This window comes from Photobacterium gaetbulicola (assembly GCF_003025515.1).
GTDB classification, from domain to species: Bacteria; Pseudomonadota; Gammaproteobacteria; order Enterobacterales; family Vibrionaceae; genus Photobacterium; species Photobacterium gaetbulicola.
In genome coordinates this window covers 1-114,310 of the sequence record NZ_PYME01000020.1, presented here as the reverse complement: position 1 = coordinate 114,310, position 114,310 = coordinate 1, and the positions used below count along the sequence as shown (strand labels likewise).

Genomic DNA, 114,310 nt, shown 5'->3' with positions numbered 1-114,310 from the left:
CGGCAAAGCGAGGTTATGGCCAATCCGGAACAGTTCTTACCCTGGAATTACCAGTCCGATATCTAATCAAAACAGGTTCTGGCTGTGGCCGGGACCTCCCCTGCACGCTACCTTCTCGTAAGCTCACCCAATAAGTAACAGTGACTTTTCAGTAAGCTGTTTAATAGCGTTAAATTGCCTTGATAACGTTATATTTTCCTTTTTTGCTCTCATTTGATTCAACATTAAATAATGTCGTCACTGTTTTGGGGCGTCTGTGGTTTTGTTTGCACCAATATGCACCTTGGATATTAGGTTACTTGCTGAGTTTATAATGTTGAGTGATTTGTAAATCCATAATTATCAATATCTTATTGTTATGTTGGTTGGTTTCATGTTTTTGGCATCGATTTTGATTGGGCTTTGGATGCATATTTATTACGAACGGAGATGTTAAGTATGACCACGAAGTCCAAACTGAATCTAGCCACGCTAGGCCTGAGCTTATCGTTACTGTCGGCGGCGGCTGCGGCCGAAGAGACGATTAAAGTTGGGATCCTCCACTCATTGTCAGGCACGATGGCGATCAGCGAAACCACGTTGAAAGATACAGTATTGATGCTGGTTGATGAGCAGAATAAAAAAGGAGGCTTGTTAGGGAAGAAACTGGAAGCGGTGGTTGTCGACCCAGCCTCAAACTGGCCATTGTTTGCCGAGAAAGCCCGTGAGCTCATCGAAAAAGAAAAGGTCGATGTGGTATTTGGTGGCTGGACATCAGTCTCCCGTAAATCCATGCTGCCAGTATTTGAAGAGCTTAATAGTATTTTGTTCTATCCGGTTCAGTATGAGGGGGAAGAGTCATCAAAAAACGTCTTCTATACCGGTGCTGCGCCTAATCAGCAGGCTATCCCTGCCGTTGAATACCTAATGGATGAGCTGGATGTCGAGCGCTGGGTGCTGGCCGGCACCGATTATGTCTACCCGCGTACCACCAATAAAATTCTTGAGTCCTACCTAAAAGCCAAAGGCGTTGCTGAAGAAGACATCATGATCAGCTACACCCCGTTCGGCCATTCCGATTGGCAGTCTATTGTCTCTGACATCAAGAAATTTGGCTCTGCGGGTAAGAAAACGGCAGTTGTCTCAACCATTAATGGTGACGCGAACGTTCCCTTTTATAAAGAGTTAGGTGCCCAGGGCGTCTCCTCTGAAGATATCCCTGTTGTTGCGTTCTCTGTGGGTGAAGAGGAGTTATCTGGTATGGATACCTCACCGCTGGTTGGCCACCTTGCGGCATGGAATTACTTCATGAGCGTTGATACCGACCAAAATGGTGACTTTATCGATTCTTGGCACGGTTTCATCAAAGATAAAAAGCGGGTGACCAATGATCCGATGGAAGCCCACTACATCGGGTTCAATATGTGGGTGCAGGCGGTGAAAAATGCCGGCACTACTGATTCTGAATCTGTGCAAGATGCCTTGATCGGTATTGCGGTCCCGAATTTGTCAGGCGGATATTCGACGATGCTGCCGAATCATCACATCACCAAGCCGGTATTGATCGGTGAAATCCAAGATGATGGTCAGTTTGATGTGGTTTGGGAAACAACCGGACTTGTTGCCGGTGATGCGTGGTCTAAATACTTGCCTGAATCTGCCAAGTTATATTCCAGCTGGTCCAAGCCTTTCTCCTGCGGAGCCTTCAATACCGAAACTAAAAAGTGTTCAGGCGCGAATTAACACATTGTAATAACGGGCCCGATGCCCTTTTTTTGGCGCTTCAGGTTTGGCTGAAGCGCTATTTTCAGTGGGGATCCTCCCACTTTAGAAGTTGTTAATTGCTAGTAAGGACACCAGAAATGACATCACTAATGAAGCTCGTTAACGCGCTCATTATTCTCTTGTTGTCTATTCCCATGGCGTTTGCTTCGGTCAGTTCAACGGATGAATTTGACCGGGTATTGATTGGGAAAAACAACAATGAAAAGGAAATCGCTATTGAGTGGCTAGTTGCCAACCTGTCTGGCGGGAAGGCCAAGCCGATCCTTCGGGCCTGGCTGGAAGGCAACTTGTTTTATTACCGCAACAAGCAAAGCGAGAGCTACCAGCAGCTGTATATCATCCCAACCAGAAACGCCAAGCAGGCAGAAAATATTTGGGATGGAGAGTTATTGCCAGTTTCACGAACGCGGGATTTTGCCAAAGTTCGGGTCAATAACAAGCTGCGTAGTATTATCCGGATGCAGTTGGCATCACTGGGACTGAACTCGCCGGATGCGAATGTTCGCTTGCAGGCTGCAGAGGGGCTACTCGGGCAAACCGATCATGAAATCATAGCAAGGATCAGTGCCCAGCTCAGTGTTGAGCAAGATGCCAAGGTACAGGATAGACTGCAACTGGCACTGGCGATCAGTACTGCTTTGGATAATACCGCGTTAACCCAGCAGCGTATTGCGGCAGTCGATGTGATATCGGAATACAAGCAAGCTGTCGTACTACAGACCTTCAACCAGTTATCGCCAACCTCGCTTGAGCCTGAATTGGCGGCTGCGGTTGAAAAAGGCTTGGGCCAATATCATCAGAGCCAGCGGTTTTACTCCGGGGTGGAAACGGTGTTTTTTGGCCTCAGTTTAGGATCGGTGCTAGTACTGGCCGGGATAGGCTTGGCAATTACGTTCGGGGTCATGGGGGTCATTAATATGGCCCACGGCGAGCTTATCATGATTGGTGCCTACACCACCTACGTCATGCAGCAATTACTTCCTCAACAAGCCGGTGTCGCGTTGTTGCTGTCGATACCCATGGCCTTTGTGATTTCAGGTTTGGTGGGGATCGCCATTGAGCGCAGCGTGATAAAGCATCTCTATGGCCGGCCGCTGGAGACCTTGTTGGCGACTTTCGGGATTAGTTTGATCCTTCAGCAAGCCGTGCGGTCTATATTCTCTCCGCTTAACCGCTCGGTTAGCACACCCGACTGGATGGCCGGGGCTTGGGAGCTGAACCCAATGCTGTCGCTGACCTATAACCGCCTTTATATCATTCTCTTTTGTGCTTTGGTGTTCATCACCATGGTGATGATCTTGAAGAAAACACCGCTAGGCCTGCAGGTGAGGGCCGTGTCGCAGAATAGGGCAATGGCAAGGGCGATGGGGATCCGCTCTGAGCGCGTCGATGCTCTGACATTTGGGCTGGGATCCGGTGTGGCTGGTGTGGCTGGCGTGGCATTGTCTCAGCTGACTAATGTCGGGCCCAATATGGGGCAAGCCTACATCATTGACTCATTTATGGTCGTGGTGTTTGGCGGGGTCGGCAACCTGTGGGGCACCCTGGTGGCCGGACTTAGTCTCGGGCTTTTCAATAAGCTGCTGGAGCCTTGGGCTGGCGCGGTATTAGCCAAGATCCTGATACTGGTCTTTATCATCCTATTTATCCAAAAACGTCCCCGTGGGTTGTTCCCGCAACGCGGTCGTGCGGCTGAAAGCTAAGGAGCGCTTGATGCAGTCTAAATCAATTATTCTTTCGGCCTTGGCGCAAGATCGGGGTGGTAAGCTCGTTCTCGCCCTGTTGATGGCAGCCGTCATTTTAGTGCCGATAGCTAACCTCCTGCTACCGGTTGGTCACCCGCTACATATCGAGACATTTACCGTCTCATTGATGGGCAAATACCTCAGCTATGCCATGCTCGCGCTTGCGGTTGACTTGGTGTGGGGCTATCTGGGGATCCTCAGTTTGGGGCACGGGGCTTTTTTCGCCCTCGGAGGTTACGCCATGGGGATGTACCTGATGCGCCAGATCGGTGATCGGGGCGTATATGCTCACCCGGTCCTGCCAGATTTCATGGTTTTTTTGAATTGGCAGGAGTTGCCATGGTTCTGGCACGGGTTTGATCAGTTCTGGTTGGCCTGTTTGATGGTTGTCTTAGTTCCCGGAGTGTTGGCTTATGTATTTGGCTATTTGGCTTTTCGCTCCCGGGTATCTGGCGTTTATCTGTCGATCATGACCCAGGCCCTGACTTACGCCCTGATGCTGGCTTTCTTTCGTAATGAAATGGGCTTTGGCGGTAACAACGGCTTGACGGACTTCAAGGACATCCTCGGTTACAGCTTGCAGCAGGATACAACCAAAATCGCATTGTTTGTGTGTACCGGCCTGGCACTTGCGGTTAGCTATATCGTGTGCCGCACGGTGGTTAGCAGCCTGTTGGGCCGTGTCGCGATGGCTATCCGTGATACCGAGTCGCGTACCCGGTTTATGGGTTATGACGTCGATGGCATCAAGCTCTGGATCTTTGTGCTGTCAGCGGTGATTGCGGGGATTGCCGGTGCTCTGTATGTACCGCAAGTCGGTATCATTAATCCGGGGGAATTTGCCCCGCTCAATTCCATCGAGGTGGTGGTATGGGTCGCGCTCGGCGGCAGGGCGACACTGTTTGGTGCCATTGTCGGTGCCTTGATTATCAACTATGCCAAAAGTTGGTTCACGGTTGAATTCCCTGAAGTCTGGCTCTTTGCCCTCGGCGGGATGTTCGTGCTTTCCACTATGTATTTTCCCAAGGGAGTGATCGGGTTTTTGTCTGGCGTGGCCGACCGAGTTGGACAACGTAAAAGTCCAAGTGAGTCAAGCGTATATCAATCAGAGCGCGGAGCGGGTGAGGTAGTGCAATGACAGTATTAGAGACGGCAAAAAAACTCAGGACTTTTGCCCGCGAGATGACCAACCGTGAAGAGACGTTTTCATTTCTCGTTGCTGATGAACACCCTCTGATCGATACCCGGCATAACATTCTGCTTTATGTCGAGGGTGTGAACAAGAGCTTTGATGGATTCAAAGCTATCGACGATCTCAACCTGTATGTCCGTGAGGGCGAGCTGCGCTGCATTATCGGGCCAAACGGGGCCGGGAAAACCACCATGATGGATATCATCACCGGCAAGACTAAACCCGACTCCGGGCAAGTCTGGCTGGGGGCGAATATCAACCTGCTGACAATGAATGAATCGCAGATAGCCAATGCCGGCGTGGGAAGGAAATTCCAAAAGCCTACCGTGATCGAGTGCCTGAGCGTGTGGCAGAACCTGGAGTTGGCGATGTCGGGAGTTCGAACCGTTTGGGCGACCTATAGGGCTAGGCTGACGACCGAGCAGAAAGACAAGCTCGAGTCGGTATTGGCGCTTATCAACCTGGCGGATAACGCAGCGCTCTTGGCAGGTAACTTGTCCCATGGCCAAAAGCAGTGGCTGGAGATTGGCATGTTGCTGATGCAAAACCCCAAGTTGCTGCTGGTCGATGAGCCGGTTGCGGGGATGACCCACCAAGAGATGGATAAAACCGCAGAATTGCTCAATTCGCTGGCCGGCAAGCACTCGGTCGTTGTTGTAGAGCACGATATGGACTTTGTCCGCTCGATTGCCAGTGAGGTGACGGTGCTTCACCAGGGCCATGTATTGGCGGAAGGCACTATGGATCAAGTACAGAACCATCCTGAAGTGAAACGGGTTTATCTGGGGGAATAGCATGTTAGAAATCAAATCACTCAATCAATTCTACGGTGAAAGCCATACATTGTGGGATTTGGATATGCAGATCCCCGAAGGCAAGTGCACGGTGCTGATGGGACGCAACGGCGTAGGCAAGACCACTTTGTTGCAGTGCATTATGGGGTTGGTTGGCGCCAAAAGTGGCGACATTATATTTAACGGCCAGTCGATTCTCTCCGAGCCGGCTGAGTCTCGGCCACGGTGGGGGATCGGTTATGTTCCCCAGGGGCGCCAGATCTTTCCAATGTTGACGGTACAGGAAAATTTGGAAATTGGCCTGCCTATCCGTGCCCGGGGGGATCGCAAGGTGCCCGATTTTATTTTCGACCTGTTTCCGGTGCTGAAAGAGATGCGTCACCGCCGTGGCGGCGATCTGTCCGGCGGCCAGCAACAGCAGCTGGCAATCGGCCGGGCTCTGGTGGTCAATCCCAAACTGTTGATTTTGGACGAGCCTACCGAGGGTATCCAGCCCAACATCGTGCAAGAGATTGGCGACATCATCAGGATGCTGAACGAAAAAATGGGCCTGACGGTATTGCTGGTTGAGCAGAAATTGCCGTTTGCCCGTCGGGTGGGCGATCAGTTCTGCATTCTCGATCGGGGACGCCATGTGGCAAGCGGGAAAATGGCGGCGTTGGATGACGCCTTGGTGAAGGAGTACCTCACGGTATGACAGCGTATTTTTCAGCGGTGGCGGCCCACCCGACCGCAAGCCAAATCGACCTGCATACCCGCAAGGGGTGGCAGGCTGAGTTGAGTCTGAGCTATCGCGACAGAGGCGACAAAACGGTTCTCAAGCACCGAGAGCAAAAAGGGCCTTTGACGGTGCAGCAGGCACTCTATCCAGAAGGGGAGGTATGCCACAGTTACTTGCTCCATCCTCCTGGAGGGGTTGCCGGTGGTGATACGTTGGATATCCGGGTGGATGTGGCTACCGGAGCCAAAGTCTTGGTAACCACGCCTGGCGCCACCAAGTTTTACCGCTCGGAAGGGCGCTTTGCCCGGCAACTCCAACACTTGTCGGTGGCACAAGGAGGCCGGCTCGAATGGTTGCCCCAGGAGAATATCTTTTTCCCTGATGCCCATGCCCAGCTCAATACCGTTGTCCACCTGGCGAAAGGTGCACAGTTTGTGGGCTGGGAGTTGCACTGTTTTGGCCGCCCTGCACTAAATGAGTGCTTTGGTAGCGGAAAATTGATTGGCAAAACAGAGGTTTATATCGACGGTCGCCGCGTGATCTGTGAAGGGTTGAACTTCTCGGGTGGAGATAAGCTGCTGATTAACATAGGAATGCAGGGATTCCCCATGATGGGGACCCTTTACTTGTCCGAAATAGGGCAAGGTTTCTATCAGTTGGTACAGGGCTTGCTATCAGATATTCAGAGCGAGTTAGGTGGTGACAAGCTACTCGTGGCGGCAACGCAGGTTGAGGGGCTTATTATTGTCAGGGCGCTTGGGCACTGGAGCGAAGATATCTTGCATTGCTTTACCCGGGTCTGGCAGCAAGCGCGAAGCCAGACGACGGGGAGAGCGCCTTCCCCACCTCGTATCTGGGCCACTTAGTCGCTTAGCAACTTAGTTTTTTAGCCACTTAGCAACAGCGGGAGAATGACATGGAGTTGACACCAAGAGAGAAGGATAAACTGCTGATTTTTTGCGCGGGAATGCTGGCTCAGCAGCGCAAGGAGAGGGGGCTAAAGCTGAACTATCCAGAATCCATTGCCTTTATCAGCAGTGCCATCTTGGAAGGGGCGCGAGAAGGTAAAAGTGTCGCCGAGCTGATGGACTATGGCCGCACCCTGCTCTCTGTAAACGATGTGATGGAAGGGGTCGCTGCGATGATCCCCGACGTTCAGGTCGAGGCTACTTTTCCCGACGGTACCAAGCTGGTAACGGTGCATGAGCCGATCGTGTAGCGGTTCGGGTTTGGGGTGATAACGCAGATAAATAAGGAACAGCAATGGCAGGAAGTAGTGCGTTTAACACCTCCGCTTTTGTACCGGGTCAAATCGAGACGGCAAGCGGAGAGATTGAGCTGAATGCTGGTAGGGAAACCATTACGGTTGTGGTCGAGAATTTGGGTGATAGGCCGGTGCAGATTGGTTCGCATTACCACTTCTACGAGGTCAACGATGCCCTCAAGTTTGATCGGCAAGCCTGTAAAGGGTTTCGCCTCAATATACCGGCCGGAACCGCAACCCGTTTCGAGCCGGGCCAGTCGAGGACCGTGGAGCTGGTTGATTTCTCGGGTAACCGGGAAGTGTATGGCTTTCAGGGCAAAGTGATGGGCAAGCTCTAGCTCGTCTGCTTATCTAAAAATTATACAAGGAATAGTCATGGCAAACATTTCACGTCAGGCCTATGCCGAAATGTTTGGCCCAACTGTGGGTGATCGTGTGCGTCTTGCCGATACCGAGTTGTGGCTGGAGGTTGAAAAAGATTTCACCGTCTACGGCGATGAGGTGAAATTTGGCGGGGGCAAGGTGATCCGTGATGGGATGGGCCAGAGTCAGCGGCCAAGCGCCGAGACTCCTGATTTGGTGATCACCAACGCCATCGTGCTCGATTACTGGGGCATAGTAAAGGCGGATGTAGCTGTCAAAAACGGGCGGATCAGCGGGCTCGGCAAAGCGGGTAACCCCGATATCCAGCCAGGGGTCGATATCATTATTGGCCCCGGTACTGAAATATTGGCAGGAGAGGGGGCCATCCTGACAGCGGGCGGCATTGATTCCCATATTCATTTTATTTGTCCGCAGCAAATCGAAGAGGCGTTGGCTTCTGGGGTTACTACCATGATCGGAGGGGGGACGGGCCCAGCAACGGGCACCAATGCCACAACCTGTACCCCCGGCCCCTGGAATATGGCACAAATGCTCCAAGCACTCGATGGCTTTCCGATGAACTTCGGTTTGCTAGGCAAAGGCAATGCCAGTCAGCCAGAGGCGCTGCGCGAACAGGTTGCCGCCGGGGCGGTGGGGCTAAAACTCCATGAAGATTGGGGCACGACCCCGGCATCGATTGATACCTGCCTATCGGTTGCTGATGAGATGGACGTTCAAGTCGCTATTCATACCGATACCCTCAATGAGTCAGGTTTTGTCGAATCGACCCTGGCGGCGATTGGCGACCGAGTGATCCATACCTACCATACCGAAGGAGCCGGTGGCGGCCATGCGCCCGATATTATCCGCGCTGCCGGTGAGTCCAACGTGTTGCCGTCATCGACCAATCCGACCCGTCCCTACACGGTTAATACGGTGGATGAACATTTGGACATGCTGATGGTCTGCCATCACTTGTCCCCGGCGATTGCCGAAGACGTGGCCTTTGCTGAGTCCCGGATCCGCCGGGAAACCATCGCCGCCGAGGATATCCTGCACGATCTGGGGGCATTTTCGATGATAGCCTCCGATTCCCAGGCCATGGGGCGGGTCGGTGAGGTGATCACCCGTACTTGGCAGACTGCCCATAAGATGAAGGTCCAGCGAGGCAGCTTGGCACAAGACTCCGGCTACAGCGATAACTTTCGCCTCAAGCGCTATGTGGCCAAGTACACCATCAACCCGGCAATCACCCATGGTATGGCACATGAAGTTGGCTCTGTCGAGGTGGGCAAGTTGGCCGACTTGGTGTTGTGGAAACCGGCCTTTTTTGGCGTGAAGCCGAGCGTGGTGGTCAAGGGCGGCATGATCGCCATGGCACCGATGGGCGATCCCAATGCCTCTATTCCCACCCCGCAGCCGGTTCATTACCGCTCGATGTTCGGCAGCTACGGCAAAGCGGCCATGAATACCTCCATGCTGTTTGTGTCGTCGGCTGCGGCAGAGGCCGGAGTCGCTGAGCAGCTCCAGCTCGGTAGCCAAATTGGTATCGCGCGACATTGCCGCACGATTAGCAAGTCAGATATGAAGCTCAACGATTGGCAGCCTCGCATAGAGGTTGATTCTCAGACCTATCAGGTGCGGGCTGATGGCGAACTGTTAGTGTGTGAGCCGGCGGAGGTCTTGCCCATGGCCCAGCGCTATTTTCTGTTTTGATTTATCTGGTTCGAATAATAACAAAGGAATAATCAATGATTGAGTTGGTAGAAGTGAGTGCAGAGGCAACATCGCAGCCCGATGCGTTTTTGAGCTTGCCGATTGATAGCCGGATCAAGAGCCGGTTGAAGGTGGTGCTGGACGATGGCCGTGATGCCGGTCTGTTTCTGCCTCGGGGCCATATTCTGCGCGGGGGCGAACAGCTAAAGAGTCGCTGTGGTGGCCTTGTGGTGGAGATCAGGGCGGCCAGCGAGCAGGTGTCGACCGTGTATTGCGACGATCGCCATTTGCTGATGCGGGTGGCATATCACTTGGGCAACCGGCATGTGCCGCTCCAGGTCGAAGCGGGCTGGGTGCGTTACCAACATGACCATGTTCTGGACGAAATGGTCGAGGGGCTAGGGGCCCGGGTTACCGTTGAAACAGCGCCGATCGAGCCGGAAGGCGGTGCCTATGGTGGTCGTTCCGGTGGGCACCACCATCATCACTAGAAAGAATGCTCACGTTTTTTGTACAAGGATATGACAATGAAAACATCTAAAATTTTCTCTCCAAAAATCTCTCTGCCGGCTATGGCCGCTTTGGTGCTTCCCGTTTCAGCTTATGCCCACCCAGGACATGATCATGCCTCGTTTTTCAGTGGGCTTGTGCACCCGGTCACCGGTGTTGACCACCTTATAATGCTGCTCGCTTTTGGCGCGCTTGCGTTTTTCGTGGCCAAGAAAACGGTAACCCAATTGAGCTTATTGGTTGCAGCGCTTATTGCCATGGTCACAGGAACGATAGCGGGGCTAAGTATCGGAGCTATCAGCGGTATTGAAGGTGCGATCGCCGCTTCGCTACTTGTGGTCAGCGCTGCGCTCTGGCAGGTGTTGACGGCCAGTAAGCCGGTAAAAAGTATGGCGGTGGCGCTTTGTGTTGCCCTTATCTTCTGCCATGGTTACGCCCATGGTGTCGAGGCGTCAGGAAATGTTTCCATGTTTGCGGCTGCGATGGCGATAACGGCGTCAGCGTTGATGCTGCTGGGCAACCGACTTGCCGCTTTTGCTTCCAGTCGTTGGGTTTCTGTTGGGGTGGCTTCTGCCAGCTTAGTCTATTTGCTGGTGGCTTGATATGGCGGCAGAGGCTATGGGGATAAACGAAGCTGGACTCGGTGACAGCCAGTTTGCCACTTACCGTTTGTTTCAGCTAATTAGCCCCTCATTGCCTATCGGAGGGTTTACCTATTCGCAGGGGCTAGAATGGGCCGTCGAGGCCGGTTGGGTAAAAGACAGGGCGACTATGGTGCTTTGGCTGGAAAACCAGCTGCGTTGTAGCGTGGCCACACTTGAGCTGCCTCTCATCGACCGGTTTTACCAGGCTATTGAAGCCAAGGATCTGCAGGGCATCGCGGCATTGAGCAATCTGCTCTGTTCCAGCCGGGAAACCAAGGAGCTGCGTGCCGAGGAGGTTCAGCGGGGCAAAGCACTGAATGTGTTGCTCAAACAGTTGGAAGTACCGGTGGATGAGTATCTTGGCAGCAATGACGATCCCAACCAGTTGCTAGGGCTTTGTGTCGCAGGATATTTGTGGGGGATCAGCCCTGATGCCATGAAGCAGGGCTATCTGTGGAGCTGGGCCGAAAATTTGGTCATGGCCGGGGTGAAGTTGGTGCCGCTGGGCCAGACGGATGGTCAGCGGGCCCTGATTGAGCTGACCCGGCTGTTCCCAGAGATGATTTCAATATCCGGGCAGATTGATGAGGTGATGATTGGCAGCTTTACGCCAATCGTCTCGCTGGCCAGCAGCCTGCATGAAACACAATATACCCGTTTGTTCCGTTCTTAAGCCGAAGGGCAAGAGATCATTAGAAAATAAGGATTGTTATGGACACATATAAGCAGCCGCTGCGAGTCGGAATTGGTGGCCCGGTCGGGTCTGGAAAAACTGCACTTCTTGAAGTGTTGTGTAAAGCGATTCGCGACCAGCTGAATATCGCAGTGGTAACCAACGATATCTATACCCAGGAAGATGCCAAGATCCTGACTCGGGCCGAGGCGCTTGCGCCTGATCGGATCATCGGTGTGGAAACCGGAGGATGTCCACATACGGCTATTCGAGAAGATGCCTCGATGAACCTAGCGGCAGTCGAAGAGCTGGCCAAGCGACACCAGAATTTGGATGTGGTGTTTGTCGAAAGTGGCGGCGACAATCTGAGTGCGACCTTTAGCCCGGAGCTTGCGGATCTCACCATCTATGTGATTGACGTGGCCGAGGGCGAGAAGATCCCGCGCAAGGGAGGGCCGGGGATCACCCGCTCGGATCTGCTGGTGATCAACAAGATTGACCTTGCGCCTTATGTTGGTGCTTCTCTAGAGGTCATGGAACAAGATACCAAGCGGATGCGGCCAACACGCCCATATGTCTTTACCAACCTCAAAGAAAGCAAAGGGTTAGATACCATTATTGATTTCATTATTACCGAAGGGATGCTGACGCCAAAAGCAGGGTAAGTTGAATGCCTGCTGAGCAACAACCTCGAAATGAAGCGATTCTTAATGAAACGTCGCTCTTTCACCTTAGAGCCTTGGCGAATTAGTGCTTGTCCAAAAAAAGCGCCCTACGGGGCGCTTTTGATCGGTTGCTTTTTTTGGGGGGGGATTAAGGGTTTTCGTTGCGGCTTACGACAATGCCGTCATCGTTGAAGCCGACTAAATCAGGAAGGCCATTACCCGTAATATCACCGAGTAGGCGGTAGTGGGTATTGCTTGACCAGCCTGCTTCAGTGCTAGTTTACAAATATTTACACCTGATCACGTTAATATACATTGAAAGGCATATATTTAAGCTGATAGTACAGCAATAAAGGGGGCTGTTATGAAAGCGCAAAGTATGCTGCTTACTGCCTTGCTGGCAGTATCAATGGTATCTGTATCGGCGTGGGCGGCCGGCCCGCAATCAGGTAATCCACCACCAAGGCCTGCATTTAGCGATTTCGATACTGACAATGATGGTTATATCACTTCGCAAGAATTGTCCGCCTTCCAGTCAAAGCGTATGCAAGAGCGTGCCGAGAATGGAGGACGTATGCAGTATGCCGGGATGCGTCCAGAGTTGTCTGATATCGATACCGATGGCGATAATCTGATATCAGAAGAAGAATTTCTGAGTCATCAAATGATGGGTCCACGAGGCCCGGGTAGAGGAAATAAAAGTAATTGGTAGGGCAAAGTAAAGTCGTAAAAAGGGGGTCTGAACACATCAGATCCCTGATGACTTTTTTCTGATTGGTATTAATTACCTTTTACGTAATAAGCTAGCCAAGAAACACTGCCATTTCACGGACTGTCATCCAAACTATTATCCGTGGCTTTGAGTCGGCTGTTGAAACGGGGGGTATGGGGCGCAATGCCACTATCATGATTGACTAGGCGGCATAACATAGCGTGCCCGCCTGTTATCTATTTACTTTTAGATAAAAACAGTTTCTCTATTCGTGCTGGCTTTGCATAAAGGTAACCTTGATGAAGAGTGACGCCTTGAGTAAGCAGGTATTGCGCTTGACGATCCGTTTCTACACCTTCAGCGATAATGCCGACGTTAAGCTCTTTTGCTAAGTTAATGATTGCGTTTAGTACGGGGGCATTAACACTTTGATGGCCAATAGAGTCAACGAAACATTTATCAATTTTAAGGTAGTCAATATTCGTTCTCTCTAAAACAGAAAGTGATGTTTGGCCAGTGCCGAAATCATCGATAAGAATATCGATGCCAAAAGTACGTAGGCGGCTAATGCTCTCACAAGCAACACTATCGAGAAATTGCCTCTCAGTGATTTCTAATCCAAGGCTGATACCGATACCGTCAAACTTATTTTTGTACAGCTTGAGTAAACGGATGTTTTTTGGGTTTGAGAAATAGCCCGGCGGTACATTAATACCTAGGTGTATACCCTCTCTAAAGACCTTTTCTGCTAAGTCATGATAGGCTGCATTTAGTACATAATCTGTTAGTTCATCCATCAACCCATATTCTTCCATTAGTGGAATAAAAACATCTGGGTATACAATACCTCGGGAAGGATGTTGCCAACGAACCAAGGCTTCGACACCAAAGACACAACCAGAAGAAGCATCAACGTGGGGTTGATAGTGAAGAAAGAATTCACGCATTTTGAGAGCAAGCTTTACCTCGGTGTACATACTACGTTTGCGACTAAACAAGTACCGCGCGAAGTACAAAGTGAGATAAACGACCAGTGTAATAGGGATAAATAACAGGAAGTAGAATGTCTTGCGTTCAGACGTAAATTTATCACTAGCCTCAAGTAATATTTCGTATTCGTATAAATCTGATTTGGCAATATATTGAGGATTAATTCCCCTCTTTGATTGCCCGACCGGTGCACTAGATTCACCAATAAAAAGAACCGCTCGTTTGAAGCGATTGTCTAACATGTAGCCTATTTTCGATCTGATATAAGTCTTATCAATAGATGAAACGGCGTAATATCCAGTATTTATTGTATCTTTATTAATGACAGACAGACCTGCGCCTGTAATACTATAAGGGTCCGGGATTATTACTAGCGTTGAAAATAATTCATCGCTAGGTATATGTATTGGCTGTACATCGACCCTATCCCCCCTTGATGAGCAAATTACATCTTGGTTGAGAAGAATTTGCATTTCTTCTATATCATGTTCATAACGTAAGTTTCGCTCAAGAAGTACACAATTTTGGGGATCTAGTAGAGCTGTTTTATTTTCAGATTCAACATCGGAAAATATTTCATCGGCCTCTTGAATGTATCTATTTACAGTTGTGACTAAAACTTCGTTGATACTGCTATGGACTAAATATGAGCCTGTGGCAAAAATGACTACAAGAGGTGAGACATAAACAAAAAATCTTAGATACTTCCGCATTTGCTTATCCATCCAGTAAACAATCTATTGCCATTTGCCCCATATTTAAGGGTGTATTACCCATGTCTGTTAACAGAACAAAGAGTTGTCAGTATATAATATATAAATTGAAATAATAAGATTAAAACGTCTTTGTAGCACGTGATTGTAAAGAGGTGTGTTATTGCGTTGGAGTTTATATAGAAACGCCATAGTCACTTACAGTAGCAAAAAGGGATCTGAATACTTCAGATCCCAGATGGTTTGTTGACTGGTTAGATAAAGTCATTTTTTATTGAGTGCATTAGCTTAACAACACTATCACTTCACTGACGGTCAAACCGACAAATGACCCTATCATCGAGCCAATCAGTGCCATGATAACCGCAACCGGCACCAGGTTTTTGTCGTAAGCGGCTGCGACCACCGCTGCAGAGGGCGCACTGCCGATATTGGCAATAGAGGCCAGACCTATCAAGTGCAAGTTCATCTTCATCATTCGGCCGATCATCAGCATCAGAACGGCGTGAATGGCAAGGATCATGAAGCCCGACATAATGTACATCGGTGCTTGGCCAATGGCACTCAGATTGACTTCAGCACCTATCAAGGCAACGACGACATAAAGCATTACTCCGGAGACTTCATTGGCTCCGGCCATTTTGCCAAGTGCAGTCGGTGCGGCAAGGATACCAAGAACTGAGGAGATAATTATTGCCCAAATCATTGGATTCAAAAGGCCCATCGAGGCTATTGTTCTACCTAAGTGGTGGCTGATTGACGAGACGACTAAAGAGAGGCCTAGCATTAAGAGGATGGCCTGTAGATCAGGCTTTCCTTTTTTCTCGAGTGAACCGAGCTTCGACAGGATTTCATCCAAACCGTTGTCATTGGCTTTTAACACCCCGTTGAAGCGTTCCTTCATCGGCTTTAAAGCGACGATCATGATCAGCCAGACGGTGTAGCAAAGCGCCCCCATCAACAGGGTATAGGCCATGGCTGAATCGGTAACTGACAGGGCTTCTTTGACCGCGACAAAGTTTTGCGTGCCGCCGGTCCAGCCTGCCGACATGACACCGAAAGTGAGCGGGGTTTCATCATTGAGGAAACCGCCCATGATGCCATGCACAACAATAAAACCGGCCATAATACTGGCGGTTGAGGCGAGGAATAGAATAATTAATCGAGCACCCAGTTTGCGAATGACGCTTAGGTTAAAGCTGAGCGACATGAGAAACAGCATAGCGGGAATGGCATTGTCTCGCACGGTGGCCCGTGCCGCTTTTACTTCTGGGGTCATCTCCCACATGCCAAAGGTGTAGAGGGCCATGGAGCCAAACATGACAAGTACAATACTGGGGAACCATTTGAATAACTGGCTGGGGTAGCGCTGTTCTAGCCAGACCAGTAAACCACATAAGCCGAACATCACGGCGATGAAATCAAATCCTTCGGTGATCATAATCTTCCTTTGATATAGATGATTGAATTAATTGGACATACTTGATATTTGTAAGACAAAATTTAATTTATTTATATCACTGTTAATTAAATAGGGAAATATCCAAATGAAGATTGAAACACGCTGGGTTCACGGAAAATGTTTTGTCAGTACGGTAGAGCAGGGCCATGCGGTTATTACGGATGCGCCAACCCAGTTCGGTGGTACCGATAGCGCGCAGACACCGATGGAGCTGATGCTAAGTGCAGCGGCAAGCTGTGCTTCAATTGATGTCACCAGTATTATGGCCAAACAGCGTCAGCCTCTGGATAGCTGCCGCGTTATTGTCAGCGCCGAGCAGGCACCGACACCACCAAAGGTTTTTACCAAATTGCATTTTGACTTTGAGTTGTCAGGGAGTGATCTAACGGAAAAAGCGATTGAGAAAGCGATAGAAATGACGTTTGAAACCCATTGTTCGGTATCAATTATGATCGCTCGTTCCGGTGCTGAGTTAAGCTGGGAATACACGATTGTAAAGTAGCGCCTTCGTGCCTGCTGAAATAAATGAACCCGAGTCTATCTTTTTTACCGCAAGGCTGTTAGTGTCGCATCCCTTGCGGTAACGGGGTGAGACAGAAAGTACTTTTCGCCGGTGTTGCCAGTGTTTTTTTAGCCTGCAAAGCGATGTTGAATTTGCAGGTCATGACAGGACTTTGCCCGTGAGCAGCAACGCGTTTTCTACCTTGAACCTTAAGCCTGAATTAGAAGCCAACTTGGCAACCCTTGGCTATGCATCCATGACACCGATCCAAAGCCAGAGCCTGCCGCATATCTTAGCGGGTAAGGACGTTATCGCCCAGGGCAAAACAGGTTCGGGTAAAACCGCAGCGTTCGGTCTGGGCTTGCTCGACCACCTTAACGTAAAACGTTTCCGTATTCAGTCGTTGGTACTTTGCCCGACCCGCGAGTTGGCCGATCAGGTCGCCAAAGAGATCCGTAAGCTGGCACGCTCTATCCACAACATCAAGGTACTGACCCTGTGTGGTGGTATGCCGTTTGGCCCGCAGATCGGTTCGCTGGAGCACGGTGCCCATATCATTGTGGGGACGCCGGGACGTGTAGAAGAACATGTGCGCAAAGGCTTTCTTTCGCTTGATGATCTGAACCTACTGGTACTTGATGAAGCAGATCGGATGCTGGAAATGGGTTTCCAAGATGCCTTGGATGCAATTGTCGATGCCGCGCCAGTCGATCGTCAAACCTTACTGTTCAGTGCCACCTATCCAAAACAGATTGAAGCTATCGCCAGTGAGATCATGCATAAGCCGGTGATGGTGAAGGTTGAGTCGACCCATGACGAGAGCAGTATCGATCAGCATTTCTACCATGTAGAGAGCAACGAAGATCGTATGACGGCGCTTCGCCTGCTGTTGTCTCTGCATAAGCCAGAGTCTTCCGTGGTGTTCTGCAACACCAAGCGCGAAGCTCAGGAAGTAGCCGATGAGCTAGATATGTACGGTTTCAGTGCCATGGCACTGCATGGCGATTTGGAGCAGCGCGAGCGTGACCAGACATTGGTTCGTTTTGCCAACAAGAGTACCTCGGTATTGGTTGCCACCGATGTGGCGGCACGTGGTTTGGATATCGAAGCACTCGATTGTGTGATCAACTATCACCTTGCCCGCGATACCGAAGTGCACGTCCACCGCATTGGCCGTACCGGCCGTGCCGGCAGCAAGGGGGTGGCTTGCTCACTCTTTAGCGATAAAGAGCACTACAAGGTTGCTCTGCTGGAAGACTACCTGGAGAAAGATATTGTCGGCGCCGAGCTGCCTTCGGCCTCCCTGCTTAGCCAACCGACGTTCCGCCCAGCAATGACCACATTGCAAATTCTGGGCGGTAAAAAGCAGAAGGTCCGTCCAGGCGATATCTTGGGGGCGCTGACCGGTGAAAACGGCATTCGAGGTGATCAGGTCGGCAAAATCAATGTCTTCGATATGGTGGCCTATGTAGCTGTGCGCAGTGATGTTGCCCGCGTGGCCTTGAAAAAATTGGAAAAAGGTAAAATGAAGGGGCGCTCGTTCCGTGCCCGCATTATTAAAGGCTAAATAGCGCTTCGGGTCGCTTGCTAGATCGCATTTTCATCATCCGGCCAAGGGTAATTATTCATCTTGAGTCGGATTTCGCAGAACTGGGTTGTTTAAAACGGTACAAAAACAAACAGATAACCAAGGAGCTTGTTATATGTTTAAGAAAAATGCCGTGATTTCTGCTGAAAGTGGCTTGCACACCAGGCCTGCAGCCCAGTTTGTGAAAGCCGCCAAGAAGTATGCGGAAGAGATTGAAATTGTGTCTAATGGCAAGACGGCCACGGCCAAGAATCTGTTCAAGTTGCAGACCTTGGCGCTGGTTCAGGGAACGACAGTAACAGTGCAGTCGACGAACCAACAAGCCGTTAATGAGCTGGCGACGTTTATTGAAAATGTCACTGGCTAACGCCTGCCTTATTGCCACTTTCTGGCTCAGTGCCAGAGAGTGAGCGTCAAATCGAAAAAGCCCGCTAACACAGCGGGCTTTTCTATTTTAATCAATTAGCTAGCGGCTTTCTTGTGCCAGCTGAGGTTCAGGGATAAGTGGTGTGTTGTCAGCCTCTGGCTCCTCATCGCCGTACTTCTGCATCAGTTTATGCTGAACATCGTTGAGTAGTGTGCCGTTCAGTTTGTAGTAGCGGAAGTAAATGAACAGTGCGATGGCAAAGAAGATGCTCGGCAAGCCAATCATGATGCATTGCATGCCAAAGACAGTATCGGCGTTTTGTTCGACGTTCGGTACATAGTCGACCAAGGTCAGGGCAATACCGATGAAGAAGGCTGCAAAGGCCGAACCTGCTTTGACCACTAAGGTTTGGACCGAGTAGGCGATACTTTCGCAGCGTACGCCCAGTTTGTATTCGCCGTAGTCTACGGTATCTGCGACCATGATGACATTAAGCACCCAGAACAGTGCTGTGCCGATTTGCAATAATACACCGGCAGTTGAGATCAAGATGATGCTTTGCGGGTTGTACATGCCGACGTAAATCAGTACCAAGCTGCCAAGGATAGGGAAGCCCGAAGCGCAGGCCCAAAGTACACGGCGAGAGAACATACTGGCAAGCTTCGGGAACAGAACCAGGGTGATCAGGTTAGCGATACCCGCATAGGCCATGTAGTAAGGGAACAGCGCCTCGTTACCGACCACATAGGTGAAGTAGTAGACCGCAAAGGCGGTGATGATATTGGTCGCGAGGTTATAGGCCAGTGCCATGCATAATACACTGCTCAGCTGACTGTTTTTGTAGATAAGGCCAACCATCTCTTTAAGAGAGACTTTCTCTTGTACCGGCTGATCATCGAGTTGTGCGGTCGAGTAGCGCTCTTTGACGTTGCGCAGTGTGATGTAAGTGGAGACCGCAAAGCATGCAATAAGGAGGATGGTGAAGACTTGGAAACCGTAGCCCTTGTCGTCACCACCGACGTAGTTGATAAACGGCATTGCGATGGCAGCTGTGACAACCCAAGCCAGGCTGGCAAAGAAGCGCGGATAGGGAACCAATTCTTCACGTTCGCGCTTGTCCAACGTCAGGGTAGGGACTAACGACCAGAAAGGAATATCCATCAAGGTGTAAGTCATGCCCCATAGAATGTAAGTGACCGCCGCGTAGGCAATAAGCCACGGGCCTTCAAAGTAGTGGGCGTTGAACAGCAGATAGAGCACAACAGAGTTGGCGATGGTACCGATTAGGATCCAAGGTTTGAATTTGCCCCAGCGGGTGCGGGTGTTGTTTACCACCCAGCCCATGATAGGGTCATTGACCGCATCCCAAATACGGGCGACAAGGAATATGGTACCGACAACCCCGGCAGAGATCCCGGCGACATCGGTGTAGTAAAACATCAGGTACATGTAGACGATGGTAATGGCAAAGTCCTTGCCGAATGCACCAAAGCCGTAGCTTAACTTGGTGTTCATTGAGACGCTCATAAAAGCTCCTTGTTCCCTTTTCCCCTTTTTTACTGCTTTATTGGAAAAGGTCGTTATTGTTTGTTTTCACGATAGGGATAGACCCAAACCACTTCAAGGAGCCGGGCTTATAATTGGGCTCGGTCTCTTTGAGTGGTTTGATAAAATTGCTTCTTGCTCTTTACCATCACGCCGCAAAGCATGGCGTGATGGCGTAATTGATATTGTTTTCAGTGTGTGGTTAGAGCCTGATGGTTAGATCCACGCTGGCAACCAGTCTTGCTGTGCTTCAATCAGTTCATCCACCAAGGCGTAGATTTCCTCGATGCCAAGTACGGCGGCAGTATGAGGGTCCAGCATCGCGGCGTGGTAAATGCGCTCGCGGTTTTCGGTCAGGATCGCTTCTGTCAGCAGGGTCTGGACATTGATGTTGGTTTGCATCAAGGCCGCAAGGTGGCTTGGCAGTTTGCCCACCGCCGTTGGCTGGATACCGTTGGCATCAACCAAGCAGGCGACCTCGACACAACAGCCTTGCGGCAGGTTGTCAATCAGCCCTTGGTTCTTCACGTTGCCGTAAATCACGCTTGGTGTGTTGGTCCAGATGGCATTCATGATGGTACTGGCGTATTCGTGGGATTCCTTCTGCTCGATACGCTCGGCCTGTTTAAAGGCTTCGAGATCTTTTTTCCAGTTGGCAATCTGTTCGACACAACGCTTTGGATATTCGTCCAATGGCACTTTGTAGCGTTCAATCAGATCCGGACGGTTCGGCTTGATGAAGTAAGGCGTGTATTCGGCAAAGTGCTCGGACGACTCGGTGACGAAGTAGCCCAGCTTCTTGAACATTTCATAACGGACAATGTTTTCGCAGCGAGGGTTGCCGTGAATATTCGGCTTCGGTGCCTGTCCCATTTCGTAAGCTTTTAACAGATCCGGGTAGATGCTGACATACTCGCCGTCTTCGGTTTTCTTCTCTAGCGTTAGGTAGTAGGCCATGTGGTTGATACCGGCGCAGGTATAGCGCAAGTCGCTATAGTCAATGTCCAGATCACGCGCCAGTTCTTCGGCTGTGCCCTGTACCGAGTGACAAAGACCGACTTGTTTGATATGCGGGTATTTCTCGTACATCGCCCAAGTGTTCATCGCCATCGGGTTGACATAGTTCAGCATGGTGGCCTGCGGGCAGACTTCAGTCATGTCCTCGCAGATCTGCCACAGGTGAGGGATGGTGCGCAAGGAGCGCATAATGCCGCCAGGGCCCAACGTATCGGCAATCGTCTGCTCCAGTCCGTGTTTTTTGCACACGTCAAAATCAATGACAGTACAAGGCTCGTAGCCACCGATTTGGAAGGCCACCACGACAAAGTCAGCCCCTTTTAATGCTTCTTTTTGGTCGGTGTAGCAGTGGATGTTACCGGTTGCACCGGCCGATTCCATCAGCTTGCTGACAACGATTTGCGACTCTTCGAGACGGACAGGATCGATGTCCATCAGGGCAACTTCAGCCCCTTTCAGTGCAGGTTTGTGAAAAACGTCGCCAAGGATGTTTTTGACGAAAATGGTCGAACCGGCCCCGATGAAGGTAATTTTAGGGTGATGCATGGCTGTTCCTTTGTATGCTTGGTTTTGATGGATACATCTTCATCGAATTGCGGGCGGCTATCTTCCCTATAGTGGGCAATTATGTCCCGTTTTCTAAGATTTTTGTGCTGGTATCACAAATTTGCTTGTCGGCACTGGGCTCTCCATCGCGTTATCGCTTGAGTACGGCTGTGACTTCGCAGCGCTTGCCACTTGAGGAGCTGCTTGCGTCAAACAAAATATCAAGCTCAATCAACCTGTCGCTCATTTCACTGCTGAAGGCTACATTTTCAATCACAAAGCAGCCATTTTCTTCACAGCGCCTATCAAAGTCGATGTGCTCCTCGCCGTGTGCGCCAATGCCGTAGCTATCGATAACGATGAAAGCGGGTTGCTTGGCCAGAATCGCATCCAGTACCTCGTTCTTAAGCGCGGTATCGGCTTTGCCGTATTCTGGGGTGCCGTAACCATTGCTCTCAAGGTTTGCGGTAAACAACACCAAAGATTTACCACTAAGTTCAAGTGGTTCGATGCCATCAAGGCTGGGCATGGCCTGGGTACAGTCAAGTAAAACGGTATCAGTATTGTAGTGGCTGTCTGCCGGTACTCTGGTATAGCAATCGATATGGGTGCCAATATGGCCAAAGGCATTGACTGAGTCAGACTGTTTCTTGGCCCATTGGTAAGCCGGGTGATCTTCGTTGATCAACAAGCTGATGGACTGGCGTGTGCGATTTGATAGGGCTGATGTCGTTGGTTTTGATGTCGCTGGGTAAGACATACAAAGGCTCCAGTTGGTTGTTGTTAATGTTGGGAGCCATTGTAGGTAAGCCTCGAAATGCCCATTACAAACATTAAGACTAAAAATATCAAAATAAGGACAGGTTGACTGTCAGGGTGTTTCTTTAGTACCTGCTGTTTTGACCGTGGCGGTTCGAAAAGTCATCGGTGTTAGTACCGCCTTTCCAAAGCGACGGTCTGGCCATGTCGATGATCTGGAGGGCGTTAAAGGCCGTGCCGGCGAATAGGCCATCTGCAAGCTCTTGGTGCAAATCCGGATATTGGTCACCAAAAAGTGCGTAGGCATAGTGTTCATAGCGTCGGCTAAGGCCGGACTGCGCCAAAACAGCGGCTATTTGGCCGTTGGTATAGGCTTCCCTTGGGCCATAGGATGTCACCAGCATCGGACTGAGTGTCTTGATGTATTTGCGGATAGTTCTTCGTTTGAATAACTGGGTGAACACGAACATCACTGCTCTCCTCTGCTCAAAAGTCTATTAATACAGTGTTCAATAGATTTTGGCAACCTAAGTGTGGTGGTGATCGTCGTCCAATGCCTCTGCAATAAAGTCGATAAAAGCCCTGATACGCAAAGGCAATGAGTGGCTGGCTTTATAGACGGCATACAAAGGGATAGTTTGCTTGTTGTAGTTCGTCAGTACCTGAACCAATTCGCCGCTTGCTTCATAGGGGGCAACCATCCAGTGGGGCAAGGTGCTGATCCCCTGTCCGAGGACTGTCATCTTCAGCAGCATTTCTGGGCTGTCTGTCCGGAAAGATTCATTCAGGGGGACTTTTTCTGACTGGCCTGCGCGGCTGGTCAATGTCCATACATTGGACGGGTATACCAACGAATATGTCAGGCAGTGATGGCCGGTTAGCTCGCTAGCGGTTTGGGGTGCACCGTGGCGCTGAAGGTAATCGGGGGAGGCGCAATAGACCATGGTATTGACCATCAGCTGTTTGGCTTTCAGTCCTGAATCCTTGAGGTCAGATGCGCGGAAGGCGATATCGATATTATCGCGATATAGATCGATGTGCTGATCATCGAGGGATAAGTCGATGTCGACTTCTGGATGCAATGCCATGAAGTCAGCAATCGGCTCTGCCAGTAGGTGCAAGCCAAGAGATGTTGGCATGGATAAGCCCAGCCTCCCCTTAGCTTTGAGTTGCTCACCCTTGAGTGTTGCTTCGAAGCTGTCGTGCTCTTCCAGCAGGTGTAGGGCGTGGCGGTAATAGGCCTCTCCCGCGTCGGTTAGAGACAACTGGCGGCTTGTTCGGTGCAGCAGCAAAACCGATAGTTGCTGTTCAAGCCAGGCGACTTTCTTACTCACGCTGCCTTGGGTGATGTTGTGTGCATGGGCGACAGCGGTAAAGCTGCCAAGTTGAACGACGCGGATAAACGTCCGGATACAGTCTAGTTTGTCCATTACTATTCCTGTTTGGAATGTTTGGTAATCAATTTTAGCTATATATCAAGTGTAATTGGAATGTTTATGATTGTCCCCGGGTTAAATAACGGGACAGATATCATGACGACCACTCAAACTATTATCACAACTCTTCTCGGCGCGTTCTTCGTGTTTGCAAGCTCAGTCAAACTGCTAGGCTGGCACAAGTTGATTTTTACTACCCAGTTGGCCTTCTTTGTGAAGTATGGCCTTAACCGGCAATGGATGTTCATGGTGGGAGCCATTGAGTTGACTGCTGCGGTGCTGATTATCTCTCCGCTGTTAATAACAGTACCGATTGCTGCGTCCTTATCTTTAGTCGGGGCGGCAGGCCTAGCCGCCGTGTCATTTGGCGCGATTGCCTGCCACCTATGGTTCGACTCCTGGCGGGATGGCATACCAGCAATGGTTACTTTGGTGTTGTCAGGCTATTTACTGCTGGTAATGTAACTTGGAAGGTATTGCCGTTGCCCGAAGAGGCGGGCAGTAAGCAGATCTCCCCGCAGTGGAGGCTGGCGATGTCCCGCACGATGGACATCCCCAAGCCGGCCCCATCACCCCGTTCGGTATGGGCGCGAAAGAATTTTTCAAAAATCTTGTCACGGATATCAAGTGGGATAGGCAAGCCGCTATCGTTGACGGTGACAATGATGTTCGGGTTGGTGAACTCCTCTAGAAACAAAGGCTCGGTACTGGCGACACGGGTGCCGCACGCTGATTTAAGCTGGTGCTGTTTATTGAAAACAGCAAGCAGCAAAGGCATGAAGTCGGTGACATTGGCATTGAATGCTAGTCTGTAGCGCTCGGCAATATACCCCTCGACATCTCTGCGCAATGGATGTTGGCTACCGATGAGCTGAAGCTGGAAGGTTGACAGCATTGGCGTTTACCCTAAACGTTATCTGTTGTGTTCAAATTAGAGGGGAAAACTTAAGAAAGGCTTAAGAAAGGCTTAAGAAATAAAAAGCGCCATAAATTTTGTTAAGAAATAGACTTTTTATGTTATACCGTATTTGATTTAACTTGTTGAAAAAGTTAGGTTAATTCTTCTCTGGTTCAAAGCGAAAAATATAAGGAAAACAACCGCCGGGTAAGTCCCTAGCGGGCCCGTTGGGGACAAAGCCGAGCTTTTGATAGAAGTTCACGGCATACCTCGAAGCATTGAGGAGGATTGCTTGCTTGGGGGAGCGCCCTCGGCATTCTTCAAGGGCAGCGTTGATGAGCTGCCGAGCGATCCCTTGGTGATGATAGTGAGGATCAACAAATAAATTAGATAGGTTCCAGTACTCTTTAACCAATATCGCGCCAACCACGCTGCCATCGATACGATAGACATAGTGTAAAGAACTGTCTGGGTGCGTGCGCCACCATAAAATACTGTCAGCACAACTGGCGATAAGTTCATCCTGGATATGTTCCGGCTCATCAACACATGATCTGATTGCCCGGCCTGTAAGGGTAATAATGTCGGAGATATCCCTGAATTTTGCTTGCTGAATCATGCGCACTCTTCCTTGTCACAGTGTCATTGGTCTTATCATTCTAAATAATTTACCCGCAAAGGAATATCATTGTTTTTTTTATTCTCTTGATGGATTGAAAAATTTCGTACTTGTGTGATTACCTAAAATATATTCCAATTCAGAATGCCAGTGTTGTTAATTGTGGTGGTTAAGTTAAGCAGGCAGAAAAAATTACTAACAATTTAAGTAAAAGATTATTTGTTAATTTTCTAGTGAGAGCTCAATGTCCATGGGTATTTATTGATAGAATGGTTATGTGTGGGAATTTTAAAGTGTAAATACCATGGAGAAGGTATATGCTACATGCTGTATCCCCTGATGATAAGACAAACCTAACTTTAAAAGAGCTTAAGACAGACTTGCACAGTATAGAAACATCGAATGCTGAATTTACTGTTAATGGTGAACTAAAGGATAACGAAGCAAAATTTAATTCGCATCGTTTGCGAATTAAAAATGTAGAAAGGCCACAATCCAGCTACTATTTTTTGGCGGATAATGAAAATGAAAAAAATGTCAACTGGGTTGTAGGATTAAGTCAGGCTCACATACTCTATGGCTTTAAGTCATCGAGCGAAATTGATGCGCTATTGAAAGAGCGGGAGTCTTTAAGGCCTTTATCTGATGTACTGTATATGTTGGGTATTAAGGGGCTGTATAACCACCTCAACAAGGCATCGATTGATGACATTTATAATTGGCTATGCCCGATATTGTCTGAAACCCAATCAGATTATCGAAACGGTGTCATAGAGAAAAATAATCCAGATTATTGGCTGCATAGGTTGGTGGATAGTTATGATCTCTATGGTTATCCCTTAGATGCTAACTTGTTTAATGTTTACTTACTAAAAATGGCTAGCTTATCTTTTGGGCAGGCACTCACAATAAAAAATAACCATATATTTATGCCAATACAGGGTTCTTACTTGGAAGTGATAGGCTTCCAGCAATCATTATGTGAATTTGATGTGGTCGACTGGTTGTACGACAGAGAGTATGAAGTAGATAAATTACATTTTTAAAATTTGGAAATACTACGTTAACGGATAATGGTAACAGCCTGTAACCGCAAGGCATCGTGCTTATTCAATCGTTCGAGAAGAATCGAAAGGTATTACTTTCCTGATAGCACTGGCTATAAGCAATAAGGGGGAGATTAATATCCTTAAATGCCTGATAGCCAGCAATAGGTTAAACAAAGCTGTGCATGGTGGCTCAGTGCTAAGAGCAACGGTTTTGCGTCAACTTAGTTTAATTTTAGCAATACGTCGTTTGCCTACTTGGACGATTTGTTCACCGACAGGTAGGGCTACCGATGGATCCTCGACTTTATCGCCTGCTATTTTCACGGCCCCCTGCCGAATGAGACGCAGGGCTTCTGAGGTTGATGACGTTAATTTCGCTTGCTTCAGCACCTGGCTAAGCGTCAGTCCATGCTGGAATTCAATCGTCTCTAAGTTGTCTGGCATTATCTTTGCAGCGAAACGTTGGTTGAACATGTTCTCAGCATGATCAGCTTCTGGCTCTGAGTGGAAGCGGGTGACGATTTCTTTGGCCAAGAGTACCTTGATTTCTTTTGGGTTGCGGCCGGATTCGATATCCCGTTTGAACTGTTCAATTTCATCTATGCGGCGAAAAGACAGCAACTCGAAGTAGTTCCACATCAAGTTGTCTGAAATTGACATCAACTTGCCGAACATTTCTTCTGGCGATTCGGTAATGCCAATGTAATTGGCGGCTGATTTGGACATCTTCTTCACGCCATCTAGGCCGACCAGCAGCGGCATGGTGATCACCACCTGCGGCTCCATGTTGTGATGCTTTTGCAGTTCACGCCCCATCAGCAAGTTAAAGGTCTGATCCGTGCCGCCCAGCTCAATGTCGGCTTTCAATTCTACCGAGTCGTAGCCCTGGAGCAGTGGGTAGATAAATTCATGGATACCTATAGATTGCTGCTCGGCAAATCGTTTTTTGAAGTCCTCCCGCTCCAGCATTCGAGCGACTGTTTGGCTAGCAGTGAGTTTCAGCATGCCTTCAGCCCCAAGTTTGGACAGCCAATGTGAATTAAATACGATGTCGGTTTTTTGCGGATCGAGTATTTTGAACACTTGCTGCTGGTAGGTCTCGGCGTTGGCAAGCACCTGTTCTGTTGTCAGTGGTGGGCGGGTTGTATTCTTGCCGCTCGGATCGCCGATTTTGCCGGTAAAATCGCCAATAAGAAAGACAACCTTATGGCCCAGGTCTTGGAACTGTCGAAGCTTGTTCAGAATGACAGTGTGGCCGAGGTGGATATCCGGCGCGGTAGGATCGGCACCAAGCTTGACCACCAGAGGTCGGTCTTTCTTTAGTTTCTCGATTAATGCTTTTTCAGGGGTAATTTGCTCTGCCCCTCGGTGGATAAGAGCAAGGGCTTGGTCAATGTTCATCGTAGCTCCGCCAATAGTTGGGTGTTACCTATCAGTTATTCTGATACTGTGATTGCAAGGAAAGTGTCTGTTAGTATTCTTATGTACTAATATCCATCACCACGCAGGTAGAGCAGCGTAGCAAAAATATTGCAGGACGAAAGTTAGCAGCTATCACACGTCGTGATGGCTGGGATAAACAACGAAAGGGTGTGAATCAGCAGTTATGTATAGCTTTGAGCAATTGAAAATGTTTGTCGCCGTTTGCGAGTGTGGGTCTTTTTCGGCGGCAGCAAGAAAGCACCAGCGGGCACAGTCGGGGGTAAGCCAGTCGGTGTCGAACCTTGAAATCGCGTTGAATCAAACCTTGTTTGACCGCTCAAGCAATATGCCCACGCTGACAGCCCAGGGAGAAGCGCTGTTGCCAATCGCCCGTGCAATACTGCTGCAGCAACAGCGTCTGGATCAAAAGGTGATGGCCCTGGATGCCGATGAAGAGCATGAGCTGGTGGTCGCGATAGAAGAAAGTGTGGTTGAACCGGATTTGCTGGGGCAGATCACTGCGGTCGGCGAGCAGTATCCGATGACCAGCATCGAGTTAATCTCGGCTTCGACTTTCGACATCAAGGCGATGGTCAGCGAGGGAAGGGCGCATATCGGTGTGGTCTATTCTGACGGCAAAATACTGGAAGATACCGAGTTTGCTACGGTGGGCTACAACCGGTTTTTGACCCTGGCTGCCCCACAACACCCTCTGGCCCATAAAACGGCACTTAAAGATGACGATCTGCGTAACTACCGCCAGATCGTACAACGCTCATCCAGCGGCAAGGAGCTGTGGTTCAGTTATGCGATCAGTTCGCAGGTATGGTATGCCAATAACCATCAGTTGCTCTTGGAGTTGGCGGCTCAAGGTCTCGGTTGGGCTATCGTCCCTGAAAGCTTAGCGGCATCCTATGTAGAACAAGGCAAGCTGGCGGTGTTGGATCTTGCCTACGAACCCGATGGTTGGCTGACAACGGTAGATGTGATCCAAACGCGCCGCCATTCGGAGGGGCCGGTACGCCAAGCATTGTTGCAGATCCTGGAGAAGACGCTTGCTGCTAAGCCGAGGTTGTAGGACCTCCTCCTATTTCTTGAGTTTTGATAAAGGTGCCCGGCTGGAAATCATGCACAATGATGCGATTCCCGCGACTGCGAATGATCCAATGGCCCAGTTTACCGGGCTGATACACATGGCGATGTCGGTTGGCTCCGAGCAAGGCGTCGATGCATTAACCGCCCGTTTAGCCAATGATGGTTATAACGTCGTAGACGGTCCGCGGCGAACCGGCGATGGTTATTATGAGAGCGTTGTACTTGACCCTGAAGGAAACCGGTTGGAAATCACGCTGTGAATGACATCATTTAGCGTGGCAACACTCTGCACACACCAACTTTGAGGAAGGATATGAAGGAAGTAAAAGCGGTACTGTTTGACATGGATGGCCTGATCTTTGATACCGAAGGGCTTTATAAGGCCTGCTGGCAGTCAGCGGCTAACGAGCAAGGACTTGTGCTAACCGATGAAGACTATCAATCATTTATTGGTGTGCAAGATGAAGAATGTGAGCGACGGGTTGCGATAAAGTTTGGTGAAGCATTGGATCTCGAGCGCTTCTGCCAAGTGAGAGACGCCATGTTTAGTGCCGAGCAGGACAAGGGTATTCCATACCAGCCAGGCTTTGCCGAGCTGTTTGCACATATTAAGCAAAACGGGCTGAAGTGTGCACTTGTGACTTCTTCGCCGATCAAGAAGGTCACCCACCATTTTGCCGGTACGGATTATATCTCGCAGTTTGACGCCATTGTTACGGCCGAAAATGTAGCAAACGGTAAACCGGCTCCGGATTGCTACCTGATGGCTTGCGGCCAGTTGGATATCACCCCGTCGAGCTGTTTGGTGCTGGAAGATTCAAACAATGGCATGCGCTCGGGGCTTGATGCCGGCTGCCAGGCGATAATGATCCCGGATTTGCTAGCGCCAGCTGAAGATATCGTGTCAAGAGCCACGTCAATTGTTGACTCCTTACTGGAAGTTAAGCCATACCTCTAAATGTTGACCATGGGGAAATTGATGAATCTGTGATCTGAAAAGCATGCCTTTGCACCAGCCTCTGGCACTATAGTTAAATGTTGAATAGAAACAACTAACTAGCGGGGAAGGTATGCGACAGATAGGTGATGGTATTTGGGTTCACGAAGACTCAATGAAGATGTTGGGTACCAAGCTCGGATTGAGGATGACGGTTATCCGGCTGAGCGACGGTCGCCTCTGGGTACATTCACCCACTGCGATTTCTCCTGCGCTCAAGCAGCAAATTGATGAGCTTGGCTCTGTCTGTTTCTTGGTTGCGGCCAATAACCACCACAGTAAATGGTTACAGGATTGGATTGAAGCCTATCCGGATGCCGAGGTGTACGTCAGCGCCGGGATCCCCCGTAAAGTACCGCTATCTAATTACCATATCCTACAGCGTGGGATGGAGAATGAATGGCAAGATGATTTGGAGTGGCAAACCATGCCGTCGGTGCCGCTGTTCAATGAAACAGTTTTCTTTCATCATCGCTCAAAATCTTTGATCGTGACGGACTTGGTGCAAAACTACCCTGAAAATACTACTCATAACGGCTTGGCTGGCGCGATGACTAAATATGTCTTTGAGCCGATTGGCTTCAAAGGGCGCTGCGTCGCCCCTCCTCTGAAAATGGGGTTTACCATCAAGGATAAACCGGCTTTCTATCGTTTTATCCAAAGTGTGCAGGAGTGGGACTTTGACAAGATTATCGTCACCCATGGCGACATAATAGAAGATGATGCCCAGACAGTTTTTGCCAATTTGTCTTCAAGATTTGCCTCATAACTGAGAGATATAGTGTCGAATTTCAGCGTACTGTTGCGATAGTGAGCACTTAATTGTTTGGGGTAAAGTTTCTACTTTACAGCGTGCAAAGAACGCCGTATTATCCACCGCACTTACGGAGAGATGGCTGAGTGGTTGAAAGCACCGGTCTTGAAAACCGGCATACGTTAATAGCGTATCTAGGGTTCAAATCCCTATCTCTCCGCCACATTAGAAAAAGCCGCTGAGAAATCAGCGGCTTTTTTGTATCTGGAATCTAGGGTTCAGCTGAGCGAAGCGAGACAACGTTGCTAGCTAAAGGCGCTGTAAAGCAACGGCCGCAGGGCGAAGTAAACCCTATCTCTCGGCCACACTCTGCGGGCTTGCAGAAATGCATAGCTTGCACAAGGGCACCTCTGGTTAATAACTAAATCACATTTTATCAATGAGATAGGTGTTATAAAGGCTGACTTTAGAGTGGTGGCTCCAATGTTCGCGGTTTTGTGCGTACATTCCTGTTGTATCGTTGCTATTTTGTGGCTTTTCACTTGAGAGGTCAGTTTATGGGCAGTTTATCGAGAAGAGCGGTACTCAAAGGGCTTGGGTTGGCTGGCGTCGTCGGCGGGGTAGGGGCTTGGGCCCTTGCCGAGAATAAAGCGCCTGAACAGGTGCTCGAAGAAATGTTCCAGGATGCCTTAACGGCTTTGCCGGCGGCGACCATCAGTGCGGCGGTCATAAAAAGCGGCGAGCTTGCCTGGGCGAAAAGTTTCGGTTACCAAGATCTGGAAAGCAAAACCCCCGCATCACTCGACAGTATCTGGCCGACTCTGGGCTCGGTATCGAAGTTGGTTACCTGGACGGCATTGATGCAACTGGTGGAAACAGGGGCGATACAACTCGATGGTGACATCAGTGACTATCTGGGGTTCACGCTGCGAAATCCCAGCTTTCCGGACACGCCAATCACGCCATACCATTTACTGACCCACTCTTCCTCGCTATCTTCCCGTCGGATGACCTCGGCACCGGACATTATGGCCGATCTGTTCTGTAAAGATTATCAAGAGAGCCTGAACGCCTGGGTACTGGCATACCTTGCTCCCGAGGGGGCATACTATAACTCCGAGCTTGTTTTCGATAATTACCGTCCCGGTGATTTTGCCAATGTAACACCTGATCCACTGGGCGTTGTGGCGGGGTATTCCAACTTAAATGCCATGCTTGCTGCTTACATGGTTGAACAGGTTACATCACAGTCGTTCGAGGAATACACCAGCAAGCGTATTTTTTTACCGTTGGGTATTGAGGATGCCGGGTGGCAAAAAGATGTGTTGAACCAGGCAAAAATTATCACGCCGTATGAAGCAAAAAACAGTCCTCGGCCACCTGTCATGGCGGTCTATACCAAGAGTATGCAAGACCGGGGATATATGGGAACTAGCGAGATAGCGGCAGTAGGCAATAAGAGTTATTTCTCGATGGCCGATTGCCAGTTCTTCTCGCCGTTCAGCTCTGCGGCTTTACTCGGCGCTTCGACTCATGCATTGACGGCATTTATTCAGTCCTTTTTGCCACATGCAAAAACCAGATTGCTGCAAAGAGAAACGTTAGATCGCATGTGGAAAGTCCACCGGCAGGATGCCATCACCGGCAGCAAGCTGGGGCTGGGATGGTTCCAGTTTGCACCCCCCCGACATGGTGTGTTCTGGGGGCATGACGGAGGAGGGCCGGGTATCCTTTCTCGGGTGATGATTGATCCGCACAGCGGAAATGGCGTGGTATTGCTAATCAATAACTTTTTCGTGGATTTCAGGCGTCGTTCGCAGCTAATTGAGGAGCTTTGCTCTTCCCTTAAAGTGGTTTAGCAAGCACGCAGTAATTTTGTTGCCCCCCATTCTGGATATGGCCAAAGGAAACCGCTGATATCAGCGGTTTCCGTTTGTGTGGGTTACAGGCTCTCAACAGCATTTTGGATGGCTGGGCCAATCTGGCGCTTACGAGACGTTACCCCTTCAAGCGTCAGCGTATCTTTTTCGAGATCTGTCGCGTCAAAAGCGATTTTGAGCACCTTTAAGTCGCTACTATCAGCCCATAGCAGGTTGGCTTTTTTGTCTTTGGTGTCGGTGATTGAGAAGAACAGATGGTCCAGTTGATTGGCCTTTTTGTATGCCCGCATGGCTGCCAGCAGCTCTTCTTTGCGGTCGAGTAGTTGCTGGGCGGTGAGGGTTTCTGCCACGCCGATACCAACTTTCTTGCCGCCGTATTCAAAATTTTTGTAGTCCATGGTCAAAATGGTGCTGGCGGAAAGGTGGCTGAGATCTGATTTGGCGATCAGCATCTGCTGGCCGAAATCCTCGATATCATTGATACCCGCCAGGTCAGCAAGTTGCTTTGCGTAGTATTTGTCGTATTCGGTGGTGGTGGCAGACTGGAAAATCACGGTATCTGACAAGATAGCCCCTAAAGCGGCACAGGCGAGCTGCTTGGGCAGAGTGATATCAAGTTTGGCGGCATTGTCTGCCAAGATCGTTGCTGCCGAGCCCCAGCCTCGGATATCCATGGCGACAATCTGTGGGGTATTGATTGGCGAGCCACCAATGGCATGGTGGTCGATAACGGCAACGATAGCGTTCTGATTAATGGTAGGCGCGAGTTGGGTGACCTGGTTGAAGTCGACAAGGCCTATTTGAACGTTACCGTATTCTGACTCGATGCGAGGCGGTTCGGCGTTACAGTAGCTGAGAACAAACTCAGACTCCGGATTGATCCTCTCTGGTACCGTCGCCTCACCGCCATAGATGTGAGCAGCCAGCATGGCTGAAACGACGGTGTCAGTATCTGGGCTTAGGTGACCGGTCCAAACCAAGTTGTCCGTATTATTGTTCGCGGGATGCTGTAGATCGAAGGCATGGCTGGTCGAACCGGTCGATATGAGTACAGCAGCAACGAGAGGTGAAAGCTTCACGGTAATTTCCCTATTAAATTCAATGAAAGTGAAGCAAAACTACCTTTGTTTTTTTACATAAATATTTCAACGCGTTAGCTTTATATATGGCAATGATTAAAATCGAACTTCGACCTCCATGCCTTCAATCCAGTACTTGGGGTCTAGGTCGTCTTCGAAGCGAAGGGTGATCTTTAGGTATGCCGGTTGTCCTTCGAAGGGGGTAAGCAACTCTTGGGGTAACTTATTGACGACCTCCACTGGCTTGTTGACTGAAGCGGTAAAGCTGGTGCCATCTGGAAAGGTGATCTTAGCAAGCGTACCTAGTTGGCCATATTCCAGGTATTTCGGGTTGAGGTAGGCAATGACATCTGGCGTTATATTCTTTGAGACCGTAATTAACGGGGTGTTAACGTTGATCCGCTCGCCTTCTAATACGTGAATGTCAATGACTCGGCCATCAAATGGGCTGCGTATTGTTAAATTGTTTTGTTGGGCGCGTTTGGCGACAAGTTGCTGCATCAAGGCTCGATGCGCTTGGCTCACCGGGCCGGCTAATGCGATTTCTCTTAAGTGACGTTGTGCTTCGATATACGCCAGTTTTTGGTTGTTGAGCTGGTTGTACAGTGAGTTGCTTATGTTGAGTATTGACGCGTAATCTACCTCAGAGACCTGTCCTTGTTCCCTGAAAGTATCGTAGTTGCGTTGTATTTGTTTGAATTTGTCTAGGTTTTGTTCTGACTGCGCGATTGAATCTTGGTACAAGTGGTTGATTTGCGGGGCGGGAGGAGAAAGCTTGAGCAACTCTTCCTCAATAAAGCGTGTTTCGGCATCCAGCGTGCTGTCGCTGAGTAAGAACACAGCCTGTCCTTTGGTTATAGCATCGCCAATAGCGGTTGGTATGGGCGATACAATAGCCTTTTCCGTCGATAGGATAGTTACAGGATAGGAGGTAATGATTGCGGGTGCAATGACGAGTACCTGAGTGCGGTACAGGTAGTAAGCCATGGCAAGCAAGGGGCTAATAACCAGCGCAAGGATCAGGTACCAACGCAATTTATACCCGCTGCGTTTAGTTTGGCCATAGACAACTTTCATTCCACCTTCAGATTGTGGTTTGAGTTGTTTGTCGAGGTGGAATTTGACTTTCATACCTAGAACTTCTTACCTCTTTTTAATACCCACCATGGTGCCATGCTCGATTCCTCATGGCTGCGGCGGATCGCTTCATTGAGCATCGCAAAAGCGGTCACCAGCCGCATGAAGTACTGGTAGATAGGATAAAGAGGAAGCCAAACAAATGCTTTCCAGTCATCTCGTCGCTCAGAAATAAGAAAATAGTAGATGACAGACAGCAGCAAAGAGAAAAGCAGGTAGATCAGATAGAGCATCAACGCTAGCGCGATGACAAGTTTTATTGGGAAAGAAGCAAAAATATAGAAGGTGTACCCGGCTACAATAATTGGTAGTAGGATATTTTGAATAACGCTATAGGCTAGGGTAAAAACAAAGTTCCCCCAACCGAGTAAGGACGGCGTTAAACTATGGCGATGTTTGCGCAAGAAGAGAAAAAGTAAGTCACCATCCCAACGCAATCTCTGTTTGACCAAGCCGCGGAGGGTATCGGGGACATCGGTATGGCCAATAGCATGGGGAGCAAAAGATAAGTGGTAGTGAGGGTAGCGCCTCTTGTATTGCATTAACCTTATTGTGATATCGAGATCTTCGGCACTATGTGTGTCCCACCCTCCGATTTGCCTGGCTATAGCGGTATTAAACGCACCAAAAGCCCCCGAGATATTATTGAGTACCCCCCAGCTTGCCATGCCAGTTTTACCGGCTTGTATCGACAGCATATATTCGATAGCTTGCAACCGAGTGAGAAGATTGGTTTGGTGGTTTCTGACCCGCAGAGCCCCGCCGCAAGCCATCGTGTTGGGATCGTTGAAGTGTTTGACCATGTTGAATGCCATGTCGTTGTCGAAGGAGGAATCGCCATCAAGACTGAAAATGACCTCTCCCTTGGCCATTGCAAGACCAGCATTGCAGCTAGATACCCGCCCACCACGTTGCCACTTAGGAACAACGATGATTTTTCTTTGCCTTGCTAATTGATGTTTGTGCTTGCAGCGTTTTGCCGCCAGATAGGTCTCTCGGTTCTGGCTTGCTCCATCGACGATGACCAGTATTTCGATTTGTCCGGGATAGATTTGCTCGACGAGGGTGTCGATGGTGATTTCAATGTCGTCACCTTCGCCATAGCAGGTAATAACGAAACTGAGGAATGGGTAGTGAGTTATTGGCTGTTCAGCTGTTGGAAACGACCAGCGAAAGATCCCTGTCAGAACCAAGAGGTATAATGGTAGCTCGAAAATCAGAAGCATAGGGAACAGCATGAGCCACAACACGTGGTTATGGATCAGCACCAGGTAAAGTTGGCTAAAGATGGCAAGGCTATCTTGCAGCATAAATGTCACCTATCACATTCGCCAGCCAGATCTTGGTGCCCTCATTAATGGCAGGATCCGGTATTTGTACCGCAGATACATGCATTTCGAACTGCTCTTCTTCAATTAGGCGGCTGAGCTGTTCGATTTTGTCCTGCAATACTGAGATGCTGGCCATGGCGGTTTTGGGCATTAGAACCAGCAGAATGTCTTGTTTATATTGGCAGCAGATATCGGTATCGCGAAACAGGCCATTGAGACGCAAAGTGATCTGGTCGAGCAAGGCAAACATTTTGTTGTCGCCATAGAGGTTGCTGTACTCCTCTAGGCGGGGTAGGTACATACTGAGAAGGAGGTGTCTTTCATTGTGCCTCAGTGCGATTTTGTTAAGCCAGATCAGAATATTTTCAAAATACCCGGCATCTACCTTTCCTTTGATCGATAGCTCCGGTGCCTGCAATAGCTTACCGTGCTGATAAACATATTCCCCTAATTGGCCCAGTTTAAGTTGGTAAATGGTTTGCACAATCAACTCAGCCGTTTCCGTTTGTGTTTCACAATTTAAACAATGGCTGAGGGTGTCAGGTTCAACAAATAGGTGGGAGCAAGCATTACAGCGGTGGGTTTCCAAGGGGCGGTCGTAGTCAACACCAATGTGTCGCAGTTGGGTTAGACAGTTGGGGCATTCCAACTTCCCTCGGCGCAAGAATAGTTGTTGGTCGCCAACATGGCCACAGGTAAAGCAATGTAGCGAAGACTGTATATTGATATCGATGTTTTTGCAGCTTGGGCAGACCTCGACATAGTTAAGATGTCCACTATTACACTGCTTGCAAACTCGGATGCGGTCGATAAGTTTGTCTGGCTCGAGTACTTCCCGCTTAGTTTCTCCGAGTACAAAGCGATGGGAGGAATAGAGGTCGGGATAGAAAGCATCGACAATGGGGTATTGGTAGATCCCGAGAGAGCAAAGTTGCTTGAGTGGTTTGATCCGCCGTGCCCGCTGGACACCCAGCCAGCCGATGAGAGGCTCAACTTGCGCGATATCGGGAATTCGGCTTAGTTTCTGGTTGATATCTAACCAGTTCTTATAGGCTGATTGCTCATCGAAAATACCGTCGCAAAGGCATTCACTGTAGCGGTTCTGGTTTACGACATACACAGCCCAGGTCCAGAGTTTGGGTTGGCGCAACATCAAGAAGAGGTTGTGATCCTGCTCGTCAGGTTTGTCAAAATTTAGGCATATTACCCCTCCCCAGATATCAGGAAGATCATCAATGGAACCGAGTAATTCGACCGTTTCGAATAACTCGGTCTCTGGTGCATTTATTCCCAACCAATACAGGTTGTTGCTCTGGGGATACATAAGATGACGTTCCTAGCAAATGGTTGATGAATCACATAAACATAGCAAAACTTGGCAAACGGCATGCTCTAACATCTGCAACACTTCTGGCAAAGCACAAACCTAAGGGGCGGCTTGGCTACTCTTGCTCTTCAAGGTTTCTAGCACCTTGCTTTTTTCTCCGTCGGCGATGACATGCCCCTGATCCATCACAATCAGCCGGTCAACACAGTCCAGCATGCTGGTTTTATGGGTGAACAAAACCAGGGTATGCCGTTTATCAAGCGCCTTGAGGGTGTGCTTAAGATGCTGCTCCGAGCGGTTGTCCATCTGGCTGGTGGGCTCATCGAAGATCAGTAACTTGGGCTGATTGAGCAGGGCCCGTGCAATGGTGATGGCTTGTTTCTGCCCGCCGGACAAATATTGCCCGCTCTCGCCAACTTGCCGGTTGAGGCCGGATGGCTCGTGCTGGGTGAAGAGGTGAACCCCGGCTCGCTGGCAGGCAAGGTCGATGTTATCGTCACTGGCCAGCGGTGAGCCGAGGGTAATGTTGTCGCGAATTGAGCCGAAAAATAATGCATTGTCCTGTGGAACGCAGCCAATCTGTTGGCGCAGGGTGTGGGGGTGGTATTGATGGATATCGATATTATCGAAGCGCACAGCGCCAGAACTTGGCGGGTAGAGCCCCATCAATAGCCGTTGTAAGGTGGTTTTGCCCGAGCCAATCTTGCCGATGATTGCCACTTTCTCACCCGCTTTTATGGTCAGTGAGACCGACTGTAACGCGGCGGTTTCGGCATTGGGATAACTGAACGTCAGGTTGTCACAGCAGAGGTGCCCGCTCAGCGGCTGGGTGCGGTCGGAGGTTGCGTCGTGACGGGTTTCATCGGGCATGGCCATGATATCGCTGAGGATGACGATAGCCGATTTGGCTTGGTGGTAGCGGGTGGAGAGCTGCGATAACTGAACCATCGGCCCAATCGCCCTGCTGGTCAGCATCGAAACGGCAATCAGGCCGCCCACACTCAATTGTCCGGCGGCAATGAGGTACACCCCGTAGATAATCACTCCTACTGATACGCATTGCTGGCTCAGGCCTGCCAAGTTGTGGACCGAGTCGGTCAGGCGGCGGGATTTGATCCCCCAGTGGGCTATATGAGCCACAGCCTGCTCCCAGCGGTGCTGGTATTGGGGTTGGCTGTTGAACAGTTTTACCGTTTCAAGTCCTGCCACACTCTCGACCAAGTTGGCATGCTTTTGCGCGGCAAGCTGAGATCCTTCTTCGATGGTTTCTTGCAGCGGCCTTTGTATCAATAGGCTATACAGCGCCAGCAAAGCGATGGCAATAACCGGGATAATCACGATCGGCCCGGCAATGATATAGATCACCAGTAAAAAGAGCAGGGCAAAAGGCAGGTCAATCAGGGCGGCGATGGTGGCGGAGGTTAGGAATTCCCGGACAGACTCAAACTCCTGCAAGTGGCGGGCGAATGCGCCGACAGAAGGTGGCCGGGCAGCGAGCTGCAGCCCCATGACCTTACGGTAGATCTCAGCGGATAATAGAATGTCCGTTTTCTTGCCGGCGATGTCGATGAAATAGCTGCGCAGATATTTCAGCAGCCAATCAAAGCCAAAAATGATGGCCATACCACTGGTCAGTACCCACAGGGTGTCAAAAGCTTGATTGGGCACGACCTTGTCGTAAATCAGTCGGGTAAACAGCGGTATGGCCAAGGCAAAGAGATTGAGCAAGGCCGAGGCTATCAGCACATCGCGGTACAGGAATTTGGATTGCCACAATGTCTGCCAGAACCAGGCCTGGTTGGCCTTAGGCGCTTTGCCGGCACCGGTATCGGTTGATGTGCGGGCGTCATGTTGGAAGGGCTGCCTCAACAAGAATACCCGATCGAGAAACTGGCACTCCAGCTCCTCGAAGCTTACCCAGCTTTTTTCTGCGGTCTGGCTGCCGCTTGCATCCGCGTTGCTTGGGTCCAATCCCCCGGGCAGGGCAATTTCCGCCCGTTGCTTATCTTGGTCGATATCAAGCAGTACACAGGCTCGGTTGCTGTCAAGCAGGGCGATGACGGGCAGCAGCAACGGAGATAGCTGGGATAGGCTAAGAGCCGCCTCTTCGGCCTGGAAACCGGCATTGTTCGCCGCCCTTGGCAGCAAATGCGGAGTGAGCAAGCCGTCTTGCAACGGCAGTCCTGCCAGTAGGCTTTTCATCGAATGGGGCTGGCCGTAGTGGTGGCAGAGGAAGTGCAGGGCATTAAGAAGAGGATCTGCCATGGTTTGCCTCCTTGTGAACGGTGATGTAGTGGCCCTGGAAGCCGACAATCCCCAAGGTTTTCAGTGCCTGATATTGAGGTTGGTGTTCAACCCGGGTTGCGATGGTCTTGATATTGAGGTGATGCGCTGTCTGGATCAGTGCCCTGAGGGCATCGTGCTGAATACCGTCGGCTGGCTGGCGGGTAAAATCGGCATCGATCTTGACATATTTGGGGTGATATTGGCGCAAGTAGCCCACTGAGTCGAAATGGTGGCCGAAATGATCAATGCCATAGGTAAACTGGTGCCTGTCGAGAACCAGGCACAGCAATCGAGTTTGAGCACTCTCTTCGAGAAAAGCGATCTCGGGCAACTCGAAAATAAGCTGCTGGCTGATGACAGGATGTTCGGCGAGGAAGCTGTCGAGCCATTGGATAAATTCGGTATCTGCAATCGACGTCGGCGCGATGTTGATTGCCAGAAAGGTTTGGTGAAGTGATAGGTAATGGACTGCCTTTTGGATGATGTGGCGATCCAACGGTGAGGTTTGTCTGAGGGCATTGAGGGCCGGAATAAACAGATGAGCGGAATAGCAATGCTCATGGTGCTTGAGTACTGCAAAGACTTCTTGGTGAAGGGGGTGGTGTTGGCTGTCTCTGACCGTCTGGAAAGACAGGGTAATGCGGTCATTGTCGATTGCGGTTTGGCAAAGTTCGAGCCATTGCTGCTTGCCCCATAGCAGGTGTTCGGGTTGATGCATTTGTTGCAAAGCGTGCTGTGGTGTTTGATTGCCCTGGCTTTCACTTTTCGGGAGCGGCCCCTTTTGATGGCGAATCGCTGCTATGCGGGTAGGGCTGTGCTGGGCTTTGGATAGCACATTATCGCACTGGGCCAGTAGCGCGGACACCGCCAGTGAGCTTCGAGCTTGTTTGGTGATAACTCCGCCACAAACGGGCTGGAGGCTCTCTGGCGAGTACCGGGCCTGAATATGGCTGAGCTGATCAAGCAAGCTCTGCAATGCTTGGGTGGTTTGCTCTTCGTCGGTGGCATCGGCCTGCTCGGGCCGGATAATGATAAATTCACTGTGGCTCAGTCGCCCTAGTTTCGCCTGGGCAGAGGCCGTACTTTTTAAGTGATGGCCCACTTTTTCTGCGAGCTGGGCCGCCTGCGGAAAGTGTTTCTGGCTCCGTAGCCGGCTTATGGCCTCTAGTCTCACTATCACAATAGTCCCGGTGGTGTCTTGCTCTAGCCAGTCTTCCAGATGGAGGAGGAGCCGCTTGCGGTTATTGAGCCCGGATTCCGGGTCTTGGTACGCCCGTTTTCGGAGCAGATCGGCCTCTTGGGCTTGCTGGTTGAAGTGCTGTTCAATTTTGGCCGCCATTTGGTTGAAGGCATGGGTCAGCGGGATGAACTCCTTGGTTGGTGGTACGGGCAGTGGCTGACCAAAGTGCTGGTCGGCAATGGCATGGGCTTTTTGCTGGAATTGGCGCAGTGGCTTTTTGACGAATTGATCCAGTAACAGCTTCAAGGCCAGTACGCCGATAGCAAAGCCGATGATGAATGTGCTCAGTAATTGCCAGCTGCTTTGCCACAGTTTCCGGTATGCCAGCGTTGGATAACTGGTGACGGTAATTTTTCCGTACTGGAGCCAGCCGCTGGTTAGGGTGTTTTGCCGTGTTACGGCAGGGATGTTGACCCATTGCCGAAACCAGTGCGGGACATCACTTGGCTGGGCGGGGTAGGACCGTTCAATAATGGTATTTCCCTTCAGCAGCTGCAGCGTGACTTTTTGGTACAGGCTGCCATCGAACATGGCATTGATTACCGACTCTATGGCGACCGTGTCATCCTGTTCGAGGTAGGGGGAGATGGCCAGCCCGACGGCATGGATGGCATTGTCTATTTCGAGGGTTTGCTGTTCAACCAAATAGCTGCGTGTGGTGGTAAATTGGCTAAAAGCGATCCCGGCTAGCAGTAGCAGGAATAATAGGCTTAACCCTAAAAATAACTGGCGATAGAGTGACATAGTTTCGTATTGCCTCCTATTCGCGATCTAGCCACAGTACAGGTACGGTGAGCTGATGGTGTCGTACCCGTTGTTGCAGCGATTGCCAATGCTTGATGCGGCTGGGATCGCCGACTAACTGGCCTTGCCCTCGCTGTTTTATAAGCCACAGCTTGCTGGCGTTAAAGCTGTAAATAGGCTGCAGATCTGAGCGTTGGCTGGCCTGCAAGATGTCTGGGGTCAGGTTATCGAGCAGCAAGGGGACGGCACTGGGGGTCGGGTAGTAGGCCAATACCATATGGAACTGGTTAAGGGTAAGGGCTTTGACATAAACTAGCCGCAGCTTTTCATCGTCTACCCCTAGTTCGCGCAGAGAAAGGTATTTTGCAATACTGAACTCCTCGCAGTCACCTGCTCCGGCTCCCAAGAACTCAAGGGGAGCGGCCCAATAGTCTTCTTGGCCCCAGATCTCGATATCGTTCAGAAACCGCAGTTGGTTAAAGAAATCATTGACCAGCTTAAGTTGAGCTAGCTCATCTTGCTGTCTGGAGGCTGTCAGTAACTGCCGCCAAGCCGTTGTTCTCATTGCTGCCTGTTTGCCGTATGTATGATTGATAAGCCTGACGATCTCCTCTTCTTCGGTGCTCAGCGGGGACGAACTGATGGCCGGTTGGGCGGCGGGGAGATGTGGGGAGTGAAGCCCAGTTCCGCTGAGCAGCAGCGAGATCAATAGCATGCTAACCTCCTTCATCTTCATTGCGGGCTAGTCGGCTCGTAGTGAGAAAATGGTCCACTCTTCCAACACATTCCCCCGCTCCCCCCGCACTCTTGCCGTGACACGTCGGCTCAGCGTATTGGATTGCTCCCGGGTGTTGGCGGCAACAGGGACTGTATCGCCAAAGCCGAGGGTTTTTATCCGGTTTGGGCTGACTCCGAATTCAATCAGCTGCTGGCGGACGACCTTGGCTCGGCGCTGTGATAACCCGAGGTTGTAATCAGAAGCGCCGACAGGACTGGCGTAGCCTTTCAGTTCGATCCTGGCTTCTGGGTAGTTGGCCAAAAAGTCGGCCATGCGTTTGATTTGCCCAAGGAAGTTGGTGGGAATCACGGTGGAGTCATTGGCAAACAGGATATGAAGGTCACTGGACTCGGAACGTTCGACCAACCTAGGGCAGCCATCGTTGTCGACAATAGCGGAATGTGGCGTGCCCGGGCATTTGTCGCGGGCGTTGATCACCCCGTCAGCATCGTCATCCATCAAGTCTCTTGATTGCTCGGTAACCGGTGGGGCTGCGGCTTGGGTCGAACACCCGGCCAAGAGGCCAGTGACGGTTATCAGTACCAAGATACTGGCGAGTAACCTCAATAACGCGTTGGTGCAGGTTCTCATCATGGTTCTCCCTAGCGTACCGATTCCGACCACTGGCTGGGCACATCAACCCGCATTTCTTCCAACAATTGCCCCGTTGCGTTCAGCACCCGGTATTTGGCCAGAATGCCGGCATAGTGGGCGCCGAGATAGGCTTTCCTTGCTTCGAACAGTTCGTTTTCGGTGTTGAGTACATCGAGCAAGGTGCGCTTGCCGATCTTAAATTGCTTTTCGTAGGCGATAACGGTGCGAGCCGAAGCATCGACATGCTGTTGCAGGTATTGGGTTTGGCTGAGTGCGAGTTCCATGCCGCTCCAGGCCAGACGGGTACTCTCTTCCAGCAGTCGGTATGCGCGGTCACGGACATCTTTGGACTGGCTGAGCTGGTAGGCGGCGCGGCGGCTGTCGGCCAGATCGGAACCGCCGTTGTATAGGTTGTACTCCATTTTCAGCATCGCCTTGAACTCATCGGTATGGCCGGGGGTACCGTCTAAGTCCTCGCCCCATTCTTGGGAGGCTTCGATAGAGAAGGTTGGGTAGAAGTTCCCTTTTGCTTGCTTGTATTGGTAATTAGCGGCATCGATATCGTTTTTGGCGACAAACAATACCGGGTTGTTGTCTTTGGCCTGATTGAGAGCGTTGTCGAGTGAAGTGGGAATGTAGTTCTGGTCGACCTCTGGTTTCTCGAGGTTGACGGGATTGCTGCCCACTTCACGGTAGAATTCGGTGATTTTATCCTGAAGGTTGTTCTCGGCGGCAATGAGGTTGGAGCGCGAGCGGGCGAGTCGCCCCTCAATCTGGGCCAAATCAGCGGTTGAGCCAATACCGGAATCCGTGCGTTTCTTGATGTCAGTGAATATCCTCTGGTGCACGGCATAATTGGATTGCGACAGGGTCAACACTTCCTGGGCTTCAAGAGTATTTAGGTATATTTCTGTCACCCGCAGGGCCTTGTCTTGCGCATCCGCTAGCAACTGGTAGCGCTGCGCTTCGGCTTCGGCCTTGTTGCGCTGGATATCATGATAGGTAATAGAACCATCCCAGATCAGTTGGCGCAAACTGATGCTGGCATCGAGCGGCTCATAGTCCCCGGTGCTGTTGGTGCTATTGTCGTAATCCTCGTAGCCGACACTGGTCTCGAGATCGACAGAGGGTAAGTAGTCACCAACCGCTGAGCGGGTGGCTTGGTTCAGGCTCATGAACGCATTGTAAGCCCGTTTGATTTCAGGGTTGGTCGTGAGTGTATCGGCCACGGCTTGCTCCAGCGATTGACCTATTGCATTGGGCGCCAGCAGCAGGCTGACTATCAGAGTTAGCTTGAGACAGCACGGCGGGAGCAAAACTGGTTTGGGTATCGTCGTCATCGGAGGCAGTCCTTAAAATGATCACTCTCGGAGCGCTGTTTGTTGTGCTTTCAGCACTGGATTGAGTAAATACTGCAAGACGGTCTTCTCGCCGGTAATGATATCCGCTACCGCGTTCATCCCAGGGATAATGGGCAGAGGCTGCCCTGCCTGATCGGTAAAGTCCGTGTCTTCGGTCCGGATCCGTATCTGGTAATAACTGTGGCCTTCATCATCAATCTGGGTATCAGCGCTGATATGCTCGAGTGTGCCGGTCAGGCCGCCATACTGGGTGAAATCATAGGCGGTGAATTTGACTACGGCGGTTAATCCTGGCCTTAGAAAGCCGATATCCCGCGGGGAAATTTTCGCTTCTACCAACAAGCTGTCTTCGGTTGGGATCACCTCGATAAGATCCATGCCTGGCTGGATAACACCGCCGAGCGTGTTGATATGGATTTTTTGTACCGTGCCATTGACGGGGGAGGTGACGAGGGTTCGTGTCACCTTGTCCTGCAAGCCCAGATGCGATTGGTTCAGTACAGCGAGTTTATCGGCGCTCTGGTTGAGCTCCGATTGAATCTCCGAGCGAAAGTTGAGGGCAATATCAAGTCGTTTGAAAACAGCCTCGTTCAGTGCTGCTTTCATGGCCGGGAGCTGCAGCTTGGTTGAGGTCACCTCACGAAGTGACTCATTCAGCTGCCGCTGTAGCTTTAGCAGCTCGACCTTGGGCACCACGCCTTCATCGGCTAACGGCTTGGTAATGCGATATTCCTCGCTGGCGAGGTAATAGCTCTGCTGTTGGTTTTTTAATCTGGCTTGTGCTTCCTCCAACTCGCGGCTTTTTTGCTGAATTTGCTGGGCTATCAGGGTGAGCTGGTTATCTAGACTGGCGAGCTGGTCACGGTATTCGTTTTGTTGCCTTTTTACTAAGTCGGCATTTTGCTGGTGGAAAGGCTCGGGAAACGTCAGGTCTGTCGGTGAGATGATGACAGATTGACGCCAGAGTTTGCTGGGCGATTTGTCCGGAGATGATATCTTGATGCTGTTAAGGAGGGCGGTGAGTCGGATGCCGTCGGCTTCAATACCAAGTCGATCTTGGTTCTTTTCTTCGAAATCAGCTCTAAAACGGGTGTCATCTAGTTGGAGAAGGGGTTGGCCGATGGTGACCTGTTCCCCTTCGCGCACCAAGATCGCCTTGACGATACCACCTTCAAGGTTTTGGATTATCTGACGCTGCGAAGAGGGGATCACCTTCCCCTCTCCCCGGGTGACCTGCTCGATCGGGGCATAAGCTGCCCAGATAATGGCAGCAATAAAAAACAGCCCGACGCACCAAAGCAACAGACGTGAACGGCCGGATGCCTCTAGCAATAAGGCATAGTGGGAATCTCTGACGTAATCGAGATGCTGTGGCTTGATAGCAGAACTTTTATTCGTCATGCCTTCGTACTTAACCTCGTACAGAAAGACACGTTAGCCAACCCACATCCATATAGTGGTAACGAAAACTATTATTTACCTGCGCTTTGTTTGTTATTTATGACTTTGGTAAGAGCAGACACTTGCTCAAGATAATAGAGCACGGCGAGGTGTCTTGGCGTAGCGAGTTTGGGAATTCTAAAAGCTGAGAACCGTTTAGGGTTTGTGAAAGCTGGCTCGAATCCGAGACTAGACTTGTAGGGAAAAAATTCTTCTCCCACCAGTCAAGAGTAGTGTGTATGGCGGAATCATCGTCGATAGGTTCATCTTCTAAACAGATCCAACCCAGTGGTGAAAATGCTGAAGCTGGCCCTGAAGGTGTAAAAGACCCAGCAGGCATAGAACTGACGGTGAGCCAAGGGGAAGTCTACATCGTCCAAGCCGATGGAACTACCCAGTCGGTTGGCACAGGTGAAGGTGTCCGTATTGCTTCCGGTCAACTGCTATTGGCAGACAACAGCGCACAATACGTGGTCATGCAAAATGGTGAACCGGTATTGGTTGATTGGCCCTGCCCGACATGCGTGCTGGTGGCTCCGTCTGGCGGTGTCGATCCCGGTCTGGAAATTTTCCCCTCGACGTGGACTATTCAGCCGTTGGCCCAATTTCCTGATGAAGCCTCTTTGGCTCAGCGGGCACTGAGCGAACAAGAGCTGGTTGCAATTCAGCAGCAGCTCCTGGCCGGAGCCGATCCCAGCGATATCTTAGCGCCGCCAGCCGCGGGAACGGAAAGCAGTGTTGAGGGGGCCAATGCTGGTTTTGTCATCATCAACTATGATGGTGACGCTATCTTGGCTGAAGCCGGGTTTGATACCCGCTTCGAGCGCGGGGAGGAGACTGCTGAAGATGAATCACCTCCTTTGTTTGCCGCATCTGGTGGTGAAACGGGTGCGATGCAGCTTACCGAAGCAGACTTTGTGCCGAACACCTATCCCTCAGAGTCTTCGGCGCAAGTAATCGTGAATGCAGGCTCACTGCCACTAGAACCCGGCTCATTCACCTTTGACTCCTCACAACTGGCTGACTTGCTTGAAGAGCTCAATGCAGAGGTAACCTCCAGCGGACAGCCAGTTGTTTTCAGTTTCGATGCTGGTAGTAATGCAATTATTGGCACCAGTAACGGCAATACTGTCGTTACATTTCAGATATCAGCAGAAACGGGCGGCAGGGATGTCACAGTTACTATCACAACACAGCTTGAGCGGCCGGTTGATCATATTGCTGATAGTAGTGGTGGTAGGGTTACCAATGCCGATGATGTGTTAACAATATTACTGCCATTGCAAGGCACTGATTTGGCTGGAAATCCGCTAGATGTCCCCTTGCAGGTGAGCTCTGCCATTGTTGACGGTGAGAACCCTTTATTTGGCTCTGACGAAGGTACTGTTATCGACGAGGCTGATTCACTGGGCGTTGATATCGAAGGGGTAGTCCCTTTGGATGTGGGCAGTGATGAGATCAGCAGCTTGGTGTTTGACGCTGAACAGCCTGACTTGGAAAACCTAACCAGTAACGGCTTTGAGACAAGGGTATCGGTTAACGGCAACCAGCTTGAATTGGTCGATAGTCGAGGGGAGTTAGTCCTCACGATTGCTATCAATACTGATGGTAGCTATGTCGTCAATCAAATGCAGCCGTTTGATGAACTTGAGCGGGCAGAGCTGGTATTGCAATTAGCCGTAACCGCCACCGACTTTGACGGCGACAGCACTGACGGCACTGTCGTGTTGATCAGTATTGACGGCAATAGCCCGCCAGGGGGAGAAACTGGCGAGATCACTTTTATCGAGCCTGATCTGCAGCCCAATGATTACCCGGGCAGTGGACAAGATACCTTCGAACTCACGCCGGGTGCCGACCGCTTAGATCCTGATACCGTTACTATCGATGAACTAGAGCTAGATAATCTTATCAGCGAATTAGAGCAAGAGCTGAGTTCAGGCGGAGAACCTCTTACTTTCACCTATGACGATGCGACAGATGTGCTATCGGGCGCAAAACCGAATGGCGAGGTGGCTGTCACCCTGACCCTGACATCTGTTCAAAGCGCCGATGGGCTGGGGATCACCATTACTGCCGATTTGGTTCAATTACTGCCGCTTGATCACCTCTCTAGCGGAAACAGTCGTGGCTTCGTCTCTGTCAATGGCGAACAAATTGTCGTGACAGTCCCTATCCAAGTCAACGATACCGATGGTGATTTTCTTGACACGCCAGCGATACTAACCACCACCATCGTTGATGGTGCTATCCCCGCCTTCGGTGCCGATTCAGGTGCTGAGATCACCGACCCTGACAACACCCCTCCGGATCAGGTAAGCACTGTCGCCGGTGCCATTGAGCTGGATATCGGCAGCGATGCGATTGCCAGCGTGGTGTTTGTTGATAGCACCGATTTAGCGGATTTGATTGCAGGCTTTACCAGCAATGGCGAGCCAGTTAGCTACCAAATTGATCAGAACCAACTGCAGATATTCAATAGCCAAAATGAAGCCATTCTGACTGTTACCATTGCTAACGATGGTACTTATACCCTTGAGCAGAGCGATGCGCTAGACCAGCCGATTGATACTAATCAGTTGGTCCTGACTGTCGATGTAAAAGCAACAGATGACGACGGCGATACCGACGACAGCCAGATTGTCATGACGTTCAATGATGGCTCCGATCCTGCCGGTGGTGAAAGCGTCGCTGTGGCAATGATTGAGCCAGATCTTGAACCCAGCAGTTACCCTGGGTCTGTTGAGGCAACGTTGAATATCATTGCGGGTGCAGACAGATTGGATCCGAGTTCGATATCCCTAGACCCGACCCAACGCGATGATGTGATAGCTGATCTGCAAGCGGTGCTGAGCTCAGCAGGCGAAGCGTTGGCGGTGACCTATGATGAGGCCAGCGGACTGCTCGAAGCCCGTCTGCCTGATGGCAGCTTGGTGCTAACGGTTGCGATTAGCAGCGTACAGGCAGCCAATGGCGATGATCTAACAGTATCGGTTATCACGACCCAACTTCAGCCTCTTGATCACCTTGATACGACTCTCGATTCTCCCTATATCACCAGCAGCGGTGAAGAAATCGTCCTTACTTTGCCATTAATGGCAACGGATACTGACGGTGACAATCTCTCTCAGCCCGCCAGTGTTTCGGTGACGATTACCGATGGTGAGTTTCCGGCTTTGGGAGATGGTGCCGGAGTGACCCTCGATGAAACCAGTGACGCTAACCGGGTGGTTGAAGGGACGATCAGTATTGATATAGGCAGTGATGATATTGCCTCTTTGCTATTTGCTGACACACAGGCCGCACTGAATTTCACCAGCGATGGCAATCCGGTCAGTTTAGTGGTTGGCGGCACGCCTGTAGGCAGTGAAATTACCTTGGTTGATTCTCTGGGTAATACCGTCTTGCTGGTGACTATTAATAGTGATGGCGAGTTTGAGGCAACGCTTAGCGGCACACTTGATCATACCGACAGCGATAGTTTGGTGGTGCCGCTGGATGTGGTGATCACCGATAACGATGGCGATCAGGTGCCGGGGCAAATTGCTATTACTATTGATGACGGTGATGACCCTGCGGGTGGCGGCACCATTGAGGTTGAGTTTACTGAGCCTGACCTTTCACCACCCAATCAAGCCCCGAGCGAATACCCGCTCACCGAGCAGCAGCTTGAAATGATTGTTGCTGGCTCTGATCGCTTGGTGCCAGAATCTGTCCAGATTGCCCCAGATCAACTGGCAGCGATTATCGCAGAACTAAATAGCGAGCTGACCTCTGGCGGTGGTGGGGCACTGACGTTCAGCTATGATGCGGCAACGAATACCTTAGCTGGCGTTTTGGGGGATGGCACACCGGTGCTCACTATTGTGTTTACCCCGGTACAGTCCGCCAATGGCCAGGATGTCGATCTGACTATGACGGTGACCCAATCGGCTCCGTTGGATCACAATACAAATGGCAACAGCGAGGGGTTTGTATCGGTCAGCGGAGAGCTGATAGCGGTTAATCTTCCCTTGCAAGCCACAGATGTTGACGGTGATAACCTAACGACATTGGTCAGCGCGGTGGCTTCCATTACCGATGGTCCAATACCGGAATTGGCTGAAGGCAGTAGTATTACGGTCAACGAAACCGCTGATATTAACACATCGAGACCGGGGCAAATTGGCGTTGATGTGGGCAGTGATGCGGTGGCATCGATTAACTTTACTGATGATCAACCTGCTTTTGAGGGGTTATTGAGCGACGGTCTACCGGTGCAGTTCGAAGTGGTCGGTGGCAATACCCTCAATGCCTTCATTGATGTTAACGGCACCCCGCAGGTTGTGTTTACGGTAGTCATGACACCGACTGGTGACTACACCCTTACCCTCAACAACAACCTCGATCACCTTGTTGATGACACCCTATCAATCCTGCTAAATGTGCTTGTTGCCGATGATGACGGTGATACCAACACTGGTATTGTCACTATCAATATTGAAGATGGTGATGATCCTGCCTTTGGCAATGACTTTGGTCTAGCTCTCAATGAAGGTGACGACGGCCTCTCATCGGGAACGGGTAATATTGAGGTTATTCAAGGCAGCGATGATGTTATTTCTGTCCTTTTCTCTGCCGCTCAACCTTCGTTAGAAACATTGACGAGCAACGGGTTCGCGCTGGTATTTACCGTAATAGGCAATCAAATTACGGTTGTAAGGGCTGATGACCCGAATATTGTGGTGCTGGAAATCTCGATCGATACCAATGGGGGTTACAGTGTCACTCAGTTGCAACCCTTGGATCAAATTGATGCTTCAGATCTCGTTACACTGGATTTAGCGGTAGAGGTAACAGATCGAGACAACGACACAACACTGGGTTCTATTACGGTAACGATCGAAGACGGAACAGATCCTGCCGGCGGAAATACGGCACAAATTGCTTTTCCCGAAGGCGATCTGACGACCGATGACAGCGATCCTGGTGGTGAACAAGGTTACCCCGTTTCTGGCGATGCGGCGATCACGATCGCCGCCGGAGTCGATAGGTTAGATCCTGATACGCTTGATATTGATCCCGCTCAGCTAGCCACGCTATTGGCAGAGCTAGAGGCGGAAATTACTGCAGGAGGACTCCCGGTTACTGCGACTTGGGATTCAGGCACGGGAACCCTTACGTTGTCGGTTGGTGGAGGGACTGCCGGGGGAGAGACGGTACTGACTGCGGTGATCATCGCGGTGCAAAACGCCGATGGCGAACAGGTTGATATCACGGTGACAGTCACGCAGCTGAAACCGCTGGATCACAATGGTACGGACAATACCGGCTTGGTTCGCCAGCAAAACGATACCATAGTGTTCGACTTGCCAATTCAGGTGCAAGATACCGATGGTGATTTCCTTATAACCCCTGCACTTATCACGACCACCATTACTGACGGAACCGATCCGGAAATTGACACCGTTACTTCGGCGACTGTACTGGAAAGTGATATTGATGAAGGAGGCGATTTCCACCCGGGCTCAAACCCAGATGGTGATGGGCAGGTAGCGACAGGCACCATCACGATTGATTCTGGCTCGGATGAAATCGTGAATTACCAAGTCGATGTCGATGCATTCAATACTGCCAATGCCGGTACGCTAACGGCAGGCGGGCAGCAGGTTACTTTGGTGTTCAACGCCACCAACAATACCTATGAAGGCCAAGTTAACGGTGTGGTTATCTTCATATTGGCATTTAGCGCAACGGGCACGGCCGCTGATGATAGCTATAGCTTTACCTTGTTGGGTGCACTGGATCATGCTCAGCCAGATAACGATACCGAGCTGACGATTGCGTTCTCGGTGACTGCGATCGACCAAGATGACGACGCTAGCGCTGCTGTCACCGTTGCGGTAACGATTGAAGATGACATCCCGCAAACTCAAGATGCGGCCTTCCAATCTATTGAAGAGGGGGAATCGACAGAAACCCTGGATGTACTCACGGTGCCAGAAGAAGGGGCCGATGATGCCGAAGTCACTGCGGTCATTATTGAAGGCGTGCGGCAAGAGCTGACAGGCACGCCGGATGCACAGGGCTTCTTCAGTTTTGATGTCAACCAAGACGGTCAATTGCTCGGCCAGTTATTGATCACTGCCGAAGGGCAAGTGCTGTTTAATTCGCTATCCGATCTCGACCATGGTGCGGAGCCGATTGTTGCCAATGTGGATTTTGAAGTCACTGATGGTGATAACGATATCAGTCAAAGCACATTGACGATCACCATTACCGATGAAGAGCCGACCTTGGTGGTGCAGCCTTCAGAAGGTGTCGAAGATCAGGGGCGTAATCCTGATGAATTTTTGGGGGATCCCACCACAGGGATCCCGATCAATATGTCGATTGACATCGGGGATGCGGATCGCGGTGAGCAGATCGGCGATGTGTTTATCATTCTCCCCGCCGATCCCCATGGTCAATTCTTTCTTAACGGTGTCGAGATTGTGCCAGCCGGAGGACAAGTTCTGATCGACCCTGCTGCATTTGTCGATCCTGATGGCGATGGCGTGTTTGAGCTGCAAGGCGTCACTTTTGTGCCGGAGCCTGATTATTCCACCCTGTTTGAGCCAAACAATTTGCTGGACTTCACTGTGACTGCCGAAGTGGTGACCAGCGATGGGGTTAACCAGCCGCTGCAAGATGGCACCTTGTCTATCAGTGTGCTGGGCATTGCCGATCAACCGGTTTTTGCAGATACCGCGGTTTTTTATTACGGTGACGGCGAGGAGGATGGCGATAACATCAGCCTCAGCGAGTCATTTCAGGCGCTGCTGCAAGATACCGATGGCTCTGAAGAGTTGACGTATTTCATCACAATTACCGAAGGCCAAGCCCAGATCATTGGTGAGGGCATCACTGAAGTAGAACCGGGGGTGTTTGAAGTATCAGTCACCGCAGTCGATACCATAGAGATAGATCCTATCGATAACTTCAGCGGTGATATCCGTTTGAACCTCACCGCACAAAGCACCGAGCTTGGGCATTTTGTACCGGGCTCGGAAACCGCAGAAATTACCGAAGAAATCCTGATCAATGTTCTGCCTGTTGCCGATGATGCCCAACTGAAAGTGAGTCGGGTTGAATCCCTTGAAGATGAGCCCATTGCCCTGGCTCCGCTTATCGAACTGACTGAACTGGATGATCTCGATGATGATTTCGGGGTTGAAACCCTGTTTGTGCGCATTTCAGAGCTACCTGATGGCGCGCAGTTGTCACAAAATGGCGCTGTGCTGACGCCAGATGCCAGTGGCGTGTATGAAATTCTCTATGAGGAGTTAGATCAGGTCGTGCTGATCCCGGTGCCGGAAAGTAATGTCGACTTTCAAATCAAAGTGGAAGGGGTTGTTAAGGATGTGGTCGATATTACTCTTGAAGATGGCACGGTCGACACTGTCGAAGACGTATTGGTCACGCCTGAGCAATTTATTGAAGTCGCATTGACCGGCGTGGTTGATGAACCTGAATTTGAGCTCGGTGGCAGTAACTGGACCGAGATTGTTGATGGTGAAGTTCCCGGTATCGAAACCACGATTGATGAAGATACCGATGCCGTTCTCGATTTCAGTTTGGTTTCTGGGGAAATTGCCAATGCGCCCTTGGATGAATCCGAAACCCTGACCTTTGTGGTGTCCAATATCCCTGAAGGTACCCGGATTTTTGATGCCGAGGGTAACGAGCAAACTTTGGTTTTTGTGGGGTTTGATGATGACGGTCTCCCTCGCTACGAAGTGAAACTAACCGGGGAAGAGATTGGCGACCCTGACCAACCTGTCGCTATCAGTATTCGCCCGCCGGAAAACAGCACAGAAGATATAGTGCTCGATGCCAATATTGTGGTGACAGAAAATGATGGTGACCAAGGGGAGTTTGAGTTCCAGTTGGTGATCCATATCGAACCTGTTGTCGATGCCGAGGACTACACAAGACAAAGTAACGGGTTGGAAGATGAGCCGATTAACCTCAACTGGCAGCCGGTACTGACCGATAACAAAGAGCAAATTACCGGCTTGGTGGTGAATAATATCCAAGCTGATTATGGTTTACAGATCAATGATGGCGGCACGATTACCACGTTGACTGTTGACGCTGCTGGATCTGTCACCTTAAGCGACGCGCAGTTGGCTCAGTTATCGGATGGAGCGCAGTTGCAATTACTCGCTCCAGAGGACTCTGACTTAAACTTGACAGGCGCCTCGGCGATTACCACTGAGGTGACAGTGACAGAAGTCGATGTCGACTCGCCGGCAACTGATGTTCAAGTGGTCAATGGCACTTTGGATGTCATTATCCAGGCCGTTGTCGAGCCGGATGCCGAGATAGGCGTGATCCCGACAGGTACTACGGACTTTGTTGATACGATTGTGTCTATTGACGGCAGCTTGGATCTTGGTGGTGGTCCTGACTCTGACGGCCAGATCGTATTTGAAGATCTCGATCCGAGCAGTGATGAGATCATTCTATCGATAGTGATCACATTCCCCGATCCCGAAGCCGATTTTGTCGTCATCGGTGGTATCAACAACGGTGATGGCAGCTGGACAGTGCCGCAGGGCAGCTTGGAGGATATCCAGATCCTCGCTCCATCCGACTTTACGGGTGAGGTCGTGGTAGCCATTGCTGCCGAGGTGCAAGATCAGAGTGACGATGTGAACCCCAGCGCGATTGAAATCGTCAACAGCACGCTGACAATTGATTTCCAAGGCAATGCGCTCAACGACCAACTGGCGGCCGACATCGTTGTTGATGACAGTGTTGTCGTGACAGGCGAAGAAGATACCGTAGTCACCCTCGGGACTTTCCTTAACCAAATTGTCAGTCTCAGTACAGTTGGCGAGAACCAGGGAGATGATGAGTTTTCCTTGGTCATCAGCGCGGCGAGCTTGCCTGATGGCGCAACGATTTCAGCTATGGATTTCAACTTTGTGACCGGTGAGTATGTGATCAAAGTGCCTGTCCAGGCTGATGGCAGTGTCGATCTGTCTGGAATCACATTGAACCTTCCCCAGGACTTTGCTGGTGACTTCCTGCTGGATGTGAAATACGTCAATACCGATACCGAAAGTGGTGACTTCAACGAAGTTACCGACACGATACCTGTCCGGATAGACCCGATTGTTGATGTTCCCGAACGCACAGGGGACAACGAACGCGTGCCGGATATTGGTGTGTCGGTGGTGGAAACTCAGGGGCTTGATGCTGATAGGCAGCCTGTTGAAGACGGCGAGCCGGAAGTTATCTATCCCGACATAGCTTTTGAAGATGGCACCATTATTTTGGATGTCACCGCCACGGTCGCCGATATCAGTACGACAACCTTGGAAGGGCTTGAGACTATCGAGCAAGCTGTGATCAGTGTGGGTAGTTCCGGTGGCTTCTTGCTCAATGCGGCGGGTGAGCAGGTTACTAGCCTGACCATTACCGATAGCAATGAGCTCAGTGCTATCGAGTATGTCCCGCCGCAAGATTTTAGTGGTGATGTGTCGCTTGATGTCACGGTGACGATTGTTGATACAGCAGACTATGACGAAACCACAGGGGCATCGACCCAAACTGATACCGAAAGCTTTGACGGTAGCATTACTTTTGAAGTCATTGCTGTTAATGACGAAGTGAATTTTGTTGGCATAGATACACCGATAGAGGGTGATGAGGACAGCGGGTCGATCAGTTTTTCCGGTATCAGCGGTAATGTCGTCGATATAGACGGCTCTGAGTCGATCTTATCGCTCAAAATTGTCAATGTACCTGAAGGCTTCATCATCAGTGGTGCTGACAACAATGGTGGCGGGGAATGGAGTGTGGCTGTCCCTCCCGGTAGCGATTCTATTGACTTGAGCAGTCTTGGCCTCATCCCGCCGAAAGATTTCAGCGGCTCGGTCGAGCTAGAGATTGTGGTTTTTTCCAAGGAAGATAGCCTGGATCTGCCAGTCGAAAACACGGCAAACTTTACTGTCGTCGTGAATCCGATAGCTGATAGGGTGGATATTGATGTCACTCCAACCGCAGAAGGTACCGAGGACGACAATATTGATCTTGTCCTCAATATTGAAGCGTTTGATGACAGTGATAGCTACACCGGTACAGGTACGAATGTGTCGGAAAACCCGCCTGAAACCTTGCAGATCCAAATCAGTAATGTACCCGATTCCAGCCAAATTACCCTGCCGGATGGGGTAACGGGCACGGTAACGGATCAGGGTAGTGGAGTGTGGCTGGTCACGGTCGATAGCTCGGACTTAGATCGCTTGGTGTTTATCCCTGGCGATGCCAACAGTGACAATTGGAATGGCCAGCTGGACTTGGAAATCCGAGCGGTAGACCAAACCGATGTGGCTACGGATGATATTGCCCAATTCGTGACAATTAACCTAGATATCGAAGCCGTTAACGATGCCCCAGAGCTTCCGACTATTGGCGATCAGATCGCAGAGGAAGATTCACCTTTATTGATCAATGGCTTGAGTGTGACTGATATCGATTTTGACGAGGTGGGTAGTAGCGGAGTAATGACGGTAACACTGTCGGCAAACAATGGCAGCTTGACGGCGGTTGAAACTGCTGGTGTCACCATCACTGACAATGGCAGTGCCGCTGTCACTTTGGAAGGTAGCCTTGCCGATATCAATGCAGCCTTATCGGCTGGGATCACCTACCTCGGTAATCCTGAGTTTAAAGGCGATGACGTGATCACTGTGGTTGCCAACGATAACGGCAATATGGGGGCGGGTGGGCCGCAGCAAGCGACTTCGACGATTAATGTCACGGTTACCCCTAAACCTGAGCCACCAACACTTGAGCTCACGGTTCCCCAACTCGTTGATACGCGGGCGGCGCAAAGTTCTTTGGCATCAACTACCCTAGTACCCTTGCTCGGGCTAGTGGTGATCCCCGCCGATGCCGATGAAACCCTGTTTGTTGAGGTGCGTAGCCTTGGCGCCGGAAGGCTGGTTGATAGCGCTGGAACTGAAATCGGCACCGATAATGGTGATGGTAGCTGGCGGGTGGCAAGCAGTGATCTCGACAATACCTTCGTGGCAGACCTTCCCGAAGGGCCAAACAGCTTAACCTTGGTTGGCATTTCGCAGGAAATTGATGGTAGCGAGGCCGAATCGACCCAATTGCTGATTGGCGTTCGTATAGATGATCTCGCTAACACGGGTAATGAAGTCGGCGCGGGGGATAATGATGGCGAAAATCTTGTTGTTGGTAGCGATGCCGATGAGCGCTTGTTGGGTGGATTGGCTGATGACATCTTAGTAGGTGCGGGTGGTAGCGATGAGCTGCTTGGCGGTGCAGGGAATGATGAACTGTGGGGAGGCAGTCTCAACGGCAACGGTGACGGTGCCTCTGATGTCTTTACCTGGCAAGCTGCAGATGTCTCCGCCTCCGGTACGCCGTTTACCGATACAGTGAAAGATTTCGAAATCAATCTCGATCAGCTCGATATTGCTGAGATCTTACCGGATAACGGCGAAGACGATCTCGATCGCCTGCTCAATAACATCACGGCTGGTATCGATGCTGAGGAGACAGTGAATCTGTCGGTCGCGGTGAGCGATAGCGCTCAGCAAAACATCGCGGTTGAAAATATCGATGTCGCAGCATTAGGGCTGGGGACAGGCTCAACCTCGAATGAAATCATCAATGAGCTGTTCAACAACGGAGTGTTTATTGTGGATTGAGTTGAAGTCATCACCAAGACTGTGTCTTCACAGTCAAAGCCAATAGTTGTTATCTGCATCTATCCTCCACACATTATTGTTTGTATTTTTTTAATTTGTAACGCCTTCGACATAGGTAAGCCACGCCTTTACCAAAGCGGATTACAAAATGTTCGCTAACTCCCATTGCTACCACATTTAGCCCTACAGAGTGTGATAAAACAAAAAGAACATAACAAAATTTTACTCCGTTATGTGGTCGGTATGCTCTTATCAATCCCAAGACAGAGACACCTATAACAGAGGATTATGATGGAGCATACAAAAACACTACTCGCAGCCGTTCTTGCTACAGGCTGCCTTTCTTCCACTGTTTATGCTGACACTATTTTGCATGCCTTCAACTGGAAATACTCAGATATTACGGCTAATGCTGCTGAAATTGCCAACATTGGCTACAAAAAGGTTTTGGTTTCACCAACATTAAAATCATCAGGAACTGAGTGGTGGGCTCGCTATCAGCCACAGGATATTCGGGTTATTGATTCTCCTCTGGGTAATAAAACAGATTTTCAAGCAATGATTGATACGCTTAAACAGCACGGCGTAGAAGTTTATGCCGATGTTGTACTGAACCACATGGCGAATGAAACCTGGAAGCGGGAAGACTTGAACTACCCGGGAGCAGAGGTACTTGCAGACTACGCAGCAAATAGCGAATATTATGCGAAACAGACCCTATTTGGCGACTTAAGCGAAAACATTTTCTCTGCAAATGACTTTCATCCTGAAGGGTGTATCTCTGACTGGGGAGACCCAGGTCATGTACAGTACTGGCGCCTGTGTGGGGGAGAAGGTGATCGCGGTTTGCCGGATCTTGACCCGAATAACTGGGTTGTATCGCAGCAGCGACTGTACCTCCAGGCTCTAAAGCAGATGGGGGTAACTGGATTTCGAATTGACGCAGTAAAACACATGAGTCAGTACCAAATAGATCAAGTGTTTACCGCCGAAATTACTGCTGGAATGCATGTGTTTGGTGAAGTCATTACCAGCGGTGGAGCCGGAGATTCAAGTTATGAGGTATTTTTGGAGCCCTACCTCAATAATACCGATCATGCTGCCTATGACTTTCCTCTGTTTGCATCAATCCGTTCTGCGTTCTCTTATGATGGCAGCATGACAAAACTGCATGATCCACAAGCTTATGGCCAGGCACTGGATAACGCTAGAGCAGTCACTTTTACTATTACACATGACATTCCTACCAATGACGGTTTCCGTCATCAGATCATGGATCCTGAAGATGAAGCACTCGCTTATGCTTATATTCTTGGTAAAGATGGGGGAACGCCACTTATTTACAGTGATGAACTACCTGATAGCGAAGATAAAGACAATGGCCGTTGGGCAGATGTCTGGAATAAAACAGATATGAAAAACATGATTGCTTTCCATAATGCTATGCAGGGGCAAGGTATGACGGTACTGCACAGTGACCAGTGCTTAATTATTTTTAAACGTGGTAAGCAAGGCGTTGTCGGAATTAACAAGTGTGGCGAAGAACGCAGCCATACTGTCGATACGTATCAGCATGAATTCAACTGGTATCAGTCTTATCAGGACACGCTTTCTGATGCGACTGAAACGGTAAGCTCTCGTTATCATACGTTCAGTATTCCTGCGCGCACGGCAAGAATGTATATGCTCTAAGCACAATGTGGTCCTGATCTATCATGAACAGGATCATTTAGTTATAAGTAGACAGATCAGCTGTAGCCCGGTGAGTTTTCCCCGGGCCATTTCTGCAAGCTAAATCGTCGTGATCACATTTCTCTGTAATGCTCGCAAGGTTGCTATTCAACCTTGGCATATAAGTCTTTATGATGGCTGAGTGTACTCATTGAATAGGACAAGGAATGCCATGAAGAACTCGTTTGATCACGCTCTACCCAATGCTCAAGGTTATTTTGGTGAATATGGCGGCAGCTTTATTCCCGAAGAGCTGCAAAAAGTGATGGAGGAGATCACCGCAGCCTATGATGAGTGTCGTAAGGATCCCGCATTCCAAGAAGAGCTGGCTCGCCTCTATAAACACTTTGTTGGCCGTCCTAGCCCTATTTTCCATGCCGAGAATCTATCGGCGAAATATGGTGCGCCGATTTATCTAAAGCGTGAAGATCTCAACCATACCGGAGCCCACAAGATTAACCATTGCCTGGGTGAAGCCTTGGTTGCTAAGAAAATGGGCAAGAAGAAGCTGATTGCCGAAACCGGCGCTGGCCAGCACGGTGTGGCATTAGCAACCGCAGCGGCATTGGTTGGCTTGGAGTGTGATATCTACATGGGTGAAGTGGATATCGCCAAGGAGCACCCGAATGTCGTTAGAATGCGCATCCTTGGTGCCAATGTGATCCCGGCAACCCATGGCCGTAAAACACTCAAAGAAGCGGTAGATGCTGCGTTTGATGCTTACCTCAAAGATCCTATCAACCAGCTATATGCCATTGGCTCGGTAGTCGGCCCACACCCATTCCCTATGATGGTGCGTGATTTCCAGTCGATCATCGGCAACGAAGCCCGTGTTCAGTTCAAGGAAATGACCGGAAACCTGCCTAACAACCTCGTGGCTTGCGTCGGCGGCGGCTCAAATGCAATGGGATTGTTTACTGCGTTCTTGGACGATCAGGATGTGGCTATTCACGGGGTTGAGCCAGCAGGCCGTTCTATGGATGAAGTCGGTGAGCATGCGGCCACCTTGTCGCTGGGTGAGCCGGGTATCATGCATGGCTTTAAATCTTACATGCTAAAAGACGAGAAGGGCGAACCTCAGGAAGTCTACTCAGTTGCTAGTGGCTTGGATTATCCGTCGGTTGGGCCACAGCATAGCTACCTTAAAGATATCGGCCGGGTTAACTACGGTACAGCGGATGATCAGGAAGCGATTGATGCTTTCTTCGAACTGTCACGTTGCGAAGGGATTATCCCAGCTATTGAGTCGGCCCACGCCTTGGCTTATGCCCTGAAAATCGCTAAACAGGGTGAAACCGGGTCAATTTTGATTAATCTCTCAGGCCGCGGTGATAAGGATATCGACTTTGTGGTGGAGAACTACGGTAAAGAATACGGTATTGAATCTTTGATCTAACATCGATAGCGGGTAAGCCAGCGGATTTTAGTTCCGCTGGTTTTCTCGGCCCTCATAGCCGATCTCATATATCACTGTCTCAAATTTCATAACACTGATTCTTGCGTGCCAGTCAGCGTTTGTTGACCTTAACACCGCTATTTTTCATAGAGTTTTGCTAGGGTTAATGAAAGTTTTGCAAATGTTAAGGGTATAACTATATGGAAATGGATTGGGTCAATGGCATTTTGAGGTTTGATTCCTTTTTTGCCGTCACCATCGGGATACTGGTGCTGTTTATTGGCCGACAGCTTAATAATGTGTTCAAGCCACTCAAAGAGTTCAGTATTCCCGAGCCGGTCACGGGCGGTATTTTGTTTTCGGTGATCATCGCGATTGTTTACAGCGTGTCGGATATCGCCATTGAATTTGATCTGGTCGCGCGTGATGTGCTTTTGGTGTACTTCTTTACCACCATTGGGATCAATGCGAGCTTGAAAGATTTGCTCAAGGGGGGCTTGCCCTTGGTGATCCTGTTGGCGATCACCATAGCTTACATGATGGTGCAAAACTTCACGGGGATAGGCGTGGCAAAAGCCTTCGGCCTTGAGAGCCCGGTTGGTATGCTGGGAGGCAGTGTTTCACTCATTGGCGGCCATGGTACCGCTATTGCTTGGGCTCCCCGTATATCGGAAGGCTACGGCATCAGCAATGCGATGGAGATAGGGGTAGCCTGTGCCACTTTTGGTCTTATTTTGGCAAGCTTGATGGGTGGTCCCATCGCTAAGTTTCTTATCACCCGTCATGATCTCAAACCAGAGAAAAAAGAGGCGTTGGATGTGGGGGTTGCGGATGAGGAGTCGAATGGCCACATCTCGGGCTTCGATTTCCTCGATGCCATTTTATCCATTCATGTTTGTGTCATTCTTGGTTATATTCTCAATGAATCAATTGCCGAAATGGGCTTGCAATTACCGCTGTTCGTCACCTGTTTGTTCGCCGGTATTGTGATGACCAATATTGTGCACAATATCGGTTTCCGACGTATTACAGGTACGAGCTGGCCCGCGAGAAAGCCTGCGGTCGCTTTGATTGCCGATATTGCTTTGGGTACTTTCTTGGCGATGTCGTTGATGAGTATGCAGTTGTGGACACTGATTGACTTGGCGGGGCCTATTTTCGCTATTCTTACCGCGCAGTTCATCGTTGCGGTGCTGATCAATATCTTCGTGGTGTTTCCGGCGATGGGGAAAAACTACGATGCGGCGGTCATCTGCTCCGGTTTCGGAGGGATTTCACTGGGCTCCACGCCGACGGCGATGGCCAATATGTCTGCGGTCTCCCAGCGCTACGGTAACTCCCATTTGGCCTTCATTATTGTGCCATTGGTGTGTGCGTTCTTTATCGACCTGGTCAATGCCTTGATGATCCCGTACTTTTTGGCGAATTTCTAATAGCACTATGTGTTCATCGCATAGCTGGCTTTCCTCCTCATCAGTCGCAGTGCTGGCTTATGGAGGAGGATATTTAGCCGGCGCTCTTCGCTAGATGAATTTCAACTTCTTCAGAATGATGATCTCAATCGCCACGATAAGGATTAGGCCGAGACAAAACAGAGGGAATGCCAGCGGGTCCTCAACTCCTGGTATTCCTCCTATATTGACACCAAGCAACCCGGTGAAAAATCCAGCGGGGAGAAATAGGCCAGCAATGACAGAGAACAAATAGGTATTCCTGTTCATCGTTTCTGCTTGTCGCTGGTTGATATTGGCAAAGTAGAGATTGACCTGGTCGATATAGAACTCGATAGATTCGTTCATTCTCACGATGGTATCTAGGCAGTTTTTGAAATGGTTCTTGTGTCCGGTCAATACCTCTATCTCAGCTTGTATCAGATCTTCAAGTACATAGCGCTGGGGCTTGAGGTATCGGCGAAGTCGCAGCAGGCGGGAATATATCGCATTGAGTTCTTTGGGATCAGCCTTGACGTTGTGATCCATTTCGTTGAGCGTATCTTCCACGGGGGAGAGAAAACCTGAGATGATCCCGTTGATGCTGTTTGCCATTGCTTGCAGCAAGTCCGGTAAGTTAAGCGGCCCGATACCTTGTTCCAGTTGGTTGATGATTTTCGTGACGGCTCGCGAAGGTACCTTCCGTGTTGAGAGAAGGGCACCTTTGAACCAGAGAATACGTAGGCTAAGCATATCGTCGGGCTCAGCCCCTTGGTTGAGGTTGATGCCGCGCAATATCACCAAAAAACAATCGTCGCTGTACTTTTCGAATCGCGGACGTGTGTCATCGGCGAGCAGGGAGTCAACAACGGCCTCAGGGATCTGATTAGCTATCAGCCAGTCCTTCAGTCCTGCGGCATCTCGCTGGCAGTGATACCAGTTTTCGGCGAGGAGTTTTTGCACCTCCGGTGGGTTTTGCCTTGCTGCGCCGGATGAAAAGTCCCAGCTAGAAATAACAAATCCTTTCATCACACATCCCTTTTTTGGTTTGATGTGTAATTAATTCATTAGAAAACGGTATCTTGCAATATTTTTGTTAAGGATTGCTAGCTGTGTCATCGCAATTTTTCATTGTGATTACGTAATTTCAAAATTCTCATCTATATTTCAAGCTATTGAGGTATAGGGGGAATTTTCTATGCATGCCATGTTGGCTAGGGGATTGTCTTCGTGTTACGAAGCCTTGTTGTCAGGAGCCTTGTTAGCCGCCCTTGTCGCTCCCTGCCAAGTGACGGCAGAAGAGGGGGGGAGTGGCCACTATCTGCCCGGCACATTGTCATCGAGGATCAATCAAATTCCACCCAGTAAATCACTCAATGTGTATATGGATCTGAGCGGGTTTGACGGCAGCACTCAGAGTGAACTGAGTGTTCCCTTGGCGGGTTTGGCGGTAAACGATCTGAGTATTACCACCCAGACCTATTCGATGAACCTTGTTTGGAATCCGGGGATTCGATTAAAAGGCGGGTGGCAATATGCCATGGCAATTGCGTTGCCATATAGTTCAGTGGAAGTCTCTGCCAGCCAAGAACATAATGTGCAAGGGCATCGCCTGCGAGACAGGGACAGTGGCCTTGGCGATATCATGATTGCCCCCTTGATGTTGGCTTACTCTTTGTCTGAATATTGGCTAACGGAACTACATTTCAACCTTTATGCCCCGACCGGTAATTTTGAACCCGGTAAATTGGCCAATGTCGGTAAAAATTACTGGAGCGTTTCACCTGTTGCCTGGCTTCAGTATATTGAGCCGGTCACCGGACAAGAGTTTACTGTGTCAGGCGGAATCGATTGGAACACCAAAAATGAGGATACCGACTATCAGACGGGTACCCAGATGCATGTTGACTCGACGCTGATCCAATATATTCCTCTGTTGTGGGGCTTCACCGGGATCGGCTTGTCAGGTTACTGGTATCAACAGCTCAGCTCGGACTCTGGTAGTGGGGCCGTATCGGGAGACTTCAAAGCAAAGGCTGTCGGCCTGGGGCCGGTTATTAGTTATCGGGCAACCTGGTCTGGGCGGCCGGTTCGGGCGGAATTAAAGTGGACCAATGAGCTGGAGGTTCGTAATCGTGCAGAGGGGGACCGGCTCTCTTTCAAGCTGTCAGCCCAGTTTTAGCTGTGTGATTTCAGTCGGATTCCGATTCCTACCAGGCATGGAACAGGAACATAAACCTTATGTGCCACATGAAATCCGTACTCTTGCTATCGATGTGTGATCGGCTGATCCCAAGGGCTCAATCCGACAATATTGCTTACTGAAGTGGCCTATCAACCTCATAGAAAGACGTATATGCACGAGCTATACCCTATAGGGATCTAAGGTTAACTTTGAAGTGTGGGCGATTATTTGCATGCAAGCTATTCCTTACACCTTAAATACCCGAACTGCATCGAAGAAATGCGCTAAGCATCCCCTGTTGGTGTGCCTGTAAATGCTACTTTCCCAATTTATGTTGTGCTGTGCCCAAGCGTGGCAATTAGTGCTAATGGTTTGGGTGCGGTAATTATTTGCAGAGAATAGGAATAAAGGATTATTCGATGGGGAAACGTCACCTTCAACAGCCGGTGAAGCAACGTGTCACATTGGCCGCAGCCATCATTACCAGCGCGTTGCTGTCAGGGTGTTTCGATGGGGATAGAGATGAGAGCATTTCAAAGCCAACGACTACACCAACACCGGACAATAATACGATTGAATTAGTTATTACAACGTCTGAGTATGCAGCCATAAATCGAGCCATTACCTTGAGTGCCGCGGGAAGTACCACAGAAAATGGCAGTGCCTTGACTTACCAATGGCAGATTGTCGAAGAGCCGGAAAAAGATGCTGGGAATATATTGGCTCCGTCATCAAGGAATACCCGACTCTTAGCATTGGTCGAGGGTAATTATACGATTAAGCTGACTGTGTCAGATGGTGAGTATTCCCGCTCGGGAACCAAGACACTATATGTCGATTATGATGCTGATGGTATACCGTCTAGCCGTGACCTGGACATTGATGGAGACGGTACATTAAACGTTGATGATCAATTCCCAAAAGATATCACGGAGTGGATCGATTCTGATGGTAACGGGGTCGGTAACTATGCTCAGAGTGACGAAGATGGCGATGGCAAGCCCGATCAAAGTGATGCCTACCCGTTTGATCCTGAGCAGCAGGACTTGTTTGTTTATTCTGAAATGGAATTTAACGGCAACCTCTACCCTAATGGTAATCAGTTGAACCGCAGCTACCCATTTGCTGTAAAAGGGGTGGTTGAGTCGGGCTCGGGTTATGAAGTGGATACTGATTATTTCCTATTTGATGCCAAGGCCGGCGATATCATTACGCTGTTGCTGCATAAAACCAATAAAGAATTTGCCCCATCTTTGGCTCTTCTGAGCAGTGCTGGTGCCAGCTTGCCAACAGTAAAAGTTGATTGGTCACATGAAGATTACCTTGCGGTGAGCTCGCGTATTACTGCCGATGGTTCCCATGCGTTCTCGGTAGCTGATATTAATAATGCGGCATCGGAACAATTTAGCTACCGGGTTAGCGTGTTCAAAGATAGTGATATGGATGGGCTGTCCGATGATACTGAACTGGCGCTAGGCATGCAGCCAACCAACCCAGATAGTGACGGCGATGGCATCCTCGACGGCTTGGAACAACTGTTGTCCGCAGGAGATGTAGATCAGGATGGTGATCAGCTGCCGGCCTGGTGGGATCTTGATAGTGATGGCGACTTAATTGATGATTCAGTTGAGGGCGTGCAGGACATTGATGGCGATGGCGTGGCTAACTTCCTCGATACGGATTCTGATGGCAACGAAATTACCGATGATGTGGAAATCGGTTTTGACCCGATATTGCCTGAGGACTCAGACAACGATGCTATCTTGGATTTTGTCGATACTGATGATGACAACGATAGCCTCAAGGATATCAATGACAATGATCGTTTGTCTCCACTAGAGCAGGCAGAGCCGGGAGATAAAGAAGGTCGCCTGGTAGTCACAACTGTCACGGTGATCACCACTGATGGCAGCCATGCCATAGAAGGTGTTGCCCGCCGTGGAGATACTATTCGCCTCGAGGGTGAAGGGTTTGGCACAACACCAATGATCGCTTGGCAGCAAGGGACTGAGCTACTTAACCTTGTACCACAAGTCGATGAGTCAGGTGTCCTGACATTCACCGTACCGCAAAAGGCGCAATCAGGTGAGATCAAAGTGTCTAACGGCAGGAAGATCTCCTACCCTCACCAGATCACCGTGGTGGATGCCGATAGCCCATTGCTGTTTGATGTGGAAGTCATCGGCGATGTGGGTTACGCCTATGCAGGTGAGAGCATCACTTTGCAAGGGATAAACCTGAGTGCGCCATCTGTCAGGGTGAACTTGAATGGTGTGGAGTTGATCCCAACATCTGTTTCCAATAATCGTATCCGGGTTACCCTTCCGCTGGATGCTGCCAGTGGCGTGATTGCCGTGGTTAGCGACGAGATCTCTAACCGCCTGCCCGTTGAGGTTCGCCAGCAGACGGGAGGCAGTGTCGTCTTGCCATCGGGGTCGACCTTGGCCTTTGATCAGCTAACAGCTGAGTTTCTGGGGTCTTCAGACAGCGCTGTTGCCGCTAATGGCAGCTTCGTCCTGCCAACACGGAACCAGGGAGCAACGACTGTCCACCTGTTTGCACCTGAACAAGCAGGTAGGGAGCCGGCGATTTTCCTAAGTGGTGTCGTGCTGCCGGGGCAGGGTAGTATTGAAATCAGCCCCTATACCATGGCGGCTGGCTTGGTATATACCAGCATGGGGTTAGAGGCAACGATCCATGCTGATGACCAGCGTGCAGTGATGGACGTATTGCTAAACTCGACTCGGGCATTTGGTGATTACCTTGACGAGAAGCTAGGGCAAGATCCGTACTACCTCGAAGACTACCGCCGGGCAGACTTTACCGAAATGTTCCTGAAGGCTATCGAAACGGCTGGTAGCGCTGTAGATTCTGCGCTGTCTCAGGGGCAGATACGCCAAAAAACAGCGGCGCTGGTGAGTGCTAAGTCAATCGTTGCTTATGCAAGCCAAGCTGGCGGCGCAGAAGTGACGCCACAGCCTTTCCAGCAAGATTTCGGAGTCAGCTTCCAAGACGCTGGTGACAGCGTCAACGGTAAAATTGATATTGAAAATGATACGATGATGTTTGCCGATTATAAGCTGCTCAATGCTTACAATGGCAAGATCATCCGGGATTATGCTAACAGCTATTTCTCCTCTGACTTGCTCGCCCCACAGAGCGGGATCTTCAGCTTCTACAATGCCAATATGAAGACGGAAGATCTCAAACACCGCTCGGCAGATCTACGATTGTACACGCCAGGTTTCAAAGGAGAGGTATGGCATATCTATAAAAATTCGCCATCATATAAATTGGCAGTACGTACTTTCATGAGTCAGGCATTTGTTCCGGTGGTCAATACTGTGGTAGGGCTGCGAATGACAGATAGCACTACCAGTACAGTGTTGGACATCCTGTTCCAATATGGTCTAGTTGATGCCGTTGAGTCAGGCTGGAGCAAGGGCACCGTAAGTGGCTTTGCTGAAGGCGTAGAGGCTATGATCAAAAAATCAGAAGCGTCTACCTATGAAGCTATTGTCAAAGCTGTCGCGGTAAACCAGGGGCCAGCTGTTGTTAAGAAGATGGCGGTTGCATTGGGCATGAAATTGACACCTTGGGGAAGTGCGGCGACGGTGGTTTCGGTAGGTGGCACCGCGGTGGATTTGGGCAAGCTGGCGACAGATATTGCCACCACTAGTAGCTACCTCGAGTTCCGGGTGAACTTCCCGATTTCGGTCGAGGAAGTAACACCGGCAGTGATCATGGTTGATGGCGAGCCAAAAGATGTAGCCCTGAAAGGGCAGGGTTTAGACCCGGTTATTAAAGGCAGTATTTTCGGTGCGACGACCCACAAACCTTCAGTGACCTTTACTGATAGCAAGCAGGAAATCCATACCGATGACGCGCCAACTTATGAGTCGTACATCGTGGGAGCGGGATTGACAGCACCGGTGTCCCCGCTGAAAGTTCGCCTGCCTGCGGATTACCTTGATAAGGCCGAGTCACCGTTATCGGTGAAGTTATCCCACCACCGTCTAGACAGGGATCCGTTTGTTGATGACTTGGTAGAGGTTAAGCTGGATACCCAGTTCACGATTGAGCTGGTGAAGGAGCTGACACTTTCAGCACTTGATCCTTCGACCGGGGCATGGGGAGAAACGGTAACCATCTCAGGTGCCGGTTTCTCGCGGATCATTACCGATAATCGGGTATTTTTCACCGGTGATGAGGGACAGCCTGTTGCCGCGATGATCACTGGAGCGACGCCTTCGGAGCTGACAGTTGTGGTGCCAAATGGTGCTGAGACGGGTGACGTATGGGCCGAGGTTGTGAATGTCAACGGCACCCAGCAGAGCAATACGTTGCCGTTTGAGCTGGAGCAGCAGACTTACACCTTTACGTTTGGTGATAACGGTGCAGCGAATGATGACACTTATGCCTTGTATGTTAATGGCCAGCTGATCCGCACAATGGCAAGCCCCTCCCGTTCGGTCAGTGCCGATGTGCCGCTGACGCCGGGGGTGCACCAGGTTGAATTGCACGGTATCACTGCCCCTGACCGGATCGGTACTTACTACGTCTCGTTCCCGGCAGGAGTGACCTTGATCAGCGGTGATGCGATGACAGGCTCGGATCTCACGGCAGGTAAAGTGAAGCGGTATTCGGTTGAAGTTCAGCCGGTAGCGCCAGCGAAAGCAGGGACCAAATCACTGCGCAGGGCTGGAATGCCAGTGCCTATCTTATGGGATGAATAGCCCTTGCTGGTAAGTAGTGATGTGTAAAAAGAAAGGCCGATTCATCGGCCTTTCTTGTTTGCTTTGGTGAGACGTTCATGGAAAGAGTGATGAGAATTAAGAAGAAACATGTCTTTTTCTGGGGGGCAATATTGGTTTTTTCCCAGCTAATTCTATGGCTGATTGATTTTACTGTTGAATCGACAAGCTCGATTAATAGAAAAGCAATTACTGAACTGTGGTATATCCGGCCAATGATTTTAGTGTTAGGACTATTTCTCATGGCATATAGCCAGTACCCACGTAGCCGGTTGGGGAAGGTGGGGCGGTGGATTTATCGCTTTATTCTGTGGCTGATAAAGACCAAGCGCTCCGCAAAAAAGTAATCTAAGCTATGCGCAAGTTAAAGGCAGGTGGCTGCCTTTAACCTCACATTGAGACAGTTAGGCGTTTTTTAGCACAAACTCTTCAATCACTTTCGCCACACCGTCGTTGTCGTTGGTGTCGGTGACGTGGTTGGCAATCGCTTTGATATCGTCGGTGGCGTTGCCCATTGCCACACCCAGACCGGCGAATTTAATCATGTGGTGATCATTGCCAGCATCACCCATGCAAATCACTTCGCTAGCGTCCAGGCCCAAATGCTCGGCAAGCATAGCAACGCCAGTGCCTTTGTTGCTGTTCGGGTTCATCAGCTCGAGGAAGAAAGGGGCACTTTGCACCACGGTGTACTGGTCGTAGAGGCTCGCAGGCAGTTGGTTGATCGCTGCTGTTAGGATTTCCGGATCCGCGACCATCATTACTTTGATCACTTCTTCGTCGTCGGCAAGCTCGGCAAAATCAAGCACTGTCGTCGGTACGCCGTTGATCACTGATTCATGATCGGTATACGGGTTGTTCTCTGGCGTGATCAAACCGCGTTCAGGGGTAAAGGCATGAATGAAAGTACCGAAATCATTGGCCAGGCTGGCGATATTCTTCGCATCTCGGCCTGTCATGATCTGTTTGCGGATCACTGTTTTGCTAGCAACACGTTGCACCAAAGATGCATTGTAGCTAAGGACATAATCTTTTTCGCCCGTCATACCCAGTTCATCGAGGTACTTGGTCATGCCCTCCAGTGGGCGGCCGGAAGCTAGGACCACTTGCACACCGCAGTCGCGAGCAGCCTGGATAGCTTGTTTGGTTCGAGGTGAAATGGCTTTCTGCGAGTTAAGCAGTGTGCCATCCATATCAAGGGCAACCAGTTTATACATTGATTCGTCCAATCCGTGAAAAATTTCAGAGCCCGCATACTAATCAATTTTTGTGATCAACTCGACACCCTTTGATGATGTTAGTGTGACATTTCAGGACTGGCTTGATGTGTGTCAACTGAGAGTACCGTGCACTGGGTTTTGAGAAATGCAGCATTACAAATTGTTACTTGTTTGGAAATGGGAGGGAGGTATAAGTTTATGAAAATAATCATAAAATCAAAGTGTGTTCAGCTTGGTTTCTAACATGTATTAAGTGGTTGTTTTATCGGTGTATATTGGCCTTTCCGCCTACGATATGTGTGAAACTATCAAACAACTCAAAGGGATTTGTGGCTTTTCTCACTGTTTAATTCGCATGGCGAATTTAATATTTCTTCAACCCACAAGGGGGGAGTGAGAGTGGTATCCAGCCCTACCCCAATCAATCATGCTGGGTATCAGCCCCAACAATTATGATGAGTATGTCTGAGGAATAATCATGAAAAAAACGATCTTGTCTGCTTTGGTTGCAGGTTCGATGCTGTCGTCGGCAGCGTATGCCGCTGCACCAAATACCGATTTGAATTTAATGCCATATCCACATTCTGTGGAGCTGCGTGAAGGCAAGGTCGAGATTGATGGTGATTTCAAGGTTTTCATCAAAGGCTACCAGTCCGAGCGGGTGGCGTTTACCGCCAAGCGATTGCTCAAACGCCTGGAGCGCCAGACGGGTGTGCCGATGCTCAATCCATATGTCGATAGCGAAGACAAAGCGACACTGGTGATTGATATCCAGCAGGCGCCGAAAACAGCAGTTCAAACGGTTGAGGCGGACGAGTCCTATACCCTGACGGCCGACAACGGCAAGATTGTGTTGGCCTCTGAGCGCCCTTACGGCGCTATCCGAGGTATCGAGACCCTGCTTCAGTTGGTTGAAACCGACAGCACGGGCTATTTTGTGCCGGAAGTGACGATTGAAGATGCGCCGCGTTTCCCGTGGCGTGGTGTGTCCTACGATACCTCGCGTCACTTTGTTGAAATTGATGTGATTAAGCGCCAGCTCGATGCGATGGCATCAGCCAAGATGAACATTTTCCACTGGCATATCTGGGATGATCAGGCGATCCGTATTCAGTTGGACAGCTATCCGAAGCTATGGCAGATGACGTCTGACGGTGACTACTACACCAAAGATGAAATCCGTGGTGTGGTCGACTATGCCCGCAACCTCGGTATTCGGGTGATCCCGGAAATTTCATTGCCGGGACACGCCTCAGCGGTGGCTCACGCCTATCCAGAGCTGATGTCTGGCGGCGAAGGACAAAGCTACCCGCACCAGCGCGAGTGGGGGGTCTTTGTCCCACTGATGGATCCGACTAACCCTGAGCTGTACACCTTCTTGGGTAAAGTGTTTGACGAGGTAGTTGAGCTCTTCCCGGATGAGTATTTCCACATTGGTGGTGATGAGCCCAATTACTCCCAGTGGACAGAAAACGAGGACATCCAGGCCTATATCAAAGAGAAAGGCCTAGACGGTAACCACGGTCTGCAATCTTACCTCAATGCCCGCGTTGAGAAGATGCTTGATGAGCGTGGTAAGAAGATGATTGGCTGGGATGAAATCTGGCATAAAGATCTGCCGACATCGATTGTGATCCAGAGTTGGCGTGGCCATGACAGTATTGGCCGTGCGGCCCAGGAAGGCTACCAGGGGATCCTATCTACGGGCTACTACCTTGATCAGCCACAACCAACCAGCTACCACTACCGCAACGACCCGATGCCAACCGGTATCACGGTTGACGACAACCTGCATGATGGGGAAAAGTTTGCTACCTACGAGTGGGAAAAACCACGTACTAAGGGGGGCCCGCGTAAAGGCCTGATCACTATCATTGAAGACAAGGACGGTAACTTCCGCGCCTTTACCGACTATAACGGCAAGTCACGTGAAGAGGTGTACATCCTTGAGTATGTACCGGGCAAAGTGTTCCGTGGTCACTTCGACAACTTCATGTCGTACACCGAATTCAACTTGGTTTTCGCTGGCACTGAGCTGGCTGAAACGAGCTATCAGCTTATTGGTAATGTCCGCTGGCCGACCACAGGCAAGCTGATCGCAGGAACTGCAATCGAAGGCTCAGTGATCCCCGAGCCAAACGGCGGCTACCCGGCGGAGTTAACCGAGGAGCAGCAGAAACTGATCCTGGGCGGAGAAATTACCGCATGGGCTGAAAACTATGATTCACTGACGGTTGAAAACCGCCTATGGCCACGTAGCTATGCGATTGCCGAGCGTTTCTGGTCGCCTGCTGAACTGACGGACGAAGACAGCATGTACAAGCGAATGGCAGCAATCGATCACTGGTCTGAAATTTCGGTAGGCCTTCAGCACCACAACAAGGCCATGATGATGTACAAGCGCTTGGCAAACGGTAAAGATGTCCAGCCGCTGGTGGCACTGGCCGAATACACCGAGCCGGCACAATACTATGCCCGTAACTGGGAGAAGTGGATCCAAACTTCGAACCATGGCGACCTTTACAACCAGTACGAGCGCCTGAACCGCTTCGTTGATGCGCTGCCTGTCGAAAGCCATGCGGTGTATGAAATGGAAAAACTGGTTGGCGAGTATGCTGACGGCAACAATGATGCGCTGGCTGAATTGAAGGCTCACTACGCGAAGGTATTGAATGCGGCACAAGCCGTCAAACCAATCTTGGCTGCCAATGTGGCATCGGTAGATAGCGTTGTGATTGCTGAGAAGACCATAGCTGTAGCGGAAATTGGCCTGGCTGTGGTGGCCAAGCTTGAGCAGGGTGAGACACTTAGCACAACAGAGCGAAATGCATACCTAGTAACATTGAGCGATGCAGCAAGAATTTATGACGAGGCGATCGTCGCAATTGTCAAACCGACGGAAAACTTGGTCGTAATGAAGAAATAGCTCCATATAGTTTTATTAATACAAAAGCTTGAGCGCACCTAATGGGTGCGCTTTTTTTATTGTAGCAACAAGTAGTAACATTTTTTCTTGGTTGATAACTCTACGAAAGTGGCAATTCAGCAAAATGAGATTGACTTTGTATGCAGTATTTACGATATTTTATTCTTCATTTTTAAGAAGTAGATGAAGAATAATAATGAGCGATACAACATCGGACGTTGTCCAAATCAAAACCTGGAAAATGCCAGATACTCTGGTACTGATCTTTTTCATTGGTCTGCTGGCGACAGCACTGACCTATGTCGTACCGGCAGGTATGTTTGAAACCCAAGCCATTTCCTATATTGCTGACGGTGCCGAGAAGACCCGTACCGTACTCGACCCAGAATCGTTTACTTACGCGACGGATGAGCATGGCGAGTTGGTCTACAACAGTGTCGGGCTGTTTGCCAGCGGAGGTGGTATTGGCCTGATGAACTTCGTGTTCGAAGGGTTGGTTTCCGGCTCGAAATGGGGTTCGGCTATCGGCGTTATCATGTTTATGCTGGTGATTGGCGGCGCGTTTGGCATCGTGATGCGTACCGGTACGATTGATAATGGTATCCTGCGCCTGATTGACCGTACCAAGGGCAGTGAGTCCCTGTTTATTCCGGTGCTGTTTTCCTTATTTTCTCTTGGCGGCGCAGTATTCGGAATGGGCGAAGAGGCCGTTGCGTTCGCGATTATTATCGCCCCGCTGATGGTCAGAATTGGCTATGACGGCATTACCACCGTGATGGTTACCTACGTCGCGACCCAGATTGGCTTCGCTGCTTCATGGATGAACCCGTTTTCGGTCGCAGTCGCCCAGGGGATCGCTGGCGTGCCGGTACTATCTGGTGCTTCGGTGCGTATTGGCCTGTGGATTATGTTCACCATTATCGGTATCGCATTTACCATGTGGTACGCCAACGGGGTGAAAAAAGATCCGTCCAAGTCTTTCAGTATCAAAGGCGATGTCCACTTCAAAACACAGGAGGCCTCGGTAACGGCATCGCGCTGGAACCTGGGCGATACCCTGGTCATGCTGACCGTGGTTGCCACAATGGTATGGGTGATCTGGGGGGTAGTTGCCCATGCTTGGTACATTCCTGAAATTGCCTCGCAGTTCTTTACCATGGGCTTTGTCGCGGGCTTGATTGGTGTAGCTTTCCGCCTCAACGGCATGACCGTCAATGATATGGCTGATGCGTTTAAAGACGGTGCGAGCATCATGCTAGCACCGGCGCTGCTGGTCGGTAGTGCCAAGGGGATCCTATTGATCCTAGGTGGTGGCGGTGATGCCACCGAAGCCAGTGTATTGAACTCGATCCTCAGCAGTGCGGGTAACGTAATCGGCTCACTGCCGGAAGTGATGGCTGCATGGCTGATGTACGTTTTCCAGTCGGTGTTTAACTTCTTTGTGACGTCGGGCTCGGGACAAGCGGCACTGACCATGCCTTTGATGGCCCCGCTGGCTGACTTGGCCGGTGTCACTCGTCAGGTTGCGGTACTGGCGTTCCAGCTGGGGGATGGCTTTACTAATATCATCGTGCCAACTTCGGCATCACTGATGGCAACACTGGGCGTGTGCCGCATCGACTGGGGGGACTGGGCAAAGTTCTGCTGGCGCTTCATCGCTCTGTTGTTTGTGTTGTCGAGTGTGATTGTAGTAATTGCTCACATAACAGGCTTTGCGTAAGCGCAGAAAAATCGATTAGAGTGAATGGGCAGGAAACTGCCCATTTTTTTTGCAGACTATCAATTTCATAGACATAGGGATGGAAGCGTATGGCGGAAATGAAAACCCGATATACCGATGACGTTTTGCAGGGACATCAGGTGATCACCCGGTTGGATGTCGATGAGCTGCCCGTGGGCTGCCACCGGTTTTGGTTTCGTCCCCAAGAAAATGGCATCGGACAGAGCTGGCACTTGCCGGTGGTGGTCTACCGCGGCGAGCAGGGCGGCAATGCCCCAAAAGTGATGATCACGGCAGGCGTGCATGGTGACGAGCTGAATGGCGTGGTCACGGCTCAGAAAGTGATCCAATATCTTGCCGAGCAGGCCGTGGCAGGCACGGTGGTGATTGTGCCGACGGTCAATGTGTCTGGCATGTTGATGCACACCCGAGATTTTATCATGTCAGACCCTGACGCCTCGCCGACCAATCTCAACCGGATTTTCCCGGGCAACCCGGAGGGAGACGCCGCCCAGCGTTATATTGCGTCAATATGGTACGATCTGCTTGCGCACAATGCCGATATCGCGGTCGATTTGCATACCCAGACTCGCGGTGCAGCTTACCCGCTGTATGTGTTTGCGGATTATCGTATTCCCCAAACCGTAAAAATGGCCCGGCTGATGAATCCGGATTGTATTTTCGATGATCCGGGCGATGAGGGGGTGCTGGAAACGGTTTGGAACCGCAGCGGTATTCCATCGATTACCGTTGAGGTTGGTGCCGGTAAGGTCTTGCAGCCGGATATGATTGCACGCTCTGTCGATGGGGTACTCAATATCCTTAAAGCTGAAGGGGTATTGGAGGGGGAGGTTAGCCAGCCCCAGCACGAGTGCTACGAAGGCAAGCAGATCTTCACCGTGAGAGCGACACTTGGTGGCTTTGCCCTGCCGCAGGTGGAGATTGGTGAGCGGGTTGAAATCGGCCAGTTGCTAGCGGTGCAGTACGACAGTTTCGGCGATGAGATACAGCGCTACCATGCGCCGACCCGTGGTTATGTGCTGAGTGTGAATCTCGATCCGATGCGCGAGCCCGGAACCCTGCTGGTGCGTTTGATTAAGTAAATGTTCCGATGCTCCTCTGTACAATAGCAAAACGCCACTGAACGATTCGGTGGCGTTTTGCTGTCGAGTCTTAGATGGCAAAAGGTTGCAATCGCAGTTGATGGATATGGTTATGCTGAACGTTGATTATCAGAGTCTTAAATGAATCTATCAGCAGCTGCAATGAGATTAGCAGCCGGTAACTGGCATCAACATCATCGGCACTCAGCGAGAACTGCAATATTGACTCCCGGTCTAGTCCGATCAGGTAGCGTTGCAGCTCGAACAGTAACCTATCAAGTTGATACTGGTGCTCAGTAAGCGTCGGATTCACAGTAGATTCCTCCAGAATTGCGACTAGCGATTGAGTGATTTTCGCTATCAGTGCCTCAATGGCTCGGTGTTGCGATGCAGTTTGCCAATGGCGGTAGTTATCTTCGAAAGCACGATAGAGCAGGCAGGCCTTGTACGCACCGGTGATCACTGTGCCGACTTTTGCCGGTTCCAGCTCAGGGTAAGCCTGCCAGTTAATCCTGCTGATTGCGGTTTCTGCCATAGCGACAGAGCGCAGCGGATCTTGTCTTTTCAAGACGATGCTATGGCCAGCTTGCTGGTGCTTCGGCTTGGTAAATTGCTGCAGGTCGAGTTTGAGCCCGGTCCGCAAACGCCCCAATTCACGCAAGAATACAGATTCCGGCGTACCCGAAAAGACAGTGTGGTTCACCCAGAAGATGATCAGCATGACGATACCGATCAGCATAAGCTGCAGCAAGGCGGACTGAATATCGTAGACCGGCGTCAGCTGCATCGCACCACTTGTCATCATTATCAATAGTTGGGTACCCAGCATTCTTTGCAGTGCCTGCTGGGGCCGGCAGAACACATACCAGATCCCAAACGCATTGATAAAATAAAACGCCGACAGTTGCCAGATCTCGGTCAGCATCGGCATCAGCAAAACATACTGAGCCAGGACGAACAGTGACCAACCGAACATGGAAAATGACAATGCTTTTACGCTGGCAAATGGCAGTGACAAGACGACGCAGCTGAAAATGGCCCCGAGCAGTACGATCATTGCACCACCAGGCATGGGGACATAAAGCCATAATGCGATACATACCCAGATCACCAGGCAGGCTTTCAACGCCGCTACAGCGCTATCCGGGCGAAATGCCCATCTTGCGGTGAATGAACCTGGCGCTGAGACCGCTTGGTGGGGTTGATTGTATTTGGCGTTACCTTGATGACTTTGAGCAGTCAGCTCAGACAGGGTCGCCACGAGGTCATATTGCAGCTGATCAATCTTAGTCAGCAGTGAGCCTAACATCATCGTTGCGCCATGGTGGTCATCAATACTGCCAGCTTTTTCGTTATCTAATGGCTTTGATGGGAGTAGGGCAACGTTTTGCGGTAGGCGGCTTCGACCGTCGATGACGGCTCTCCCCTCAAGCAATGCTAGGGCATCTTGCGCCCGGCTGCTGAGCCGCTCCAGCAAGGAGGCAATAACTGCACATTGCTCTGGTGCCATTTTTTCACTGGTTAGGGCGCTGGCTTCTGCCAGATGGCCGCACAGCAGTGCCCACCGGTTGAGTTGGCTGAGCAATGTTTGCCACTTTGGGTAGTCATGGGCGATATGGTAACTGTCTGCGCTGGCCGCGTAGATGAGATCTTCCAACCGGGTTAACTGCTTCAAGCTATCACTTAAGGTGAGCGCTTTGGTGAAGGTGTTGTGGTCATTGAGTTCAGCCATGGCAATCTGTAGCTGCTTTGACTGATTATCAAAGTACAGCTTTAGGGTGGCAATGACGGTACGATGGCTGGATGTTGGCCATAACAAGCTAAATACCAGCGTAAAGCAGACAATTCCCAGCACGGTCTCCTGGAGCCGTAAAACGGCCACTGAGAAGGTCTGCTCCGGTAGCAGTTTGCCCATGACGACCACCAACGAGCAGACCATCAGGCAGATAGTCCACATATAGCCATTGCGTGGATTGCCCTGCAGATAGACGCAAAGTGCAGCAAAAAGGCTGTAGCAAGCAAGGAACGGCAATGGCTGTTGGGCAAAAAGCCCAACCAGCAGGAAAGCCGCTAATACGCCTAGCAAGGTGCCGACAAGTCGATGACGGCCTTTTTTCAGCGAATGTCCCGACGTTTCGGTTGCAGCCATGACAACCACGGCAAAGCCAGCCCAATACGGACGTTCCCAGCCCAGCCATAGCGCACTGACAATGGCCAGGGTCAGGGCTAAGGCCACCTTCAGTGGCAAGATACAGCGCTGATTGAGCATAGAAGATCCTTACAGGGCAGCGTTTGGCTGGGATTTGTTGATCATTATCGATGCCGTCGTCCCGGCGCGGAGCTGGAGAGAGGCAGGCAAGTTATCGAGTGCAATCCGGACCGGTATTCGTTGGGCCAGGCGGATCCACTGGAAGTTGGGGTTGACGTTGGGCAGAAGCGAAACCCCTGTACTGCCATCTTGGTGGGCAATGCCGTATCCGATACTTTCAACCCGGCCACTGAGTGGCTGGTCATGATAGGCCATCAGGGTGACGACAGCGTGTTCACCGATGGTGGCATCCTGAATGTCTGTTTCCTTGAAGAACCCTTCAACCCAGAAGCTGTTTTTATCAACCAGGGCGACAACCGGTTGATTCGCGACCACTTGGCTTCCCATTCTCAGGGTCAGGTTGGTGATAAAGCCATCCACCGGGGCGGTGACCTTGGTGAAGCTGAGGTTTAGCTTGGCTTCATCACAAGCGGCTCGGGCGACCATGACACCCGCTTGCGCAGACTCAACCGCATTGTTGAGCTGATTGAGTGACAATTGTGAAATTGAGCCTGGCTGGCGGCGTGACAGGGAACGCCCGCGCTTTGCTTCATCTTGCGCTTTTTTGAGCAGGGCTTGCGCTTGAACCAAGCTTGCTTCTGTCTTGGCCAGGGCTGCTTGGTAGGTACGGGGGTCTATTTCAAACAACACGTCGCCGGCTTTGACTTCACTGTTATCACGAATAGGCAATGCAATGATAGGCCCTGTTACTCGAGGGGTAATCTGGATCACCTGAGCGCGAATTTGGCCATCTCGGGTCCAGGGATTTTGTAGATACTGTTGGTATTTCCAGCCTATCGCGGCGATAGCCAATAGGAGTAAGCAAAGGGTGACGCTGAAACGTTTGATCAAAATAGGCTCCGTATTCGATTAAGAAGGAAAAACAAAGGTGCCGACAACGACGGTATATATGATGGTTAGTGAAAGCTCGACCAAGGGGGGGCTGGCAACGTGGCGAAACCAGCGCAGCCGGTTTAGCAAACGAACGGTAAGGGAAGTACAAATCAACCCGATCAGGGCTGCAACCAGCAGCGGGGGAAGGTAGAGATCACCAAAAGCGATTTCATGGGGAACGGCAAACGACACTGTTTTTACTCTTGATACTAGGACGCGAGGGTGCATGTTATGGCTAATGCTGCTGGTGATAAACCTACTTAGAAGGAATACAATCGAAACTCTTGGTTTCTAATTATGGTTAAAATAGAATCTAATGATTGCTAATCATGGAGTATGCTGTTGGACCGCTTAACCAGTATTGAAATTTTTGTGCGGGCTGTGGAGCTGGGCTCATTTGCGGCGGTTGCTGAAGAGCGAGGGATCAGTGCCCAGATGGTGGGTAAGCACGTGAGAGGGTTGGAGGCGTCAATCGGTGCGAAGCTGTTGGCCAAGTCTACCCGTTTTCAGAGCCTGACTGCGGTAGGTGACCAGTATTACCGGCGCTGTCTGGTCGTCCTCGGGGAGCTGAAAGCTGCTCAGGAGGACATTTACCGTAATATGAGCGAGCCCAGTGGCAGCCTGAAGATTGCTGCCGGGGTGAATTTTGGCATTAAGGCTTTGGCACCCATGCTGGCACAGTTTCAACAGCAGTACCCTCAGCTCGATATCGATCTTACCTTGGATAATAGCCCGCCCGATATGAAGAAAGAGGGCTACGATATTATCTTTCGCGAGCAGTTGGTCGGGTACGAATACCTGGTGGCGACGAAGCTGCGCAGCTATAAGATGATTGCCTGTGCTTCTCCTGCCTATTTGCAGCGATTTGGTACGCCGACCCACCCCGACGAGCTGGAGCGGCATCAATGTTTGCTGAGTAACCTGCCGCAGGCACCGCATAAATGGCGGTTCTATGATGGCCAAAAAGTCAGCACCCCAAAGGTGAGCTCGCAATTTACCATGAATAGCGGGCAGGCCATGATGGCAGCGGCCTTGGAAGGGGCCGGTATTACGCTACAGCCCATGTTTCAGGTTAGCGATGCCCTGTCCGAAGGCGCTTTAATGCCCATTTTGCAGGACTATACACTGCCTGAGGTTGAACTTTATATGATGTACCGGCCGTCGTTGCGTAATACCGCAAGGCTGACGGCACTGCAGGGGTTTATCCGCCAGGCTTTCGCACAGGATTCATTGCACAACGATGGAGGCCGGGGTTTTAAATAGCTGCTCAGGGATGACAGATAGCCAACCGTTGCAGCGGGCATATTCGATCAGAGAAGCGCGGTTGCTCACACCGACATCGGAGAAGCGACTAATTAAATTAGCAATTTGCTTTTCGACTGCCTTGGGGGTTCTGTGGATCAACTGGGCAATCTGCTTGGTCTGGCGGCCGCGTAATAGCCAGAACAGCACAATTTCCTGAGAAGGCGTGAGCCTCATGCATTCCGGTTTGATGGTGCTAAATGAATTATTGGTGCTGCCAAGTGCCATAATTTCGGCAAATGAAGCCAAGTTGACCAGTTCCCTTAAGTTGGTCGCGCTAAATTGGATACCCCACGGTTCACCATTGATGATGACAGGACGTTTTTCGAAAGTGTAAGCATCAAATCCATGTGCGTATTTATGCACATCTATAGTTACGATTGTCTTGTTTTCCGATATTGCTTGCCTATCTTGCTGTACAAAACAAGATGCAAATTGGGCTGTGTCACATGGTAGATCACTATCTGTGAGGCCCTCAATATCACAAGGTGCATTGACTAAGTCACGGTAGGCTTTGTTGGCAAAGGCGAAAATGCCATCTTTAGACTTTAATCCTGCTGGATGAGGGCTGTGCTCTAGCATGTGAATCAGAACGGATAAATATGTATGTTGGTCTATTTTCACCCGCGCATTCTATCACTCCGATCAAGGAAAGGAAGTAGGATAAATCCCCCTTTTTGAGAGGATTGTTACCAGTGGCAGTTACCAGCTTCTATAACCGCAGGTATCGATATGGAAGCGAACGCCGCTGTAGAGGCCGAGCCCCATGTTGTTTTTCTGTCCAACAGAGTTGTAAATGCTGTTGAGAATGTTATGCAATTCAGCCCGAGATATATTTCGCGTAGGGACCAAATCAAGTGCACAGAAATCGAGGTGGGAACTTCTTGGTGCCCCTCCGGCGTGTTGGTTGTATTCTTTACTCCGGTCACCGGAGACAGGGATAAGCAAGCCGGTTTTTGGCATGACATGCTGTTGGATAAACAGCAGGGTACGAACCATGTTGTCCCAGTTTTTTTTGTCTGGCAAATTGAAAACGGTGGTGTTGCTCAAACGCCAATCGGTGCCTTGTAGTAATACTAGGTGGAGAGGAATACCCTCTTTGACTCCCCTGTCGAGAAAATACTGGTATCCCTCCTGAATATCGGCTTGCTTCTTGTTCATCAATACCCAGCCTCGAAAGGCTGCCAGGGTCGGTACCTTGAATCCCTGCACTTCAATGACGAGATCGCTGTAGTCAAAATCTCTATGTACTTCATAAAGTTTCGACAGATCAACGGCTTCTGCTTTGCTATAACACGAAAAGAGCAGGAAAAACGGCAACACAATCCACTTCGATATGTGCTTCATATGACAACCCCGAAGAATATGCGTCGAAATATATGGTTAAGTGTAGGTGATTTGACTGTTCGGGATTTGGTCTTTTCTTAAGCTGATATTTGTAATTTTCTATGAAATTCTGTCTGAAATGATGAGATGTAAAAGCTCTTGTCGATTAATCTGTTAAAATTAGCAAAGTGAGTCCGTCGTAAAAAAATCATGTTTTGCTAATGCTTATGATCAAAAAAATACTTCTAATTTTGTTTTTTTCTTCTATTGCCCAGGCTGGAAGCCTCGAAGATCACATTGATGACCTTACCAGTGAGGTGTACTTAACAGCATCTTTAGATGGGGTGATGGACTATGCGTTGCTGAAAGAGGGTATCGAAGCATATATGACCAAAGGAACAGGGGCAAACCCTAACCTGGTGATTATTGACTATCGGCGTCCTTCTAACGAAAAGCGTTTTTATGTCGTTGATTTGGCAAACAAGAAGCTGAAATACCATACCTATACCACCCATGGTATTGAAAGCGGAGGTGCCTATGCTAGACGCTTTTCGAATACGCTCAATTCCAAGCAGACCTCTGTTGGTGTGTTCAAAACGGCCGAGACGTATTATGGAAAATATGGCTATTCACTTCGCCTTGATGGGTTGTCTGTTGGCGTCAATGACAATGCCCGCCGCCGCCATATCGTGATCCACGGTGCAAAATATGCTTCCCCGGATTTTCTCGAAACCAATAACTTCATCGGTTGGAGCTGGGGGTGCCCGGCCTTACCGCCAGAGAAGAACCGTGAAATTATCGACTTGATCAAAGGTGGAAGCATTATCCTTGCTGCCAATGACGAGATGGTGGGGCAGGACTCCTCCCCATCCTTGCTGGCATCCGCGCAATTTCAAGAGCCAGTGAAAGGCGAAAACCGTATGGTTATCCGTCGATAATAACTATCATGGTCGCGACTCTAGGCGACTAATAACAGTAAGGGAGGCGTGTTGCCTCCCCTTTTTATTAAGCAATGACTTACAAGGCCGCTTCCAGAATGGCGCGGCTGTCTTTGATGGTAATATTGCCACGCTCGCCCAGCGCTTTCATGCCATGTTTTTCAAGGCTGGCGACCAGGGTATCGATATCGGCAGTGCCGAGCTTAACATCGCTCAAGCTTGTCGGTACTTCCATCTGCTTGAAGAAAGCAATGGTCTTTGCAATTGCTTGGTCGATACGTTCGTCACTTGAACCTTCATTGATACCAAATACGCGCTCTGCATACTGCAGCAACTTCCCTTCCTTGTCAGCTCGGCGCTCTTTCATTACCGCAGGCAGAACAATACTGAGGGTGCGTGCGTGATCGATACCGTAGTTGCCGGTTAGCTCATGGCCGATCATGTGGGTGGTCCAGTCTTGTGGGACACCGACACCAATCAAACCGTTGAGTGCCTGGGTCGCCGTCCACATGATGTTGGCTCGAACATCGAGGTCATCAGGAGTCGCGAGGGCTTTGGGTCCCTCTTCGATAAGGTTCAGCAGCAGGCCTTCTGCAAAGCGGTCCTGAACCTTGGCGTTGGCCGGGAAGGTCAGGTACTGCTCCATCACGTGAACATAGGCATCCACAACCCCGTTGGCTACCTGGCGAGGGGACAGGCTCAGCGTGGTCGTAGGGTCTAGTACCGCGAACAATGGCTGCACTTTGGGGGTCATGAACGCCAGTTTGTCTTTGCCGCGAGAAACGACCGAGCCCATGTTGCTCTCTGAGCCAGTTGCCGGCAGTGTCAGCACACACGCCAGTGGCAGGGCACTTTCTACCGGGTGCTGCTGAGCCAGAATATTCCATGGGTCTTCGCCCTGGTAAGCGGCTGCCGCAGCAATGAATTTCGTGCCGTCGATCACCGAACCGCCACCGACGGCAAGCAAGAAATCAAACCCTTCGGCTTTGATTTTTTCTACTGCTTTCATCAGCGTGTCGTACTGAGGGTTAGGCTCTACACCGGAAAACTCACCCCAGTTATGTTCGCTCAGGGCTGCCTCTACTTGCTCATATACACCGTTTTTCTTGATAGAACCGCCGCCGTAAATCACCAAGACTTTTTTATCTTGTGGAATATCGCTGGCAATGGCTGCGATCTGGCCTTCGCCAAAATGAATACGGGTAGGGTTCTGGTAAGTAAACTTGTCCATGAAGTATCTCCAGTGTGTGTCGTATTATGTCGTTAGGGAATACGCACAGTCTATGCTAATGCTTCTCAAACTGGCGTGCTCAAAACTGTTTAATGCTTGCCTAAAACTACTTTTTTATCAGGGGCGGAAAGATAACCATTGTGGGAGTAGCCAAGATTGCCATGTTTCTTGCCAACTGGTTTTTTTGTCAAAGCTGTGGTTTGATCTAACGGTTCAGGTGCACAGAGCACGTAATTGGCGAGGTGAGGGTAATGGATTCTGTTGCAGGTTCTGTCTCTAAAAGGTGTCTAGAAAGAGGCGAAGAGCTGTGTGATTACTATGGCTTAGGAGCAGACTCAGGCATTGTCGAGCTGAAGGTTCCTGGGATCAGGCTGTTTAGGATCAACCAGTATCACAAGATGACACCACAAATGTACCAGCAGGGAGTAGTCGTCATCTTGCAGGGCAATAAAATTGGTCACTTGAATGATTACCGCTTTGAGTATGACACTGACCATTGCCTGATTGTGGCAACGCCATATCCTATTGCCTGCGAAACTTTTGCCTCGCCCGAAGCGCCGTTAATCGGTTTGGATATTGATTTTGATCTCACCATTATTCAAGAGCTTGTCGATGCACTCGAGCAGCACCAGCATAGTGAAATGCCGAAAGCACAGGATTATGGCCGCGGTGTAGCGGTGACGAAAATTACCCCTGAAATTCGAGATTGCCTGTGTCGACTTTTGGGGTGCTTGAAAGATCCGCTAGACGCCCGCGTGCTGGGCCAACAGTTATTACGTGAGTTTTATTACCAACTACTGAAAAGTAAGCAGGGGTATTTGCTGGCGCAATATTGTAAACAAGATAGCGCGTTGTCGCGGGTGAGCCGGGTGATCTCCCATGTCCAGGCGCATTACGATCAAAAGTTGGTGATTAACGAGTTGGCTGACATGGCCGGGATGAGTGTCTCGGCCTTTCATCGCGCTTTCAAGCAGGTCGTTACCGATCCTCCGTTGCAATATATAAAGAAAATACGGCTTAACAAGGCAAAAACTCTAATGTCGCAAGACGGAATGCCGGCCAATGTCGCCGCCTTGAAAGTCGGGTATGAGAGCCCAACCCAGTTCAGCCGCGAGTTTAAGCGCTATTTCGGTGTGCCGCCAAGTCAGGCTTCCCATATCGGAATGTCTTGAGATAGTGAAGTGTTTTCTACAACCAGAAACAAATAATTACAAATAAAACAGTGTTTTTTATTTTCAGGTTGGGTTCAGTTTTATTGTGTACAGTGTTCATTATCCAGACGGCAGAGAAAACAGCTGCCAAGATATAACACTGAATCCAAGGAAACCACACATGAAAAAGTATGCTGTAGCGTCGACCCTTATTCTAGCCACTTTTGCTGCTACTCCTGTATTGGCCAACACCACAGATTGGTTTGTCGGTGGTGGTGTGGGCTACCAGAATGACAAGATCGAAAGGAGTGCTTCGATGTATTCGAACAAGAATGTTGAAGATGTCTCATACCAGTTCCGTGGTGGTGTCATTGTTAACGACCAGCACCGATTAACGGCGACATACAGTTACTACGAGAGTAAGTTTGACGGCATTTTTGCTAATGATTATACCCAGAACATGTATCTTGCTTCTTATGATTACTTGATCCCTGTTCATCAAAAGGTGAATCTGTTTGCGGGTGCAACGATGGGATACTCTGATACTAAGATAAAAAATTCATGGAGCAGCAATAGCTCAACAGATTTTGTATGGGGTGGGCAAGTTGGTGCTCAATATAAATTGAGCAATAATCTATCAACAGATCTAACTTACCGTTACCTAGATCAAGATTATAAAGAAGGCGTGAATAAAATTGATTATACCCAGCAGGTAGTTTGGTCTGTTGATTACAAATTTTAATCTCAGCTGAATGAATATAATATAGAGGGTATGTAGCCCTCTTTTTTTATTTTCAATAACTATTATATATATATTCAGCTGTTGTTTTGTTTTTGCAATAAACCAATTGTAATACATTGGGTTATGTTTTATCTAAATTTGTGTATAGATGTTTATTAATCAAAAAATAGTTAACGATTAATATTTTTTAAATTTGTGATGTGGCTTTATTGAGTGTCAAGTTATTTGTTCAGCATTCGTTAAGTTAAAAAACAATGTTTTATTTCTTAAGTTTTTGTTCAGGAAATAGCTGTATATTAATTAGCGAACAGACAAATTATATAAGACTTATCCGGCACATTAGAAATTAGCGCTTAATGAAGCTAGGAAGTCCAAGGAGATAAACATGAAAAAGATCACAGCAATCTCGACGTTGGCATTGGCAGTTATGGCAGCATCTCCAGCATTCGCCGCTGACACTCAGTGGTTCGTGGGTGGTGGTGTGGGTTACCAGGAAGATAACGTAAAAGGTGCCAATGCCCAAAACGGTGAAGATGCAACTTACCAGCTACGTGGTGGTGCCATCATGAACGACCATCACCGTGTTATGGGTACGTACAGCTACATGGACAAGTCATCACAGAACATGTTCTTGGCATCATACGACTACCTTATGCCTGTTCACCAGAAGGTGAACCTATTTGCCGGTGTGTCTGCTGGTGTGTCTGACAGCAAGATCAGCGGTAGCAGCTCAACAGATTTCGTCTGGGGTGGCCAAGTGGGTGCAATGTTTGAAATCAATGACAACTGGTCGACCGACTTGACTTACCGCTACCTAGACCAGGATTACAGCAAGAACGACACCAAGATCGACTACTCTCAGCAAGTCGTCTGGTCGGTTGACTACCGCTTCTAATTGCGTGAGCGATAGCACCTTCGTTTGAGTATGACAAAGGGGAAAGCGAGAGCTTTCCCCTTTGTGTATTGTTATGCCAAGCGAGCGGCAAGGTAGCTGGGTTATAAATTCACTATCTTGTTGATATGGATACTGCTATAACTAATTGTATTAGAGTGTATAAGTCAGGACTCAAGGATGAAACTTAGGGCTTTGGGATTATTGTTGGGCAGTGTCTTGGTTACCCCTGTATACGCCGCTCAACTCGAAGGGGGGACTTGGTTGTGCCACCGTCCAGATACGCCGGATAATATGAGGGAAACCACCTCATATCAATTTATGCCAGATGGTACTATCCATTCCGAAGAGTGGTTAAGACGTTCAGAGAATAACCAAGTCCAGCTCGAGTTTAAGTTGGCTGTCGAGTACAGTTTTTTCCACAATGGGTTGGACTTCGTGTTGAAGCCGGTTCATCTGTCTCGTAATATCATGGTTGATATCAATAACGTTAATCCGTTCGATAGCGATGCTCGGCGTGACTTGCTCGGCTATCGTATTTTTTTCCAACCTCAGTTTGAAAGTGATAATCGAGCTGAATTTATCATGCGCCATCATATCACTCCTGATCAGCGCTTTACTCTTAATTGCTCCCGCCGAACTTAGGTTGTCACCATTCTTTCAATACCCAGGTGCCATGGGGGCTTGGGTATAAAGTCTGCCAGTTGTTTGTTACAGCCTTCTGCTGCGGCTTCTCTCCATCAGTTTTTCTTTATACTGGGTCGGTGTTTGTCCCCGCTGACGTTGGAAGGCCTTGCTAAAACTTTGGACATTGTTATAGCCCAGCTCTCTTGCGATGTCCTTGATGCTTAAATTAGCTTGCATGTATTTGATGGCTTGATTGCACAGAACATAGCTAGTGATAGTGCTGAAGCTCCAGCCAAACTGGTGGAGACGGCGCTGGAGTTGCTGTCTGGACAAGTTGAACCGCTGTGCAACAAAGTCCAAGCTAGGATACCCATAGAAACGCGAGTAGTTAATCATCTCATACATCATTTTGGCGGCGTCATGGGGCTGTGGCATATTGAGGAACTCATCGAGCTCGAGGTTAGTCAGCATCATCGGACGAGTAACCTCAAAGGGGAAGGTATTGCCGTGCTCCAAGATAGATATATCTAACCATACCCGGGTTGATGGTGCATTCCACCGGATATCGGCACCGAAAAACGTTTCTAACTCGCCGTTACCACAAGGTGGACCGCTTAGCTCGACGGTTAACGGGTGATAACTCTCTCCCATAAAGTAGCGTAAGGTATTGGTGAACATCGCCGCTATGCGCAAACTGTCCTGAAACCGTCCTCGCCCGGAAGAGAAGTGGTTGTCATAGGTCCATTTGATGATCTTGCCCGATAATTCACCGTGAAAGGTCGCGCCTGACTGCAGACAAGAGGTACCGTAATTGATCCGGCGAAAGGAGAGGGCAAGCTCCGGGGTTGAGAGAAACCATTCGCCAAGATGATCCATATTACTGAAACTGATGTCGTTCGCCATGCGACAAAGGTAAGCGGGGTCGCCAAGTGTCACTTCTAGTTCTGCCATTTTCTGGTTGAGATCGGAAAATGGTACCAAGGTCATGGGCTCATTGAGCAATTTAAGCGGTACGCCCAAATCGTCGGATGTTATCCCGTAATGCTTGTCAAGGGCACGAATAAACGGTTTGAAGAAAATAGAGCGAACAAAGGCTGCTTGGAATTGTGATTCAGGCAATGGCATCGGTACAGCCTTATATCTAAATGGATTGATTGTATTAAATGAAGCTACCTGTTGATTCAATATATCCAATGTTGTGATGCCTGTCACTATTTCTTACATAATCACACCCATAAAAACAAATTGAAAAAAGCAAATCTCTTTCACAGCTTTGATATGTGACTGGGCGCCTGCTTATTGATTATGCGTAAGTGAATTGGGGAACTGTAATGAGTCTCGTCAGCATGCCTTTTGTCGACAGCGGAGTCGATACTGCGCTTCACGTTGTTGCCGCTGTGGTTCTATTTGGATCCATAGCTGCAGCCGTGTATGGGTTTTGGCGTATCCATGAATTGCCGATACAAAAAGCACACAAGAATGAACATCATCAGTTGGGGCTGATAACAGCCCTGACTTGGATTGGATTTATCTGGCACTGGGTATGGGTTGTCGCGGTCATTATTGCCTTTGTCGATGGCGAGCAAGCGCTTCGCCATATTCGCGATATCTGGAAAGAAAAAGATACCCAACAACCCTCAGGGCCGACTCCTGCGGTCTGTAAGTCTTCAGCGTCTGAGTCTGTGAACATGGCTAACGAGGAGGTTGAAAATGCTTGAGGGTTTAGCGGTATGGGCACTCTTTATCTACCTCCTGCGTCTCGTGGGGATGCCCTGGAATAAATTTACCAAAGCATTTTCCTATCTTGGTGGTGCAGGCTGGTTGGTATTTGTCTGGATTGGATTGATCACTTTTGCGCCGATGGATATGTCTGGCGGCTCGGTTGTTCAGTCACCGCATATTCAGCTGCGCCCGGGGTCGACCAAAATCAAAGGACATGTGGACGAGATTTTGGTTCGTCCCAACGAGAAGGTGAAGAAAGGGCAGTTGGTTTACACCCTGGATGACGAGCAATACCAGATTGCCCTCAATAAAGCCCAGACTCAGTTGGATTCGGCCAACGTCGCGCTGTCCATTTCGCAAGAAGATGTGCTCATCGCAGAGCAAAACCACTACGCGGCTCTTAAAGATATCGAGATCGCTTCCAATGAAATTGAAGCTGCCAGGGAAGATTTGGAATGGAAAGAAACGACGCTACGTCGCTACCAGAAACAGAACAAGGCCGTTAAGCACACTATTACCGAGACTCAGATGGATGAGCAGCAAACTGCGGTGGATGTTGCAAGGACCAAACTTGTGACGCTGCAATCTCAGCTCGATAAAGCCAAGGTGTCGGCACATCGTGCCAAGCTGGACTTCGAGAAAGCGGGGCTGTCTGTCGAAAGCCGCAAAGTGGATGTGGCCAACAAACTGGAAGATGTTGCCCAGGCGCAGTGGAATTTGGATAACACTCGGGTGTATGCACCTGCGGATGGCTACCTGACTAACTTCATTATGCGCGAAGGCCAGTATGTCGGTGTGATGCCGCGGATCCAGATGTATACCGACGAAAAGTATGTCTTGATGCGGGTAAACCACCAGGCGATCCGAAATGTGAAGGTCGGGCAGCAAGCGGAGTTTGCGTCTCCGGTCTATCCGGGCAAGGTGTTCAGTGCTGAGGTTGAGGGCATTATTGAAGCGACTGGCGAGGCCCAGGGGAGCTTGCTGGCAAGAGATGACAATGTTCGGCAGATGACAGGGAAAAATGCGCTGAATAAACACCATTTTGTCCGCTTGAAGCTGACAGAACCTGGCGACTATGACATTCCGGTTGGTTCGGTTGGCCTAGCGTGGATAAGTGCAGAAAAGCCGATTGACTTCTTGGCTTTCTTAGATGTTATTCGCGGCATTATTATCCGCATGAAATCCCAGATTTACTTCATCTGGTCGATGTAACACAAGCTTTAACGGCGACATAACAAATACAAATGAGCTAAATACCGATTACCGCTCTGGGATAACAAGGTTCTCCGAAGCTGAGTTATCCCACTTTTTACTACGTTAATGCTGACCGTAGTGGCTGCAATTCTGCTAGGCTAAGGAATTGCAGCCTTTTTTTTGTCTGGTATATAATCGGGACGATACATGGAGTGTTGATCATGTTTTTTCTGTCCCTGGATACCAATATCCAATACCTTGCGTTATCCCGCATCAAGCTGTCCTGCTACCTGCTTATTCAGAGCGTGTTTTTTACTTTGTTCTCTCCTGCTGCCCTTGCGACGGTTTTACTTCACGATATTGATTTTGGCGACTCGGTCAGTCATGTCCGCTCGCTACCTCAGGGCTTTGATTGCTCAGTCTTATATCAGGGTAATGACGCCGAAAGTATCGAGCAGGAAGGCGCTGCGTTTTGTTTTGATGAGACCCATTTGTTCAATGCCGAAGGTGGCTTGCTGACCGCCTTCATCGCTGACGGGGTCGTCAACCGGATGGAATATACCCTTGATATGTCATTGGCCAATTACAACGCGGTACTTGCAGGCTTGCGCCGCCAGCACTATGTCTTTGCCAAAGTAACCGTCGGTGATAAGACGTTGGATGTGCTAGCAGGTTTCAAGGAGGTGGAGCAGCAGAAGCTTGATGACCAGCTATTCACTCTGGTCAATCAGGCGGATTTCTCCGCTGCCCGAACGTTTATTCTGGTTGATAACCGCAGTTTTCAGCGAGCCCTCAAAACAGGTATCAGCAGTGTTGACGGTTGGTTAGCGAACAAGGCGTTGCAGAAAGACTTTGCACGCCTAACCATGATACATATTACATTCAATACCGGCGGGATCGTGCTGCAGGCGACTAGGCCGTTTGCCGGCGGGAATGGCTCCGGGAGGGGGCAATGAGGCCGGCTAATCTTTGCGGAGTTTCTTGACCGTAGAGATTGGGGTGGGAAAGCGGTTTACCACCCAGTAGGTCGAGATGATAAAGGTGGTTATGGTGGCCATTTGGATAAACAGGGTGGCTTCTATCGACAATATGCCGCTGATCATGGCGGCATAGGCAACCAGAAAGGAAAACTCACTGGCTTGGCTGAGTCTAGCGCTCAGTTCATGTTGCATTGTGGGTTTTTCCCGAGCGAGCTTCAATGCAAAGGCGAACCCCCAGTATTTGATAGCCACCAGCAATGCGCCAAATGCCAGGCCAAAGAAGGTATAGATATTCCAGTCGCTGAAATTCATCCTTGCGCCAATAGCAAAGAAGAACAAGATCAGGAAGAACTCACGCAGCGGCTTTAAATGGACAGAAATCGCTTGGGATACCCGGCTGGTCGCAATCGAAATCCCGGCAATGAACGCTCCGCTTTCATAAGATAACCCCACCTGGTGGCTTAGTTCAGCCCAGAAGAAGCACCACGCGAGGGTTGCCAGGAAGCTGTATTCCTGTATCACGTCGAACCTTCTGAAAAGGGGAAAGATAATATAGCGCACGCCAATGAATGCCAACGTACAGATCGCGACGAACTTCCCCAGCATCAATAAAAAGCCGACCAACATGGCGTTGCCACTATTCATATTGAGAAAGATAATCACACTGATCGCGATGATGTCCTGGACCAGCAAGATGCTGGTGATCACCTCACCCATCCGCTGATGATGCAACGTCGTTGTTGGTATTAACTTCAAGCCAATGACCGTACTGGAAAACATCAATGCTGCTGCACAGATCACTGCATCGAGCAGCGACAGTTGAATCGCCAAGCAGAACAAAAGGGTGATGGTAAAGAAGAAAGCGCAGGTACCGAGCGTAATGATCGCACTCTCTTTGAACAGGTTAAGTAGCTTGTTGGGCTGCAGGTTGAGGCCGATGAGGAATAGCAGCAAGATGACGCCAATATTGCCAATTTGCGTGATGTGCTCGGGGTGAGGGACTAGGTTGAAGCCGTGGGGGCCGATAATAACACCGGCTGCAATGTAGGCCAGGATAATGGGTTGGCTGGCATATAAAAAAAGCGTACCGAGGATAGCTGCGCTGATAATAATCGCACATAGTTCAAAGATTATCGGTGCTAGATCAATCGGCATACCGGTTCGACCCCATGAGAAAATCCCTACAACATGGTGTCACATAAGTTTGGCCTAAGTTGTTATGTTGCGCCTAAGCGTTTAGTTGCATTTAGTGCGGTGGATTGCAGTTGTTGATGGAAATGTGTGAGTTGACTTACTTGATTTATAGTACATCGTTCTGTATTGTTGATTGGGTAATGGTTCTAAGCAATATGGATGTTGCTTGATTAGGCTTAATTTGCAGCGGGCTGGTGCCCGCTTTTTTTTCATTTCTCGTTAGCTATATGGTTCAAGAAATTAACGGCCTGGCAATTAGCGCCGTTTGGTCTGTATTTCGACAATGCCACGCTTGGTCATTCCTGCCAGATCTGTTTTTTTATTGCCGACACTTTTGTACTTGAAGGTAATTTGTCTCAGGTTACGGGCCTGATGACGGGGAACTGAGATGGCGCGGCTGGTTTTTCCTTTCAAGAGAATGCCTAGGTCGTCGGTGACTATTTGACTGCCGTCCCGAAAGTGTAAAGTGATCGATTCCATATTAATAATGCCTTGCTTGGACTTGAGGCGCACCTGGCGAATATCGCGATTATGCCGGTTGATATTTACCCGGTCGGTATCCTCTCGGTAGGTAACACGGCGCTCGGCTAAATGCTCCCAGTCCTTGGCGAAGGCCGGTTGGCTGAAAGTAAGAATCAGGGTAAATAAAAGTAATAAACTTCTCATTGAAAACACCTTAGTGCATGCATGTAAATTAATGATTTTATTGGGTAATATACAACTTGCATTCACTCTATATATGTTGGTGCGAATTGAACAGGCAGCCCTGTCAGAGTTTGGTTAAACCGCATTTCTCTGATGTATATGTAGTCGGTTATCGTGTTGCCGGTAGGCACTTTAGAGCGATGGAAGCACGAAAGGACTTATTGTTGATTGGAAAATCAACAAGTGGTCAGTGGCATCATATTCATTGTACGGAAATTGTGCTTCGAGTGGTTTGTTAAGCTCTTAGCAATCTCTATAGTAGGAGGGTTCTTCTCATTACATTTATTGGCGCTTAGGATGAAGTATATGCCCGGTTCAAATGTCTCTGTTTTTGACTCAACCCTTTATTCCCCGCTTTTTACCCAAAAGGATATGAAGCGGATATGGTCTGACGATAACCTTATCCAAACTTGGCTAACTTTCGAGAGCAGTATTGCCAGGGTTCAGGCTGAACTTGGGCTCATTCCGCAGCAGGCTGTCACCTCGATAGAGCAGGTTTGTGTTACCGGCAATATCGACTGGGTTCGGTTGGCGCAGGATACCCAGTCGGTCGGCATGGCAATCAAACCTTTGGTTGATCAGCTCACAGAGCAAGGTGATGATTACGTTAAAAAGTACCTGCACTGGGGCTGTACAACCCAGGACTTGCTGGATACCAGCTTGGCAATGCGGGTAAAGCAAACGCTGGACTTGGTTCGTACCCAGCTAGTTAGTTTGGGCGATCAGCTTGAAGGCATGGCCCTTACCCACAAGCAAACCGTGATGGTGGCGAGGACCAATGCGATGGACGCCTTGCCAACCACCTGGGGGCTGCAGGTAAGCAGTTATTTGCAGGAAGTGACCCGGCACATTGTTCGTCTTGATGAGCTATACCCGCGTGCAATCACCGGCATGTACGGCGGGGCGGTGGGTAACCTATCGTCGATTGGTCCGCAGGGGCTGGCGGTGCGAAGTGGATTGTTTTCTGCTCTTGGTCTGACTGAGCCTAGAGGGCTGGCTAATGCCAGTTTGGATAATATTGCCGAGCTGATCCAGTTCTTTGCATTGGTGCACGGCACCCTGTGCCGGATCGCCAACGATACCGAAACCATGGGGCGGGCCTCGATTGCGGAGGTTCGAGAAGGCGAGGCTGGCGGTGGCTCAAGCACCATGCCGCACAAAGCCAACCCGCGAGCCGCCAATATGATCCAAACCCTATCGCGTATGGGCTGGATGTACGCTGGCAGTGCGCCAAACCTGATGGATCAGCATGATGTCCGTTCTGCCTCGATGCGGGTGCTGAACTGGAGTTTGGTGCCGGAGTCGTCATTGGCGGTCTCCACTGCACTGGAACGGGCCCTGCGGTTGGTAGCGAACCTTGTCGTCAACAAGCAGCGGATGCGTGACAACTTCGAAGCCTCCCGCAACTTTATCATGTCGGAAGCGGTGATGATGAAAGTGGCCGATAAAGCCGGCCGAGGCGAAGGCTATCGCAGGGTACAAGCCGCCATTGCGAAGGCACCCGCAGAGGGAAGTCTGGCAGAGGTACTGAAACAAGACGCGGCGGTTTGTGCCATGCTATCACCGCAAGAAATTGATGAGGCATGCAAGCCGCAACATTACCTCGGTTGCAATGAGGCGCTTATCGACGAGACGATTGCGCAATATCGTCAAGCGGCGGGGAGATCATAGGGCCGCGAACGAAGAAGTTCAGTTTGCTGGATGCCATCTCAATCACGCGTGCCTCAACCTTAAGGTACTTTGGAGGGAGTTGGGTAAAGCCGACGGCGTTGCTGCACTCCCTAGCCAGTAACAGATTGAACATCGTCCAATCCAGGCATATGTCATCATCCTAGTTAGCGCTCGATACTATTGATAAGTTGTTGGTTTTGAAAATCACTTGTGGCTGGGAGCCCCTTCCCAGCAATATCCTATTAGTTAGGGCTATTTCATGGTTTTAAGCATGACGTCAGAAGCGATTTTGGTACCTTTTGCGATAGCGTCTAAATCAATTAGTGAGCTTCGACTGGTGAAGCAGTATATGACTGAAATTGTTTGCGAACTAACCCGAGAGTATCTTAAGTAATTGCCGATGTTTTTTGGCGGTATCCCAATGTTATTAGGCCTTTATATTAGGTAATCGCCGGCGTGGTGGTTTAGTATGTCTAGCGCAAAAACGATCTCTTCTCGGGTGTTGCTGGCCAGCCCGAAAAATAAGCACACCCCCTGCCGGTAGTTTCGAGTTGCGTTGGCTAACGGCAACGGTTTCAAATGGCCGGATGTTATCCATGGTTTGGCCAAGGCGTCGGACAGGGCGATCCAGCCGCCGTCAGCCAATAACTCGGCGGCTAACTCTACACTGCTAACTTTTTCCACCACGTTAGAAACTCTGAAAAAGCCCAAGTCCCCTTCACGGGTATTTGGCAGCTCATACTGCGTCTCCAGCCGTAGGTCATCCAGGGAAACACTCTCGGTTGCGGCAAGTGGTGTTCGAGCATGAACATAGCCGCAAAGTGGCAAGTTACCAATATATTTCGAAGCAATCCTAGCCTGAGTTCTTGGACTGTTTTCTGTTGCCATTATAGCTATGTGGCACGCATTGCTCTCTAAACCGCGGTAGGCCTGCTCTCGGGAAGAGGGAGCACATTGAATAGAGATTCCGGGATAACGTTCCTTGATGGCTTTAATTGTTCTGGCGAGCAGCCCGGCGGGAATTTGCTCATCGTGGAGCAGGACCAATTCACCAAGCGGGTCATCGAGCAAAGAGAACGCTGTCAGCTCAAAGTCTTTCGCTTGCTTGCTAAGGTTTGTGGCTCGAGAAATCAGCTTGTGGGCCGCGTTGGTCGGCTTTGCCTTTCGCCCTTCGATGTTGAACAGTTCGACGCCTATCGTGTCTTCCAGAGTGACAACATGTTCGCGTATTGTACTGCGTTCTTTGTTGGCAAAACGTGCGGCGGCGCTATATGAACCGTGCTGGTAAACCAATGTGAAAGAATGTATCTGCTCCAGTGAAATCATGGATTGTCTCAAACTATCGGGTGTTAATGCATCAAAGGTAGAAAATACACCACCGATAGCAAATTGTCTGATGGTGTGCTCACAAGGTTATCCAGCCGGACTCTACGGGGGCGACACCAAAAAGCCAATAGGCCTTAACGCAAGATTAAGGCCTTCAATGAGTTAGTTTATTTTGTCTGGTCTAATAACTCTGCGACTTTCCTGAAGTAAGCCGGGGCTTTGACTTCACCGTAAGGTGCGACGTATGGCGTTGCCGAGAAATACACTGCGGCAAAGTCGCGTTCCGGATCGACATAAATCCCCTGGCCGGTGTTGCCGTGTTTGTACATGGCTCCGTCTTCGAACATGAAGTCAAACTGGTACGCGCCTTTGACCGGCTTCTCTGCAAACAGGCCGATGGCTTGCTTTTCTTTGTGGCCACCAATAAAGGCATCGGCGTTGCCGGCACTTCGGATTTGCTTGAGTAGTGATGGCGTGACAACTTGCTCGTGTGCGACTTTATCCCAGCTTGGCGTATACAGGGTCGCGTATTTGGCAAAGTCCTCCAAGGTAGAAGATATAATAGCCATATTTAGCGGTGTACCGTCTGGCGTCAGGTGCACCATCAGCGGCATACGTGCCCCCAGCTTGCCCCAAATACGCTCCTCTACAACGTCTGTCCAGCGCTTGTTGGTCACATTCTGGATAACTTGGCCAAGCACTTGGGTGTTGAGTGAAGAGTAACGGAAGCGATCGCCTGGCTGTTCGTTTCCAAGTGGCTGGACATCTTTTAGCACGTCCCGCCAGGTTTCACCCTCAATGCAACGTTCTGTCGTACCTAGCGCTGAGCTAACGAAGCGAACGAAAACGCCTTCTGGGTCTAGGATGGAGGTGTTATTTTCTTCGTGATCCAACCCTGCGGTGTGATTGACTAAATCCAGGACGGTAACCTTGTCCCATGCGGTGCCTTTGAGCTCCGGGACATATTTTGTTGCAGAGGCGGTTAGATCAAGTTGGCCCTCTTCCGCCAGCATCGCCGTGATGAGGCCGGTCAGTGTTTTAGCTGAAGACATCCAAACATGGGTATCGGTTGGGTTCATCCCCGGGTATGCCTCATAAACCACCTTACCTTTGTGGATCATCATCACACCCTGATGGCGGAATGTTGGGTGGGCAAAATACTCATCCATTCTTTGCTCGCCCTCGCTATCGGTCTTCACCACGATGTTGCCGATGTCGCTATTGAGGTTGCGCTCCAATTCAAGCTGCTGGGTAGCTGGGTTGACCATGTCTGTGCGCATGAAGGTGCTCCAGTTGGTCAGATAGTACAGAGTGTGATCCCCCCCCATCTGTGCATGGAAGCTTTCAAAGCTGTCGTAGGCGCCTTGTATAAAGTCCAACTCAAAATGTTCTTTCGCTGCGCTGACAGGAAGTGTCACGGTAGCGCCGGGTGCTGCAAGGTATTTGGCCAGAGGATGGTCAGCCGGTTCATTGGCATTGGCTGATAAAGCCGATACTGAAGCGATAGTCAGAGCGAGGGTTTTCAGTCCGAATTTTTTCATTGTTTTCCCTTGATGTTATTACCTTCACAGAGAAGGCCTTTTGTTTCAGGTCACTATTTTAACATTCGAACCAAACCAAAAAATTCAATTATGGTAGGGATAGCACACCAAAATGCCAGGTGCAGGGATTAATCTTGCGGCCTGACTCTGGTAATTGGCGAGCAATGTAACGGAGTGGATTCGGGGGGAGTTTGTAATTGAATATCGTGCCGATTGACGGGTAAAAAAAGGCCCTACATCCAGAAGGTATGTAGGGCAAATGGTAGGTAAAAGGAATCAGTTATTATATTTCGGCACTAATGCGATTAAATCCGCTCAATGATTGTCGCAATGCCTTGGCCCATACCGATGCACATGGTTGCCAGGCCATAACGGCCTCCTTTATCTTCCATGATGTTCATCAGTGTGCCGACGATACGTGCACCGGAGCAACCAAGAGGATGACCTAGGGAGATAGCACCACCGTTTAGGTTTACTTTTTCCTCACGTACATCCCACAGGCCAAGATCCTTTAGGCATGGGATTGCCTGCGCAGCAAAGGCTTCGTTAACCTCAGCAAAATCGATGTCATCGATGGTTAGGTTTGCTTTAGCCAGGGCTTTCTGGGTAGCAGGAACCGGCCCGTAGCCCATGATGGCGGAGGGAACGCCCGCCGATGTGGCGGCAATGATGCGAGCGCGTGGCCTCACGCCAAGCTCTTTGGCTTTCTCTTCGCTCATGACCAGAAGGCAAGACGCCCCGTCAGAAAGCGCCGATGATGTACCGGCGGTGACTGTCCCGCTGACAGGATCAAAGACAGGGCGAAGTTGGCCCAGTGACTCCGGTGTTGTTTCAGGACGAATGACTTCATCCGTCTTTACAAGAATTGGGCGTCCGTTAGCATCGTGGCCCATGATAGGAACGATTTCGTTAGCAAAGCGGCCCTCAATCGTGGCTTGGTGCGCAAGCTGGTGGGAGCGTGCACCTAATGCATCCTGCTCCTCCCGAGTTACCTTGTGCATTTTGCCGAGCGCTTCTGCCGTCATTCCCATTAATGCGGAGGCTTGCGCCATCTGTTTGTCTAGTGCCGGGTTGAAATTCATCCCCTTCGTCATCGGCACATGGCCCATGTGCTCAACACCGCCAACCAGGATAATGTCAGCATCCTCTGCCTTGATGGCACGGGCAGCCATATGCAGTGCATCCATCGATGAGCCGCATAGGCGGTTAACCGTTGTGGCCGGTACTGTCACCGGCAAGCCAGCTAGCAGCGCGGCATTGCGTGCGAGGTTAGCCCCTTGCTCTTCTGTCTGCTGGACACACCCCCAGATGATATCATCAACCATCTCAGGTTTGACGTTTGGCTGACGTTCAAACATGGCCTTCATCAAGTGGGCCGACAGGTCATCAGCACGAGTATGACGGAATACACCGTTTTTGGAACGTCCCATAGGGGTGCGTGTTGCATCAACGATAACTACATTTTTCATATCTTACCCCTAGGTATTAGTAGAAGGTTTCGCCATTTTCGGCACGAGTCAATAAGCCTTCCGGCAGCGCATACAGCGGTCCGAATTGCTCATACTGACGGGCAATTTCCACCAGCTTCGGTAGGCCGATTTGATCCATGTAGTAGAAAAGGCCACCACGGAAAGGAGGAAAGCCCGTACCGTAAATCATTGCAATATCAGCTTCTTGCGGAGATGCAACAATGCCTTCGTCCAAACAACGGATAATTTCAAACATCATCGGTAGCATGAGACGCATAGTGATAGTGTCTGCGTCAAACTCTCGAGCTTCTTTGCGGTTGCCGGAAATTAAAGACAGTGCCGTTTCGCTTGTCGAAGGTTTGACACGGCCACGGCGGTCAGCAACATAGTTGTAGAAGCCTGCCCCATTTTTCTGCCCGAGACGCTGGTTCTCAACCATGATTTTGAACAGGTTGACCTCAGGCGCGCCCAAACGTCCAGGGAAGGCCGCGTCCATAGACTCAACGCAGTGTTCTGCTGTGTCTAGGCCAATGACATCGGTCAGATGTGCAGGACCCATCGGCCAGCCAAAGCTTTTAGACATCGTCTTGTCAATAATGGCAATATCACCGCCGTCAAGCACTAGCTGGTTGAACGCCAGCATGTAAGGTGTCAGGCAGCGGTTAACCAGGAAGCCGCCGCAGTCATTAACAACGATCGGTGTTTTGCCCAGTTGTTCAACGTAGCGAACTGCTTTGGCAACCGTTTCATCGCTGGTTTGTTCGCCACGGATCACCTCAACCAATGGCATGCGGTGAACTGGGTTGAAGAAGTGGATACCACAGAAATTCTCTGGGCGCTTGAGTGATTTTGCTAGGCCGCTGATCATCAGGGTTGATGTGTTCGATGCGATGACAGCATTCGGCGCAGCGTTTTCCAGGCCGGCTAGCACAATTTCCTTAACCTTCGGGTTCTCAACGACGGCTTCAATAATCAGGTCGGTACTTTCCAGGGCGGCATCATGCAGCGTTGGCTGGATGCGGTTAAGGACATCACCCATTTGCGAAGCTGATTTGCGTCCCTTATCAACTTGTTTTGACAGCAGCTTGTTGGCCTCCGATAAGCCAAGCTGCAGGCCTGACTTGTTGATGTCTTTCATGACGACATCGATGTTGCGGTCGGCTGACACGTAGGCGATCCCGCCGCCCATGATGCCAGCCCCGATCACACCTATCTCAGCCGTCTTGTCTGATTTACCTGTGAACGAGCGTGTTTTGGCCTTGACGTGCATATCTGACAGGAATACGGATACCAATGCATCAGCAACGCCCGATGCCGCACATTTTGCAATGCCTTTGCGCTCGACAGCCAAGGCTTCATCACGCCCTATGGTTGCTGCTTTTTCCACCGTGTCGAGGATGATGTGTGGTGCTGGGTATTGTTTCCCGGCAACTTTGAATGCCATGCCGCGCGCAACGCTGATAGACATCATCTGCTCATACTGGCTCAGGGGCAGTGGCTGTTTCTTCTCGGCCTGGCGGGCCTGCCAGTTGAGATCGCCGGCAACACAGCTATCCAGAACAGCAATTGCTTCTTCTACAGCGTTCACTTTAGTCGGATCAATAACCCCGTCGACAAAGCGTTGCTCCATGGCTTTTTCTGCCTTGAAGTTCTTGCCTGTGGTGAGCCACTGCAGTGACGTATCCAGACCGACAATACGTGGTAGTCGGGTGGTGCCGCCGTAGCCGGGCATAATCCCAAGCTTCACTTCCGGTAAGCTGATTTTGACATCGGTCGTAGCCAGACGGTACTCAGCCAGCATCGAAAGCTCGACGCCGCCGCCGGCAGCTACCCCATTGATAATGGCCACTTTCGGGTATGGCAGGTCTTCAATGCGGCTGTAAACGCTGTGTACCCATGACAGGTAGTCCTCAATAGCGGCTTCGCCAGCGGCAAAAAGGCCACGGAACGCTTTGATATCCGCACCGGCACTAAATAGTGGCTTGTCAGAGCGGATAACCAGGCCGTCAATGTTGGCGGCCTGAAGTACCTCTGCACAGGCTTCTAGCTCTTTAAGCGCACTGTCACGCAGCGTGTTGACTTTGTCTTGCTGATCATTGAATACCAGTTCAGCATACTTGCCGTGTTCAACAATCTGGAAACTTTGTCCCTGATACATGTTATACCTCCTGACCAGGCTTGATTAGGCCTGCTTCAATAGCTTCATTTCGAAGAGAATCGCGGAAATCTGGGTGTGCAATGGCGATTAGTGCCTGGACACGCTCAGGGACATTCAGGCCACGCAGATCAGCGCTGCCGTATTCAGTAGCAATGACTTGCACATCGTTACGTGGTGTTGTCACGGCGGTACCTACAGGCAGTGCGGTACGAATTGTTGACTCTGGCCCGTTCTTTCCTTGGTGGGTTGATGCCAGTACCAGGATGCTAATGCCGCCATCCGACATTCCGGCCCCACGCACAAAGTCAAGTTGGCCACCCGAGCCAGAGATTTGGTTAAATCCAACCCCTTCTGATGCCACCTGCCCGGTGAGGTCGGCCATGATGCATGTGTTGATAGAGATAAAGTTGTCGTTTTTAGCAATCTCAACCGCATTGACCACATGGGTCACATTGCCCATTTCGATATCTGGGTTATTGTGGACATAATTAATCAACTCTTGCGAGCCCGCAGTGAAAGCCGTGATGATTTTGTTTGGCTTGTAGTTCTTGTGCTCGTTGGTAACCGCTCCTGCCTTGCACAGCTCCATCATAGACTCGGTGAACATTTCGGTATGGATACCCAGGCCTTTGTGCCCTTTCAGTGCCATCCCCATAGCATTTGAGATGGTGCCGATACCGATTTGGATAGTCATGTTGTCTTTGACAAATGGCAAGACGTGCTCGGCAATCGAGACTTCCAGCTCTGAAGGGGCCTGCGGCTTAGGGCCGGCAATCGGGTGATGGCCCTCAGTAACCCAGGTGATATCATTAATATGAACGAGATTTTCTTCCGCACCGATGAATGGTTGGAATTTGTTGATGACTGCGATAACGGTATCGGCATGTTTTAGCGCATCGGGTGTACCGACACCGCCGCAAGCGCCCATGCTCAGGTAGCCGTTTTCGTTTGGCGGTGTCATTTCAACGACCACGACATTGTGTCCTAGGTGGCTGAAAAGCGACCCCATTTGGGAAAAGTGGAAATTGGTATGGCTAATATTGCCTGTTTTTTGGATCTTACGCTCCAGAGGCCCCATAAATAAACTATGGTGCTCAAGATGAGGTGCATATTCTGGTTTTAGAAAGTCAAAAGGAGTGGTCAGTAGTCCCGTATATAGTTTACAGCCTTTAAGCTCGGTATGACGTTTTTCTAATTCTTTCAAAAAGAAATAAGGTGTAGATAATAATCCACCAGCCCATATTTTGTCATTGGATTTGATTTTTTTTGCTGCCTGTTCGACAGAAATGAACTTTTCATTATAGGCCAATTGCCAATTACTCATGAGTAACCTCGTTATCAATAAGACTGCTTGATAACACAGTCGTAGTGGGGTGTTGTTGTATTGTGTTGCAGGAATGATAAGCAGGATTGTTGGGGTAATCTTTGCACTTTACGCCAACTGGTTGGCTAAGTCGGACAGGGTGAAAAAGTATGATAGCTATCACATCATTATAAATGTTGATATGGAGGTTTATATATATAGATCGTAATATATTACAAACTTATCGAAATTATGAATCAGGGTTATGGCGTTAGTTAATAGTGAAAGAAACAGTAAGTCATATTATTTACATCATGGTTGGTTAACATTAATAAAACAAGCGGCGGAACAATACGGACTCAAGTTGAGTAATTATTTCTCGCAATCGAGTAATAATATCGATCATTTGGATGTGAGAACGGTCAGGGGGATCCACCATCAGATGGTGCTTGACAGTAAAGACCCAACTTTTTCTCTTGTAGCCGCCAAATATGTTCAACCCTTAACGTTTGACAGCTTTTCATTGCTACTATGGGCTGCTCCTGATCTGAATACATTGATTAGTGATGCCTGCAAATACTCGATGTCTGTGGGAGCACCTATTCACCTGAAGCTGTCTTATACGATTCAGGGGCATGCGGAGTTATGGGTTATCAATCGGGAGCCATTGAATAAGGAGTCGGTAGTCACCTATGTGGGGGTGACATTGTTCATCGCTGTGCTTATGCAGATTGTCTACAAAGCCGTTGGTCGGGAAGACCTTGGATTGAAGGTTGGACTCAATAGCTGGCCTTATACAGAAGAGAATAAGGCTAAGTTTGAACAGATTATGAACTGCGATATTGTAACCGGTTCACCTGTTCGCAAGATAATTATTCCCCGAAATGTTTTAAATACCAAGATAGTTACGGCTAATTCCGATATTTACTTGGCGATCAAACCCATCGTTATCAAGCAGACAGCAAAGGTGATTCGAGAGGACATCTTCTTACAGATACACAGCGTGCTGAATCAAATGAAAAGTCTCAGTGATACAACGATAGACGATGTAGCCAGACAGCTGTCATTTAGTGTACGGACCCTGAATAGAAGGCTAGCCGATGAGGGTACGACTTACAGAAGCGTGCTTGAAAAGTACAAATTGGAGCGTTCACTGCAGTTGCTTAGTCAATCTGACTGCAGTATTACCGAGATTGCCTATCAGTTGGGTTTTTCTGATATCAGTACCTTTTCGCGCGCCTTCAAGCGCTGGACAGGTTATAGCCCTTCGAATATCGAACGTAAATAGTCCAGAATGATAAAAAAGTGCCCCTAGTGATGTTGAACAACTACTCACGGAGAGTTTGGGATAATGTGCTCGGCTTTATTGCCAGCTATTCGGCACTTTGTAGTTTGGTTTTATTGAGTTGCAGGGGATGAAAAAATTGTTTGTAAGTAAATAAGTTACTGTATGCTAACAGTATAGTATTATATTGATGGCTATTTTAGTAAGGGTTTATTTGTTCTTTTTTGAGCGGCTGTGTTTTTATATGCTCAGCATGTAATAAGCTTGTCTTTAAACGCCAACAGTTTTGCAAAGTACGCCATGGTGAAATAAGTGGCGGCTTGATCATGGAACCAGTTTTCTCGTCTACATATTATTCAGGCCTATAAGTTAATTATTAAAATAAATCATTAGGTTTGAAATGAAAAAATTATTTTTTATTACACTTCTTATTCCTACCGTCTCTATATCTGTCAATGCAAATAGTCTGAATGAAGACTCTTTCTGGCAGCATTATGCAACAACTACATCAGCTTCTTTTCAGTCAACGTCAGGAACAACGACCAATAGTGGGAGTAGCCACCAAGTTTCAGGGCAAAATTTGTACTTTGATACAGTGACAGCCGGACGTTTAGGCAACAGTACCTATTTCTCGTTTATTGAGGCAGTTGTAGGCAAGCTTAATGGTACGGATAAGGGGCATGATCAAACACCCTATGGACGGGAGTTACTGGAAGTTAACGGTTTATTTAGTCAACAATGGGACGTCACCTCGTCTTTTCAACTTGGCTGGAATTATTATGGTATTGATCGCGACATTACTCATACCGATATCGGAAAATTTGGTTATAGCTTGGGTTCAGTGGGTTTAAGTGCCGGTTATCAGTGGGGAAAATGGTCTTTTACACCTGTTTTAAATTACATTTTTTCCGCCAAGTTGGGTAAAGATGGTCTGAATGATTTGGGAGAAAGCGAATTTGACGGGTATTTTTTCTACCCGAGAATTAGTGGAAAAATAGCCTCGAATGGTACTAGGGTAATGCTGGGTACTGAATATTTTAACGGTTCTAACAGTGAAGGAACCGATGTGGAATATTTAAAAGGGGTTGCTAAATTAACCTCACCAATAGGAAACAGCAAGAAATGGGCGGCAACCGGCAAACTCGTGCATATATCTTATTTTGCTTTCGATTATTTTGGTATTGATATGAACCCACATCAAGAGACGTCGGTATCTTTCGGCATCCAATACAATTGGTAATTGATTGAATAATAAAATAAGAGGTTAAATTGTTGTGAGAAGAACCTGCTGCTGAATGCTTATGCATGATAATTCTATCTTCAAAGATAAATAATAAATAGTTTCTGTAATAGAGTGTGCCTTTTTAGGCACACTTTTTTATGCGAAATGATTAGCATAAATTTTGCGTTTAACCTGCTTTTGCGTAATGCAACCCAAGTTGATTTAGCTTGGGGAGAGGAAGCTGATCCATGTCAAATCCTCAATTTGTTGGCGTAAATAGCAAAGAAGAGGTCGTGCATGGCAAAGAAACTCATCTCATAAATTGTTGTAATCGCTGCAGATTCTGTAGGTGTCTAAAACACCGACAAAAAAGACTGGAGCATTTTAAAATGTTAAGACAAGAACATAGCGTTTTGTTTGAGCCGATGAAAATCGCTAAGCTTAAGCTAAAAAATCGCTACTCTATGGCCCCGATGGGGACCCTGGGCTGTGTCGATTCTGATGGCGCATATAATCAACGTGGGATTGAATACTACACTGCTCGAGCTCGTGGTGGTGTTGGCTTGATTATCACTGGTGTACAGATGGTGGAAAATGAACTTGAACAGTTTCCATTGCCTTCTCTTCCATGCCCGACAATCCACCCCATCTCTTATATTCGTGCCGGTAAAGAGCTGACAGAGCGCGTGCATGCCTATGGCACGAAAATTTTTGCCCAGCTGACCGCTGGGTGGGGACGCTCATGCATTCCTGGCTTTACCCCTGAGGAAAAGTCCGTTGCGCCATCGCAGGCCCCCAATCGTTTTGATCCCAGCATCACTCACCGCGAACTGACAACCGAAGAAGTCCAGTATTTCATCGGCAAGTTTGTTGAATCAGCGGCGATCGCGCAAAAGGCGGGGTTCGATGGAGTGGAAATCCATGCCGTTCATGAAGGCTACCTGCTTGATCAGTTCACGATGGAGTTCTTTAACAAGCGTAGCGACCAATACGGCGGTAGTTTCGAAAACCGTTATCGTTTTGCGGTGGAAATCGTACAGGGAATTAAAGCGGTCTGTGGCCAGGATTTTCCGGTGAGCTTGCGCTACTCGGTAAAAGGTAACATGAAGGGATTCGGCCAGGGGATCTTGCCTGGAGAGCAGGCTGAAGAAGTCGGCCGCGATATTGAAGAAGGACTGCGTGCGGCAAAATTCCTGCAGGATGCGGGCTTCGATGCGTTGAACGTGGATGCCGGTACTTATGATTCATGGTACTGGAACCATCCGCCTAACTACTTTGAACCGGGCATGTACAAACCATACTGCAAAGCCGTCTCTGAAGTGGTCGACATTCCAGTCATCATGGCAGGTCGTATGGAAAACCCAGACTTGGCTGCTCGCGCGGTCAGTGAAGGGGCTGCTGACGGAATTTCCATGGGGCGTCCTCTGCTGGCTGATCCGGAAGTTGTCAATAAGATCCGGGGTGGGAGGTTTGAGGAAGTACGCCCATGTCTTTCCTGTCACCTTGGCTGTCTTGGTCGGATGGCTGAAGTGGGTAACCTATCTTGCGCCGTTAACCCAGCTTGTGGACGTGAAGAAGAGTACAGACTAACCCCTGCTTTCAGGCAGAAGAAAGTTGTGGTTGTCGGCGGTGGTGTCGGCGGCATGGAAACTGCTCGGATCGCTGCTGACCGTGGTCACGATGTTGTGTTGTTTGAAAAATCATCCCAGTTGGGCGGCAATGTCATTCCTGGCAGCCAGGCGCCATTCAAGCATGATGATGCACAGCTCATTACCTGGTTTGAAGGCGAAATGTCCCGCAAAGGCGTTGACGTTCGTATGAATGTTGCAGCCGATCTCGACACTATCAACCAAGAGCAGCCAGATAGTGTGGTGTTTGCGACGGGCTCTCGTCCAACCATTCCTGCCTGGTTGGAAGGGGCAGACAAAACGCATGTTGCCATTGCAGAAGACGTATTGATGCAACCTGATGTGATCACGGGTGATAAGGTCGCCGTTGTTGGCGCAGGTCTTGTTGGTGCCGAAACCGCATTGTGGCTTGCTCAAAGGGGCAAAATAGTGACCTTGGTTGATGCGGCTGACGATATTATAGGCGGTCCGCACGGAACCTGCTTTGCCAATTATCAGATGCTCAAGGAGTTGCTGGTTAAAGAAAAGGTAGAAGTGCTAACCAGTACTGCGCTGAATAAAGTGACCGATTCGGGAGTCGAAGTACGCCGAGGTGATGACACAACCGGCATCGACGCTGAACATGTCATTTTGGCAATGGGCTACCAGGCCAATAGCAAATTGTTTGATGAGATTGCCAACCAAGTTGACGCCGGCGAAGTGTTTAATATCGGTGATAGCCAAGAAGCGCGCACGATAATGGCCGCTATCTGGGAAGGTTATGAAGTCGGTCGCGCCTTGTAATTTGGACATATGATGAACAGTAAAATGCTAATTACAGCAGGACTTCTGCTGACGACCAATGTGTGGGCGTTTGGCGAGGAGCCTATTGCGAGTCATGACCTAAAAATAGTGTCTGAGCATCGAGGCCATTTCAGCCGTGATTATATGGAATTTGGCAGTAATTTTGGCAAGGTTGGTCCTGGTTTGTTGATGACGACACTGGAGTATCACAGCTGGGCGAAGGACATGCGCAAGAATGGCTTTATTCCTATTGAAGGTGATCTGGCCGATGCAAACAGCGTCGATTCATTCTTTGCTCCTGGGTTTATGTACTTTGTGCCAATTAGCCAGAAAATGGCCGCTGGTCCACTGGCGAAGTATCAGTTCGACGATGGTCATCGCTCGATGCTGAAGTCTGGCTTTGGCGGTATGTACAACCATGGCAATGGGTTCTATGCCTTTGCAATGTATCGCTTTGATCGCGGTTTATCTAGCAAGTTGGATCGTATCAGCTATGCAACCTCGGATGTTGACCGCAAAGATCTCGTGCTGGGTTATCAGTCAACAGGGTGGGATATCAATCTACGTGCCGCGCATTTTCACTTTGTGAGAAGCTCAACCCGAAATGTCGCTAAGGCGCTTGGCCATAAAGCGGAATTTGCAGAAGCGGAATTGACCGCTGAATATAAAGGCTTCAAGCAGTTCTCGCCGTATGCTTCGGTGATTTGGGAGTCGAAAGACCAATACGCCAACCCAACAGCCTTTGGCAACAACGGGTTTGCGGTTGGGCTGAAATTGCATTTTTGATTTATCCTCAATTTGGGCAGCTAAGGCTGCCCAATAATTTCTATTCACATTACGTGACTTGCATCACGGTCATTGATTTTTAGAGTTATTACTCTAAAATTGATATATCTAGCCACTGATACAGGCATATAGGTATTTCACAATGAGATTAACGCCAGCTGCGGTGCTTACCTGCTGGGCGATGATGGCGGTACCGGCAGCAGCCAGTGCCAATGACACCATTGATAATGACCCACATCTTTCATCTTTTGCTGTGGCAACGCCAGCAAAGGCCCAGCAACCTGTCAGCTTTCTTGAGGCTTGGCAGGCTATCGTCAGCCAAAATGATGGCCTTGCTGCCGAGCGAGCCAATATTGAGCGAACCCGAAGCATGCAAGATGCCGCGCGGGATTTGTATCTACCCTCCATCAGCGCAACGGCGAAATACACCCGGCTCGACAAGCCGGTCGAAATTAAGCCTTCTGATCTAATTGAGAGCATGCCTATCGGCGATGTTGTTTCCGGCTTACCAATTTTCGATCAGCTGTTTACATCACAGCTGACCAAGCGTGAGGTTTTCACCAGCTCAATCCGCGCGGTATGGCCCATTTTTACCGGCGGCCGGATCACCGCGGCGCAGGATATTGCCAAAGGGCAAACGGAAGAAGCCACCCAGTTACTTGCGATGAAACAGCAGGCAACCTTTGAGGATCTCTCCAAGTTCTATTTTGGAGTGGCTTTGACCCAGCAAGTACTGGATACCCGTATCGAGGTAGAAAATGGTCTCAAGCAGCATTACGAGCGTGCCAAGAAGCTGGAGCAGCAAGGCCAGGTAGCCAAAGTTGAACGCCTGCAGGCACAAGCGTCTTATGACAAGGCGCGGGTAGAGCGCCAGAAAGCGCAACGGGATCTGGAAATTGCCCAAGTTGCCTTGACCAAATTGATCAAAGCCGAAGCTCCCGCGGTGCCGTCCTCTTCGTTGTTTGTCAACGAGTCGCTGCCTCCTATGTCGTCGTTTTTGAATAAGACGCTGGCTGGCTATCCCGGTCTGCAAATCCTCGATGCCAAGAAAAAACAGGCCCAAGGCTTGATGGCGGCCGAGAAGGGCAAGTATTACCCAGAAGTGTACCTGTACGGTAATTACAACCTCCACGAGGACGATACGCTGGCAGCGAAAACGGCGCCGGACTGGGCGATTGGCGTTGGGGTCAATATTCCGCTGATTGATAGCTCGGGACGGTCAGGCAAGGTAAAAGCCGCGCACAGCGCGGTCACCCAGGTGAATTACCTCCGTGCGCAGGCGGAGCAGGATCTTACGGTACTGGTTGAGAAAACCTACCGGGAGGCGATGCAGTCACTGGAAGAATATAACGGGTTGGCGTCGAGCTTGGCTCTTGCCAAAGAAAACGTGAGCCTTAGAGAGAAAGCATTCAGCCAAGGCCTGTCGACATCGCTGGATGTTGTTGACGCAGAGCTGTATTTGGCAAGTGTGAAAACCCAGCGTGCCGCAGCGGCTTACCAATATGTTATCTCTTTGGCCCGCTTGCTGGCGGTCAGTAGTGAAATCAACAGTTTTAATCAATATCAGCAATATCAGGGGTTAGAGGTTCAGTCATGAGAAACGGCAAATCACGCGCGACGTTGATCGCCACTGTAGTAACAGGTACCGCAGTGGTTGGCTGGCTAGGTTATCAGTTTTGGCTGGCCTATCAGCCGGCCCCTATCCGTATGCAGGGGCAAATCGAAGCCCAGCATTACAATATTTCATCCAAGGTGCCGGGACGTATCGAGCAAGTGCTGGTGCGCAAAGGCGATAAGGTTGCGAAAGGAGATTTGATCTTCACGCTCTCGAGCCCGGAAATTGATGCCAAACTCGAGCAGGCCCGTGCCGGTGAACAGGCGGCCGATGCAATGTCCCAACAGGCAGAGCACGGAGCACGATCCCAGGAAATCGCTGCAGCGCGGGACCAATGGCAAAAAGCCAAAGCGGCGGCCAGCTTGATGGCGAAAACCTACCGTCGAGTTGATAACCTCTTCAACGAGGGGGTGATGGCAGAGCAGAAACGCGATGAAGCCTATACCCAGTGGCAAGCCGCCCGCTACACCGAGCAAGCGGCCTACCAGATGTACACTATGGCCAAAGAAGGAGCGCGGGTAGAAACAAAACGCGCGGCGGCCGAAAAGGTCAGGATGGCGGCTGGTGCGGTAGCGGAAGTAGAAGCCTACGCGGCAGATACCCAGATCTCTAGCTGGTTTGACGGCGAAGTGAGCCAAGTGTTGCTGCACGAAGGCGAGCTGGCCCCTCAAGGGTTCCCGGTGGTGAGCGTTGTGGATATGGATGACGCCTGGGCGGTATTCAATGTTCGTGAAGACAATTTGAAGTATTTCCAGCAAGGCAGTGAGTTTGCGGCAACCGTGCCGGCTCTTGGTGACAAGGACTATACCTTCAAGGTGACACATGTTGCGGTGATGGGGGATTTTGCCACCTGGCGTACAACGGATGCCGCTCAGGGGTTTGATATGCGCACGTTCGAAGTGGAAGCGCGCCCTGTTGAGCCGGTGGCTGGGCTGCGTGTCGGCATGAGTGTGATTGCAAGTAAATGAACAGACAACTCGCCCGTGAATGGCGGCTGATCCGGGAAGAGCGCTGGCTGCTGTCGCTGACAACATGGCTGCCCCTGGCGCTGTTCGCAGTCATTTGGGGCATATTCTCTGCGGGCATTGCCAGAGATTTGCCTATTGGCGTGGTTGATTTGGACCACAGCCAACTGTCGCGCCAGCTGGTGCGTTACTATGATGCTAACCCGACCTTGGCCGTGTCCAATGCCTATGCCTCCGTTGCGGAAGGCAGCCATGCCTTGAGGGGAGGGGACATTTACGCCCTGGTGGTGATCCCTGCGAACTTGGAGCAGGATACCAAACTGGGTAAATCACCAACGGCAACGGTGTTTTATAACAGCCAGTTCGTGCTTATTGGCAAGTTGGTGAACTCGGCAGTCACCCTGGCACATGGAACCCTCAACGCGCAAATTGACACCTTGAGGAATATGGTCGCGGGTAGCCGAGTGCCCCAGCAGGCATTGGGCCAAGCCGTCCCTGTTCGAAGCCAGATCACGCCGCTGTACAATGCCAACAGCCACTACGGCCAATTCCTGGTTTCGGCAACTATCCCGGCGATTTGGCAAATTGCAATAGTGATCACCACCATTATTGCCTTGTCGGCCGAGCAGCGCAGAAGTGGCCTCAACAGGTGGCTGGAGACCAACCCCCAGCGCCACTTAATCGCCAAACTGATGCCTTATACCTTGTTGTTTTTTATCCAAGGCAGCATTTTTCTCGCCACTATGTATGGTGTGCTGGATTGGCCGATGCATGGTCAGTGGTGGATTTTATCGCTGGCACAGTTGTTGATGATCTTGGCTTGCCAGGGTGTTGCGTGCCTGTTCTACTTGTTTACCCTCGACGCAACCAAAGCAATGAGCTTGGCGGCTGGCTTTACCGCACCGGCCTTTGCTTTTGTCGGTGTCACCTTTCCGGCTACGGACATGCCGAGTTTTGCCCTGGTCTGGCGGGCAATGCTACCCGTTACCCATTATCTCGATGTCCAGTTGCATCAGGTAAACCATGGTGTGGGCATCGCTTGGGCTGTGCCGCAGATACTGAGCTTAACGGCATTTTTGTTTACTTGGCTGCTGGCGGCTTGGCGGGTAAGCCAATTGAGTAAGAGACAAGAGGGGGGCGTATGAGTTGGCGTTCATTGTTTAAGTTTGAGTTCAAGGCCATTTTCTCTAACCCCTCGATTTTATTCACGGTGTTTGGCGGGGTGTTGATTTACTCGTTTCTCTATCCGCTACCCTATATCCACCAGTTGCCGCGGCAGCAGCAAATCGTGGTGGTCAACTTGGATCAGTCTGAATTAGGGCGCAAACTCGAGCGGATGGTCGATGCGACTCCCCAGGTTATGATTACTGCACGGGCGGAGTCAATTGATGCCGCCAAGGCAATGGTCAATCAGGGCAAAGTACAAGGGGTGCTGGTGATCCCGAAAGATTTCCAGCGGGATGTGTTGCTTGGCAAAAGCCCGACCTTGGCCTACGGCGGTGATGCCGCTTATTTTCTGGTGTACGGCACTATTGCAGAAGGGCTCGCGACAGTCGCAGGGACCCTTGGTGCAGAGGTGAAAGTTGCCAGAATGGTGATGACTGGCAGTGACATGGCATTGGCCGCCGAGCGTTACACGGCGGTTAAGCTCAATGCCCAGCCAGTATTTAACCCGACGATGGGCTACGTGAATTACGTCGTGCCGGCGGTCTTTGTGTTGATCCTTCACCAAACGTTACTGATCGCTGTAGGGTTACTGGGCGGAGGCCAGAATGAGTACTTGCGCGCAGGAAAAATTGGCTACTGGGTGCATTACCCCGCAAGGCGGGTGGTATTGGTCAGGGGGATCGTGTTTAGCCTGATCTACCTGCCATTGGTTATGTATTACTTTGGGTTTAGCTTCAGCTATTACCATATCAGCCGGTTGGCATCGATAACGGATCTGGCTTTGCTAACCCTGCCATTTTTGCTTGCGGTGATCTTCCTGGGCATGATTTTGGGGCAATTGATCCCCCGGCGCGAGTTGGCAACGGTGGTCGTATTGCTAAGCTCATTACCGCTAGTGTTTTCGACTGGCTTTATTTGGCCGGTTGAAATGATCCCTGCGCCTATCTCATTGCTGGCCCAACTGGCTCCATCTACCCCGGCGATCAATGCTTTTCTGCGGATAAACCAAATGGGAGCCGATTTTAATCAAGTCTTGCCCTTATGGGGACAGCTTTGGGGGCAGGCTGTGGTCTACGGAGTTATTGCCGCCAGACTGATGCTAAAAGTTAAGCGAGAAAATAAGCTTCCGGTAGCTAGATAAGGTGAAGAGTGATACTGAGCGTCAGTATCGCTCTTCTTCTTTGGCCCTTAATATAAGGTTCAATATAACCGTTAAGGTGTTGGTGGTATTTCGATGTTATTCGACTTTCACCAAAATACTTGAGTCTGTGTGAGAAACCGACTGACCATAAATATCTAACAATGTGGTCTGAGAATAGGTCATCTTGTCATCTTCAATTTGAATACTCATGGTAAAGTCGGTCGTAGTTGCATTTTTTGCCATGTAGTCTGATTCTGCGATACCACGTTCTGAGGCAATCAAGGTCATTTGATTACCGGCTGCTCCTTCTGCCGTGACACAGGTATTTCTTGGTACACAAAATGAGTTATAGACTTTCTGGTTGGCTTTATCATAGATAAAGTAACCGCGCTGATCATGGAATTTGGAATCGTCGGCCTTACGGAAGACTTCCTGTTTGTAATATAGCGCAACGAGGTACTGGTCACTGGCATTGGTTGCATCTGCGGCGACTTCAAAGGTGATGGTTTCGTAGAAGGGCGTTACCGCTGGTGAGCCTGCTGCAACATCTAACTCCTTTTGTGCCGGGGCAATATCAACACCACCGGCTTCGGCGGAAATCCAAGTCCCTACCAGTTGGGCGAGCGGGCCAAAGTCCATACCATCAATAATTGTGCTTTCATTATCGTTGGCAATTGCCGGGAGGGAAAGTGCTGCCGATACACCAAGAGCAATAATTGTGTTTTTCATATTGAGCTTCCTTTTTAGGTGAATTAATTTTTATGGCGGTTACTTTATATGAATTAATCTTGGTTAATTATTGATCTGCGATAATTATTGTTTGTGTAAATTTTATTTGTTTTCAGATTTTTAATGTTTGTTATTTGGCTTAATTGATTGTTACATCGTGAAATGGATTGAATCGTTTATTATCTCTAATGATTGAAAGATAGGCGGCAGTAATGGAATTAAAAGTAAATAATGGCTTGTGCTGGGGAAGCCATATGGTTTTTATTAGAAGCCATTTAAAATAAAATGGCTTCTTTATGGTGCGCCGAGCATGGCGTTGTTCTAGGAGGTGAAAGTCCTCTACGGGCTCAGTCGAGCGAGAACCGTTAGCCTATGCAAGGGTGTCCACCGTGAGGTGGGATCTGAAGGAAGCAAACGGCA

General features: G+C 49.8%; 87 protein-coding genes, 1 tRNA gene and 1 pseudogene. 52 read left to right on the top strand and 37 right to left on the bottom strand.

What is annotated here, in order from left to right; genetic code table 11:
• Positions 1–438 precede the first annotated feature (438 nt).
• From urtA to C9J03_RS17560, 14 genes are all read left to right on the top strand, one after another.
• Positions 439–1,722, top strand: a complete 1,284-nt coding sequence (urtA, locus tag C9J03_RS17625; protein WP_082008442.1) for an urea ABC transporter substrate-binding protein — start codon at positions 439–441, stop codon at positions 1,720–1,722.
• A gap of 119 nt (positions 1,723–1,841) precedes the next feature.
• Positions 1,842–3,467, top strand: a complete 1,626-nt coding sequence (urtB, locus tag C9J03_RS17620) for an urea ABC transporter permease subunit UrtB (protein WP_044621549.1) — start codon at positions 1,842–1,844, stop codon at positions 3,465–3,467.
• Positions 3,468–3,477: 10 nt separating this feature from the next.
• The gene (urtC, locus tag C9J03_RS17615; RefSeq protein ID WP_044621548.1) at positions 3,478–4,647 is read left to right on the top strand and encodes an urea ABC transporter permease subunit UrtC; all 1,170 of its coding nucleotides are present in this window, start codon (positions 3,478–3,480) and stop codon (positions 4,645–4,647) included.
• A gap of 44 nt (positions 4,648–4,691) precedes the next feature.
• Entirely contained in the window at positions 4,692–5,495 is an 804-nt protein-coding gene (gene urtD, locus C9J03_RS17610; RefSeq protein WP_231580651.1) for an urea ABC transporter ATP-binding protein UrtD, read from the top strand.
• A gap of 1 nt (position 5,496) precedes the next feature.
• Positions 5,497–6,192 (top strand): urea ABC transporter ATP-binding subunit UrtE, encoded by a 696-nt coding sequence (gene urtE, locus C9J03_RS17605; RefSeq protein ID WP_044621546.1) that lies wholly within the window; start codon positions 5,497–5,499, stop codon positions 6,190–6,192.
• Positions 6,189–7,082, top strand: a complete 894-nt coding sequence (locus C9J03_RS17600) for an urease accessory protein UreD (RefSeq protein WP_052829655.1) — start codon at positions 6,189–6,191, stop codon at positions 7,080–7,082. The genes urtE and C9J03_RS17600 overlap by 4 nt, the downstream gene beginning before the upstream one ends.
• A gap of 50 nt (positions 7,083–7,132) precedes the next feature.
• Positions 7,133–7,435: an urease subunit gamma gene (ureA, locus tag C9J03_RS17595; protein WP_044621545.1), complete on the top strand. Its 303-nt coding sequence runs from the start codon at positions 7,133–7,135 to the stop codon at positions 7,433–7,435.
• Positions 7,436–7,479: 44 nt separating this feature from the next.
• Positions 7,480–7,818 carry an urease subunit beta gene (locus C9J03_RS17590; protein WP_039458061.1) on the top strand — a complete coding sequence of 113 codons (339 nt, stop codon included), beginning with the start codon at positions 7,480–7,482 and terminating at the stop codon, positions 7,816–7,818.
• Between the two features lie 37 nt (positions 7,819–7,855).
• Complete coding sequence (gene ureC / locus C9J03_RS17585; RefSeq protein ID WP_044621544.1) at positions 7,856–9,559, top strand: urease subunit alpha; 1,704 nt, start codon at positions 7,856–7,858, stop codon at positions 9,557–9,559.
• 35 nt (positions 9,560–9,594) lie between these two features.
• The gene (gene ureE, locus C9J03_RS17580) at positions 9,595–10,050 is read left to right on the top strand and encodes an urease accessory protein UreE (protein WP_044621543.1); all 456 of its coding nucleotides are present in this window, start codon (positions 9,595–9,597) and stop codon (positions 10,048–10,050) included.
• A 36-nt stretch (positions 10,051–10,086) separates the two neighbouring features.
• Positions 10,087–10,671, top strand: a complete 585-nt coding sequence (locus C9J03_RS17575) for a HupE/UreJ family protein (RefSeq protein WP_044621542.1) — start codon at positions 10,087–10,089, stop codon at positions 10,669–10,671.
• Between the two features lies 1 nt (position 10,672).
• A complete protein-coding gene (locus tag C9J03_RS17570) occupies positions 10,673–11,386 on the top strand; it encodes an urease accessory protein UreF (RefSeq protein WP_231580597.1) in 714 nt (237 codons plus the stop codon).
• 38 nt (positions 11,387–11,424) lie between these two features.
• Entirely contained in the window at positions 11,425–12,051 is a 627-nt protein-coding gene (ureG, locus tag C9J03_RS17565; protein WP_044621541.1) for an urease accessory protein UreG, read from the top strand.
• A 364-nt stretch (positions 12,052–12,415) separates the two neighbouring features.
• Positions 12,416–12,763, top strand: a complete 348-nt coding sequence (locus C9J03_RS17560) for an EF-hand domain-containing protein (protein ID WP_044621540.1) — start codon at positions 12,416–12,418, stop codon at positions 12,761–12,763.
• Positions 12,764–12,999: 236 nt separating this feature from the next.
• Here the strand turns inward: C9J03_RS17560 and C9J03_RS17555 are convergent, their stop codons facing one another.
• Positions 13,000–14,478, bottom strand: coding sequence for an EAL domain-containing protein (locus tag C9J03_RS17555; RefSeq protein WP_044621539.1), 1,479 nt, complete (start codon positions 14,476–14,478; stop codon positions 13,000–13,002).
• Between the two features lie 271 nt (positions 14,479–14,749).
• Positions 14,750–15,907 carry a DUF819 family protein gene (locus C9J03_RS17550; RefSeq protein WP_044621538.1) on the bottom strand — a complete coding sequence of 386 codons (1,158 nt, stop codon included), beginning with the start codon at positions 15,905–15,907 and terminating at the stop codon, positions 14,750–14,752.
• Between the two features lie 106 nt (positions 15,908–16,013).
• On the opposite strand from C9J03_RS17550, the gene C9J03_RS17545 reads away from it, so the two are divergent.
• The 3 genes from C9J03_RS17545 to C9J03_RS17535 all read left to right on the top strand — a co-directional run bounded on the left by C9J03_RS17545 (position 16,014) and on the right by C9J03_RS17535 (position 18,385).
• On the top strand, positions 16,014–16,430 hold the full coding sequence (locus tag C9J03_RS17545) for an OsmC family protein (RefSeq protein ID WP_044621537.1): 417 nt from the start codon (positions 16,014–16,016) through the stop codon (positions 16,428–16,430).
• A gap of 178 nt (positions 16,431–16,608) precedes the next feature.
• Positions 16,609–17,997, top strand: coding sequence for an ATP-dependent RNA helicase DbpA (gene dbpA / locus C9J03_RS17540; RefSeq protein WP_044621536.1), 1,389 nt, complete (start codon positions 16,609–16,611; stop codon positions 17,995–17,997).
• A gap of 136 nt (positions 17,998–18,133) precedes the next feature.
• Positions 18,134–18,385, top strand: a complete 252-nt coding sequence (locus C9J03_RS17535) for an HPr family phosphocarrier protein (protein WP_039464499.1) — start codon at positions 18,134–18,136, stop codon at positions 18,383–18,385.
• A 99-nt stretch (positions 18,386–18,484) separates the two neighbouring features.
• Here the strand turns inward: C9J03_RS17535 and melB are convergent, their stop codons facing one another.
• From melB to C9J03_RS17510, 5 genes are all read right to left on the bottom strand, one after another.
• The gene (gene melB, locus C9J03_RS17530; protein WP_082060510.1) at positions 18,485–19,912 is read right to left on the bottom strand and encodes a melibiose:sodium transporter MelB; all 1,428 of its coding nucleotides are present in this window, start codon (positions 19,910–19,912) and stop codon (positions 18,485–18,487) included.
• A 234-nt stretch (positions 19,913–20,146) separates the two neighbouring features.
• Positions 20,147–21,493: an alpha-glucosidase/alpha-galactosidase gene (gene melA, locus C9J03_RS17525; RefSeq protein ID WP_044621535.1), complete on the bottom strand. Its 1,347-nt coding sequence runs from the start codon at positions 21,491–21,493 to the stop codon at positions 20,147–20,149.
• Positions 21,494–21,644: 151 nt separating this feature from the next.
• Positions 21,645–22,253, bottom strand: coding sequence for a hypothetical protein (locus C9J03_RS17520; RefSeq protein ID WP_044621534.1), 609 nt, complete (start codon positions 22,251–22,253; stop codon positions 21,645–21,647).
• A 124-nt stretch (positions 22,254–22,377) separates the two neighbouring features.
• On the bottom strand, positions 22,378–22,722 hold the full coding sequence (locus C9J03_RS17515; RefSeq protein ID WP_044621533.1) for a DUF6559 family protein: 345 nt from the start codon (positions 22,720–22,722) through the stop codon (positions 22,378–22,380).
• Between the two features lie 57 nt (positions 22,723–22,779).
• Entirely contained in the window at positions 22,780–23,682 is a 903-nt protein-coding gene (locus tag C9J03_RS17510) for a LysR family transcriptional regulator (RefSeq protein WP_044621532.1), read from the bottom strand.
• A gap of 102 nt (positions 23,683–23,784) precedes the next feature.
• Between C9J03_RS17510 and C9J03_RS17505 the strand changes: the two genes are divergently transcribed.
• Positions 23,785–24,153, top strand: coding sequence for a DoxX family protein (locus C9J03_RS17505; protein WP_044621978.1), 369 nt, complete (start codon positions 23,785–23,787; stop codon positions 24,151–24,153).
• On the opposite strand, the gene C9J03_RS17500 is transcribed toward C9J03_RS17505, so the two are convergent.
• A complete protein-coding gene (locus C9J03_RS17500; RefSeq protein ID WP_044621531.1) occupies positions 24,113–24,583 on the bottom strand; it encodes a thermostable hemolysin in 471 nt (156 codons plus the stop codon). The two genes, C9J03_RS17505 and C9J03_RS17500, sit on opposite strands and share 41 nt — an antisense overlap.
• 160 nt (positions 24,584–24,743) lie before the next feature.
• Positions 24,744–25,205, bottom strand: coding sequence for a GNAT family N-acetyltransferase (locus C9J03_RS17495; RefSeq protein WP_044621530.1), 462 nt, complete (start codon positions 25,203–25,205; stop codon positions 24,744–24,746).
• 317 nt (positions 25,206–25,522) lie between these two features.
• On the opposite strand from C9J03_RS17495, the gene C9J03_RS17490 reads away from it, so the two are divergent.
• Positions 25,523–26,251: a hypothetical protein gene (locus C9J03_RS17490; protein ID WP_044621529.1), complete on the top strand. Its 729-nt coding sequence runs from the start codon at positions 25,523–25,525 to the stop codon at positions 26,249–26,251.
• A gap of 219 nt (positions 26,252–26,470) precedes the next feature.
• Here C9J03_RS17490 and tyrS read toward each other — a convergent pair whose 3' ends face one another.
• Entirely contained in the window at positions 26,471–27,655 is a 1,185-nt protein-coding gene (gene tyrS, locus C9J03_RS17485; protein ID WP_044621528.1) for a tyrosine--tRNA ligase, read from the bottom strand.
• A 205-nt stretch (positions 27,656–27,860) separates the two neighbouring features.
• Here tyrS and C9J03_RS17480 point away from each other — a divergent pair, with 205 nt between their 5' ends.
• The 6 genes and pseudogenes from C9J03_RS17480 to C9J03_RS17455 all read left to right on the top strand — a co-directional run bounded on the left by C9J03_RS17480 (position 27,861) and on the right by C9J03_RS17455 (position 32,381).
• Positions 27,861–28,754 carry a LysR family transcriptional regulator gene (locus C9J03_RS17480; RefSeq protein ID WP_044621527.1) on the top strand — a complete coding sequence of 298 codons (894 nt, stop codon included), beginning with the start codon at positions 27,861–27,863 and terminating at the stop codon, positions 28,752–28,754.
• Between the two features lie 4 nt (positions 28,755–28,758).
• A pseudogene (locus C9J03_RS17475) lies at positions 28,759–29,031 on the top strand (VOC family protein); the annotation flags it as partial.
• 53 nt (positions 29,032–29,084) lie between these two features.
• Positions 29,085–29,729 (top strand): HAD family hydrolase, encoded by a 645-nt coding sequence (locus C9J03_RS17470; RefSeq protein ID WP_044621525.1) that lies wholly within the window; start codon positions 29,085–29,087, stop codon positions 29,727–29,729.
• Between the two features lie 112 nt (positions 29,730–29,841).
• A complete protein-coding gene (locus C9J03_RS17465; RefSeq protein WP_044621524.1) occupies positions 29,842–30,537 on the top strand; it encodes a DUF4336 domain-containing protein in 696 nt (231 codons plus the stop codon).
• A 117-nt stretch (positions 30,538–30,654) separates the two neighbouring features.
• A tRNA-Ser gene (locus C9J03_RS17460) sits at positions 30,655–30,745 on the top strand.
• 334 nt (positions 30,746–31,079) lie between these two features.
• Entirely contained in the window at positions 31,080–32,381 is a 1,302-nt protein-coding gene (locus C9J03_RS17455) for a serine hydrolase domain-containing protein (protein ID WP_082060509.1), read from the top strand.
• Positions 32,382–32,464: 83 nt separating this feature from the next.
• Here the strand turns inward: C9J03_RS17455 and C9J03_RS17450 are convergent, their stop codons facing one another.
• From C9J03_RS17450 to C9J03_RS17405, 10 genes are all read right to left on the bottom strand, one after another.
• A complete protein-coding gene (locus C9J03_RS17450) occupies positions 32,465–33,481 on the bottom strand; it encodes a manganese-dependent inorganic pyrophosphatase (protein WP_044621522.1) in 1,017 nt (338 codons plus the stop codon).
• Positions 33,482–33,577: 96 nt separating this feature from the next.
• Complete coding sequence (locus C9J03_RS17445) at positions 33,578–34,612, bottom strand: HlyD family secretion protein (protein ID WP_044621521.1); 1,035 nt, start codon at positions 34,610–34,612, stop codon at positions 33,578–33,580.
• 2 nt (positions 34,613–34,614) lie between these two features.
• Positions 34,615–35,928 (bottom strand): glycosyltransferase family 2 protein, encoded by a 1,314-nt coding sequence (locus C9J03_RS17440; protein ID WP_044621520.1) that lies wholly within the window; start codon positions 35,926–35,928, stop codon positions 34,615–34,617.
• Positions 35,915–37,273, bottom strand: coding sequence for a TackOD1 domain-containing metal-binding protein (locus tag C9J03_RS17435; protein ID WP_044621519.1), 1,359 nt, complete (start codon positions 37,271–37,273; stop codon positions 35,915–35,917). The genes C9J03_RS17440 and C9J03_RS17435 overlap by 14 nt, the downstream gene beginning before the upstream one ends.
• Positions 37,274–37,375: 102 nt before the next feature.
• On the bottom strand, positions 37,376–39,541 hold the full coding sequence (locus tag C9J03_RS17430; RefSeq protein WP_044621518.1) for a type I secretion system permease/ATPase: 2,166 nt from the start codon (positions 39,539–39,541) through the stop codon (positions 37,376–37,378).
• Positions 39,522–41,546 (bottom strand): bifunctional diguanylate cyclase/phosphodiesterase, encoded by a 2,025-nt coding sequence (locus tag C9J03_RS17425; RefSeq protein ID WP_044621517.1) that lies wholly within the window; start codon positions 41,544–41,546, stop codon positions 39,522–39,524. Before C9J03_RS17425 ends, C9J03_RS17430 begins: the two co-directional genes overlap by 20 nt.
• A gap of 16 nt (positions 41,547–41,562) precedes the next feature.
• Positions 41,563–42,261, bottom strand: a complete 699-nt coding sequence (locus C9J03_RS17420) for a transglutaminase-like cysteine peptidase (RefSeq protein ID WP_231580596.1) — start codon at positions 42,259–42,261, stop codon at positions 41,563–41,565.
• A gap of 27 nt (positions 42,262–42,288) precedes the next feature.
• On the bottom strand, positions 42,289–42,915 hold the full coding sequence (locus tag C9J03_RS17415; protein WP_044621516.1) for an OmpA family protein: 627 nt from the start codon (positions 42,913–42,915) through the stop codon (positions 42,289–42,291).
• Between the two features lie 11 nt (positions 42,916–42,926).
• Positions 42,927–44,258: a TolC family outer membrane protein gene (locus C9J03_RS17410; protein ID WP_044621515.1), complete on the bottom strand. Its 1,332-nt coding sequence runs from the start codon at positions 44,256–44,258 to the stop codon at positions 42,927–42,929.
• Positions 44,259–44,279: 21 nt separating this feature from the next.
• Positions 44,280–45,680 carry an HlyD family type I secretion periplasmic adaptor subunit gene (locus tag C9J03_RS17405; protein ID WP_044621514.1) on the bottom strand — a complete coding sequence of 467 codons (1,401 nt, stop codon included), beginning with the start codon at positions 45,678–45,680 and terminating at the stop codon, positions 44,280–44,282.
• Positions 45,681–45,958: 278 nt separating this feature from the next.
• On the opposite strand from C9J03_RS17405, the gene C9J03_RS17400 reads away from it, so the two are divergent.
• The 4 genes from C9J03_RS17400 (at position 45,959) to gltS (ending at position 61,990) form a co-directional block, all read left to right on the top strand.
• Complete coding sequence (locus C9J03_RS17400; RefSeq protein ID WP_044621513.1) at positions 45,959–57,430, top strand: retention module-containing protein; 11,472 nt, start codon at positions 45,959–45,961, stop codon at positions 57,428–57,430.
• Between the two features lie 291 nt (positions 57,431–57,721).
• Positions 57,722–59,122, top strand: a complete 1,401-nt coding sequence (locus tag C9J03_RS17395) for an alpha-amylase family protein (RefSeq protein WP_044621512.1) — start codon at positions 57,722–57,724, stop codon at positions 59,120–59,122.
• Positions 59,123–59,333: 211 nt separating this feature from the next.
• Complete coding sequence (gene trpB, locus C9J03_RS17390) at positions 59,334–60,557, top strand: tryptophan synthase subunit beta (RefSeq protein ID WP_044621511.1); 1,224 nt, start codon at positions 59,334–59,336, stop codon at positions 60,555–60,557.
• Positions 60,558–60,763: 206 nt separating this feature from the next.
• Positions 60,764–61,990, top strand: coding sequence for a sodium/glutamate symporter (gene gltS / locus C9J03_RS17385; RefSeq protein WP_044621976.1), 1,227 nt, complete (start codon positions 60,764–60,766; stop codon positions 61,988–61,990).
• Positions 61,991–62,080: 90 nt separating this feature from the next.
• Here gltS and C9J03_RS17380 read toward each other — a convergent pair whose 3' ends face one another.
• Positions 62,081–63,016: a CorA family divalent cation transporter gene (locus C9J03_RS17380; protein ID WP_044621510.1), complete on the bottom strand. Its 936-nt coding sequence runs from the start codon at positions 63,014–63,016 to the stop codon at positions 62,081–62,083.
• A 169-nt stretch (positions 63,017–63,185) separates the two neighbouring features.
• On the opposite strand from C9J03_RS17380, the gene C9J03_RS17375 reads away from it, so the two are divergent.
• A complete protein-coding gene (locus C9J03_RS17375; RefSeq protein WP_082060507.1) occupies positions 63,186–64,169 on the top strand; it encodes a SphA family protein in 984 nt (327 codons plus the stop codon).
• A 422-nt stretch (positions 64,170–64,591) separates the two neighbouring features.
• The gene (locus tag C9J03_RS17370; protein ID WP_044621508.1) at positions 64,592–68,908 is read left to right on the top strand and encodes an IPT/TIG domain-containing protein; all 4,317 of its coding nucleotides are present in this window, start codon (positions 64,592–64,594) and stop codon (positions 68,906–68,908) included.
• Between the two features lie 422 nt (positions 68,909–69,330).
• Here C9J03_RS17370 and yidA read toward each other — a convergent pair whose 3' ends face one another.
• On the bottom strand, positions 69,331–70,143 hold the full coding sequence (yidA, locus tag C9J03_RS17360) for a sugar-phosphatase (protein ID WP_044621506.1): 813 nt from the start codon (positions 70,141–70,143) through the stop codon (positions 69,331–69,333).
• Positions 70,144–70,624: 481 nt separating this feature from the next.
• Between yidA and C9J03_RS17355 the strand changes: the two genes are divergently transcribed.
• The 3 genes from C9J03_RS17355 (at position 70,625) to C9J03_RS17345 (ending at position 75,895) form a co-directional block, all read left to right on the top strand.
• A complete protein-coding gene (locus C9J03_RS17355) occupies positions 70,625–73,072 on the top strand; it encodes a family 20 glycosylhydrolase (RefSeq protein ID WP_044621505.1) in 2,448 nt (815 codons plus the stop codon).
• Positions 73,073–73,313: 241 nt separating this feature from the next.
• Positions 73,314–74,792 carry a putative basic amino acid antiporter YfcC gene (gene yfcC / locus C9J03_RS17350; protein ID WP_211300773.1) on the top strand — a complete coding sequence of 493 codons (1,479 nt, stop codon included), beginning with the start codon at positions 73,314–73,316 and terminating at the stop codon, positions 74,790–74,792.
• Positions 74,793–74,890: 98 nt separating this feature from the next.
• On the top strand, positions 74,891–75,895 hold the full coding sequence (locus tag C9J03_RS17345) for a succinylglutamate desuccinylase/aspartoacylase family protein (protein ID WP_044621975.1): 1,005 nt from the start codon (positions 74,891–74,893) through the stop codon (positions 75,893–75,895).
• A gap of 70 nt (positions 75,896–75,965) precedes the next feature.
• Here C9J03_RS17345 and C9J03_RS17340 read toward each other — a convergent pair whose 3' ends face one another.
• From C9J03_RS17340 to C9J03_RS17330, 3 genes are read right to left on the bottom strand one after another with little or no spacing between them, the layout of a single operon-like run.
• Positions 75,966–78,164: an FUSC family protein gene (locus C9J03_RS17340; RefSeq protein ID WP_052829653.1), complete on the bottom strand. Its 2,199-nt coding sequence runs from the start codon at positions 78,162–78,164 to the stop codon at positions 75,966–75,968.
• A 9-nt stretch (positions 78,165–78,173) separates the two neighbouring features.
• A complete protein-coding gene (locus C9J03_RS17335) occupies positions 78,174–79,055 on the bottom strand; it encodes an HlyD family secretion protein (protein ID WP_044621503.1) in 882 nt (293 codons plus the stop codon).
• Between the two features lie 18 nt (positions 79,056–79,073).
• Positions 79,074–79,289, bottom strand: a complete 216-nt coding sequence (locus tag C9J03_RS17330; RefSeq protein WP_197078554.1) for a DUF1656 domain-containing protein — start codon at positions 79,287–79,289, stop codon at positions 79,074–79,076.
• Positions 79,290–79,439: 150 nt separating this feature from the next.
• Here C9J03_RS17330 and C9J03_RS17325 point away from each other — a divergent pair, with 150 nt between their 5' ends.
• The gene (locus C9J03_RS17325) at positions 79,440–80,360 is read left to right on the top strand and encodes a LysR family transcriptional regulator (RefSeq protein ID WP_044621974.1); all 921 of its coding nucleotides are present in this window, start codon (positions 79,440–79,442) and stop codon (positions 80,358–80,360) included.
• Here the strand turns inward: C9J03_RS17325 and C9J03_RS17320 are convergent.
• Both C9J03_RS17320 and C9J03_RS17315 read right to left on the bottom strand, forming a co-directional pair.
• Positions 80,325–80,981: a PAS and helix-turn-helix domain-containing protein gene (locus tag C9J03_RS17320; protein ID WP_044621501.1), complete on the bottom strand. Its 657-nt coding sequence runs from the start codon at positions 80,979–80,981 to the stop codon at positions 80,325–80,327. The genes C9J03_RS17325 and C9J03_RS17320 overlap by 36 nt on opposite strands.
• A gap of 120 nt (positions 80,982–81,101) precedes the next feature.
• Entirely contained in the window at positions 81,102–81,746 is a 645-nt protein-coding gene (locus C9J03_RS17315) for a D-Ala-D-Ala carboxypeptidase family metallohydrolase (RefSeq protein WP_082060506.1), read from the bottom strand.
• Positions 81,747–81,952: 206 nt separating this feature from the next.
• Between C9J03_RS17315 and C9J03_RS17310 the strand changes: the two genes are divergently transcribed.
• Positions 81,953–82,663 (top strand): murein L,D-transpeptidase catalytic domain family protein, encoded by a 711-nt coding sequence (locus tag C9J03_RS17310; RefSeq protein ID WP_082060547.1) that lies wholly within the window; start codon positions 81,953–81,955, stop codon positions 82,661–82,663.
• Between the two features lie 79 nt (positions 82,664–82,742).
• Here C9J03_RS17310 and C9J03_RS17305 read toward each other — a convergent pair whose 3' ends face one another.
• Entirely contained in the window at positions 82,743–83,894 is a 1,152-nt protein-coding gene (locus C9J03_RS17305; RefSeq protein WP_044621500.1) for an iron-containing alcohol dehydrogenase, read from the bottom strand.
• Between the two features lie 251 nt (positions 83,895–84,145).
• On the opposite strand from C9J03_RS17305, the gene C9J03_RS17300 reads away from it, so the two are divergent.
• The 4 genes from C9J03_RS17300 (at position 84,146) to C9J03_RS26515 (ending at position 87,324) form a co-directional block, all read left to right on the top strand.
• Complete coding sequence (locus tag C9J03_RS17300; RefSeq protein WP_044621499.1) at positions 84,146–85,066, top strand: AraC family transcriptional regulator; 921 nt, start codon at positions 84,146–84,148, stop codon at positions 85,064–85,066.
• A gap of 160 nt (positions 85,067–85,226) precedes the next feature.
• Positions 85,227–85,787 (top strand): porin family protein, encoded by a 561-nt coding sequence (locus C9J03_RS17295; protein ID WP_044621498.1) that lies wholly within the window; start codon positions 85,227–85,229, stop codon positions 85,785–85,787.
• A gap of 385 nt (positions 85,788–86,172) precedes the next feature.
• Positions 86,173–86,682 carry a porin family protein gene (locus C9J03_RS17290; RefSeq protein ID WP_039464367.1) on the top strand — a complete coding sequence of 170 codons (510 nt, stop codon included), beginning with the start codon at positions 86,173–86,175 and terminating at the stop codon, positions 86,680–86,682.
• A 177-nt stretch (positions 86,683–86,859) separates the two neighbouring features.
• Positions 86,860–87,324 (top strand): hypothetical protein, encoded by a 465-nt coding sequence (locus tag C9J03_RS26515; protein ID WP_146149091.1) that lies wholly within the window; start codon positions 86,860–86,862, stop codon positions 87,322–87,324.
• 66 nt (positions 87,325–87,390) lie between these two features.
• Here the strand turns inward: C9J03_RS26515 and C9J03_RS17280 are convergent, their stop codons facing one another.
• Positions 87,391–88,431 (bottom strand): AraC family transcriptional regulator, encoded by a 1,041-nt coding sequence (locus C9J03_RS17280; RefSeq protein ID WP_044621496.1) that lies wholly within the window; start codon positions 88,429–88,431, stop codon positions 87,391–87,393.
• A gap of 206 nt (positions 88,432–88,637) precedes the next feature.
• On the opposite strand from C9J03_RS17280, the gene C9J03_RS17275 reads away from it, so the two are divergent.
• The 3 genes from C9J03_RS17275 (at position 88,638) to C9J03_RS17265 (ending at position 91,178) form a co-directional block, all read left to right on the top strand.
• Positions 88,638–89,024 (top strand): hypothetical protein, encoded by a 387-nt coding sequence (locus C9J03_RS17275; protein WP_044621495.1) that lies wholly within the window; start codon positions 88,638–88,640, stop codon positions 89,022–89,024.
• Positions 89,017–90,240: an HlyD family secretion protein gene (locus C9J03_RS17270; protein ID WP_044621494.1), complete on the top strand. Its 1,224-nt coding sequence runs from the start codon at positions 89,017–89,019 to the stop codon at positions 90,238–90,240. The genes C9J03_RS17275 and C9J03_RS17270 overlap by 8 nt, the downstream gene beginning before the upstream one ends.
• 203 nt (positions 90,241–90,443) lie before the next feature.
• Positions 90,444–91,178 carry a hypothetical protein gene (locus tag C9J03_RS17265; protein WP_044621493.1) on the top strand — a complete coding sequence of 245 codons (735 nt, stop codon included), beginning with the start codon at positions 90,444–90,446 and terminating at the stop codon, positions 91,176–91,178.
• 6 nt (positions 91,179–91,184) lie between these two features.
• On the opposite strand, the gene C9J03_RS17260 is transcribed toward C9J03_RS17265, so the two are convergent.
• Positions 91,185–92,357 (bottom strand): cation:proton antiporter, encoded by a 1,173-nt coding sequence (locus C9J03_RS17260; RefSeq protein WP_039461792.1) that lies wholly within the window; start codon positions 92,355–92,357, stop codon positions 91,185–91,187.
• 294 nt (positions 92,358–92,651) lie between these two features.
• A complete protein-coding gene (locus tag C9J03_RS17255) occupies positions 92,652–93,062 on the bottom strand; it encodes a hypothetical protein (protein ID WP_044621492.1) in 411 nt (136 codons plus the stop codon).
• Between the two features lie 345 nt (positions 93,063–93,407).
• On the opposite strand from C9J03_RS17255, the gene C9J03_RS17250 reads away from it, so the two are divergent.
• On the top strand, positions 93,408–94,772 hold the full coding sequence (locus tag C9J03_RS17250; RefSeq protein ID WP_044621971.1) for a class-II fumarase/aspartase family protein: 1,365 nt from the start codon (positions 93,408–93,410) through the stop codon (positions 94,770–94,772).
• 435 nt (positions 94,773–95,207) lie between these two features.
• Here the strand turns inward: C9J03_RS17250 and C9J03_RS17245 are convergent, their stop codons facing one another.
• The 5 genes from C9J03_RS17245 to C9J03_RS17225 form a co-directional block, all read right to left on the bottom strand.
• The gene (locus tag C9J03_RS17245) at positions 95,208–96,098 is read right to left on the bottom strand and encodes a LysR family transcriptional regulator (RefSeq protein WP_044621491.1); all 891 of its coding nucleotides are present in this window, start codon (positions 96,096–96,098) and stop codon (positions 95,208–95,210) included.
• Between the two features lie 167 nt (positions 96,099–96,265).
• The gene (locus tag C9J03_RS17240) at positions 96,266–97,639 is read right to left on the bottom strand and encodes a serine hydrolase domain-containing protein (RefSeq protein ID WP_044621490.1); all 1,374 of its coding nucleotides are present in this window, start codon (positions 97,637–97,639) and stop codon (positions 96,266–96,268) included.
• Between the two features lie 305 nt (positions 97,640–97,944).
• Positions 97,945–99,108 carry an acetyl-CoA C-acyltransferase FadA gene (fadA, locus tag C9J03_RS17235; RefSeq protein WP_044621489.1) on the bottom strand — a complete coding sequence of 388 codons (1,164 nt, stop codon included), beginning with the start codon at positions 99,106–99,108 and terminating at the stop codon, positions 97,945–97,947.
• A 16-nt stretch (positions 99,109–99,124) separates the two neighbouring features.
• Entirely contained in the window at positions 99,125–101,266 is a 2,142-nt protein-coding gene (gene fadB / locus C9J03_RS17230) for a fatty acid oxidation complex subunit alpha FadB (RefSeq protein ID WP_044621488.1), read from the bottom strand.
• Between the two features lies 1 nt (position 101,267).
• Entirely contained in the window at positions 101,268–102,590 is a 1,323-nt protein-coding gene (locus tag C9J03_RS17225; RefSeq protein WP_044621487.1) for an acetyl-CoA hydrolase/transferase family protein, read from the bottom strand.
• A gap of 244 nt (positions 102,591–102,834) precedes the next feature.
• On the opposite strand from C9J03_RS17225, the gene C9J03_RS17220 reads away from it, so the two are divergent.
• From C9J03_RS17220 to C9J03_RS17185, 8 genes are all read left to right on the top strand, one after another.
• Positions 102,835–103,857, top strand: a complete 1,023-nt coding sequence (locus C9J03_RS17220) for a helix-turn-helix domain-containing protein (protein WP_044621486.1) — start codon at positions 102,835–102,837, stop codon at positions 103,855–103,857.
• 397 nt (positions 103,858–104,254) lie between these two features.
• A complete protein-coding gene (locus C9J03_RS17215) occupies positions 104,255–105,094 on the top strand; it encodes a hypothetical protein (protein WP_044621485.1) in 840 nt (279 codons plus the stop codon).
• Between the two features lie 371 nt (positions 105,095–105,465).
• Positions 105,466–107,487, top strand: a complete 2,022-nt coding sequence (locus C9J03_RS17210) for an oxidoreductase (RefSeq protein WP_044621484.1) — start codon at positions 105,466–105,468, stop codon at positions 107,485–107,487.
• 24 nt (positions 107,488–107,511) lie between these two features.
• On the top strand, positions 107,512–108,273 hold the full coding sequence (locus tag C9J03_RS17205; RefSeq protein WP_146149090.1) for a hypothetical protein: 762 nt from the start codon (positions 107,512–107,514) through the stop codon (positions 108,271–108,273).
• A 142-nt stretch (positions 108,274–108,415) separates the two neighbouring features.
• Entirely contained in the window at positions 108,416–109,870 is a 1,455-nt protein-coding gene (locus C9J03_RS17200) for a TolC family protein (protein ID WP_082060505.1), read from the top strand.
• A complete protein-coding gene (locus tag C9J03_RS17195) occupies positions 109,867–110,856 on the top strand; it encodes an HlyD family secretion protein (RefSeq protein ID WP_044621482.1) in 990 nt (329 codons plus the stop codon). Before C9J03_RS17200 ends, C9J03_RS17195 begins: the two co-directional genes overlap by 4 nt.
• Complete coding sequence (locus C9J03_RS17190) at positions 110,853–111,998, top strand: ABC transporter permease (protein ID WP_044621481.1); 1,146 nt, start codon at positions 110,853–110,855, stop codon at positions 111,996–111,998. Before C9J03_RS17195 ends, C9J03_RS17190 begins: the two co-directional genes overlap by 4 nt.
• Positions 111,995–113,161 (top strand): ABC transporter permease, encoded by a 1,167-nt coding sequence (locus tag C9J03_RS17185; protein ID WP_044621480.1) that lies wholly within the window; start codon positions 111,995–111,997, stop codon positions 113,159–113,161. The genes C9J03_RS17190 and C9J03_RS17185 overlap by 4 nt, the downstream gene beginning before the upstream one ends.
• A 96-nt stretch (positions 113,162–113,257) precedes the next feature.
• On the opposite strand, the gene C9J03_RS17180 is transcribed toward C9J03_RS17185, so the two are convergent.
• Complete coding sequence (locus C9J03_RS17180; protein WP_044621479.1) at positions 113,258–113,890, bottom strand: heme-binding beta-barrel domain-containing protein; 633 nt, start codon at positions 113,888–113,890, stop codon at positions 113,258–113,260.
• Positions 113,891–114,310 lie beyond the last annotated feature (420 nt).

Bases quoted from the DNA above. Each gene is read 5' to 3' on its own strand.
- urtB (WP_044621549.1), top strand. From the start codon at position 1,842: ATGACATCACTAATGAAGCTCGTTAACGCGCTCATTATTCTCTTGTTG.
- C9J03_RS17575 (WP_044621542.1), top strand. From the start codon at position 10,087: ATGAAAACATCTAAAATTTTCTCTCCAAAAATCTCTCTGCCGGCTATG.
- C9J03_RS17435 (WP_044621519.1), bottom strand. From the start codon at position 37,273: ATGTATCCCCAGAGCAACAACCTGTATTGGTTGGGAATAAATGCACCA.
- C9J03_RS17210 (WP_044621484.1), top strand. From the start codon at position 105,466: ATGTTAAGACAAGAACATAGCGTTTTGTTTGAGCCGATGAAAATCGCT.
- fadA (WP_044621489.1), bottom strand. From the start codon at position 99,108: ATGAAAAATGTAGTTATCGTTGATGCAACACGCACCCCTATGGGACGT.
- ureG (WP_044621541.1), top strand. From the start codon at position 11,425: ATGGACACATATAAGCAGCCGCTGCGAGTCGGAATTGGTGGCCCGGTC.
- urtC (WP_044621548.1), top strand. From the start codon at position 3,478: ATGCAGTCTAAATCAATTATTCTTTCGGCCTTGGCGCAAGATCGGGGT.
- C9J03_RS17495 (WP_044621530.1), bottom strand. From the start codon at position 25,205: ATGATTCAGCAAGCAAAATTCAGGGATATCTCCGACATTATTACCCTT.
- yfcC (WP_211300773.1), top strand. From the start codon at position 73,314: ATGCCAGATACTCTGGTACTGATCTTTTTCATTGGTCTGCTGGCGACA.
- C9J03_RS17275 (WP_044621495.1), top strand. From the start codon at position 88,638: ATGAGTCTCGTCAGCATGCCTTTTGTCGACAGCGGAGTCGATACTGCG.
- C9J03_RS17340 (WP_052829653.1), bottom strand. From the start codon at position 78,164: ATGCTCAATCAGCGCTGTATCTTGCCACTGAAGGTGGCCTTAGCCCTG.
- C9J03_RS17600 (WP_052829655.1), top strand. From the start codon at position 6,189: ATGACAGCGTATTTTTCAGCGGTGGCGGCCCACCCGACCGCAAGCCAA.
- ureA (WP_044621545.1), top strand. From the start codon at position 7,133: ATGGAGTTGACACCAAGAGAGAAGGATAAACTGCTGATTTTTTGCGCG.
- C9J03_RS17440 (WP_044621520.1), bottom strand. From the start codon at position 35,928: ATGCTGCAAGATAGCCTTGCCATCTTTAGCCAACTTTACCTGGTGCTG.
- C9J03_RS17505 (WP_044621978.1), top strand. From the start codon at position 23,785: ATGACGACCACTCAAACTATTATCACAACTCTTCTCGGCGCGTTCTTC.
- C9J03_RS17205 (WP_146149090.1), top strand. From the start codon at position 107,512: ATGCTAATTACAGCAGGACTTCTGCTGACGACCAATGTGTGGGCGTTT.
- urtA (WP_082008442.1), top strand. From the start codon at position 439: ATGACCACGAAGTCCAAACTGAATCTAGCCACGCTAGGCCTGAGCTTA.
- C9J03_RS17215 (WP_044621485.1), top strand. From the start codon at position 104,255: ATGAAAAAATTATTTTTTATTACACTTCTTATTCCTACCGTCTCTATA.
- C9J03_RS17465 (WP_044621524.1), top strand. From the start codon at position 29,842: ATGCGACAGATAGGTGATGGTATTTGGGTTCACGAAGACTCAATGAAG.
- C9J03_RS17280 (WP_044621496.1), bottom strand. From the start codon at position 88,431: ATGCCATTGCCTGAATCACAATTCCAAGCAGCCTTTGTTCGCTCTATT.
- C9J03_RS17255 (WP_044621492.1), bottom strand. From the start codon at position 93,062: ATGAGAAGTTTATTACTTTTATTTACCCTGATTCTTACTTTCAGCCAA.
- C9J03_RS17305 (WP_044621500.1), bottom strand. From the start codon at position 83,894: ATGGACAAGTTTACTTACCAGAACCCTACCCGTATTCATTTTGGCGAA.
- C9J03_RS17380 (WP_044621510.1), bottom strand. From the start codon at position 63,016: ATGAAAGGATTTGTTATTTCTAGCTGGGACTTTTCATCCGGCGCAGCA.
- C9J03_RS17490 (WP_044621529.1), top strand. From the start codon at position 25,523: ATGCTACATGCTGTATCCCCTGATGATAAGACAAACCTAACTTTAAAA.
- melA (WP_044621535.1), bottom strand. From the start codon at position 21,493: ATGCATCACCCTAAAATTACCTTCATCGGGGCCGGTTCGACCATTTTC.
- C9J03_RS17420 (WP_231580596.1), bottom strand. From the start codon at position 42,261: ATGCTATTGATCTCGCTGCTGCTCAGCGGAACTGGGCTTCACTCCCCA.
- melB (WP_082060510.1), bottom strand. From the start codon at position 19,912: ATGAGCGTCTCAATGAACACCAAGTTAAGCTACGGCTTTGGTGCATTC.
- C9J03_RS17375 (WP_082060507.1), top strand. From the start codon at position 63,186: ATGCATGCCATGTTGGCTAGGGGATTGTCTTCGTGTTACGAAGCCTTG.
- fadB (WP_044621488.1), bottom strand. From the start codon at position 101,266: ATGTATCAGGGACAAAGTTTCCAGATTGTTGAACACGGCAAGTATGCT.
- C9J03_RS17415 (WP_044621516.1), bottom strand. From the start codon at position 42,915: ATGAGAACCTGCACCAACGCGTTATTGAGGTTACTCGCCAGTATCTTG.
- urtE (WP_044621546.1), top strand. From the start codon at position 5,497: ATGTTAGAAATCAAATCACTCAATCAATTCTACGGTGAAAGCCATACA.
- C9J03_RS17470 (WP_044621525.1), top strand. From the start codon at position 29,085: ATGAAGGAAGTAAAAGCGGTACTGTTTGACATGGATGGCCTGATCTTT.
- C9J03_RS17445 (WP_044621521.1), bottom strand. From the start codon at position 34,612: ATGAAAGTCAAATTCCACCTCGACAAACAACTCAAACCACAATCTGAA.
- C9J03_RS17370 (WP_044621508.1), top strand. From the start codon at position 64,592: ATGGGGAAACGTCACCTTCAACAGCCGGTGAAGCAACGTGTCACATTG.
- C9J03_RS17265 (WP_044621493.1), top strand. From the start codon at position 90,444: ATGTTTTTTCTGTCCCTGGATACCAATATCCAATACCTTGCGTTATCC.
- C9J03_RS17225 (WP_044621487.1), bottom strand. From the start codon at position 102,590: ATGAGTAATTGGCAATTGGCCTATAATGAAAAGTTCATTTCTGTCGAA.
- C9J03_RS17315 (WP_082060506.1), bottom strand. From the start codon at position 81,746: ATGAAGCACATATCGAAGTGGATTGTGTTGCCGTTTTTCCTGCTCTTT.
- yidA (WP_044621506.1), bottom strand. From the start codon at position 70,143: ATGTATAAACTGGTTGCCCTTGATATGGATGGCACACTGCTTAACTCG.
- C9J03_RS17545 (WP_044621537.1), top strand. From the start codon at position 16,014: ATGAAGATTGAAACACGCTGGGTTCACGGAAAATGTTTTGTCAGTACG.
- C9J03_RS17220 (WP_044621486.1), top strand. From the start codon at position 102,835: ATGGCGTTAGTTAATAGTGAAAGAAACAGTAAGTCATATTATTTACAT.
- C9J03_RS17270 (WP_044621494.1), top strand. From the start codon at position 89,017: ATGCTTGAGGGTTTAGCGGTATGGGCACTCTTTATCTACCTCCTGCGT.
- C9J03_RS17590 (WP_039458061.1), top strand. From the start codon at position 7,480: ATGGCAGGAAGTAGTGCGTTTAACACCTCCGCTTTTGTACCGGGTCAA.
- C9J03_RS17290 (WP_039464367.1), top strand. From the start codon at position 86,173: ATGAAAAAGATCACAGCAATCTCGACGTTGGCATTGGCAGTTATGGCA.
- C9J03_RS17260 (WP_039461792.1), bottom strand. From the start codon at position 92,357: ATGCCGATTGATCTAGCACCGATAATCTTTGAACTATGTGCGATTATT.
- urtD (WP_231580651.1), top strand. From the start codon at position 4,692: ATGACCAACCGTGAAGAGACGTTTTCATTTCTCGTTGCTGATGAACAC.
- C9J03_RS17410 (WP_044621515.1), bottom strand. From the start codon at position 44,258: ATGACGACGATACCCAAACCAGTTTTGCTCCCGCCGTGCTGTCTCAAG.
- C9J03_RS17515 (WP_044621533.1), bottom strand. From the start codon at position 22,722: ATGTTCGTGTTCACCCAGTTATTCAAACGAAGAACTATCCGCAAATAC.
- ureE (WP_044621543.1), top strand. From the start codon at position 9,595: ATGATTGAGTTGGTAGAAGTGAGTGCAGAGGCAACATCGCAGCCCGAT.
- C9J03_RS17570 (WP_231580597.1), top strand. From the start codon at position 10,673: ATGGCGGCAGAGGCTATGGGGATAAACGAAGCTGGACTCGGTGACAGC.
- C9J03_RS17555 (WP_044621539.1), bottom strand. From the start codon at position 14,478: ATGGATAAGCAAATGCGGAAGTATCTAAGATTTTTTGTTTATGTCTCA.
- ureC (WP_044621544.1), top strand. From the start codon at position 7,856: ATGGCAAACATTTCACGTCAGGCCTATGCCGAAATGTTTGGCCCAACT.
- C9J03_RS17300 (WP_044621499.1), top strand. From the start codon at position 84,146: ATGGATTCTGTTGCAGGTTCTGTCTCTAAAAGGTGTCTAGAAAGAGGC.
- C9J03_RS17400 (WP_044621513.1), top strand. From the start codon at position 45,959: ATGGCGGAATCATCGTCGATAGGTTCATCTTCTAAACAGATCCAACCC.
- C9J03_RS17195 (WP_044621482.1), top strand. From the start codon at position 109,867: ATGAGAAACGGCAAATCACGCGCGACGTTGATCGCCACTGTAGTAACA.
- C9J03_RS17320 (WP_044621501.1), bottom strand. From the start codon at position 80,981: ATGCTAGAGCACAGCCCTCATCCAGCAGGATTAAAGTCTAAAGATGGC.
- C9J03_RS17190 (WP_044621481.1), top strand. From the start codon at position 110,853: ATGAACAGACAACTCGCCCGTGAATGGCGGCTGATCCGGGAAGAGCGC.
- C9J03_RS17310 (WP_082060547.1), top strand. From the start codon at position 81,953: ATGATCAAAAAAATACTTCTAATTTTGTTTTTTTCTTCTATTGCCCAG.
- C9J03_RS17500 (WP_044621531.1), bottom strand. From the start codon at position 24,583: ATGCTGTCAACCTTCCAGCTTCAGCTCATCGGTAGCCAACATCCATTG.
- C9J03_RS17550 (WP_044621538.1), bottom strand. From the start codon at position 15,907: ATGATCACCGAAGGATTTGATTTCATCGCCGTGATGTTCGGCTTATGT.
- C9J03_RS17510 (WP_044621532.1), bottom strand. From the start codon at position 23,682: ATGGACAAACTAGACTGTATCCGGACGTTTATCCGCGTCGTTCAACTT.
- C9J03_RS17455 (WP_082060509.1), top strand. From the start codon at position 31,080: ATGGGCAGTTTATCGAGAAGAGCGGTACTCAAAGGGCTTGGGTTGGCT.
- tyrS (WP_044621528.1), bottom strand. From the start codon at position 27,655: ATGAACATTGACCAAGCCCTTGCTCTTATCCACCGAGGGGCAGAGCAA.
- trpB (WP_044621511.1), top strand. From the start codon at position 59,334: ATGAAGAACTCGTTTGATCACGCTCTACCCAATGCTCAAGGTTATTTT.
- C9J03_RS17535 (WP_039464499.1), top strand. From the start codon at position 18,134: ATGTTTAAGAAAAATGCCGTGATTTCTGCTGAAAGTGGCTTGCACACC.
- C9J03_RS17560 (WP_044621540.1), top strand. From the start codon at position 12,416: ATGAAAGCGCAAAGTATGCTGCTTACTGCCTTGCTGGCAGTATCAATG.
- C9J03_RS17430 (WP_044621518.1), bottom strand. From the start codon at position 39,541: ATGGCAGATCCTCTTCTTAATGCCCTGCACTTCCTCTGCCACCACTAC.
- C9J03_RS17520 (WP_044621534.1), bottom strand. From the start codon at position 22,253: ATGTCTTACCCAGCGACATCAAAACCAACGACATCAGCCCTATCAAAT.
- C9J03_RS26515 (WP_146149091.1), top strand. From the start codon at position 86,860: ATGAAACTTAGGGCTTTGGGATTATTGTTGGGCAGTGTCTTGGTTACC.
- gltS (WP_044621976.1), top strand. From the start codon at position 60,764: ATGGATTGGGTCAATGGCATTTTGAGGTTTGATTCCTTTTTTGCCGTC.
- C9J03_RS17185 (WP_044621480.1), top strand. From the start codon at position 111,995: ATGAGTTGGCGTTCATTGTTTAAGTTTGAGTTCAAGGCCATTTTCTCT.
- C9J03_RS17345 (WP_044621975.1), top strand. From the start codon at position 74,891: ATGAAAACCCGATATACCGATGACGTTTTGCAGGGACATCAGGTGATC.
- C9J03_RS17355 (WP_044621505.1), top strand. From the start codon at position 70,625: ATGAAAAAAACGATCTTGTCTGCTTTGGTTGCAGGTTCGATGCTGTCG.
- C9J03_RS17180 (WP_044621479.1), bottom strand. From the start codon at position 113,890: ATGAAAAACACAATTATTGCTCTTGGTGTATCGGCAGCACTTTCCCTC.
- C9J03_RS17200 (WP_082060505.1), top strand. From the start codon at position 108,416: ATGAGATTAACGCCAGCTGCGGTGCTTACCTGCTGGGCGATGATGGCG.
- C9J03_RS17480 (WP_044621527.1), top strand. From the start codon at position 27,861: ATGTATAGCTTTGAGCAATTGAAAATGTTTGTCGCCGTTTGCGAGTGT.
- C9J03_RS17425 (WP_044621517.1), bottom strand. From the start codon at position 41,546: ATGTCACTCTATCGCCAGTTATTTTTAGGGTTAAGCCTATTATTCCTG.
- C9J03_RS17295 (WP_044621498.1), top strand. From the start codon at position 85,227: ATGAAAAAGTATGCTGTAGCGTCGACCCTTATTCTAGCCACTTTTGCT.
- C9J03_RS17405 (WP_044621514.1), bottom strand. From the start codon at position 45,680: ATGACGAATAAAAGTTCTGCTATCAAGCCACAGCATCTCGATTACGTC.
- C9J03_RS17240 (WP_044621490.1), bottom strand. From the start codon at position 97,639: ATGAAAAAATTCGGACTGAAAACCCTCGCTCTGACTATCGCTTCAGTA.
- C9J03_RS17250 (WP_044621971.1), top strand. From the start codon at position 93,408: ATGCCCGGTTCAAATGTCTCTGTTTTTGACTCAACCCTTTATTCCCCG.
- C9J03_RS17395 (WP_044621512.1), top strand. From the start codon at position 57,722: ATGGAGCATACAAAAACACTACTCGCAGCCGTTCTTGCTACAGGCTGC.
- C9J03_RS17245 (WP_044621491.1), bottom strand. From the start codon at position 96,098: ATGATTTCACTGGAGCAGATACATTCTTTCACATTGGTTTACCAGCAC.